Below are 113,490 nucleotides of genomic sequence, written 5' to 3'. Positions count from 1 at the left end.
CACGCCGACCTGCGGCTGACCAATCTGCTGGTTCACAAAGGCGAGACGCGGGTCATCGATTTTGATGACTGCGGTATGGGCTGGTATCTGCACGATCTTGCCGCGGCGATCAGCTTTGTCGAGCATCATCCCAGCGCTCCGCAGTGGGTAGAGAACTGGTTAAACGGCTACGAGCAGGTGGCGCATCTGGGCGATGAGGAGCGCGCCATCATCCCGTCAATGCTGATTCAGCGCCGCATTCAGCTGACGGCCTGGGTGGCCTCCCACAGTGAAACCGAGATGGCCCGCAGCCTGGGCGACGGCTGGGCCGATGATACGGTGCGCCTCTGCCGCCGCTACCTTGAAGGCAGTTCTTTGCCGATTGGGGTTTAGCGCACTCTGGCGGTGCCTGCGTGACCGCTCGCTGTGCAAAATGGGCAGAGACGGCGCTAAGTGGCTGTTATCACGCGCTCGACGGCTGGTATGTTTTTTGCAGAAGCTAAAGATCTCTTGTTTCAGGCGGAAAACATCATGACCAGCAGATTTCCTGAAGTCGCGCTGACGACCCTCTCCAGCGCAGGCAGCAGTCACCGTGGCGTCCTGTCGGCCGCTGCGACAGGACTGGGTGATTTCATTAACGCTCAGGGCGGCGATGTGGATCGCATTTTTGGCATCAGCGGCATCGATCCCGATACGCTCGCCTGCCCGACGCTGAGTCTGGATCTGGTGAATTACTGCCGGGTGCTGGAAGAAGCCGCCAGCCAGGCGGGCGTGGACAATTTCGGATTGCAGTATGGTCATCAGTTCCGACCGCAGTCGCTGGGGCTGATCGGCTATATCGGCCTCTGTTCGGCCACGCTGGAGCAGGCGCTGCGCAACGTGGTGAATGCGTTTCCCTGGCATCAGCACAATACCTGTATCCGTCTGACGGAGCACGGCGACTGCTGGCAGCTCGACTATCAGGTGCGTCACGGCGCCATCCTCTTGCGCCGTCAGGATGCGGAGCTGACGCTAGGCATGTTTCTTAACCTGATCCGCCACGCTGCAGGACGGCACTGGGCGCCGCGCGAAGTCCATTTTGAGCATCCGCGCCCTGAGCACTGGCATGAGCACTGTAAGGTGTTTGATGCGCCGGTCTATTTCGATCAGCCGTTTAACTCGATGATGATTGCTAAAACGGATCTGAGCCGCAAAATGCCGGATCACGATCCCATGCTGCTGCTGGTGATGCAGGACGCCATCCGTCGACTCAGCCCGCCGGTGATTGCTCAGGATACCGTTAATCAAACCCGCACCGACATTCATCTGCAGCTACTGAGCGGCGAACCCTCGCTGGAGATTATCGCCGAGAAACAGGGGTTATCGGCCTGGTCGCTACAGCGGCGACTGCGCGACAAACAAACCTCTTTTTCCGCGCTGGTTGACAGCGTGCGCAAAGAAATGGCGACGCATTATCTCAAACAGCACCATTTGTCGGTGTCAGAAATGGCGCTGCTGCTGGGCTACTCGGAAGTCAGCGCTTTTTCACGCGCGTTCCGCCGCTGGTTCGGCTGCAGCCCGCGCGACTGCCGTAAATCACAAAACGGCGTTTTGCTCTGAGGGCGTGACGGTTATGCGCGCCGATGCCTGCGGCGAGGTGAACAGCGGCTTTTGACGGCTTTTCCGGGTATCTCCCCTGCTCGCCCCTCGCCGCGCCTTGCAGAAGCAGACGTAAAAAATGTGCCATTCTGATCGACAGGCCATTATCCTCTGTTACATCACCAACCGGCGATGTCAGTCACCCTGAGGATTTTGCTATGACCCCTTTTTATCAACTCTCTGCCACCAGCCTGAGCGGCCAGCTTATCCCCATGGCCGACTACGCTGGCAAGCTGGTTCTGGTGGTGAATACCGCCAGCCACTGTGGATTTACGCCGCAATACGCAGGACTGGAATCGCTCTACAAGAAGTACGCCGCTCAGGGTCTGGTGGTGCTGGGTTTTCCCTGCAACCAGTTTGGTAAACAGGAGCCCGGCGGCGCTGACGCCATCGCGCAGACCTGCCACATTAACTATGGCGTGAGCTTCCCGATGTTCGCGAAAGTCGAGGTCAACGGCGCCTCCGCGCACCCGCTGTTTCGTTACCTGAAAAATGAACTGCCCGGCGTGCTGGGCGGACGGATAAAGTGGAACTTCACTAAGTTTCTTATTGGACGCGACGGCACACCGCTGGAGCGTTTTGCTCCTGTCACTACGCCAGAGAAGATGGAAGCGGTGGTGGTGGCTGCGCTGGAAGGCTGAGGGGGTGTGTTGTTGGGAGGATCCCTTTTGCTAGGCGGCTGCGTTGTGTCTGCTTTGTGCCAAAAAAGGACTTTTGCACTTTTAACAACATATCAATGCATCTAAAACAGATTACAAACCCTGATTAGCAATTATTTACTTCTTGAGCCTTTAAAAAAGCGGGTCGGCTCATTGCCCTGAGTATATAGCTGTCGATCTCTTTGGCGATTTCTAATCCACACAGTTTCGCCCATAACAGCGTATGTGAAAGGAAAATATCTGCTAGTGTAAAATTTTTACCTGCAATCCATGTTTGAGTGGGTTTAAAGCGAACTTGGGAGATAGCCTGACTGGCTTCATTTTTAAAGTAACTTATTAAATCTGTGGATCGTTGATTTACTGGAGTGAAGACGATTTGTTTGAGCAATCCCCAGACAGGGGCTTCTAAATCGGATAGAGTAAAGCTTAACCACGAATTAACTACGGCCTTTTCTTCAACGTTTGTGGGGTAAATAGATATGTTTTTATGTTTTTCACACAGATAAATACATATGGCTAAGGTTTCACTGATTGACACCTTCCCATCTGTCAAAAAGGGAACTTTTCCAAATGGATGTGGTGATTTCACGGCAGGAGCAGGGTCCAAAAGGTCGACTCTGATTGATTCGTAAGTTGCTCCAATTTCTTCCATTGCCCAGAGCACTCTTAAGGATCTACTTTTAGGGTAGGTATAGATTTTCAATTCATTATCCCTTTGTTGTGAGAATATTTTTATAAGGCATGTGAATACCCAATGTCAAAAAGTCCGCCCCTTGCTCAAAGCGGACCTTACTTCACAGGATCTATACCAGCAGCAAATGCTGCAAACCGAAGATAGAAGCGCCCTCTTCCGTTTGCCTTTAAGTCTGGCTGCTGCTTCTCACGCTGCCCACCTGAGCAACAGCGCAGCCTCTACCCTGTGAGTCTAACTTTTCATCCGTGCTCTTCACCCCAGCGGCTTTTTGCAGTGCATCTTCATTCATCACATAGGGGATCCACTGCGCATCAGGCGCGCCCCCATGCTTTTGATAGAAGGCCTCCGCCTTGTGGTTTCCGACCATCACGTCCCATTTTAGTCGGCCGGCGCCCTCAGCCAGAGCCCAGGCAGCCACGTAGCGAAAAAGCGCAGAACCTACCCCTTTACCCCTGCTTGCGCCATCGACAAAAAACTCCTTTAGCACCAGCGTGCTTTTCAGATCAAAGGTAAAGCGGATAACTATCATCACGGCATAGCCAACAATGTTGCCGTGACACTCGGCGACAAAAATATGACATTGGCGATCGGGCCCAAAAGCGCGCGTCAATAACGCCTGTTCGTCAACGTTAAAGTCATTGATATAGCGCTCGAACTGCGCCAGTGAACGCATCTGTTCCAGCAGAGCAGGGATATCGCCGGGCAGCGCCGCTCGTATGTTGATCGCAGGGTTTAACATTCGCAGGCGAATCCCGTACCAGCCTTCTCGTTACTTCCCCCCTGCAGCGGCAGCCCTTCGTCAACCCAGCCGGTCAGCCCGCCGATCATCTCTTTGACCGCGAATCCCAGCCCCGCCAGACGAACCGCGGCGCGATGAACGCCGTTACAGTGCGGCCCTGCGCAATAGACCACAAACAGCGTGTCGGGCGCATAGTCGGCCATCCGCTGCTCAGACATCGTGCGCGTCGGAATATTGATCGCGCCTGGCACATGCGTGGCCAAAAAGGCGTCATGGCTTCTGACATCGACCAGCACATAGTCGACGTTGCCCGCTGTCTGGCTCTGGTGCACATCAGAGCAGTCGGTTTCAAAGGCCAGGCGACGGCTAAAATGCTGCAGCGCTTCGGCAGGAGACGCGGGGGCAATTTCACTGATTAAACTCGGCATGATGATTCTCTCTCTTGGCTGAATGTCTGCTGATTGTATGAAGCGGCATTCATCTGAGACAGTGGCGCCGCCGACAATAACCGGTAGTTTTCCGCCAATATTGGGTCAGGCAGGCGAGAGAGAAAGGTTGATTGATGTGGAAGCATTACATGGCAGTATGCTTATGCGATACCGCGCCAAAATTACTTGTCGTCAGATAAAAGAGCATGCTAATTGTCCGCTTTGTGCACAAGCGGACAGAACTGATTTGGAGCAGAGGGATGGGTCGAAGCAAGGCGCAAAAACAGCATGTCCAGAGGACAGCTATTAAGCGCTGTTTATTCGGGTGAACTGTTGCTCAGTAAGAGTGCTGCCCCACTGGTCGCCGTCCCATTCTTTCGACAATTCAAATCCGAATGATTCATACAACTTTCTTGCTGGGGTAAGTTTATCAAAAGTCCATAATTGTACTGCGGAGAACTTCTGCTCATCACAAAATCTCATCGCCTCTGTAAGGAGTTTTCTACCCACTCCACTGCCACGGCATCCATCGTCAAGAATGAACCACCGCAGATGCGCCTCATTATTTCCCAAATCCTCACCGTCAATGGCCACTGAGCCAACTATGCGCTCGTTCACTATTGCCAGCCAAATCTGATTACAGGATTTATCCAGACGAGCCGAAAAATCAGCAAGACCTGTGGCAACTTTCGCTTCAAAAAAGTGGCCAAAGTTATGCTCTCTGGCGTAGTAGTCTCCATGCATTTCAGTAATGCGGCCAATCATACCTGCATGATAACCCGTGACGATGTTGACGCTTTTGCGCACTTTTCCTTCACTGTTTTCGCGGCAGGCTTTCAGCGCGCTGGCATATGAACAAAGGCCCTGTGATACAGCCTGCTGGGCAAACGGATCGAGCTTACCGAGCGCTGCTGCTACCCGTTGGTCAGCGTAAGCATTTATGTTCTGCACTGTATCTCTGCCCTTTCCGGTCAGGCTTATCAGCTTCGTCCTGGCATCATCAGGAGACATATTTTCTTCAAGTTCTCCGGCCTCAACGAGTTTAGCGAGCATGCGGCTAACGCTGGACTTTTCAAGTCCCAAAATCTGTACCAGTTGCGCGGCTGTCATTGCTCCATGAGCTTCAACCTCAAGCATGGAGTGAACCGCTGAAGGCGGATAATCAGTTGCAGCCAGATTTTGATTCATGAAACCCAGTTCTCGCACCATTAGACGTGATGCCGCACGTATGTTTTTTATCTTCTGTCGTTCTGAGAGCATTAAAGTTATCCTTCAAAAATGGTTGTACAATACAACCATTTGTGTCCCGGCTTTGTCAATCCCTTAATCCATACCTACTTTTCGCGCATATCTGCTCAGCCCGCTTGTGGCTTCAACTTACTCGTCGGTATTCTCGATCTTGATTACGGGCTTAATCAAAGGATCAGCCTAAAACGGGCGGTGGGTACCATTCTCTGTATGCTGACTGGCGTAATAATGTTTGGCATCCTGCCGCTTCATGACTGAGTGATATACACTCTCGGGACAGCCCCCTTTCCGCCTCAAGGAGAATGACATGTCAGTTTCGGCTCGTAATCAGCTGCATGGGCAGGTTTCGGCTATTCATCCCGGCTCCGTTAATGATGAAATTGAAATTACCCTCGATAACGGGGGAAAACTGGTTGCAGTAGTGACCAGCAGCAGCCGAGTCAGGCTGGGCCTGGAGCAAGGCAAAGAGGTGATAGCGCTGATCAAAGCGCCCTGGATTATTCTCGCGTCTGAAGAGAGCGGCCTGCTGTTTTCAGCCCGCAATCAGTTTGCGGGCCAGGTCACTTCGCTGGAAAAGGGCGCGGTCAATGCCACCGTCCACCTTCTGACCGATGACGGCGTCAGCCTGACGGCCGTTATCACTAATGAAAGCAGCGAAGAGATGGCTATCAGCGAGGGCAAAAGGGTCGTCGCCCTGATTAAAGCCTCTTCGGTGCTGCTCGCGGTAAAACAGCCCGCCGCTTCGGCATAAACTTTCCCTCTAGCGTGGCCGGCGGTGCAGGCACAGGCCGCCGCCGCACCGCCGGCCACGTACGCTACGGCGCCGCCGTAACGCCCGCCTCAGCTAAACAGCCCTTCAGGACGCCAAACGCATCCTGACACTGCCGTTCATTGACGCAGGCGTAGCCGAGCAGCAAGCCGCGCTGGCTCTGCTGATGCATATAGTACTGCGACAGCGCGCGGACCTTAACGCCGCGCTTCAGCGCCTGGGCGGCAATCGCCACATCGTCACAGCCGGCGGGCAGCCGCAGCACCAGATGTAATCCAGCCTCATGGTTTGCCTGCGGTAAAAAAGAGGGCCCCAGATAGCGCTCAATCAGCCGGCATAAAAACTGACGCCGCTGGCCATAGAGCAAGCGCATGCGGCGAATGTGATCCATGTAATGCCCCTGCCGAATAAACTCGCCCAGCGCGCGCTGTATCAGCAGATGACCGCCGCGATAAAGCTCGGCCGCCGCCGTGCGCAGCGGGTCGGCCAGCATCTTCGGCACCACCATGTAGCCAATGCGCAGCGCCGGATAGAGCGTCTTGCTGAACGTCCCCATATAGATCACCGGAGCGTCCTCCTCCAGCCCCTGCAGCGACGGCCAGGGCTTGCCTGAGAAGCGAAACTCGCTGTCGTAATCATCCTCGATAATCCAGCTCTGGTGACGCCGCGCCAGCGCCAGCAGCGCCTTACGCCGCGCCAGGCTCAAGTGAGCGCCTAACGGATACTGATGCGACGGCGTGACAAACACCATGCGCGGCGGCGGCCCGGAGGCGGGCACGATCCCCTCCTCATCCACCGGCACGGCGCGAATTTTCAGGCCATTTTTACGCAGCACATTGCGCGTGCCCCAGTAGCCGGGTTCTTCCATCCAGACCAGGTCGCCGGGATCGCCCAGCACGCAGCTCACCAGATCAACCGCCTGATGGATCCCTTCGGTGATCAAGATTTGATCGGCATCGGCCTTAACCGAACGCGCGACGCGCAGGTACTCCGCCAGCGCGTGGCGCAGATCGGGGCAGCCGCCGCCGCTGCTGTAGATCAGCCGGTGCACATCGGGATCGCGATTGAGCCTGGCCTGAATCTGGCTAAACAGCTTATGCGGAAACTCGGTGACGTCGGGCGCGCCGGGCACGAAGGCGCCCCACTGATAAGGAGAGGCGGTGGCGTGGCCTAACAGCATCGCGCCGCGTTTTGACAGGGTCGCCGGTAGCGACGTGGCCGCCGGCTGGAGCAGCTCGACGGCCTGGCTCTGCAAACAGATTTCCGGCAGCGTTTCCGCCACCCAGGTGCCGCTGCCGGTACGCGCCGTCACATAGCCCTGCGCCATCAGGCTGTCATAAACATGCAGTACGGTGTTGCGCGACACCCCCAGCTCGCGTGCGATATCACGCGTGGGCGGCAGACGCCCGCCACGGGGAAATACCCCCTCAATAATTGCGGCCTGAATGCAGGCCAGCAGTCGCTGCTGCAACGAACCACTCTGTAAACCCTGTAGTCGTTCTAATAGGTGATCGGCATAAAGCAGCTGCAATTGGCTCCCTCCTCCTTGCTGAAATTGGCTCTGGCAACTTAGCGCCTGACGCGCATAAATAGACGCGTTTGTCGTGAATTGTAAAGAAAACATATCAGCGAGGTTAATAAGATGAACGCGCAAAAACGTCTGATGCCGCATCGGCATCGACCCGATCGCCTGGTATGTCATCACGCCCTGATGGCCTTACTCTCTCCGGCTCGCTGCGGCGCGCCTGCCCCCCTGCTCGTCCTGGGCGCAAACGCCCTGGGAACCGTTCTGGAGACATGTTGATGACGAGTATGCAGACGTCGAATGAAGATGCCCTGGCCCAAAACCTCAAGCCGCGCCATGTGCGCATGCTCTCTATTGCGGGCGTGATTGGCGCCGGCCTGTTTGTGGGGTCCGGCCACGCCATTGCCGAAGCGGGCCCGGCGGTACTGATCGCCTACGCCGCCGCTGGCGCGCTGGTGGTGCTGATTATGCGTATGCTGGCGGAAATGGCAGTCTCGCTGCCCGATTCCGGCTCTTTCTCTACCTATGCCGACCACGCGCTGGGCCGCTGGGCGGGCTTCACCATTGGCTGGCTTTACTGGTGGTTCTGGGTGCTGGTTATTCCGCTGGAGGCGAACGCGGCGGGCACCATCCTGCACGCGTGGTTCCCGCAGGTGGCCATCTGGCAATTTACCCTCGCCATCACCCTGATTTTGACCGCCACCAACCTGCTGAGCGTGAAGAACTACGGCGAATTTGAATTCTGGTTCGCGCTGCTGAAGGTCACGGCGATCATTCTGTTTTTAGGCGCCGCCGGCCTCGCCGTGCTCGGCTATATGCCCAACAGCAGCACCAGCGGTTTGCAGCATCTTTACGATACGCAAGGGTTTATGCCGAACGGCATGGAAAAGGTGATGGCGGCGATCCTGACCACCATGTTCTCCTTTATGGGCACCGAGATTATTACTATCGCGGCCGCTGAATCGAAAAACCCCGGCAAGCAGATTACCCAGGCGACCAATTCGGTGATCTGGCGTATCGCGCTGTTTTACCTGCTGTCGATTTTCTTCGTGGTCGCGCTGGTGCCCTGGAACGCGCCTGGGCTAAGGGAACAGGGCTCCTACCAGACCGTGCTGCAGGCTATGAACATCCCGCACGCCAAACTGATTGTCGACGTGGTGGTGTTGATCGCCGTCTGTAGCTGTCTCAATTCAGCGCTCTATACCTCTTCACGCATGCTCTACTCGTTGTCGCGTCGTAAAGATGCGCCGGCGGCGGCGTCACGCACCACGCGCAGCGGCACGCCCTGGATTGCGGTGCTGCTCTCAACGGCGACCGCCTTTGTCGCGGTGGTGGCGAACTATCTGGCGCCGAGCGTGGTGTTTGAGTTTTTGCTGGCAAGCTCTGGCGCCATTGCGCTGCTGGTTTATCTGGTGATCGCCGTCTCGCATCTGGTGCTGCGCAAGAAACGCGAAAAAGCGGGCGAAACCCTGAGCTACCGCATGTGGCTGTTCCCTGGCCTCACCTGGCTGACCATTCTGTTTATCCTTACCGTGCTGGTGTGCATGCTGTTCAACGCGCAGCATCAGAGCGAACTGCTGGCGACCGGCGCCCTGACGCTGGTGATTATCATCGCCAGCCTGCTGATGCCGCGTAAAAAACAGCAGCAGCAGAAAGCACGCGTCTACGCCGTGCGCTCCTCCGAAAACGCCTGACCCGCACCGGGGCGCGACGGCCTGTATGGCTAACGCGCCTCCTCTTCTCGCCCGCCTGGTTGAGCGAACGCACCGCGCCTTCTACCCTTAAACAAACTCTTGAGAGCGGAGGCGAGATGACAGGCGGTCAACACAGTGCAGTAATCTTCTTTGACGTTAACGAAACCCTGCTGGACACCACAGAACTCAAAGCTTATCTGGCGCGACGGCTCGACAACCGGCCGGATCTCGCCGAAGGCTGGTTTACGTCCCTTTTGCACTACTCGCTGGTGGAGTCGGCGACCGGCAGCTGGCACAGCTTCGGCGAGATTGCGGAAGCGGTGCTGCAGATGACGGCTGAACGCTACGGCATCACCCTGCGCGACGATGGCCGCTCGGTTGCTGAGACGCTGGCGGCGATGCCGGCCCATTCCGACGCCGCTGACGGCCTCTCTGCCCTGCGCAACATGGGCTATACCCTGGTGGCGCTCACCAACTCCTCGGCGGCGCTGGCAGAAGAACAGCTTGACGCCACCGCGCTGCGGCCCTTTTTCAGCCGGGTGCTTAGCGTGGAGCAGCCGCAACGCTACAAGCCGGATCTGCGCGTCTATCAGTGGGCCATGAGCGAGATGGGCCAGCCCGCCGCGCAATCGCTGATGGTGGCGGCGCACGGCTGGGATGTGGGCGGCGCCAAACGGGCGGGCATGCACACGGCATTTATCGCCCGCAAGGGTCAGGCGCTCTACCCGCTGGCGCCCGCGCCTGACTATGTGGTCAGCGACCTGCGCCAGCTGGCGACGCTGATTAAACCGTTGCGCTAAGTCTGTTTATCAATGGAGCCAGGCCGCACCGCCAGGCGAGCAAACAGGAGAAAAAATGGCAGACTTCGACCTGCATAAGTTTCTGATTAACGACCAGCCCTACACCTTTCTGTTTGAAGTGATCATCCGCGTGTTTATCGCCTACAGCGTGGTGTTTATTTTCCTCAAAATCTCCGGCAGACGCGGCGTACAGCAGCTGTCGCTGTTTGAAGTGGTGATCATACTGACGCTGGGCTCTGCCTCCGGCGACGTGACCTTTTATGACGACGTGCCGGTTCTGCCGGTGATCATGGTGTTTGTGGTGCTGCTGCTGCTCTATCGCCTGACCACCTGGGCGATGTCCCACTCGCCTGCGCTGTCGAAGCTGATTGAGGGCGACGTCGTCACGCTGATTTCTCATGGCAAATATGTCGCGGCCAACCTCGACAAGCTCAATATTTCCGAGGATGAATTCCTGATGGAGCTGCGACAGGACGGCGCGGAGCACCTCGGTCAGATCCGCCTCGGCCTGGTGGAAGTGGATGGGCAGCTTAGCCTCTACTTCTATAAAAACGAGGATGTGGTGCCGGGCCTTTCGGTGTTGCCGGCAGAACATCGCCCCTGCTTTACCCTGATCCCCCATGACGGCCGCTACGCCTGCAACCGCTGCGGCCTGACGCAACCGCTGCGCGCCGGCGACCAGCTCGACTGCCCGGAGTGCGGTCGCAACGTCTGGTCGCTGGCGCTGGAAACGCGGCGCACCTGAACGGATTAACCCTTTTTATTCAACCGGGAGACGCAGATGAAACAGCTGGTAATGATTTTTTTACTCGGGATGGGCGCGGTCGCCGCGACGGCCTGCGCGCCGCGTCCACATGACGCGCCAGCGCCGCCACACGCGCCCAGCGGGCAACAACCGCCAGGCGCGCCGGGCGGCAGCGGCCCGGTCGGTCAGCCGCAATCCTGAGCAGAAAAACGTAACAAAAGCGTAAGCATCCAGCATAACCGTCGGGCTTTGCTACGCTTTAGTGAGTGCTAACCCAAAGGAGACGAACTATGTCAGGAAAAATCGAAGATACCGTAAAAGAAGTTGCCGGTGCCGCTGAGCAGCAATGGGGCGAAGCCACCGATTCTCCGCGTCATCGCGTTCGCGGCGCAGCGCGCCGTTATTCCAACCAGGCGTCCTATGCTGCGCGCGACGCGGCTGACTGCATTAAAGACCAGGTTCAGTCCAATCCGCTGGCCGGTCTGGCCGTGGCGGCGGGCGTCGGCGTCTTTATCGGTTTCCTGCTGGGCCGTAAATAACCCAGCGCGCCTTCTCGCGTGACGCGAGAGGCCGGGAAGGGGCAGCCGTCCCTTCCCTTCTCTTTCTGCTACTTCTGCGCCTTCTGCAATATCGTCATCCGTCCTGCCAGCGCACGCGCTATCGCTTTTTGCCGATAAGGCGTCAGCTTTCGCCACGTCTGTGCCTCTTCCCGGCTGCGCCCGCATCCCTCGCACCAGCCTGTTTTCCCGTCAAACACGCATAAATCAATACAGGGCGATTTTACCGCCATACCACACCTCCAGTGAGTGAGTTGCAAACCGCCCCGTAAGGCCGTAGAATTTACGCCTATATACTATACCCCAGTATAGTAACGATCAACGGGAGATCTGGAATGGGACATACCCTGAAAAACCAAAAAAGCCTGCTGACCCGCGTACGCCGCATCAAAGGCCAGGCGGCCTCGCTGGAAACAGCGCTGACGTCAGGTGAAGAGTGTCTGAAGGTGCTGCAGCAGGTAGCAGCAGTGCGCGGCGCCGTTAACGGGCTGATGAGCGAGCTGCTGGAGGGCCATATCCGCGAGCATCTGATGAATGAAGAGACCACGCCGCAGGCGCGCAGCGACGATATGGAAGCGATTGTCGCGGTGATCCGCTCCTACCTGAAATAGCCCCCTCTGAGAGAAAAACATGCTCTGGCTTATCTCAAAATATGCGATCACCGCCTTTATGGTGGTGCTGATTTCCGAAACCGCGAAGCGCAGCGATCGCCTTGGCGGCCTGCTGGCGGCCCTGCCGCTGGTGACCGTGCTGGTACTGATCTGGATGAAACTCGAAGGCCAGGCGCAGGAGAAGATCGCCGCCCACGCCTGGTACACCTTCTGGTATGTGGTGCCGACGCTGCCAATGTTTATTCTGTTTCCGTTTCTCTACCAGCGCACCGGCTTCTGGCCGACGCTGGGCCTCTCCTGCCTGCTCACCGTCGTGCTCTTTGCGCTGTGGGCCTTGCTGTTAAAGCGTTTTGGCATTGCGCTGATGTAGCGGCGGCTAGAGCCGCTGCTGCGCCACGCCTTTCTCCAGCGTCATCAGCGCCGGAATGGTGACCAGCGCCGTCGCCATCACATACCAGGCGGGGATATCCAGATTGCCGGTCTGCTTCATCAGGCCGGTGATAATCAGCCCCGCGCAGCCAGAGAACAGCGCATTCGACAGCGAATAGGCCAACCCCAGCCCGGTGTAGCGCACGTGGGTGGGGAACATCTCCGCCAGCATCGCCGGGCCGGGCCCCGCCAGCATCCCCACGAGAGCGCCCGCGATAAACACCACCAGCGCGCTGACCGCCAGCGAAGTCGCTTCAGCCTGCAAAATTTTTAGCAGCGGGAACGCCAGCAGCAGCAGCAGCACGCTGGCGACCAGCATCACGCAGCGGCGTCCGAGGCGATCGCTGAGCCAGCCCGCAGGCAGGATGGCGGCGGCAAAGCCGAGGTTAGAGATCACCGCAATCAGCAGCGCCTGGTTAAAGCCGGTGTGCAGCGCCGACTGCAAATAGGTCGGCATGATCACTAAATAGGTATAGCCCGCCGCCGACCAGAGCATCACGCGCGCGATCGCCAGCAGGATAATCTTCACCGTCTGCGCGGCGTCGGCGCGCGGCCGCGGCTGCTGACGCTGGCGCATAAAGCTCGGCGTCTCCTCCATGCTCAGCCGCAGCCAGAGCGCAATCAGCCCGAGCGGCAGCGCCAGCAGAAAAGGCACGCGCCAGCCCCACGCCAGCATCGCCTCACCGCTCAGCTGCGCCGAGAGCAGCGCCACCACGCCCGCGCCCGCCAGCAGCCCCAGCGCCACGGTAAAGGATTGCCACGCGCCGTAGAGCCCGCGTCTGCCCGGTGGCGCGAACTCGGTCATCAGCGACACCGCGCCGCCATATTCGCCGCCCGCGAACAGGCCCTGCAGAATACGCAGCCCGGTGAGGATCAGCGGCGCGGCGACGCCCAGCGCGGCGCTGGTCGGCACCAGCCCGATTAGCGTGGTCGCCAGCGTCATCAGCAGCAGCACGGCGATCAGCGTCGGCTTGCGGCCGATGCGGTCACCGATGCGGCCGAAAATCACCGCGCCGAGCGGACGAAAAAAGAAGGCGATGGCGAACGAGGCGTAGGTCAGGATCAGGCTGCTGAGCGCCGAGGCGCCCTGCAGCTGAAAAAAGTTCTGGGCGATCAGCGTGGCGAGAAAGCCGTAGACGGCAAACTCGTACCACTCGATAAAGTTGCCGACCGATCCGGCAACCAGCGCGCGGCGCTGGCGCTGCGCCAGCAGCTGAGGGTTTTCCACAGAGGTATCCTTAATAACGGGCCGCTCAATGGGGTCAAGTATAGGCGCGCGCCGTGCGTCTCACCTCAGCGCGGCGTTTCCATGCGAAAGCCGATGCCGAGCAGGCGGCCAAAGACAAAGCGCAAAAACGGCCACTTGCGCAGCATGCCCGGCATCGGGTTTTTACCGCTGCCTCCCGCCTTTTTGCGGCTCATTTTAATCTGCAAAAACTGGGTGGCGACGGTGGGAAACTGGCGCCGTTTCTGCACCCGCGCCAGATCGCGCAGCGTGACCCTGCCGCGCCGCAGCGACGGCGTCAGCAGGTTGGCGGCGGCCACCGCGTCCTGGATCGCCAGATTGACGCCAACCCCGCCGATGGGCGACATCGCGTGCGCCGCATCGCCAATGCAGAGCAGCCCCGGCTTCATCCACTTCTCCAGCCGGTCGATGCGAATCAGCAGCAGCCGGATCTGCGACCAGTCGTCGATCGCCTCCAGCCGCGCGGCGCTGAACGGCGCCACAGCGGCGATGCGCTGCTTCAGCGCCGCCAGCCCGCTGCGCTGCAGCGCCTCAAACTCCCCTTTCTCGATGGTGAAGCCGCACTGCCAGTAGTCGCCGCGATCGATAACGATAAAGTTCTGGCGCGGCCCGGCATGGCCGCTGCCCATCACGGGATCGTCCGGCTGCTTGTCGAGACGGAACCAGATGACGTCGCGCGGCGCGCCAAACGACCGGCTGGTCAGCCCCGCCTGCGCCCTGACCGCCGAATGGCGTCCGTCCGCGCCGATCACCAGCTGAGCGCGGATGGTCAGCGGCTCGCCGTCGCGCAATGCTGTGACGCCGCACACCCGATCCTGTTCGACGATTAGCTCGCTGAGCGCGGTCGAGGTCAGCAGCGTAAAGCCGGGAAAGGCGGCGCATTCGCCCGCCAGAAAGTTCAGAAAGTCCCACTGCGGCATAAAGGCGATAAAGCGGCAGCGCACCGGCAGCCGCGAGAAGTCCGCCATCGTCACCTCTTCGCCGCCCATCTCCGCCTTCAGCGTCTCCGCGCGCTGATGCGGCAGCGCCAGCAGCTTCTCCAGCAGGCCAAGATGGTGCATCACCTCCAGCGTCGAGGGGTGAATGGTGTCGCCGCGAAAATCGCGCAGGAAATCGGCGTGTTTTTCAATGACCACCACCTGCAGGCCCGCGCGCGCCAGCAGATATGCGGTCATCAGCCCCGCCGGGCCGCCGCCGACGATGCAGCAGTCAGCGGAAAGCGTGTGTTGTGACATAGTGGCTCCTCGGTTATCGCCACACAGTGTAGGCCAGCTGTCAGCCATAAAGTACAGAGCAGTTGCAGGGATATTGCCGTCTGGCTTGAACGATCCCGTCTGGCTGCCAGGCTTAAGGGTAATGTTAATACCCCCACAATAAGGAGAGAGCATGTCGAGATTTACTGGAAAAGTCGTCGTTGTCACCGGGGCGGGATCGGGTATTGGTCAGGCCACGGCGCTACAGTTTTCCCGTGAAGGCGCGGCGGTGGTGCTGGTCGGCAGAACCGAGGAAAAGCTGCAGAAAACCCTGTCCCAGCTGGCGACAGGCGATCATCTGGTAGCGCCGTGCGACGTCGCGAACGTTGACCAGGTCAAGGCGCTGCGCGATCGCGTCGCCGAAAAATATGGGCGCGTCGACGTGCTGATCAATAACGCGGGCAGCGTGGTGCAGGGCCGCATTCACGAGGTGCAGCCGGACGACTGGCGCAAGCTGATGCAGGTCGATCTGGACGGCGTCTACTTCTGCATCCACCACTTTATGCCCGACCTGCTGAAAACCCAGGGCAACGTGGTCAATATCTCGTCGGTCTCCGGCCTCGGCGGCGACTGGGGCATGAGCGTCTATAACGCGGCGAAAGGCGCGGTCACCAATTTCACCCGCTCGCTGGCGATGGACTACGGCGCCGACGGCGTGCGCGTCAATTCTATCTGTCCCGGCTTTACGCTGACCGATCTGACGGAAGATATGAAGGATGACGAGGCGCTGCTGGAACGCTTCTACGACCGCATTCCGCTGCGCCGCGCCGGTCAGCCGGACGACATCGCCAGCGCCATACTGTTTATCGCCAGCGACGACGCGCGCTATATCACCGGCGTCAATCTGCCGGTCGACGGCGGCATCACCGCCTCCAACGGCCAGCCAAAACAGGCATAACGCGCCCCGGGCGGCATGGCATGGTGCGATGCCGCTCAGGCTCAGGAGAGAATATGAACCAGGATTATCTGATTTTCGGCGCAGGCTATCATGGCGAAGTAAAAAGCTTCGAAGCCGGCCAAGTGGAAGTAGAAGTCGAGATCAAAGCGCCGGAAGAGACCGAGAGCAGCACCTCGCCGAACCGCGCCGAGCTGCAGCGCTACGTGCTGCCGGTAACGGTGATCGCCGTGGACGGCAAACGCTATAACGTGGCGACGGAAGAGAACCCCAGCGAAGATGAAGTCAAACAGGCGGTCGAGCGCTGGCAGGCGCAGCCGATTCAGGCCGACGAACTGCTGTAAGCCGCTGGGGCGCGGCGTCGCCTGGCTTCAGACGCCCGCCTCAGCCTTCTGCATCTCCACCAGCACCAGCGGACACTTCCTCACCTTACAGGCGTGGCTGTAGGCCAGCGCGCACACCGAACAGAGATCGCCCTCTGACTCATATTCATACTCCGTGAAATAACGAACGCCGGCGCGCTGTGACTGCGCGGCGCGGAATGACGCTTCAGCCAGAATCAGATCCAGCTCCCGGAAGGTCAGCGCGGAGGGATTATGAAATCCCACTTTGATTCGATAAGTAGCCATGCTGCGATTATTCCCGGGCCGGACGCTGGCCGCCAGACGGTAATAGTATTTGGTGTGATAGCTGCGGATTATCAGCGAGATAATCCGCAGCCGGCCGTTACGCCGCGTCGCCTGTCGCGGTTTTATCCGCTTCGCCGAAGCGCTCGCGCATCAGGGTTTCGATCTGCTCCAGCGATTTGCCGCGCGTTTCCGGCAGCATAAGGATGACAAACGCCAGCGACGCCACGTTGATCGCCGCGAAGATAAAGAAGGTGCTGTTGCCGGCCAGCGCCAGCAGCGGCGGGAAGGCAAAGGCGACCGCCGCGTTGCAGATCCACTGGAAAGAGACCGCCGCGCCGGTCAGCACGCCGCGCACCTGCATCGGGAACAGCTCTGACATCAGCAGCCAGTAGACCGGCGAAATGCACATCTGCATAAAGAACAGGAACAGCATAATGCAGGCGAGCGCCAGCAGGCTCTGCGTCAGGTTCTGCGGCATAAATACCAGCACCGACCCGAGCGCCAGCTGCGCGGCGATCACCACGCAAAGGCCGGTGATCAGCATCGGACGGCGGCCGAAGCGGCCAACCGCGCGAATGCCCGCCATCACCGCCAGCACCGAGACCACGCCGTTGCCGATGGTGGCGGCGATCGAGGCGCTGGTGCCCATGCCGGTGGTTTTCAGGATAATCGGCGTGTAGTACATAAAGGCATTGACGCCGGTGAACTGGATCACGATGCCCATACCGGCGCCCAGCAGCAGCAGGCGCACCACCCACTTCTCGCGCAGTAGCTCGCCGGCTGACGGGCCGCGCTCCGCCTCGCGCGCCTGTTTGCGCATCGCCGCCATCTCTTTACGCACCTCGCGCGGGGTTTCGCGCAGCCTTTTCATGATGCGCATCGCCTCTTTGACGCGCCCTTCCGCCACCAGCCAGTGCGGTGAAGCCGGCACGAAGAAGGTGCCGATAAACAGCAGCGCGCCGGGGATCATCGCCAGCGCCAGCATATAGCGCCACATTTTCGGATCGTGCAGCAGGTAGCTCATCAGGGCGCTGACCACGTAGGCGAGCAGCTGGCCTGAGACGATCATCAGCTCGTTGCGGCTCACCAGCGGCGCGCGATGGCGCGGACCGGCGATCTCGGCGATAAACACCGGCACGGTGGAGGATCCGCCGCCTACCGCAATGCCGAGCAGCAGGCGCATGGCGATCATGATCTCAACGTTGGGTGCCACGGCGGTGCCGATGGCGCCCGCGACAAACACCAGCGCCAGGCTGCGCAGGGTAATACGGCGGCCGAAGCGATCGGAGACGTAGCCGCTGAGAAACGCACCGACCGCGGCGCCGAAGATCAGCGAAGAGGTCACCAGCCCTTCGGTGAACGGCGAGAGATTGAGGCCGCCCTGATCGGGCGGCAGCGTCATATAGGGCAGCGCGCCGGAAATTATGCCGGTGTCGTAGCCAAAGGCGAGCGCGCCCATGGTTGCCACCAGCACGACAAAAAAGAGCCGCTGGCGAACGGTATCGGCCGACGGCGCGCCGTTATCGGTTGATTCAGGTTTAGTCTGATCCACAGTCACTCCATGAGGTTTAACATCCTGAATTTGCGCACAATTCCACCAACTCAGGCAAGAGTAACAAGTATAGATGCACTTTTGGATTTGTGACGGAGGTCACCTAAATTTCCGGCGGGCGCGATAATGCCCGCCGCGCGGCCTCAGCAACTCCTCCAGCGTGGACTATGATTGATTTTCGTATGGCGTCGTAGAGAGCCGCATACGGCGCGGCCGCAGCAGACACGCGTGCCGCCGACGACGTATCAGAATCGTTTCCGTCTTACCCTTTGCAGCCTGCATCGCCGGACCTGAGCCGCGCGGTGTGGTTTATCGATCACTTTTGATTCAGACGAGGTTATTGAATGGAGTCAGCACACTTTTCCAAGAGCTGGGGCGCTGAAGTTGTCGCCGACGATGCCGTTCGCTTTCGTCTCTGGGCACCCGGCCAGCAGCAGGTGACGCTGCGCCTTAACGGCCAGGAGACGCCGATGCGTTCGGCTGAGGATGGCTGGTTCGAACTGCTTGCCGATGGAGTCGCGCCCGACAGCGAATATAACTTTGTACTGGCTGACGGCACGGTGGTGCCGGATCCCGCTTCGCGCGCGCAAAAAGAGTCGGTCAACGGCCCGTCGCTGGTCGTCGATCCCACGCGCTATCGCTGGCAGCATCAGGACTGGCAGGGCCGCGCCTGGGAAGAGAGCGTGGTGTACGAGCTGCATATCGGCACCTTTACCCCGCAGGGCACCTTCCAGGCGGCGATTGAAAAGCTGCCCTATCTGGCGGAGCTGGGCATCACCATGATCGAAGTGCTGCCGGTGTCGCAGTTCGGCGGCAACCGCGGCTGGGGTTACGACGGCGTGCTGCTCTATGCGCCGCACGCCGCCTACGGCACGCCTGACGACTTCAAAGCCTTTATCGACGCCGCGCACGGTCACGGGCTGTCGGTGGTGCTGGATATCGTGCTGAACCATTTCGGCCCGGAAGGCAACTACCTGCCGCTGCTGGCGCCCGACTTCTTCCACAAAGAGCGCGCCACGCCCTGGGGCGCAGGCATCGCCTACGACGTCGACGCCGCGCGCCGCTATATCGTGGAGGCGCCGCTCTACTGGCTGCAGGAGTACCGCCTCGACGGGCTGCGCTTCGACGCCATCGATCAGATCGAAGATACCTCTGAGAAACATGCGCTGATTGAGATCGCCGAGCGCATTCGCGCAGCGATCACCGACCGGCCGATCCATCTCACCACCGAAGACAGCCGCAACGTAGTGTTCCTCCATCCGCGCGATGAACAGGCCAACGCCCCGCTGTTCAGCGGCGAATGGAACGACGACTTCCACAACGCCGTCCACGTCTTCGCCACTGGCGAAAGCCACGCCTATTACCAGGATTTCACCCCGCACCCGGAAAAATATGTCGCCCGCGTGCTGGCGGAAGGCTTCGCCTATCAGGGCGAAGTCTCACCCCACAGCGGCGAGGCGCGCGGCGTCGACAGCCGCGGCCAGCCGCCTGCGGCCTTTGTCGATTTTATCCAGAACCACGATCAGGTCGGCAACCGCGCGCTGGGCGAAAGGCTGATTAGCCTTACCGGCGCGGATCGCAATAAGGTGCTGCTCGCCACGCTGCTGCTCTCGCCCCATATTCCGCTGCTGTTTATGGGCGAAGAGTATGGCGAAACCAATCCCTTCCTCTTCTTTACCGATTTCCACGGCGATCTGGCAAAAGCGGTGCGCGAGGGACGCGCGAAGGAGTTCGCCGGTCACGCCGGGCATGAAGGCGAAAGCGTGCCGGACCCAAACGCGGAAGAGACCTTTACCCGCTCGAAGCTCGACTGGAACAAGCCGCAGAGCAGCGAGGGCAAGGCCTGGCTGCAGCTGTCGCGCCGTCTGCTGGCGCTGCGTCAGCAGCATATCGTGCCGCTGCTCGCCTCGGCGCGCGGCCATGCTGGCCGCGTGGAGCGCAGCGAGGCGGGTTTTATCCAGGTGAGCTGGCGCTTCCCGGCCGGCACCCTGTCGCTGGCGCTCAATATCGGCGAGAAAACGCAGCCGCTGCCTGAGCAGCCCGGCGAGACGATTTTTGCCTGGCCAGAACAGAGCCGCGATCTGCCGCAGAACGCCATTATCGTGCGCCTGCAAAAGGGAGACGCCCAATGAGTATTCCTGCCTCGACCTACCGCATTCAGTTTCGCAACGGCATGACCTTCGACCGCGCGGCGGCGCTGGTGCCCTATATTAAACGGCTCGGCATCACGCATCTTTACGCCTCGCCGATCTTCACCGCCACCCGCGGCTCGACCCACGGCTACGACGTCACCGACGCCAATGAAATCGATCCGGCGATTGGCGGCCGCGCCGGTTTCGACCGGCTGGTGGCGACGCTGCAGCAGGCGGGCCTTGAGCTGATTATCGATATCGTGCCGAACCATATGGCCGCCTCGCTGGAGAATGCCTGGTGGCGTGACGTGATTGAGCACGGCGAGCAGAGCCGCTACGCGCGCTACTTCGACATCGACTGGACGCGCCGCCTGACGCTGCCGTTTTTAGGCGACAGCTTTGACGCGGCGCTGGAAAAAGGCGAAATCGCCATCAAGGCCGATCCGGCCAGCGGCAAACCCGCCTTCGCCTATTACGACAGCTTTTATCCGCTCTCGCCGGCGAGCTGGCAGGGAGAGGAAGCGGAGGTGCTGGCGCTGACCGACAAGGCGCAGATCGCCGCGCTGCACGAGCGCCAGCCCTATCGGCTGATGTCGTGGCGCGACGCGCCGCGCGACCTCTCCTACCGCCGCTTTTTTGAAATCACCGGGCTGGCGGGCGTGCGGGTGGAAGATCCCGTGGTGTTCGACGACAGCCACCGGCTGATCCTCGAGCTGGTGCATTCGGGCGCGGTGACCGGACTACGCGTGGATCACGTCGACGGCCTGGCCGATCCCAAAGGCTATCTGCAGCAGCTGCGCCAGCATGCCGGCGCCGAATGCTATATCACGGTGGAGAAAATCCTCGGCGAAGGTGAACAGCTGCCGGCGGACTGGCCGGTTTCCGGCACCACCGGCTATGAATTTATCGCCTCGCTCTCCGATGCGCTGGTGGATGGCCGACAGATCGCCGCGCTGCGCCAGGCCTACGACCAGACGGTCGGCGCGCCGGTGGATATGCGCGCCGAGTTGCGCGCCGCCAAGCAGCTGATGGCGGACAAAAACTTCGAGGGCGAATTCACCACGCTGCTGAAGCTGGCGGGCGCCATCGCCGAGGCGTCCGGCGAGACGCTGCAGGAAAGCGACCTGCGCGCCGCGCTGCGCGAGCTGCTGGTGGCCTTCCCGGTCTATCGCAGCTACGGCACCCCGGCGGGCATGCCGCCGGAAGGCGCGGCGCTGCTGCGGCGCGTGGCCGACGCGGTGCGGCGCGACGCGCCCGGCCTGCAGCCTGCGGCGCTGGATCTGCTGCTGCGCATTATGATCGGCGATCTCGATGCGGCCGTCACCCACGACGCCGCCACCTTCCGCACCCGCTTTCAGCAGCTTACCGGCCCGCTGATGGCCAAGTCGGTCGAGGACACGCTCTTTTTCCGCCAGCATATGGCGCTGGCGCTGAATGAGGTCGGCGCCGAGCCGCTGCCGCGCCCCTTCTCGCTGGCGCGCTTTCACGACGAAATGCAGACGCGGCGCGAACGTCAGCCAGACGGCCTGACCGGCACCTCTACGCACGACACCAAGCGCGGCGAAGATGCGCGCGCGCGCCTCTACACCCTGACGGAGTCGCCGCAGCGCTGGGCGCAGCATGTGGCGCGCTGGCGGCAGATGAACCACGACGCGGTGGTGGCGCTCGCCAGCGGCCCGGCGCCGGAACCGGCGGTAGAGTGGATGCTCTACCAGGCGCTGGCGGGCGTCTGGCCCGCTTCCGGCGCGCCCGACGCCGCCGAGCTGGCAGCTATCGAACCGCGCTTTACCGGCTTTGTCGAGAAGGCGCTGCGCGAGGCGAAGCTGCGCACCAACTGGGCGGACGGCGACGAGGCCTATGAAACAGCGGTGCTCGATTATGCGCGCCGCCTGCTCTCGCCGGATAACGCCGAATTCCTCGCCGACTTCAGCCAGGCGCTGCTGCCCTTTATCGCCGCCGGGCTGATTAACTCCCTGAGCCAGACGGTAATCAAGCTCACCGCGCCAGGCGTGCCCGATATCTATCAGGGCAGCGAAGCGCTGAATTTCAGCCTGGTCGATCCCGACAACCGTCTGGAGCCGGACTTCGACGCGCTGCAGCGCATGCTGGACCAAACCGGCGATTTCTCCGCGCCGGAAGGGTGGCAAAGCGGCCAGCTCAAGCAGCAGGTTATCGCCACGCTGCTGCCGCTGCGCCAGCAGCACGCCGCGCTGTTCCGCCACGGCGACTATCTGCCGCTGGTGATTGGCGGGACCGAGGCGTCGCACGCCCTCGCCTTTGCCCGCACCGATGCGCAGCACGCGCTGATCGTGGTGGTGCCGCGCCTCGCCTTTGCCCGTCAGCGCTACGGCGAGAGCACGGCGATCGCCCTGACAGAGCCGCTGGCGCAGCGCCGCTATCGCAATGTTTTTACGGGAGAAATGTGTGACCTGACCGATCGGCTTAGCCTTGTCGCGCTTAACAGCGGCGCGCCGCTGGTGCTTATCAGCGTCTGACAGAATGGAATACACCATGTCATTCATCACGGTTTTTGTGGATAGCGTCTTACTGGATGGAGAGGGATAAATGTCTCAGGATACACACTTTGAAATTACGGCCGGTTCGGGCCAGCAGCTCGGCGCCAACTACGATGGCGAAGGGGTCAACTTCGCCCTTTTTTCCGCCCACGCTGAAGGGGTCGAGCTGTGCCTGTTTGATGAGAGCGGCCAGCACGAGATCGCGCGCCTGGCGCTGCCGGAGTTTACGCATGAGGTGTGGCACGGCTACGTGCCGGGCCTGAAGCCGGGCGCGCTCTACGGCTATCGCGTTCACGGCCCGTACGATCCCGAGAACGGGCACCGTTTTAACCCCAACAAGCTGCTGATCGATCCCTACGCGCGCGAGCTGGCGGGCGATATCGAGTGGAACGAGGCGCACTTTGCCTACGATCTGCTGCATGAGGATAAGGATCTGACCTTCGACACGCGCGACAGCGCGCCGTTTATGCCCAAGTGTCGGGTCATCGATCCTAACGAATTCGACTGGCAGGACGACAACCGTCCCACTATCGCCTGGCCGAACGCGGTGATTTACGAGACGCACGTCAAGGGCTTCACCCAGCTCAATCCGGCGCTGCCGGAGGTGCTGCGCGGCACCTACGAGGGCATGGGACATCAGGCCACGGTCGACTATATCAAAAGCCTGGGCATCACCTCGGTAGAGCTGCTGCCGGTGCACTGGTTCCCGGACGATCAGCATCTGCTGGATAAAGGGCTGAAAAATTTCTGGGGCTACAACTCTATCGGCTTTTTCTCTCCCGCGCCGCGCTACTACGGGCCGCGCGGCATTCAGGGCTTCCGCGACATGGTGCGCGCCTTCCACGACGCTGGCGTCGAGGTGATCCTCGATGTGGTCTATAACCACACGGCGGAGGGCAACGAGCTGGGGCCGACGCTCTCGTTCAAGGGGATCGATAACTTCTCCTATTACCGCACCCTGCCCGATCAGCACCGCTACTACATCAACGACACCGGCACCGGCAACACCGTGAACACCTCCCATCCGCGCGTGCTGCAGATGGTGATGGACTCGCTGCGCTACTGGGCGGAATCGATGCATATCGACGGCTTTCGCTTCGACCTCGGCACCATTCTCGGCCGCGAGCCGGAAGGATTCGATCAGCGCGGCGGCTTTTTTGACGCCATGATGCAGGATCCGGTGCTGTCAAAGCTGAAGCTGATCGGCGAGCCCTGGGATATCGGCCCCGGCGGCTATCAGGTCGGCGGCTTCCCGCCGGGCTGGGCGGAGTGGAACGACAAATACCGCGATACGGTGCGCGAATACTGGAAGGGCGATAACGTCTCTACCGATTTCGCCGCGCGCCTGCTCGGCTCCGGCGATCTCTACGATCAGCGCGGCCGTCGTCCCTGGGCGAGCGTCAACTTTATTACCGCCCATGACGGCTTTACGCTGAACGATCTGGTCTCCTACAACGAGAAGCACAACGAGGAGAACGGCGAGGATAACAACGACGGCCATAACGACAACCGCTCCTACAACTACGGCGCGGAAGGCGCGACCGAAGATGAAGGCATTAACGCGGTGCGCGAACGCCAGAAGCGCAACTTCCTCGCTACGCTCTTCTTCTCCCACGGCACGCCGATGCTGCTGGCGGGCGACGAGTTCGGACGCAGTCAGCTGGGCAACAACAACGGCTACTGTCAGGACAGTGAGATCTCCTGGGTGCACTGGGATAACCTGCCCGCCAGCGCCGAGGCACTGCGCGAGTTTACCCGCCACGTTATTCGCCTGCGCGCCGAGCAGCCGCTGCTGCGCCGCGAAAACTGGCGCGACGGCATGGAGATCAAGTGGTTTAACGCCGGCGGCGGTTTTCAGCAGGAAGAACAGTGGGAAGAAGGCTCGACGCTCGGCGTCTATATCGGCCGACCGGACCTGCAAACCGAGGAAGGCATCTGGCACGACGTGCTGATGCTGATTAACCCATTTGAAGGCACGGTGCCGTTCCGCATTCCGCAGTTCGGCGAAGGCGGCTGGGTGCTGGAGCTGACCACCTCCGATAACGATAACCGTGGGCTGGTGATCACCAAAGAGAAGGATTTCGAGCTGGAAGGCCGCAGCCTCGCGCTGTTCCGTCGCCCGTAATTTTCTCACCTGCGCACGCAGCGTCCCGCTAACGGACGCTGCGTTTTTTTATGCTATTCGTCATGAAAAACTGCGTTTATTTTTGTGATGAACATCACAGATTAGCACTATGCGCTAAATTGTACAGCTATTATAAAAGTTGTACATATTAACGTTATTTTTCGTTAGCCGGCAGGCAATTAGGCTGCGCTTTCCCGCGCTGCGTTATTTGCGCCCTGAAAATCGCTAAATATTCATCTCAAATGTCACATTGCAAAATCGCCATTCTCCACACATAGTTAATTCGCGTTGAAACTCTTTTTCGTTATTATTATTTTTATACAGAGAGGAATTAATATGACTCAGCGTCGTGGTGGAGCAGGTAATTTTGCCGAAAATCCTGACAGAGCGCGTGAAGCGGGGAAAAAAGGCGGCCAGATGAGCAGCGGTAATTTTAAATATAATCGCGAACGCGCCGTCGAGGCAGGACGCGTTGGCGGCAAGCTCAGCCGCCGTTCAGCCGCCGATAAAAGCGCAGGTTAACGCGCAAACAGCGCCGGGAAATCGTTTCCCGGCCTTTTATTTACCCGCGAAGCAAGCCAGCTATTTTTTTATATTTCGCCATTTCTTTCTTCCTTCTGCTAAATATCCCTTGCCGGTGAAAAATTTAGCCACGCCCGGTGTGATACGCCCTATTACCGGCTGGTTCTTTTTCGGCGTATAAATAACGGCGGCTGTTGCCTTCCGGCTGCGCCGCCAGCACGCGCCGCAGCACCTCAACATAATCCATCACCAGCCCAGGCGTCCATGTCATTCCCTCTGCCCGGCTGCGGATCAGGCTCAGCAGCCAGAAGTCGGGATCGAGCAGCGCCGCGTAGCCGCGTAAGCCGCGCAGCCCCAGCAGGCCCTCGGTGGCGACGTCGAGCGCCTGCATCACGCTGGTCGAGCAGTTACGCGACGTCAGATTGTAGCGGCAATCCTGGCCGTGGCTCGCCCAGTAGTTGGCCAGCGCCTGCTGGTTGTAGTGCGTCAGCGTGAGACGCTTATCCGGCAGGCACCAGGCTTTGATCTCCTGCTCCAGCGAGCGCTGGTGAAAGCCGGCCACGTCGTTCTCTTCGCGCGCATGCAGCATCTGTAAAAAGCCGCCCAGACTACAGCTCATATCCTCTACCGGATAAAAGCTGACGTAGAGCGCATCGCCCATCGCCAGCGAAGTGTGGCCGGTGGAGACCTTCCCCCGATGATCGATAGCGGCGACCCAGCGGTCAAACCAGGGGCGGCGTCCGGCGACGCTGCCCGACCCCAGCGGCGTCCAGATATAGATGGTCAGCGGCACGCTGGCGGGCGCCTGCGCGCAGGCAACGTGGCGATAGTTGAAGCCGTGTGCTTTGCGCACCCCTTTGCGGGTAAACAGCGGCAGCGCCGCGACGCTGGTCTCCGCCGGCAGGGCACGAATTTGCCTGCTCATCTGCAGCAGCGAGCAGGCCCAGCCCAGCAGCACCAGAGCGAAGCCTAGTGGGATCAGCACGCGGTGCGAAAGCGGCCAGTTGGCGACGATCGCCAGGCTGAACAGCCACTCGCCACCGCCAATCGCCAGCTTGCTGTGCCAGCGGCGACAGCGCATCAGCCCACAGGAGATAAGGCGAAAGCCGCCGTCGAAGAAAAAGGCCAGCGCGAACAGCCAGGCGACGCAGTCGCCCTTCTCATGCGGCGCGGCGAGCAAGGCCGCGCCCAGCAGTAGCAGCGCCAGCGCGTTAATCCGCGCCGGCCAGCCGCGGTCAAAGCCGGCGCGCGCGCGCCACGCCTGCAGCAGCCCTTCGGCGGTTAAAAACAGCCCCAGCAGCAGCAGCGGCACCGACAGCGTGCCGTGGTAGAGGCTCTCCAGCACGATGCCCAGGCTGGCGCCGAGGCAGATCAGGCCGGCCAGCAGCAGTGCGGGCCAGCTGGCGCGCAGCGCCGGTCCGCCCATAAGTAAAAACAGCAGTCGCAGCAAAGGGGTAGGCTCCCGTCAAAATCCTGAACGTCCGGCTGGCCTTGAAGCATGCGTTGCGGCACGGGGATTCCTTCTCCCCTGGGCACCATCCTACCGTTTGCGCAGCGTACGGGATAAAGATTAGTTTTCGCTTAATTTCGCCGCGGCGCGCCTGCCGCTCAACGCGGCCCGTGCGGCAAAAAAAAAAAGCCTGAGGCGCGTCGCCGCCTCAGGCCAGAGGGTAACCGCTGCCGCTTAGTTGCCGCGGTAGGTGGAGTAGCCGTAAGGGCTGAGCAGCAGCGGGATGTGATAGTGCTGGCTGCTGTTGTCGAGGGTGAAGATCACCGGGATCTCCGGGAAAAAGGTCTTCTGCTTAACGCTGTCATAATAGTCGCCGGTTTTGAACACCACTTTATAGGTGCCCTGCTGCGCCGGCTTGCCCGCCGGATAGAGCGCGCTGATGCGACCATTGGCGTCGGTGACGCCGGTGGCGAGCTTAACCCAGTTGCCGTTGAGGTTTTGATCCAGCTCGACCGAGACGCCAGGCGTCGGGATGCCGGTTTGCAGGTTCAGCACGTGAACGCTGATGGGATTTTTCGCCGCAGTGGTTTCTGCGGCCGAGGCGGAACAGGCGACAGCGATCAGCGCGGCAGCACCAGAAATTAACAGAGATTTCATAAGTCATCCTTTTTTATGTTGACGCCTCCAGATTAATCCCGCAGCGGCGCAGCGTATAATTTTGCGTGACGTATCTGAAATTTCTGAGAAAGCCGATAATGCGGCGTGATTGCCCTCTTTTCTTTGTGTAATAAAAATGACTATTTAGCCTGCTTATTTATTTTGCCTTTTCCCGTTCGCGCTTCGCTTTTTTTTACGGCAACGACCACCGCGCAAAAGTTTATTTTTTCCCGTTGAGCGCCGAGTGTGGTAATTTGGAAACAAACACTCTATTAAGTTGAGCAATGACGACACCCCGGACCTCGGCCGCGCCCGTCAGAGAGCGTGGCAGACCCAGAGCCTTCGATACCGATAAAGCGCTGGATAACGCCATGATCGTTTTCCGGCAGAAAGGGTTTCACGCCTCGTCGGTAGCCGATCTCAGCGAAGCGATGAATCTGACCGCCGGCAGCATCTACAAGGCGTTTAAAGACAAACGCACCCTGTTTCTGCGCGTGTTTGAGCGTTATATCTCGGTGCGCAACGCCGACCTGCGCGCGCGTTTGCAGCCGCACGCCACCGGCAGAGCGCGCATCGCCGAGCTGCTGCAGTTTTACCTCGACTCCGCGCGTGAAATCGAAGGACGACGCGGCTGTCTGGTGGTGGGCAGCACCGTTGAGCTGCAAAGCCTCGACGACGAGCTTTCCGAGCTGGTGCGTCAGGCGGTGCTGCGCAACCGCCATTTCCTGATGTCGCTGATTCGGGAAGGCCAGCAGGATGGTTCGATCTCCGCCGCGCTGGATGTTGACACCGCGGCGGGCCTGCTGCTGTGTGTGGCTTTCGGCATGCGCGTCGTCGGTAAAGTTCAGGATGTGACTAACGGCGCGGAAACGATTAATATGGTGCTCGGCATTCTGGATTAATTTATCTGCCGTATTAGGAAATAATTATTTCCTAAATATAATCCGCACAGGTCGCGCTGTTAAGCAGGCCGGTGCTTTTCCCGCTTAAACCGTAACAGAGATAAATGCATTCAAATATATTCTGGTTGTTACCGCCTTTCAGGAGGCAGAGTGAACCCCAATGAAACGGCCGATCGCGACGAAATCTATGCGTTACTGGGCCGCGTCGTAGCCCAGCTCCTGCAGCCTGGGGAAGTCCTTCCTTTACAGGAAATTATTGGCGCGCTCTATCGCGCCGGCGCGCGTGCCGAAGATCCTGCTATCCAGGACGCCTGCGATCGCGCCATTCGCCTGCTGGCCAGCAAATTAAATTAGCGAACATTCTGTACAAGTTTATAAAAATTGTATAAGTTTAGGCCTGACTTAACTGACCATGTTTTAATCACACGGATATGTAAGGGTTGTGTATGCATCAGACCGGAAACAGGCCAACCGCAGCCAACGACATCGCTCACTACTTCAGCAAGGCCGAACTGCCGTGTGAGCAGGAGACGTTAGGTCAAATCGCAGTCGAGATCCTGCGCGCGGGTAAACCGCTCAACCGCAAAGCGATCTGCGCCAAACTGCTTGCCCGACTGGCGACAGCCACCAGCCCGGAAGAGGAGCAGCATTATCAAAAGTTAATCGGCTTGTTATTTGGACGTTAACTTTAATTTTCGGGCTGACCATTGCGTTCAGCCCCTCCCCGCAGCATCATCCCCAGTGGAGTGTGTCAGGCACAGCATTTTGACGGACATTCGCCGCAGGCGATCCAGCGCAGATGGCTTGCTTTTAGGCACTCTGGCCAGTTAACGGGCAACCACTGTAATAAGAGATGCGGGTATGCACAGAAGTAAAATTGAAAGACTGACAGACTACGTGATTGGCGAAGCCGTCGCCGCCCTGCTGGAGCAGAACGCCGCCATCTCTGGCGCTTCGCTGGCGGCCCGCCTGAAAACCATGGCGGTGATGGAAACCGACAGCGACCGTAAGCAGGCGCTGACGCTGGCGCTGGCGGAGATACGCGAAGAGTTCCCTTCCGCGCGCGGCGTGGCGGACGCGCCGCCGCGCAGCCTGAGCGCACAGGCTTCGGCAGGCGCGAAAAAGCACTGATGCCGCGCGCAGGCCGGTCGCCTACTTGACGACAGGCAGGTCCGCAAAGCGCGTCGTATAGCTGGGCGACAGCATCTCTCGCTTCATCGCCCAGCTTTTCTCAATGCCCTGCCCGGCAAACCAGAGCGTTCCCCTGCCCGCCTGATTAATCCGATCCACCACCTGCATCAGCGCCTCGCTGTTAGCGCGCGGCCCGTGAGCGTCAAACAGGTGCAGCTGCGCCACGCCCTGGCTAAAAAAATCGCCCAGCATCACGCCAGCTTTCATATAGCGATAGCCCTCCAGCCAGATGCGGTCCAGCGCCTCGGTAGCGATGCGCACGATATCGCGGGTATCGTTTGACGGCGTCATCAGCAGCCCCGTCGCCTGATTGCCGTAGTAGGGCTCGTTTTCCGCATGCGGGCTGGTTTTCAGGAACACCGCGATCTGTCGGCAGTACTGCTTCTCCTGGCGCAGCTTCTCCGCCGCCCGCTCAGCGTACTGACAAACCGCCTGCCGCACCTCGGCGTAATCGGTCAGCCGCGTGCCGAACGAGCGCGAGCAGACAATCTGCTGTTTGGTCGGCGTCATCTCCTCCAGCTCCAGGCAGGCTTCGCCGCGCAGCTCGCGCACCGTGCGCTCCAGCACCACGTTGAAATGTTTGCGTATCACCCAGGTAGAGCTGTCAGCCAGCTGCAGCGCCTGCTCAATCCCCATCTGCTTCAGCTTCTTGCCGATGCGTCCGCCGACGCCCCACACCTCCTCTACCGGCGTCAGCGCCATCAGCTTGCGCTGCCGCTCCGGGTGAGAAAGATCGACTACCCCCTTTGTGCCGGGATATTTTTTCGCGGCGTAGTTGGCCAGCTTCGCCAGCGTCTTGGTCGGCGCGATGCCGACGCCGACCTGCAGATGCGTCTCCTGCGCCACGCGCGCCTGCACCGCGCGACCAAACGCCTCCAGCGGCTGACAGAAGCTGACGCCGCTCAGGTTAAGGAAGGCTTCGTCGATGCTGTAGATTTCGACCGCCGGCGCCATCTCCTCCAGCGTGGTCATGACCCGCAGACTCATATCGGCATACAGCGCGTAGTTAGAGCTGAACACCTGCACCCTGTGCCTGCGCAGCGCCTCTTTCAGCTTAAAAAAAGGCGCGCCCATAGTGATGCCGAGCGCCTTCGCCTCCGCGCTGCGGGCAATGACGCAGCCGTCGTTGTTGGACAGCACCACCACCGGCACCCCTTTCAGATCGGGACGAAAGACGGTTTCGCAGCTGGCGTAAAAGCTGTTGACGTCCACCAGCGCGAACATATCAGTGCGTCGATTTAATGACGTAGGTCACCACGCCGAACACCTGCAGGCCGTCGGGCGTATTAATCGGGATCGGGCTGTGTTTGCTGTTGGCGGGCATCAGTAAAATAGAGGGATGAATACGCAGCTGCTTAATGGTGAATTCGCCGTCGATGGCGGCGACGATAATATCGCCATGTTTCGCCGTTAAAGAGGAGTCGACGACGATCATATCCCCTTCGCAGATACCGGCGTCGATCATGGAGTCGCCGCTGACCCGGAGAAAGTAAGTGGCGCTGGGATGCTGCACCATCAGGTCATTAAGGTCGATGCGCTTTTCGATGTAATCCTGCGCAGGCGAGGGAAAACCACAGGGAACGCGTTCAATATAAAGCGGCAGCGGCAGCAGGTCGCGCACCTCTGCAGGGCGATATAACTTCATGAGAAAGACTCCTTTTATCCTGTACTGTATATAAATACAGTAATATCAAACTCATGATTTAAGCAAGGCGCAGCGCAGGTAAAAATGTTGAAACCACTGACGCCGAAGGAATTATTTTTTGTAAGCGTGCGCGGCCTGAGAGGGATTTGCACAAAATATCGACTTAATTCAAACTGATATGGCGTGAATATCACCAGCGCGCCTGGCAAAACTCACGGCGGGTTCGCCCCCACTTTTTTACGCGCGTTGATGACGTGACAGCCTGTTCCTGCTGCTCTCTGACCGTGACGCTGCGCCGCGGCGTTTCCCTTATTTGCCGCCGCGCGCTCCCTCTCTGATGGCTGACTTTTTGCGCGCCCGAATCTCAGACTTTTTTACTTTTACGCGCTTTTTTAACGACACTATTAACCACTCAAATTATTCAGCGAAATAAACGCTCATGGCTTCCAGCGCTTAATTGTTAGATACCTAACAATTAGATGCTAAGGCATTTATTTATTTTAAACCACTGGCGGCCCTTTTTAACTATGTTATGATTAAACCGAATTCTGAGCCCAAGCCTCCACCAGAGATATTGCTCCACGAGTCCGTTTTATTTCCAGTATGACTCTCCCCTGCTTTGCGGGGGCGTTTTTTTACTGGCACCTCTCTCATTTTTCCTGTTTTTTTCGCCCGCCGCGTTGGTGAGTCAATAAATCGCGCCATTTTATTTACAGAGCATTCTTAGTAATCGTTTTCAGAAACGAAAAAAACAATAAAATTCAACCGCTCCCTTTTCTGAGGCTGCGAATAGTTTTCCTGCTGAACGGGATCTGCCCGCCGTCAAACGGGCAGCGACGCGGAGAGTTGGCTATATTTAAGCGGCTCGGTAATGAAATCCACATGACTTACTGAGCGGCTGTTACTCCAACCCCTTGCCCCCGTTTGGGGGCTTTTTTTTGCATAGCCTCCGCCTTGCCGCATCTGCGGCAACGAAAAAAGGCATCCCGAAGGATGCCTTAATAAGATGCTGCCTGGCTTTACGCCTCTGCCTGCTTATCTGCTCGGCAGAGCGCAAGAATATTAGCGCGCCAGCATACCGGTAATCACCATGGCGGATTTGCAAAAAATGCATTTGGCGCCGTAGGGATTACTTTTGCACTGGTCGAACGCAGAAACACGATATTGTGAACTCTGGCAGGACGGGCAGCGAAAGCGTCTGGCTGAAAGGGTAATATTAAAGCCCTACAACGTTAACTGCTGACGGTCCTTTAGGACCCTGCTCAACAGAAAATTCAACGCGCTGGCCTTCGTCAAGCGAGCGATAATCAGTGCCCTGAATAGCAGAAAAGTGGACAAAAACGTCCTTGCTGCCGTTTTCAGGAGAAATAAAACCAAAACCTTTTTCTGAGTTAAACCACTTAACGGTTCCGAGGATTTTGTTCGACATAATAATTGACCTTTTTAATGCGCCTTACGGCAAAAGAGGCTGAATTGCAGAAACGAATCAGAACGTGAGGAAGACTCAAAAAGAAGGCCATGGAGCGGCACTAACTGAGATGAGAAATACAATATGAACTAACCTTCAAACTGTCTGCTAATCAGACCGACAGGCTATTAACGCACGTCCAGATAACATTAGCAAGCTAAAAATTAGTCAACTCTGCACGCGCCGTTGAGCCTTGCCACACTCGCCTGCGGCAGGCGACTGGACGCTGTAGCAGCGCCCAGTTAACCGCCCCTGGCGCAGGCGCTACTCCTGCTGCACCAGGGCTGCCCTCATCGCCTGCTCGCTGCTGAGACGCTTGCGCGTGACGTTATTGAGCTTCGTCAGCCAGAGGGAAAACTGATCGACCAGCCTCTGCGCTTCGGCTTCATTTTCGGCGTAGCAGAGAAAAATCCTGCTTTTGGTATTGCTATGCTCGTCTAAGGCATAGATTTCAAAATCCGCACCATACTTGCTGTATATAATGGCGGTAAAAGAGATTTTCTCCCAGGACTCAATTTTGTTTTGAAACTGCTTATAATTCACTTTATTCACCTGATAATAATTAATGCATGCGCCCGATAGCCGTTTGGGCCAGCGGATTATAGTGCAAGTGCGTTAATCATCGGTGTTCAAAAAAGTTATTTCGCGCTTCAGTTTTTACGCAGAGCAGGCAACGTTGTTTTAAATCAAATAAACTGGCCTTTTTCAGGGAAACCGACAATAAGGCAGCGGGTTCTCTTGCGCTAACGCCATCTGTGGTTTACGCCCTGTCACGCCGCCAGGCACCTGCAATGCCGCCGCCTGGCGAGGCTTTCTCGTTACAGCGATTCGGTGGCGTGAAAACACGGCGGCACTAATCTGTCGCCGATAATTTCAAACGCCATCATTTTGAAATAGGTGGTGGTGACAGGAATAGCGCTTTGCGGGCGGTACCAGCCAAACTGCGCCAGATAATACCAGACCTGCAGCGGCTCGCTGCCCGACTTAACCCAGTAGAAACCTTCTTGCATAAGTAACTCAATCAGCTAACGCTGTTTAGAAGACACTCATGCATGTCCAGTAGTGAGCGGTCTTTGTAATTAAAGCCGCAAAGGGTTTTCCTGCGTTCATGACAACGTACCCCAGAAAGTAAAGCGTAGCATTATTTACCGCGGCGCACCGATAAATATGGCGAGAATATTTTTTTATGCTGCCCTGCCGCTTATTCTGATTTTAAAAGATGGATAAATAACGCCGCGCAATGCATCGGTTTCGTTTTATTTTCCGCCAGCCTGCTGCGAGCACAAGGCTGGCGGCAGAACGGTCATTCCCCTTTGCTCTGCAGCAGGAAGCGGTAAATAAGCCCGCCGAGGCAGCCGCCCGCCACAGGCGCCAGCCAGAACACCCAAAGCTGCTGCAGCGCCCAGCCACCCTGAAAAAGCGCCGCCGCCGTGCTACGCGCCGGATTAACCGAGGTGTTGGTCACCGGGATGCTGATCAGATGAATAAGCGTTAGCGCCAGACCGATGGCGAGGGGCGCAAAGCCCGCCGGCGCTTTTTTATCTGTCGCGCCGTGGATTACCAGCAGGAAGAAGGCGGTCAGCAGCAGCTCAATCAGTAGCGCTGACAGCAGCGAATAGCCGCCCGGCGAATGCGCGCCAAAGCCATTGGCGGCGAACCCGCTGGCAGCCGCGTCGAAACCGGGTTTGCCGCTGGCGATCAGCAGGAGCGCCGCGCCCGCCGCGATGCCGCCCAGCACCTGCGCGAGGATATAGGGCACCACCGCGCTGGCCGTCACGCGACCGCCTGCCCATAGCCCCAGCGTCACCGCCGGATTAAAATGACCGCCGGAAATATGCCCGACCGCATACGCCATGGTGAGTACCGTCAGGCCAAACGCCAGTGCGACCCCGGCGAAGCCAATACCCAGTTGCGGATACGCAGCGGCCAGCAGCGCGCTGCCGCAGCCGCCAAAAACCAGCCAGAACGTGCCGAAAAATTCAGCCGCTATTTTTTTCAACATTTGCTCTTTCCTTTCATTAATAATGCGACGCTGTCGCGACGGCGTCATATTAAAAGAGCAAAAAAAAACCCTGCATCAACAGGGTTAATTTTAAATACCAATAAGATAAAAATTACATTTTGATGAGGTTGCGTGAGCCGGGTCGCCTGACAACACTCAGGCACTATTTTACGGCGTAATAAGGTGATATTTATGACTTATATCAATTACCACGAGTACGCTTCACCCTTTTCAAATTCAAACAGGAATGCACGTTGTTTATATGTTACTTATGATATTGCACTGTAAAAAATAATAGCGCGTGTGCGTCAAAAAAAATTAAAAAGCGCAGGCGGAACAGAAAATATCTTTAGCCGCAAAAAAATTTCCGGCCTGTTTTAACGGAGTTGAGGTGATGCGCGATAAAATACAAGCGGACCCCGCAGTCGCGCGCAAAAAAAACGCCGACCGCCCGTGCGGCGATCGGCGTGAGAAGCTAACGCGTATTACATGTTGGCAATAATGGCGTCGCCAAACTCTGAACACTTCAGCAGTTTCGCGCCTTCCATCAGACGCTCGAAGTCATAGGTCACGGTTTTGTTGGCGATCGCGCCTTCCATGCCTTTAACAATCAGGTCTGCCGCTTCGAACCACTGCATGTGACGCAGCATCATCTCGGCGGAGAGGATTACGGAGCCCGGGTTTACTTTGTCCTGGCCTGCATATTTTGGCGCGGTGCCGTGGGTCGCTTCGAACAGCGCGCACTCGTCGCCGATGTTCGCGCCCGGCGCGATACCGATGCCGCCAACCTGCGCCGCCAGGGCGTCAGAGATGTAGTCGCCGTTCAGGTTCATACAGGCGATAACGTCGTATTCAGCCGGACGCAGCAGGATCTGCTGCAGGAACGCATCGGCAATTACATCTTTAACGATGATATCTTTGCCGGTGTTCGGGTTTTTGATCTTCATCCACGGGCCGCCGTCCAGCAGCTCAGCGCCAAACTCTTCTTTCGCCAGCTGGTAGCCCCAGTCTTTGAACGCGCCTTCGGTGAACTTCATGATGTTGCCTTTGTGCACCAGCGTCAGAGAATCGCGGTCGTTGGTGATCGCATACTCAATCGCTGCGCGCACCAGACGTTTGGTGCCCTCTTCCGAACACGGCTTCACGCCGATGCCGCAATCCTGCGGGAAGCGGATTTTCTTCACGCCCATTTCGTCGCGCAGGAATTTGATCACCTTGTCTGCTTCCGCTGAACCGGCTTTCCATTCGATACCTGCATAGATGTCTTCCGAGTTTTCACGGAAGATCACCATGTCGGTATCTTCAGGACGTTTGACCGGGCTCGGCGTGCCGGTGTAGTAGCGCACCGGACGCAGGCAGACGTAAAGGTCCAGCTCCTGACGCAGCGCCACGTTCAGAGAACGGATGCCGCCGCCAACGGGCGTGGTCAGCGGGCCTTTGATGGCGACGCGGTACTCTTTGATCAGGTCGAGGGTTTCCTGCGGCAGCCAGACGTCCTGGCCGTAAAGTTCGACAGATTTCTCGCCGGTGTAAATCTCCATCCAGGAGATTTTGCGCTCGCCGTTATAGGCTTTTTGCACCGCGGCGTCGACCACCTTCAGCATAACCGGAGAAACGTCTACGCCAATGCCATCACCCTCGATGTAAGGAATGATCGGGTTAGTCGGGACAGTGAGCTTGCCCTGATCCAGGGTGATTTTTTGACCTTCCGCCGGAACAACTACTTTGCTTTCCATTAACCTCTCCTGGGCATTTTGTTAATAAATTGTAAGATGTGACGCCATGATACTTGAATATTTACGCCGCGCCAATCGCCGCTGTTTCACGTTATAATGCGCCGATTGTCACCGACTGCAAATCTCATGCGAAAAAGTTCTCAGCAAATTCACCAGCATAAACGCGCTGACCGCACGCCACGCGGCGCTCAGCGTAAACCGCCACGCGCGCGCGGGCCGCGGCGCGTCATATTATTTAACAAACCATTCGATGTTCTGCCACAGTTTAGCGATGAAGCCGGACGCCAGACGCTGAAAGATTTTATCCCGGTGGGCGACGTCTATGCCGCTGGCCGCCTCGATCGCGACAGCGAAGGATTGATGGTGCTGACCAACGACGGCGCGCTACAGGCGGCGCTGACGCAGCCCGGCAAGCGCACCGGCAAGATCTACTATGTGCAGATTGAGGGCGAGCCGCAGGAGGCGGATCTGGCGGCGCTGCGTCATGGCGTTAATCTGAAAGATGGCCCGACGCTGCCCGCCGGCGTCGAAAAGGTCGCCGAGCCGGCGTGGCTGTGGCCGCGCCAGCCGCCGATCCGCGAGCGCAAGGCGATACCCACCAGCTGGCTGAAGGTGACGCTCTACGAGGGGCGTAACCGTCAGGTGCGCCGCATGACGGCGCATATCGGCCATCCGACGCTGCGTCTGATCCGCTACGCCATGGGCGACTACCGGCTCGACGCCCTGGCGCCGGGCGAGTGGCGCGACATCACCGAATCGACGTAAGAAACGCCGCGCTTTTTCAATAACGTCAGGTTAACAATCCCGGAGGATCGATGTTTAAACCTCATGTCACCGTCGCCTGTATTGTGCAGGCCGAAGGCGAACTGTTAGTGGTGGAAGAGCGCGTCAACGGTCGCGCCACCTGGAATCAGCCCGCCGGTCATCTGGAAGCGGATGAAACGCTGCTGGAAGCGGCGCGCCGCGAGCTGCGCGAAGAGACCGGCATCGACTGCCCACTCAGCTATTTTCTCGGTGTGCAGCAGTGGATCGCGCCGGACAATACGCCTTTCGTGCGCTTTCTGTTTGGCGTCGACCTGGCGGAGAAGCGTGCGACTGCGCCGCAGGACAGCGATATCGACTGCTGCTGGTGGCGCACCCCTGAGCAGATTATCGCCGCCGATTGCCTGCGTTCGCCGCTGGTCGCCGAAAGCGTGCGGCTGTGGCAACAGGGCGCGCGCTACCCGCTGCATCTGATCGCGCCGTTTCAGTGGCCGTTTCACGAGGGTGCGCGCCACGCCGACGCGTGATAGAATGCGCCGCCTGTTTTTTTATCGTAATCAAGAGTGCGTCATGTCTGACAACAGCCAGAAAAAAGTGATCGTCGGTATGTCCGGCGGCGTCGATTCTTCCGTATCCGCCTGGTTACTGCAGCAGCAGGGCTATCAGGTAGAAGGCCTGTTCATGAAGAACTGGGAGGAAGACGACGGCGAGGAGTATTGTACCGCCGCGGACGATCTGGCGGATGCGCAGGCGGTGTGCGACAAGCTCGGCATTAAACTGCATAAAATCAACTTTGCGGCAGAGTACTGGGACAACGTCTTCGAGCATTTCCTTGAAGAGTACAAAGCGGGCCGCACGCCCAATCCCGATATTCTCTGCAACAAAGAGATCAAATTCAAAGCCTTCCTGGAGTTCGCAGCGGAAGATCTTGGCGCCGACTATATCGCCACCGGCCACTACGTGCGCCGCGCGGACGTCGACGGCAAAAGCCAGCTGCTGCGCGGCCTCGACGGCAACAAAGATCAGAGCTACTTCCTCTACACGCTGAGCCACGAGCAGATCGCCCAGAGCCTGTTCCCGGTCGGCGAGCTGGAGAAACCGGAGGTGCGCCGCATCGCCGAACAGCTCGACCTCATCACCGCGAAGAAAAAAGACTCTACCGGCATCTGCTTTATCGGCGAGCGCAAATTCCGCGACTTCCTCGGCCGCTATCTGCCGGCGCAGCCGGGCGCGATTGAAACCGTGGACGGCCAGGTGGTCGGCGAGCATCAGGGGTTGATGTACCATACGCTGGGTCAGCGCAAAGGCCTCGGCATCGGCGGCCTGAAAGAGAGCAACGACGATCCCTGGTACGTGGTGGACAAAGACGTGGCGCGCAATCGCCTGATCGTGGCGCAGGGCGGCGACCATCCGCGCCTGATGTCGGTGGGCCTGATCGCCCAGCAGCTGCACTGGGTCGATCGCCAGCCGATCGCCACCCCGCTGCGCTGCACGGTAAAAACGCGCTATCGCCAGACGGATATTCCCTGCGAAATCGTGCCGCGCGGCGACGATCGCATCGAGGTGCGCTTTGACGCGCCGGTCGCGGCGGTGACGCCAGGCCAGTCCGCCGTGTTCTATCTCGGCGAGGTGTGCCTCGGCGGCGGCATTATCGAAGAACGCCTGCCGCTGATCGCAGAGTAAGTCGGCCTGGCTGACGCGTAGACAGGAGTAACCGTGGCTAAAAATTATTACGACATCACGCTGGCGCTGGCGGGCATTTGCCAGGCGGCGCATCTGGTCCAGCAGCTGGCGCATCAGGGCCAGTGCCAGCCGGAAGCGCTCAACGTCTCGCTGCGCAGCGTGATCGATCTCAACCCCGGCTCGACGCTGGCGGTGTTCGGCAACGATGAAGCCAACCTGCGCCTCGGCCTGGAGACGCTGATGGCGGTGCTCAACAGCAGCAGCCGTCAGGGCGCGGGCGCGGAGCTGACGCGCTATACGCTGAGCATGATGGTGCTGGAGCGCAAGCTGAGCGGCAATAAAAGCGCGCTGGCCACGCTGGCGCAGCGCATCGGCCAGCTCGATCGCCAGCTGGCGCACTATGAACTCGGCTCGGAAACCATTACCAGCGCCATGGCCGGCATCTACGTTGACGTCATCAGCCCGCTCGGTCCGCGCATTCAGGTGACCGGCTCGCCCACCGTGCTGCAAAATCCGCTGCTGCAGAGCCGGGTGCGCGCCACGCTGCTGGCGGGCATCCGTGCCGCCGTGCTGTGGCAGCAGGTCGGCGGCGGCCGTTTTCAGCTGATGCTGTCGCGCCAGCGCCTGCTGCGCGAAGCGAAAACCATTTTATCCCGGCTCTCTCCGGCTTATTAAGCCGTTGAGCCTATACTGTTAAACGATTCAGGAGTTGCACTGATGGAATTATCCTCTCTGACCGCCGTCTCACCTGTCGATGGTCGTTACGGCGATAAAGTCAGCCCGCTGCGCGCGATTTTCAGCGAATTTGGTTTGCTGAAGTTCCGCGTCGAGGTTGAAGTACGCTGGTTACAAAAACTGGCGGCCACCGCAGAGATCAAGGAAGTTCCTGCATTTGACGCCGACGCAAACGCTTTCCTTGACGCAATCGTCGCTAATTTCACCGAAGCGGACGCGGCGCGTATCAAAACCATCGAGCGCACCACCAACCACGACGTGAAAGCGGTCGAATATTTCCTGAAAGAGAAAGTGGAAAGCGTCCCGGCGCTGCACGCGGTGTCGGAATTCATCCACTTCGCCTGCACCTCTGAAGATATCAACAACCTGTCGCACGCGCTGATGCTGGAAAGCGCGCGCCGCGATGTGATCCTGCCCTACTGGCAGCAGATCATCGACGCGGTGAAGCGCCTGGCGCATGAATACCGCGATATCCCGCTGCTGTCGCGCACCCACGGTCAGCCGGCCACGCCGTCCACCATGGGCAAAGAGATGGCGAACGTCGCCTACCGCATGGAGCGTCAGCAGCGCCAGCTGAGTAAGATTGAGATCCTCGGCAAGATCAACGGCGCGGTGGGCAACTACAACGCCCACATCGCCGCCTATCCGGAAGTGGACTGGCACCAGCTGAGCGAGCAGTTCGTCACCTCGCTGGGCGTGACCTGGAACCCCTACACCACGCAGATCGAGCCGCATGACTATATTGCCGAGCTGTTTGACTGCATGGCGCGCTTCAACACCATCCTGATCGACTTCGATCGCGATATCTGGGGCTACGTCGCGCTCAACCACTTCAAACAGAAAACCATCGCCGGTGAAATTGGCTCGTCCACCATGCCGCACAAGGTTAACCCGATCGACTTCGAAAACTCCGAAGGCAACCTGGGTCTGGCGAATGCGGTGATGCAGCATCTGGCGAGCAAGCTGCCGGTGTCGCGCTGGCAGCGCGATCTCACCGACTCCACGGTGCTGCGCAACCTCGGCGTCGGCGTCGGCTACGCGCTTATCGCCTATCAGGCGACGCTGAAAGGCATTTCCAAGCTGGAAGTGAACCGCGATCGTCTGCTGGACGAGCTGGATCACAACTGGGAAGTGCTGGCCGAGCCGATTCAGACCGTGATGCGCCGTTACGGCATTGAAAAGCCGTATGAGAAGCTGAAAGAGCTGACGCGCGGCAAACGCGTCGACGCCGCGGGTATGCAGACCTTTATCGACAGCCTGGCGCTGCCGGAAGAGGAAAAAGCGCGCCTGAAGCAGATGACGCCGGCGAACTATCTCGGCCGCGCCATCCAGATGGTCGACGATCTGAAATAAGCGCAAGCGCAGGCGGGGCGCGCCTCGCCTGCGTTAAGCTGTTGTTTAAATGTTTTTGCGTATACTTTATCTTTACTTCAATGCTCTGAGAGTAAGGACAAGCCATGCGTGTTTTGGTTGTGGAAGATAATGCTCTGCTGCGCCATCATCTTGCGGTTCAGCTGCGCGAGATGGGTCATCAGGTCGATGCCGCAGAGGACGCAAAGGAAGCCGACTACTTTTTGCAGGAGCATCTGCCCGATATTGCGCTGGTCGATCTCGGCCTGCCGGATGAAGATGGCATGTCGCTGATCCGCCGCTGGCGCGGCCAGTCGGTGCGTCAGCCGATTCTGGTGCTGACCGCGCGCGAAGGCTGGCAGGCCAAAGTTGAAGCGCTGGAAGCGGGCGCCGACGACTACGTCACCAAACCCTTTCATATTGAAGAAGTGGCCGCACGCCTGCAGGCGCTGATGCGTCGCAACAGCGGACACGCCTCGCAAATTATCGACATGGCGCCGTTTCAGGTCGATCTCTCGCGCCGCGAGCTGACTATCCATGACCAGCCGGTCAAGCTGACCGCCTTTGAGTACACCATTGTCGAAACGCTGATCCGCAACGCCGGTAAAGTGGTGAGCAAAGACTCCCTGATGCTGCAGCTCTATCCCGACGCCGAACTGCGCGAAAGCCATACCATCGACGTACTGATGGGACGACTGCGTAAAAAGATCCAGGCGCTGCATGCAGATGAGGTGATCACTACCGTACGCGGTCAGGGATACCGCTTCGATCTCTGATGCGCTGGTTTCAACGCTACCGTCCCCTGTCGCTGCGCGCCCGCTTTTTGCTGGCGTGCTCGGCCATTGTGCTGTTTCTCTCGCTCTCCTACGGCATGGTGGCCGTTATCGGCTACGTGGTCAGCTTCGATAAAAACACCTACCGCGTGATGCGCGGCGAAAGCAATCTCTTCTTTACGCTGGCGCAGTGGCAAAATAATCGGCTCACCATCGCGCAGCCGGAGCGTATGACGCTTAACTTCCCCACGCTGGTGTTTATCTATGACGAACAGGGCAAGCTGCTGTGGCAGCAGCGCGACGTGCCGGAAATCCGCGCGAAAATCAGGCACGAGTGGCTGCTGAAGCCCGACTTTTATGAAATCGACACCAGCAATCGCACCAGCGCCGCGGCGATCGGCAACGATCTGTCGGCGCAAAGGCGGCTGCACGCGATCGATAACGACAGCAACGACACCTTTACCCACTCCGTCGCCGTCAACCGCTACGACGCCACCACCAATCTGCCGGCGCTGACCATTGTGGTGGTGGACTCTATTCCGCAGGAGCTGCAGCATTCGGACGTGGTCTGGTCCTGGTTCAGCTATGTGCTGGCCGCCAACCTGATTCTGGTGATCCCGCTGCTGTGGCTGGCGGCGCACTGGAGCCTGCGTCCGATTGGTCACCTGGCGACGCAGATACGCGAGCTGGAGACCAGCCAGCGTGAGAACCTCGACGATTCGCCGCCGCAGGAGCTGCGCAGCCTGGTGCGCAACCTCAATCTGCTGTTAAGCAACGAGCGCCAGCGCTATACGCGCTACCGCACCACCCTTTCCGACCTGACGCACAGCCTGAAGACGCCGCTGGCGGTGCTGCAAAGCACGCTGCGCTCGCTGCGCAACGGCAAGGATCTCACCATCGAACAGGCCGAGCCGGTGATGCTGGAGCAGATCAGCCGTATTTCGCAGCAGATCGGCTACTATCTGCACCGCGCCAGCATGCAGGCGGATCACAACCCGCTGCTGCGCGACCTGCATCCGGTCTCGCCGCTGCTCGACAGCCTCTGCTCGGCGCTTAACAAGGTTTATCAGCACAAAGGCGTGGAGATCACCCTCGATGTCTCGCCGGAGGTGACCTTTATCGGCGATAAAAACGACTTTATGGAGGTGCTGGGCAACGTGCTGGATAACGCCTGCAAATACTGCCTGGAGTTTATCGAGGTGAGCGCGCGCCAGACCGAGGATGCGCTGCACCTGTTTATCGACGACGACGGCCCCGGCATCCCGGAAAGCAAACGCGATCTGGTTTTCGTGCGCGGCCAGCGCGCCGACACCCTGCGCCCTGGCCAGGGGCTGGGGCTGGCGGTGGTGGTAGATATTCTGGAGCAGTATGAGGGCCAGGTGATTGCCACATCCAGCCCGCTGGGCGGCGCGCGTATGGAGGTCATCTTCCGCCGTCAGGAAGTTGAACATCGCCGCGAGTAGAAAGGCGTGCGGGCTGTTATACTTGCCTGCATTTACAGCCCTGTGTGGAATGACTCATGGATTATCAGCTCGACCTCAACTGGCCCGACTTTATTCAGCGCTACTGGCAAAAACGCCCGGTGCTGCTCAAGCGCGGCTTCAAAAACTTTATCGATCCTATCTCTCCTGACGAGCTGGCCGGCCTGGCGATGGAAAACGAGGTGGACAGCCGCCTGGTGAGCCATAACGACGGTAAATGGCAGGTGAGCCACGGGCCTTTCGAGAGCTACGATCATCTCGGCGAGAACAACTGGTCGCTGCTGGTGCAGGCGGTGAACCACTGGCATGAGCCTTCTGCGGCGCTGATGCGTCCGTTCCGCTTTTTACCGGACTGGCGCATCGACGATCTGATGATCTCGTTCGCCGTGCCGGGCGGCGGCGTTGGCCCGCACTTCGATCAGTATGACGTGTTTATCATTCAGGGCACCGGCCGTCGCCGCTGGCGCGTCGGCGAGAAAGTGCCGATGAAGCAGCACTGCCCGCACCCCGATCTGCTGCAGGTCGAGCCGTTCGACGCCATCATCGATGAAGAGATGGAGCCAGGCGACATTCTCTATATTCCGCCGGGATTCCCGCACGAGGGCTATTCGCTCGAGAACGCCATCAACTACTCTGTTGGCTTCCGCGCGCCGAGCGGCCGCGAGCTGATCAGCGGCTTCGCTGACTACGTGCTGGCGCGCGAGCTGGGCAGCTACCGCTACAGCGATCCCGAGGTGCCGGCGCGCGACTGTCCGTCGCAGATCCTGCCACAGGAGATCGAGGGCATTCGCAAGGTGATGCTCGACGTGATTGACCAGCCGGAGCATTTCGCCAACTGGTTCGGGGAATTTATCTCTCAGTCGCGCCACGAGCTGGACGTCGCCCCGCCGGAGCCGCCCTATCAGCCGGATGAGATTTACGATGCGCTGCAGCAGGGCGACACGCTGTCGCGCCTTGGCGGCCTGCGCGTGCTGACCATTGGCGAGGCGGTGTTCGTTAACGGCGAGCGCGTCGAGTGTTCACAGCCGGAGGTGCTGACGGCGCTGGCGCACCGCCATACGCTGAGCCTGGAAGATTTCGGCGAGGCGCTGGACGACCCGTCGCTGCTGGCGCAGCTCGCCGCGCTGGTAAACGCCGGATACTGGTACTTTGGCGACGCCGAGTAACCGAGAGCAAAACGCTCCCTGGCGGGAGCGTTAAAGTCTGTAACCGGGTGCCAGCGCAGGTGGCACCACCTGCTTTCTACCTTATGGCATCGTCTGTAAATTCTGGGTTCGACGCCTGCTTTACCCCTTTTTCTCCGCCGCCAGCGCCGCCAGCCGTACGATCACCTCCACCGACTGCGCCATAATATTAAGCGAGGCGAACTCGTGCTTGCCGTGGTAGTTATAGCCGCCGGTAAAGATATTCGGGCACGGCAATCCTTTCCACGACAGCGCCGAACCGTCGGTGCCGCCGCGAATCGGCTTCACCTTCGGCTCGATGCCGCAGTCGCGCATCGCCTGCAGCGCCAGCTCAATGATATGCGGATGCGGCTCGACCTTCTCGCGCATATTGCGATAGCTGTTGCTGATCTCCACTGTCACGGAACAGTCTTTATGCAGCCCGGCGTTAAGGCGTTCGGCAATCGCCGTCAGCACCTGCTTGCGCTGCTCGAACGCCTCGGTGTCGAAGTCGCGGATAATGTACTGCAGCTCGGCGTGCTCAACCGTGCCCTTCATCTGATGCAGATGGTAAAAACCTTCATAGCCGTCGGTAAACTGCGGACGCTCTTGCGATGGCACCTCGGCATGAAACGCCGTCGCCACATCCAGCGCGTTCACCATTACCCCTTTCGCCGAGCCTGGGTGCACGTTATTGCCGACCACCTTCACCACCGCTGACGCCGCGTTGAAGTTCTCATACTCAAACTCGCCCAGATCGCTGCCGTCGATAGTGTAGGCCCAGTCGGCGGCGAAGCCCTCAACGTCGAAATGGGAGGTGCCGCGGCCGATCTCTTCGTCTGGAGTAAAGGCGACGCGGATCGCGCCGTGGGGAATATCCCCTTCCGCCAGACGCGCCATCGCCGTCATGATCTCGGCAATGCCCGCTTTATCGTCGGCGCCGAGCAGCGTTTTGCCGTCGGTGGTGATCAAGGTATGGCCGATCAGCTTATGCAGGATCGGGAACATCACCGGCGACAACACCTCTTCGCCGGTGCCGAGCGCGATGTCGCCGCCGCGATAGTTCTCAATGATCTGCGGATTGACGTTTTTCGCCGTAAAATCGGGCGAGGTGTCCATATGCGAGATAAAGCCGATCACCGGCGTCGGCCAGTCAACGTTGGCGGGCAGCGTGCCCATCACGCAGCAGTGATCGCTGAGCGACACGTCGACAAAACCGAGCGCAATCAACTCTTCCTGCAGCTTGCGCGCCAGCGTCCACTGCCCTTCGCTGCTCGGCACCTGACGCGCCTGCGGTTTTGCCTGCGTCTCTACCGCCACGTAACTTAGAAACCGTTCAAGTAACTGATCCATATGCCATCCTTCAAAAGAAGCCGACTATCATTATCAACAGCCGCGTCCGACGCGTGTTGCGTCATATCATTATCTGACAGGTTAACCTGCGCTGCGCGTTTGCAGAAGGAACTTTTAACATAGTTGTTAACATCTGTGGTCAGGATCGGGCATCCGCGTCTGATTGCCTCTTTTCACCGCCAAAACATGGCATTGCCCTATTTTTCAGGTATCATCGCGCCCTCTCGCTGGCTGGCCGACGCAAACGGCTATGCTGTAATTTGTTCGACCTCATTACCGACTGAGTGACTAAAATGACGCAAACACGCGCGCAGCAGGCGCTGGTTACGCTTTCTGGCATCAGTAAAGCTTTCGACGGCAAGTCCATCATCAGCGACTTCAACCTGACTATCGATCACGGGGAATTTATTACCCTGCTCGGCCCGTCGGGCTGCGGCAAAACCACCATTCTGCGCCTGATCGCCGGGCTGGAAGAGGTCGACAGCGGCCGCGTGAAGCTGGATGACCACGACATCACCGACACGCCCGCCGAACATCGCCACGTCAACACGGTATTTCAGAGCTACGCGCTTTTCCCGCATATGTCGGTGTTTGAAAACGTCGCCTTCGGCCTGCGCATGCAGAAAACCCCGAACGCCGAAATCGCCGCGCGCGTCAGCGAGGCGCTGGCGATGGTGCAGCTGGAGAGCTTCGCCGACCGCCGCCCGCATCAGCTCTCCGGCGGTCAGCAGCAGCGCGTCGCCATCGCGCGCGCGGTGGTGAACCGACCCAAAGTGCTGCTGCTCGACGAGTCGCTCTCCGCGCTGGACTACAAGCTGCGCAAGCAGATGCAGAACGAGCTGAAGGCGCTGCAGCGCAAGCTCGGCATCACCTTTGTCTTCGTCACGCACGATCAGGAAGAGGCGCTGACCATGTCGGACCGCATTGTGGTGATGCGCGACGGCAAGATCGAGCAGGACGGCACGCCGCGCGAAATCTACGAAGAGCCGAAGAACCTGTTCGTGGCGCGCTTTATCGGCGAGATCAACGTCTTTGACGCCGACGTGCTCGATGCCAGCGCCGCGCCGCGCGTGCGCGCCCGCGTCGAGGGCCGCGAATGCGACATTCACTGCGCCTTCCCGGTCAGCGTCGGCGATCGCCTGCACGTGCTGCTGCGCCCGGAAGATCTGCGCGTCGACGAGGTGCACAGTGACCAGCCGATTGAAGGCCTGATCGGCTACGTGCGCGAGCGCAACTACAAAGGGATGACGCTGGAGTCCACCGTCGAGCTGGAGAACGGCAAGCTGGTGACGGTCAGCGAATTCTTTAACGAGGACGATCCCGACTTCGATCACTCCCTTAATCAAAAAATGGTGGTGAACTGGGTTCCCAGCTGGGAGGTGGTGCTGCCCTATGAAGCTGATGCGTAACCGTTTCCAGAAAAGCGTCACGGCGCTGATCGTCGGCTGGCTGGCGCTGTTCGTGCTGCTGCCGAACCTGATGATCTTCGTCACCAGCTTTCTGACGCGCGACGACGCGCACTTCGTGCGGATGGCGTTCACCCTCAGCAACTATACGCGGCTGCTCGATCCGCTCTACGGCGAGGTGCTGCTGCACTCGCTCAATATGGCAGCGATCGCCACGCTCTGCTGTCTGCTGCTGGGCTATCCCTTCGCCTGGTGCCTGACGAAGCTGCCGGCGCGGCTGCGCCCGCTGCTGTTGTTTCTGCTGATCGTTCCCTTCTGGACCAACTCGCTGATCCGCATCTACGGGCTGAAAATCTTTCTCAGCACGCGCGGCTGGCTGAATGATTTTCTGCTGTGGCTGGGAGTGATTGAGACGCCCTTCCGCATTATGTATACGTCGCAGGCGGTGATCCTCGGCCTGATCTACATTCTGCTGCCCTTTATGGTGCTGCCCCTCTACTCCAGCCTGGAGAAGCTGGATCGCGCCTGTCTCGAAGCGGCGCGCGACCTCGGCGCCAGCAAAACGCAGACCTTTTTCCGCATCATTCTGCCGCTGACCATGCCGGGCATCGTCGCGGGCTGTTTGCTGGTGCTGATCCCGGCGATGGGGCTGTTCTACGTGGCGGATCTGATGGGTGGTGCGAAGAACCTGCTGATCGGCAACGTTATCAAGAGTCAGTTCCTCAATATCCGCGACTGGCCGTTCGGCGCGGCGACCAGCATCGTGATGACGCTGCTGATGGGCCTGATGCTGCTGTTTTACTGGCGCGCCGCGCGCCTGCTGAATAAAAAGGTGGAGCTGGAATGATTGCGCGCCTGCTACGCGGCGGCTTTATGGCCGTGATTTACGCCTGGTTTTATATCCCTATCGCGATCCTGATCGTTAACTCATTCAACGCCTCGCGCTTCGGCATCAACTGGCAGGGTTTCAGCACCCAGTGGTACAGCCTGCTGATGAATAACGACAGCCTGATCCAGGCGGCGCAGCACTCGCTGCTGATGGGCGTGCTCTCCGCCAGCTGCGCCACGCTGATCGGCTCGCTCACCGCCGTGGCGCTCTACCGCTACCGCTTTCGCGGTAAGCCCTTCGTTAGCGGCATGCTGTTCGTGGTGATGATGTCGCCGGATATCGTGATGGCGATCTCCCTGCTGGTGCTGTTTATGCTGCTGGGCATTTCGCTCGGCTTCTGGTCGCTGCTCTTTTCCCATATCACCTTCTGCCTGCCGTTTGTGGTGATCACCGTCTATTCGCGGCTGAAGGGCTTCGACGTGCGTATGCTGGAGGCGGCGAAGGATCTGGGCGCCAGCGAAACCACCATTCTGCGTAAAATCATTCTGCCGCTGGCGATGCCGGCGGTGGCGGCGGGCTGGTTGCTGAGCTTTACCCTGTCGATGGACGACGTGGTGGTCTCCTCCTTTGTGACCGGGCCGACCTTTGAGATCCTGCCGCTGAAGATCTATTCGATGGTGAAGGTCGGCGTCTCGCCGGAGGTGAATGCGCTGGCGACCATTTTGCTGCTGCTGTCGCTGCTGTTGGTCGGCGTCAGCCAGCTGTTGCTCCGTGATAAAACCAAATAGAGGATTGATGATGAAAAAATGGTCTCACTGGCTGGCGGCTGGGGCGCTGGCGCTGGGCATGCAGGGCGCGCAGGCTGATGACAGCAGCACGCTCTACTTCTACAACTGGACCGAATATGTGCCGCCGGGGCTGCTGGAGCAGTTCACCAAAGAGACCGGCATTAAGGTGATCTACTCTACCTACGAGTCCAACGAGAGCATGTACGCCAAGCTGAAGACCTGGAAAGATGGCGCCTACGATCTGGTAGTGCCCTCGACCTACTTCGTGGCGAAGATGCGCAATGAGGGCATGCTGCAGAAGATCGACAAGGCGCAGCTGAGCAACTTCAAAAACCTCGATCCCAATCTGCTCAACAAGCCGTTCGATCCCAACAACGACTATTCGATCCCCTATATCTGGGGCGCGACGGCGATCGGCGTCAATACCGATGCGGTGGACGCGAAGTCGGTGCAGAGCTGGGCGGATCTGTGGAAGCCGGAGTACAAGCAGAGCCTGCTGCTGACCGACGACGCGCGCGAGGTGTTCCAGATGGCGCTGCGCAAGCTGGGCCTCTCTGGCAATACCCGCGATCCCAAAGAGATCAACGCCGCCTATGAAGAGCTGAAGAAGCTGATGCCGAACGTGCTCGCCTTTAACTCCGACAACCCCGGCAACCCCTATATGGAAGGGGAAGTGAATCTCGGCATGATCTGGAACGGTTCCGCCTATGTGGCGCGTCAGGCGGGCACGCCGCTGGAGGTGGTATGGCCGAAAGAGGGCGGGATTTTCTGGATGGATAACCTGGCGATCCCGGCCAACGCCAAAAACAAGGCGGGCGCGCTGAAGCTGATCAACTTCCTGCTGCGTCCCGACGTGGCGGCGAAAGTGGCGGAAACCATCGGCTACCCAACGCCAAACCTCGCCGCCAAAGCACTGCTGCCGAAGGCGGTGGCGAACGATCCGTCGCTCTATCCGTCAGCGGAGGTGATTAAGAACGGCGAATGGCAGAACGACGTCGGCGACGCCAGCGTGCAGTATGAGACGCTGTTCCAGAAGCTTAAGGCGGGTCGGTAACAAAAAGGCTGGGAGCAGGACTTGTCGTCTAACAGCCACGCCAGAGTTTAACAGCGGGTGACAGGGACCGAGGAGCAAAGCGTCCCGCGACAAGGATGTCGCGGGCCGAGCTGGCAGGGATGCCGCCTTTTGCGTCTTTGCGATCGGTCCCTGCCACCTGCGGTGAGCACCTGTTCCACCGCAACTTTTAATCGCGCTTACTTATACAAACTGCGTAAAAATCCATCCACAAACTGCGGCACTTCCTCGCTCGCCAGCCCGTAGTGACGTTCGGCAAACTCGTTGCCCACCTGGCTCGGCTCCAGATTCAGCTCCACGGTATGCGCGCCCTGCAGCTTCGCCTCATGCACAAAACCGGCCGCCGGATAAACATGCCCTGAAGTGCCGATGGCGATAAACAGATCCGCCTGCTCCAGCGCATGATAAATCTCCTCCATGCCGATGGGCATCTCCCCAAACCACACCACATGCGGGCGCAGCGGCGCAGGAAACTGACAGCAGGTGCAGCGATCCTCGGTGGTGAGATCCTCGTGCCACGCAATCACCTGTCCGCTGCTGGTGCAGCGCGCCTTCAGCAGCTCGCCGTGCATATGCAGCACGCGGCTGTTGCCCGCGCGCTCGTGCAGATTGTCGATATTCTGCGTTACCAGCAAAAAGTTGTCGCCCAGCACCTGCTCCAGCTCCGCCAGCGCCTTGTGCGCGGCATTAGGCTGAATATCGCCCGACTGCAGCGTCCGGCGGCGCGCGTTGTAAAAACGCTGCACCAGCTCGGGATCGCGACGATAGCCCTCCGGCGTCGCCACATCCTCCACGCGGTGCTCCTCCCACAGCCCGTCAGCGGCGCGGAAGGTCTGAATGCCTGACTCGGCTGAAATGCCCGCGCCGGTCAGCACCACCACAAACGGCTGCGGATGGGCCGCCAGCTCAACCTGACGATCGCGCTCAAAAATACGCTGGCGAAAGCGCTGATGCACCTTGCGGCGGGTCTTCTTATAGCGGGCGAGTCGCAAGCGTCGACGCGGTGTACGCATAAAAACTCCTTGTGGGCGACGTTCGGGTCGCCGCCTGAAAATCTCAAGTGTAGCGGCCGCGTATGACAGCGCGATGCCGCCCGGTTACTGCCCGCTCAGCACGCGCGCCGGATCGATGCGACTGGCGCGACGCGCCGGATACCAGCTTGCCAGCAGGCTCAGCACGATGGCGGTCAGCAAAACAGAGCCGACATCCAGCCAGTGCAGCTCCGAGGGCAGAAAATCGATAAAATAGATATCGCCCGCCAGCAAATGATGCCCGGTCAGCGATTCCAGCCCGCGCACCAGCGTGGTGAGATTGAGCGCCACCAGCACGCCAATCACCACGCCGCTGACGCTGCCTAATAGCCCCGCCAGCAGGCCGTACCAGATAAAAATCGCGCGGATCAGCCCGTCTTTCGCGCCAAGCGTGCGCAGCACCGCGATGTCGCTGCTCTTATCCTTCACCGCCATCACCAGCGTCGAAACGATATTGAAACAGGCTACGCCAATTACCAGCACCATCGCCAGATACATAATGGCGCGGATCATCTGAATATCGCGATACATATAGCCGAAGGTGCCAATCCAGCTGCGAATATAGACGTAGCCGTGCGTCGCCTCGCCCGCGTCGCGCACCAGCTTCACCGCCTGAAAGGGATCCTTCATCTTCAGAGCAATGCCCGTGACACTGTCACCCATATCGAGGTAGTTTTGCGCGTCCGCCAGCGGCACCAGCGCCAGACTGTGGTCCAGCATGCCGCTCAGCTGCAAAATGCCGCTCACCTGCAGGCGAATGCGCTTCGGCTGCAGCAGCTTCGTGCCGCCGTCGTTGTTGGGGATCAGGATGGTAATCCAGCTGCCCTGCTTCACGTTCAGCGTGCGGGCAATGCCGCCGCCTAAAATAATCTGCTGCTTGCCGGCGGCGAAGGTTTTCCAGCCGTCGCCCTCAACGAACTGCGGCAGCGCGCTCAGGCGCGGCTCCTGCGCCGGGTCGACGCCCTTCACCTGCAGCGCCTGCAGCTTCGCACCGCTCTCGATCAACCCGGTAAAATTAACGTAGGGCGCGGCGGCGGCGATGCCGGGCACCTGCTCAACCGGCGCAATTAGCGACTGCCAGTTGCGGAACGGCTGATTCACCGCCTCGATTTCGCCGTGCGGCACCACCGCCAGAATGCGGTTATTCAGCTCGCGCTCGAAGCCGTTCATGGCGCTCAGGCCGATAATCAGCACCGCCACGCCCAGCGCGATGCCGAGCGTGGAGATAATGGAAATCAGCGACACCATGCCACCGCCGCGACGGCCGCGGCTGAAACGCAGCCCTAACAACAGGGATAACGACGAACCCATTACAGCGCTCCTGCTAAGGTCACCTGCTCGCTTAACTGCCCGTCGCGCATCTCCATCTGACGCGACAGCCGCTTCGCCAGATGCAGATCGTGCGTCACCACCAGAAAGGCGGTGCCCTGACGGACGTTCAGCTCGCCCAGCAGTTCGAAAATGGCATCGGCGTTGCGCGCGTCGAGGTTGCCGGTCGGCTCATCCGCCATCACCAGACGCGGACGGTTCACCAGCGCGCGCGCGATAGAGACGCGCTGACGCTCGCCGCCCGACAGCTCCGAAGGACGATGATGCGCGCGCTTCTCCAGCCCGACCGCTGCCAGCATTTCGCGCGCGCGCTGCTGCGCTTCCGCCTTGCCAACCTTGCCGATCAGCAGCGGCATCGCCACGTTTTCCAGCGCGTTAAAGTCAGGCAGCAGATGGTGGAACTGGTAGATAAAGCCCAGCTCGCGGTTGCGCAGCGCCGCTTTGGCTGACGACGACATGGCGTTCAGCGACTGACCGTCAAACACCACATCGCCGGAGGTCGGCGCGTCCAGACCGCCCAGCAGATGCAACAGCGTACTTTTGCCGGAGCCGGAGCTGCCGACAATCGCCATCAGCTCGCCGGGCTGCAGGCTAAAGGTGACGTCGCGCAGCACGTCCGTCTGCACGCTGCCTTCCTGATAGCGTTTGCACAGCGCGCGGCACTGCAACAAAGGGGTGTTACTCATAACGTAAAGCCTCAGCGGGTTGAACGGCGGCGGCGCGCCAGGAGGGATAGAGCGTCGACAGCAGCGCGACCACCATCGCCGTCACGGCGATGGTCACCACCTGCCAGACATTGATGTCGACCGGCAGCGCCGCGCCGTCTAAAAACAGGCCGATCACCGGCATCAGATTATTGAGCTGGCTGGCGAGCAGCACGCCGAGCAGCGTGCCGAGCAGCGCGCCGATAATGCCGGCGCTGGCGCCCTGCACCATAAAGACCGCGACAATCTGACGGCGCGTCAGCCCCTGGGTTTGCAGGATCGCCACTTCGCCCTGCTTCTCCATAATCAGCAGGCCGAGCGAGGTAATGATATTAAAGGCGGCGACGGCGACGATCAGGCTGAGCAGCAGCCCCATCATATTTTTCTCCATGCGCACCGCCTGGAAAAGATCGCCTTTGCGCTCGCGCCAGTCTTTCCACACCAGCCCGTCCGGCAGCGACTGCTGGCTGAGTGCATCCACCGCCAGCGGCTTATCCAGCCACAGGCGCCAGCCGGTCACGTTGCCCGCCGGATACCGCATCAGGCGCGAGGCGTCCTGCTGATTAACCAGGATCTGATAGCGATCCACCTCGCTGTTGGCGGCATAGGTGCCTGCCACGGTAAAGAGCCGCTGGCTCGGCACGCGCCCCATCGGAGTAAACTGGCTGACCGACGGCACCATCAGGCGCAGCTCGTCGCCGCGCTTGACGCCAAGCTGCGTCGCCAGCTGTTCGCCGAGGATGACATTGTACTGGCCCGACTGCAGCACGCTTTGCGGCGTGTTGACCAGATAAGGCGTGAGGGGATCCTTCTCATCGGGCTGAATGCCAAGCATGACGCCAACCGAGACGTTGTGCGCGCTTTGCAGCACCACGTCGGCGGTGGTAAGTGGCGCCATGCGGCTGACGCCCGCCAGCTTAAGGCTGTCGGCGGGCTGCTGCTGCGGGTTAATGCTGCCCTTCTCACTGGTGACCAGCGCCTGCGGCATCAGCCCAAGAATGTTGCCCTCCAGCTCGCGCTCAAAGCCGTTCATCACCGAGAGAACGGTGACCAGGGCCAGCACGCCAAGCGTGATGCCGATAGTGGAGAGCCAGGAAACGAAGCGACCAAAGCGATCCGATGCTCGCCCGCGCATATAGCGCAGGCCGATAAATAGCGCGACAGGTTGATACATGTATTCCGTCTTGGCAGTAGCCTGAAAGTAGAGCAGTGATGATAAAGGAGGCGTCCTGTTTATGAAACCTCTAACCCTCTGAGTACGCGGCAAAGTATGGCCGATTTTTGTTAAAAAGCGTGCTAACGGACTGCTCTGTACGCTTAGTCGCCAGCCGACCGGGTAGGCTACACTATTAACTGGAGCCGATATCCCGCTCCTCAGGCGCTGGAGTAAACACCATGTTCAGATATCCCAAAGGCAGTATTGTGAAGCACAAATCGGGAGAGATTAAAGGCGAAGTTGTTAACGTTTTTGAACAGGGAGACGCGCCCACCGGTTACTACGTCAAGTGGGACGACGGCAACCACAGCTACCATCTGGAAACAGAGTTGAGCTGGGCGAATGTCGATCGTCCGCGCATGCATTATACCCAACCATCCGCTAAATAACCCGGCCACCGCGCAAAGGAAAAACCGTCGCAGCAGGTGATCGCCAGGGCGTAATGTGGAATCATGACGCCCTGGAAAAAATGGAGAGAAGCACAAGATCCCATGTCCGAACAGACCCGCTATGCCCTGCCCGTAAAACCCGGCGATCGTCGCCAGCTCGGCCAGCTGATCGGCGCCGCGCACGCGGTGGAATGCGCCAGCATCACCGAGCGCCACGCCGGTCCGGTGCTGATGGTGACCCCTGATATGCAAACCGCGCTGCGTTTGCTGGATGAAATCCGTCAGTTTACCGATCTGCCCGTCAGCCATCTCGCCGACTGGGAAACGCTGCCCTACGACAGCTTCTCGCCCCATCAGGACATTATTTCGGCGCGTCTGTCGACGCTGTACCAGCTGCCGACCATGACGCGCGGCATGCTGATTATGCCGGTCAACACCCTGATGCAGCGCGTCTGTCCGCATCCCTATCTGCACGGCCACGCGCTGGTGATGAAGCAGGGACAGAAGCTGTCGCGCGATCGCCTGCGCGATCAGCTGGAACAGGCGGGCTATCGCCACGTCGACCAGGTGATGGAGCATGGCGAATACGCCACGCGCGGCGCGCTGCTCGATCTCTTTCCGATGGGCAGCGAGCAGCCCTACCGCATCGACTTTTTCGACGACGAAATCGACAGCCTGCGGCTGTTCGACGTTGACAGCCAGCGCACGCTGGAAGCGGTGCCGGCCATCAATCTGCTGCCGGCCCATGAGTTCCCTACCGACAAAGCGGCAATCGAGCTGTTCCGCACCCGCTGGCGCGAGCTGTTCGACGTGCGCCGCGAGCCGGAGCATATCTATCAGCAGGTGAGCAAAGGCACGCTGCCCGCCGGGATCGAATACTGGCAGCCGCTCTTTTTCGAGCAGGATCTGCCGACGCTGTTCAGCTACCTGCCCGACAATACCCTGATTGTGAACTGCGGCGATCTCAGCGGCGGCGCAGAGCGTTTCTGGCAGGACGTGGAGGCGCGCTATGAGAACCGCCGCGTCGACCCGATGCGTCCGCTGCTGACGCCGACCACGCTGTGGCTGCGCCCCGACGCGCTGCTGAGCGAGCTGAACCAGTGGCCGCGCGTGCAGATGAGCAACGAGGCGCTGCCGGAAAAAGCGGCCAACACCAATCTTGGCTATCAGCCGCTGCCGGATATCGCCGTGCAGGGGCAGGCCAAAGCGCCGCTCGATCCGCTGCGCCAGTTCCTCGACGGCTTCAGCGGCCAGGTCACCTTCTCGGTAGAGAGCGAAGGCCGGCGCGAGAGCCTGCAGGAGCTGCTGGCGCGCATCAAGCTGCGTCCGCAGACGGTGCGCCGCTTCGATGAAGCGGAGAGTGAACGCTTTACGCTGATGATTGGCGCCAGCGAGCGCGGCTTTGTCGATACGCTGCGCGACCGCGCGCTGATTTGCGAAAGCGATCTGCTGGGCGAACGCGTCAGCCGTCGCCGCCAGGATACGCGCCGCACCATCAACCCCGACATTCTGATCCGCAACCTGGCAGAGCTGACGCCCGGTCAGCCGGTGGTGCATCTGGAACACGGCGTCGGCCGCTATATCGGCCTGACCACGCTGGAAGCGGGCGGCATCATGGCGGAGTATCTGATGCTCTCCTACGCCAACGACGCCAAACTCTACGTGCCGGTGTCGTCGCTGCACCTGATTAGCCGCTACGCCGGCGGCGCGGATGAAAACGCGCCGCTGCACAAGCTGGGCAGCGACGCCTGGACGCGCGCGCGTCAGAAAGCGGCGGAAAAAGTGCGCGACGTCGCCGCCGAGCTGCTGGATATCTACGCTCAGCGCGCGGCCAAAGCGGGCTATGCCTTTAAGCATGACCGCGAACAGTATCAGCTGTTCTGCGAGAGCTTCCCGTTCGAAACCACGCCGGATCAGGCGCAGGCGATCAACGCGGTGCTGAGCGACATGTGCCAGCCGCTGGCGATGGATCGTCTGGTGTGCGGCGACGTCGGCTTCGGCAAAACCGAAGTGGCGATGCGCGCGGCGTTCCTCGCGGTAGAGAACCACAAGCAAGTAGCGGTGCTGGTGCCGACCACGCTGCTGGCGCAGCAGCACTACGACAACTTCCGCGATCGCTTCGCCAACTGGCCGGTGCGTATCGAGATGCTGTCTCGCTTCCGCAGCGCCAAAGAGCAGACGCAGGTGCTGCAGGCGGCGAGCGAGGGCAAGATCGATATCCTGATCGGCACCCACAAGCTGCTGATGAGCGATCTGAAGTGGCACGATTTAGGGCTGCTGATCGTCGATGAAGAGCACCGCTTCGGCGTGCGCCATAAAGAGCGCATCAAGGCGATGCGCGCCGACGTTGATATCCTGACGCTGACCGCCACGCCGATCCCGCGCACCCTGAATATGGCGATGAGCGGCATGCGCGACCTGTCGATTATCGCCACGCCGCCCGCGCGTCGTCTGGCGGTAAAGACCTTTGTGCGCGAGTACGACAGTCTGGTGGTGCGCGAGGCGATCCTGCGCGAAGTGCTGCGCGGCGGCCAGGTCTACTACCTCTATAACGACGTCGAGAATATCGAGAAAGCGGCGCAGCGGCTGGAAGAGCTGGTGCCGGAAGCGCGCATCGCCATCGGCCACGGCCAGATGCGCGAGCGCGATCTCGAGCGGGTGATGAACGACTTCCACCACCAGCGTTTCAACGTGCTGGTCTGCACCACCATCATCGAGACCGGCATCGACATCCCGACTGCGAATACCATTATCATCGAGCGCGCCGACCACTTCGGTCTGGCGCAGCTGCACCAGCTGCGCGGTCGCGTCGGGCGTTCGCATCATCAGGCCTACGCCTGGCTGCTGACGCCGCATCCCAAGGCGATGACCAGCGACGCGCAGAAGCGTCTGGAGGCGATCGCCTCGCTGGAAGATCTTGGCGCAGGCTTCGCGCTGGCGACGCACGATCTGGAGATACGCGGCGCGGGCGAGCTGCTCGGCGAGGAGCAGAGCGGCCAGATGGAGACGCTGGGCTTCTCGCTCTATATGGAGCTGCTGGAAAACGCGGTGGATGCGCTGAAGGCGGGCCGCGAGCCGTCGCTGGAAGATCTCACCAGCAATCAGACCGAGATCGAGCTGCGTATGCCCGCGCTGCTGCCGGAGGAGTTTATCCCTGACGTCAATACGCGCCTGTCGCTCTATAAGCGCATCGCCAGCGCCGACAGCGAGGAGGAGCTACAGGAGCTGAAGGTGGAGATGATCGACCGCTTCGGCGTCTTGCCAGACGCGGCGCGCAATCTACTGGATATCGCCACCCTGCGGCTGGTGGCGCGCAGTCTCGGCATCCGTAAGATCGAGGTCAGCGATAAAGGTGGCTTCTTTGATTTCGCGCCGCAGAACAGCGTCGATCCCAGCTGGCTGATTAGCCTGCTGCAGAAGGATCCGCAGCAGTGGAAGCTCGACGGCCCGACCCGTTTGCGCTTTACGCGCGATCTGGCGGAGCGCAAGCTGCGAATGGAGTGGGTGCAGAGCTTTATGGCGCAGCTGCGCGAAAACCGCATTTAGTGTGGTGGTCACGTCTCCCGCTGGCGGGAGACGTGACGTCTTTTACTTCAGTGCCATCGCGCTACGCAGCGTAAAGAAGAGATCGGTCTGATCGGTCAGTCCCACCACGTTAGCCGCATAAGGGCCATAGGCCGCGATGCGCAGCTGCGTGCCGGTATGCCCTTGCGAATCGGTGTCCGAGTTACCGTAGCTGATAGTCATCACCGCGCCGTCTTTGGTATTCAGCGCCTGCGTCAGGCCGGGCGCTTTGGTGCCGTTGGCGATGATCTGGCTGCTGTGCGCATGATCCGCCGTGACCACCACCAGCGTATTGCCCTCTGCCTGCGCGAAGGCGAGCGCCTGCTGCACCGCTTCATCGAGATCCACCGTTTCGCCGATCTGACCGCATGGGTTTGCCGCGTGATCCTCTTTATCGATCGACGCGCCCTCTACCTGCAGGAAAAAGCCGTTCGGGTTGGTTTTCAGCAGATCAATCGCTTTGCTGGTCATTTGCGCCAGCGTCGGGGTGGCGACCGGGCGATCTTTATTCACCTCACAGGTCACCGCCGCTTGCTCGATGTTGCCATAGTGGCTCGCCTGCGGGCCTTTCCAGCGCACTGGCATATTGCCGTCGGCAAACAGGCCGAGCAGCGGTTTGTCCTTGTCGGCTGCGGTAACGGCGTTCAGTCCCTGCCAGTCGCTCACCAGCTGATATCCCAGCGCCTGCGCCTGTTCGCGCAGGGTTTTACCCTGATAGTCGCCCGCTTTCGCCACCTCGTTAAAGGATTTCGCGCCGCCGCCTAGTACTACGTCGGCGCGGGTTTTCAGGATCTGCTCGCTGATCGAGCCTTTACCGCCCTGCTCCAGCGCGTTGCTGGCGCACAGCTCGCTTGTTTTTTCCGGGCCGTAGCATTTGCGGCTGGTAACGTGCGCCATCAGCGCGGCGGGCGTGGCGTCCTGCAGCTCCGCCGTTGAGACGTTGCCGGTTGCTTTGCCTGCGGCTTTGGCGATCTCCAGCAGCGTTTGCTGATCCTTGCCGTTCACGTCGACGCCGATCGCGCCGTTGTAGCTCTTGGTGCCGGTGGCCCACGCGGTGGCGGAGGCGGCGGAATCGGTGACGTAATCAGGCTTATGGGTTTTCTTGTCGAGCGAATAGTGCGTGTACTGGCCGGTGAGCGGCAGCGCATCCAGTCCTTTAAAGAAGCCGCCTGCGCCTTCCGCCAGGTTGCGCGCGGCGGTGATTTCCGAATCGCCCATGCCGTCGCCAATCAGCAGAATGACGTTTTTCGCCGTGCTGTTGCGCAGCGACGCTTTCAGCGCCTCGGTCTGATCGCCGGTAAGACGGCGCGCGCCGCCGTGCTGGGTGATATCGCCGGTGGCGGCGCGCGAGTAGCCTGCGTCTGCGTCTGCGGGCGCGCTGGCGGTTTCAGCGTGCACGGATAGACTCACCAGCGAGGCGAGCAGCGAAAAGGTAAAGAGGCGCATCGGTTTCATCTTGTATTCCTTTATGAGAAAAAATTACCAGAAGTTTCAGGGGTTAAGTCTGTGATGCTTTGGTGACATTTTTGTGGCTGCGGGATGGCTTTTTGATGACAATCTGAGCGAGATGCGCAGGGATAAAACGATTCGAACAGAGCTTAAGCGGATAGAAAAAAAGAGAAAAATAGTGCTTGACCCTTTTGGGCCGACTCCCTATAGTAGCGCCCCGTTGACCCAGCAAGGTCAGCGGAAAAATGTGGTGAGGTGTCCGAGTGGCTGAAGGAGCACGCCTGGAAAGTGTGTATACGGCAACGTATCGGGGGTTCGAATCCCCCTCTCACCGCCACAAATTCAAGAAAATGCCTGAACTGACGTTCAGGCATTTTTTTTACATATTCTTCGGTGAGAGGGGTATGAGAACCCCCGCCGGGGTTCGACAACGGGCGCAGCCCGTTGGACAGCGGAGCCTGCGACGCTGCCCGCAGGGCGAGCGCAGCGAGTCAATCCCCCTCTCACCGCCACAAATTGCAGAGAAAAGCCTGAACTCACGTTCAGGCTTTTTTCGTTTATATCCCTCGATGAGAGGGGTATGAGAACCCCCGCCAGGATTCGACAACGGGCAAAGTTTACAAAGTGAGCAAAAAAATAAAATATAATCTTGATGCTCAACTTAGTTTTGTAATAAAGTAGGGTTTTAGAAATTACAATGAATAGTATGTTAGGGCTAACATAACATCCTATATTAGTCTGCCACAAATGTCAGACTTTAAGAAACTATATTGAAATCAATTAACTCTAAAAAACTTAAAATGTGTATTTAATTTATTATTTTATATTGAAATCCATTGAAATGATTCTATAAAGGGAAATAAAAGCTTTAACACACTAAAAAGTAAATTTTCATAAAGGAATAAATTATGGCGAATTTGATTTCTCTTTTTAATCATAAAGGTGGTGTCAGTAAAACCACAACTGTTTTTCATCTTGGTTGGAAATTCGCAAACCTAGGAAAAAGAGTGTTAATTGTTGATGCAGATCCTCAATGTAACTTGACTGGACTCACTCTTGGACTTGATGATTATGATTCTCTAGTTCGTTTTTATGATAATAAGCAAAACACTGATCTGTTTAGCAGCCTTGCGCCAGAATTTTCGCTAGAAGAAAAGTCTAACCCTCCTCTTAATCCGACAGCGCTCACAAAAACAAAGAATAAAAATTTATTTATTTTAGCAGGGAATATTAGATTCTCAGAACTTGACACCCAAATTGCTACTGCGATGACTAGTAGTAATACACTTCCTGTGTTACGCAAATTTGTTGGTGCTTTCAATAGTCTCATTAGGAAAATGGCTGCTGAGCATAATATTGATATAGTGCTTGTCGACATGAGTCCTAGTGTATCATCCACTAATCAATGTATCTTAATGAGCTCTGATTATTTTGTTGTGCCAGTATCTCCTGATTTTTATTGTTATCAAGCCATCGACTCATTGAGCAACGTCTTACCTAAATGGGCTAAAGATATCAGTCAATTTAAAATAGATGGAGACTCTCCTCTACCAACTGACAATCCTAAGATGCTTGGATTCATAACACAAAACTACAGAATTTATACTACAGCAAACTCTGCCTTACCTGATAATTTAGATCAGCCGAAACAAATGTCTCGCGCTTATAGTGACTGGTTAGATAAAATCAAAGAAGTTTCTAATAGGAAACTAGTTCCTGCTCTTCAATCGGCCTCTATGATGATTGACAGTGAGAAATTTAGACTTTCTGTTACTCATGATGCTCCCTATCATTTAGGCGGCGTCCAGAATTTCAGTGGTTTAATACCTGTTTCTCAGAAACTTTCAAAACCTATATTTGAACTTACAAAAGAAGATGGGAACTGGTCTGGTGCTCGCTGGATGTGGGAGAAAAATGAAAAAGAAAATGGCATAAAAGTTAATATTGAAGAGGCTGATAAAGTTTATCAGAACTTAGCTAAATCAATCCTAAAGATGATTGATCTGGACATGAAATAAAAAATATCCTTTAGCAAATACATGCCCATCACATAGATTAAAGCCCGGCCATTACGGGCTTTATAATTTATCGAAGATAACCACATAAAAAACTCAAAAGAAAAGCCTTACTTTTCATTCTCAACCATGTTGTATTTTATCGCTTCATTTTATAAGTACTAGCACAATTAGTATTTTCATCTGAGATTGATTGAAAAAACCCAACCAACCTTTAAGTTTAATGAAGTCATATAATATAAAAAATCTTCTTACTGAAATTATTCGTTCAAAAACAATGAAAACCACACCTTGAAAAAAAACATTTTTCATTGACAAACTCATTGAAAATTTATACTTAATGGAAGTTCTTATTAGTTTTCAAATTTGAATATGATGTTCGGTCTAATAAGCGTTTTACCCATAAAAAAACCCGGCTTGCGCCGGGTTTTGCTCGCTACACAGGCTGACTCAATCAACCATACGCATGCAGCGTGTGCTGACACAGTGCCGAGCGCACGCAGTCATCTTTGCCGAAGCGTACAATGCCGACCATCTCGTCCTCTTCGAACCGCGCCAGCGCGTCCGCGAGACCGGAAGGCACCCCAGCGGGCAAGTCGCACTGGGTAATATCGCCGTTAACAATCACCGTGACATTTTCGCCAAGGCGTGTCAGGAACATCTTCATCTGAGCCGCGGTCACGTTTTGTGCCTCATCGAGGATCACCACCGCATTTTCAAAGGTACGACCGCGCATATAGGCGAAAGGCGCAATTTCTACCTTGCCGATTTCGGGTCGCAGACAGTACTGCATAAAGGACGCGCCAAGACGTTTAACCAGAACGTCGTAGACCGGCCGGAAATACGGGGCGAATTTTTCCGAGATATCCCCTGGCAGGAACCCCAGATCCTCATCGGCCTGTAGCACCGGACGTGTAACGATAATCCTGTCGATATCCTTATGTATCAGGGCCTCTGCCGCTTTCGCGGCGCTGATCCAGGTTTTTCCGCATCCGGCTTCGCCGGTGGCAAAGATCAGCTGTTTCGATTCTATGGCCTGGAGATAGTGCGCCTGAGCATCGTTTCTGGCGGCGATCGGCGAACGGTCGCGCACATCACGCGCCATCCCGATTGCATCCAGCCCACCCATCTGCACCAGCGAAGTGACCGATTCTTCTTCGCGCTGACGATGACTGCGAGAGTCACTACGAAGCACCCTTCTGGCTTCACGACGCGCTTTGATCACTGCTTTCTGTCTTCCCATAGTCGCACCTTACAGTTGGTTTCATTTCCCGCGTTGGGCTGATGCCCGCCACGATTAACTGAACGCTTTAGAGGTTTGATTGGCTTCCTTTTGAGCCATGACGTGCCGTTGATAAAGATGTGCCGCACCGAAGCGCAACTGCACACCGGTAAAATCAGAAGTGAAAAAACAATTTGATAAAGAAGAGGATGCTGTCGAAGGCGCGCATGCCCTCGCTGAAGAGTGTGAAACCTGAGGTAAAGCTGTCTGTCCTGTAAAGGACCTTCCCATGCGCGACTCCCGTCTGCGAACCAACAAGCTTATCCATTAAACTGCACTAATTCTAACAGAGTTGGCAACATTAATTTTACCAGCGGTCGCAGAAATCAACTGTCAGCGCAAAAATCGCGCGGTACGCGATACTATTTATTAAGGGAATCAGAGGATTACGCGTGACGAGCGGTTGACGATAAAATTGTTACGCGCGTTGACGCCTGCGCCGCCGCAACGGCGACGCAGGCGCGTCAGGCTTCCAGCAGCGGCTGCGCCAGATAGTGATTAGCGTCCGCCACGCCGGGCAACACAAAGAAGTAGCCGCCGCCGATGGGACGCACGTACTCCTCCAGCGCTTCGCCGTTAAGACGTTTCTGCACGGTGATAAAGCCCTTTTCCAGATCGTGCTGATAGCAGACGAAAAGCAGGCCCATATCGAGCTGGCCCGACGCGGTGGTGCCCGCCGAGTAGCTGTAGCCGCGACGCAGCATCAGACTGCTCTCCGTCTCGCGCGTGCGCGGATTCGCCAGGCGAATATGCGCGTCGAGCGCGATAACATCGCCGTTGGGATCCTGCGCATAGTCAGGCACGTCATGCTCGTGCTGCATGCCCAGCGGCGCGCCGCTCAGCTTGTCGCGGCCAAAGATAGCCTGCTGTTCGCCCAACGGGGTGCGATCCCACATCTCCACGCGAAAACGAATAATACGCGCCGCCTGATAGCAGCCGTTGCGCGCCCAGGCCGGCTCATCCTGATCGGCCGTCACCCACAGCAGCTGGTCCATTAGCGGCTTATCTGCGGTATCAGGATTCGCCGTGCCATCCTTGAAGCCCAGCAGGTTAATCGGCGTCTCTTTTCCCTGGCTGCGCGCGGCGTGGTCGGCGATAAAGCCTTCGCGCCGCCAGCGCACGCCCAGCAGATCGGGCGTGTGCTTGACGATATCGCGCAGCGCGTGGATCACCGTGTCCTGAGTGTTGGCGCAAATCTGCAATAGCAGGTCGCCGTGGCACTGGGCTGCGTCCAGCGAATCGTTGGGAAAGCGCGTCATGCTTTGCAGCTTTTTCGGCTTCAGCGCCTGCAGGCCGAAACGGTCGTCGAACAGCGTCTCCCCCACCGACACCGTTATCGTCAGGTTGTCCGGCGCGATCTCCGCGCCCAGAATGCCGGAATCCATCGGCGGCAGCTTTGGATTGCTCACCGCAGGCGCCGGGCCGCCGGTGGTTAAAAAGGCGATGCGCGCGGTCAGCAGCTGAAACAGGCGCGTCAGATCGGCTTTATCGCTGGCCAGCACGTCAAACGCGACCAGCATCATCGACGCCTGCTGCGGGGTGATAATGCCCGCCTGATGCTGCCCATAGAAGGGTTGCACCTGGCGCCGTGCGTCGGGCGCAACCGTGCCGGGAGAGAAGCTGTCGGCCGCCGCGTGGAACGGGCAGCCGCCGCTCAGCGCGGCCGCGCCGCCGAGCAGCCCCAGACCTTTTAACAGGCGCCGCCGTGCGGGCTGCGCCTCATTGTGTTGACGACTCATCCTAATCGAGACCTAAGGTTCCACGCAGTAAGGAGAGATCTTCCGCCAGCGCGGTAATCGGTCCTTTCAGCGCGTTGCGATCCGCGCTGGTCAGCTTCTCATAGGAGGCAAAGCCCTCGCCCGTGCGGTATTTGCTCAGGATGGCGTCGACTTTCTTAAAGTTTCCGTCCACCTTCGCCAGCAGCTGCGGATTCGCCTGCTGCAGCTGCGGACGCAGCAGATCGACAATCTTTTGCGCGCCGTCGATGTTCGCCTGGAAATCCCACAGGTCAGTGCGGCTGTAGCGATCCTCCTCGCCGGAAATCTTGCTGGAGGCGACCTCTTCGATCAGGCCCGCCGCGCCGCCGACCACTTTCACCGGCGGGAACGCCAGCTCGCTGATGCGGGTCTGCAGATCCTGCACGTCGCGGTTCAGCTGGGTGGCGTAGCCTTCCATGCCCTTAGTGTTGTTGTCGCTGAACAGCGCCTTCTCCAGACGGTGGAAGCCGGTGAATTTCGGATCTTCCGCTTTTTTCTCGTAGTCGTCTTCGCGCGCGTCGATGCTGCCATCCAGATCGGAGAAGAGTTCGGCGATCGGCTCGATGCGCTCATAGTGCTGGCGCGTCGGCGCGTAGAGCGAGCGGGCTTTCGCCAGATCGCCCGCCTTCACCGCGTGGGTGAAGGCTTCGGTGCTGGCGACCAGCTGCGCCACTTCCTGCGTCACATAGGCTTTATAGGCGGTGATCGGGCCGGCGAGCGCCAGCACGTCCGGCTTGCCGCCTTTTGCCGCTGGCGAGGCGTCGCCCTCGACGATCAGTTTGCCCTTGGGATTGCTCAGCAGGCCGCAGGTCATCTCATATTCGCCTGCTTCCAGGTTGGCGGTCAGCTTCTGGCTGAAGCCCGGCGCGATATTCTCGCGCTCTTCCACCACCAGCACCCCTTTCAGGATCTCCCACTCCAGCGCTTTCTGACTGTTGTTTTTAATTAAAAACTGGGTTTTGCCCGCTTTGACGGTGAGCTGCATTGGTTCACACTGCGTATCCGTCACGCTGACCTGAACCTGAGGAATATCGGCCGCCGCAGCGGCGCCCGACAGCGCCAGCAAGGAAGCCAGCACGGTTTTGCGGCGAAAGCGAATCTTCATAGAGTTATCCCTGTTTAGTCGAAAGTTGGCGCGCCGGACGCGCCGGCAGTAAAAACAGCAGCAGCGCCGGAATCAGATAGAGGAAATAGACCGCCACTTCGCTCACGCTCGGCGTCTCCTGATAGCCCAGCACGCCCTCAAGCAGCGTGCCGGCCAGCGAATGGGTGGAGAGCACGCCGCTCAGATCGAAGGCGACGGTTTGAAAATGGTTCCAGAGGCCCGCCTCGTGGAAGGCGCGGATCGCGCCCGCCGCCAGCCCGGCGGCGACAAACAGGATAAACAGGCTGCTCCAGCGAAAGAAATGCGCCATATTGAGACGCACGCCGCCCCAGTAGAGCAGCATGCCCAGCGCCACGGCGGTCGCCAGCCCTAGTACCGCGCCGATCGGCGGCGCATAGCCGACATCCTGGGTGAAGGCGGCCAGCAAGAAGAACACCGACTCCAGCCCTTCGCGCGCCACGGCGAGAAACACCATCAGCACCAGCGCCAGCCCGCCGCGTCCCGACCGGTTCAACGCCTGATCCACCGCCTGCTCCAGCGCCACGCGCATATTGCGCGCCACTTTACGCATCCAGAACACCATCGAGGTCAGGATAGCCACCGCCACCACGGCGACGATGCCCTCAAACAGCTCCTGCTGTTTCTGCGGAAACTCGCCGGTGGTCTGGTTGATGAAAATGCCCAGCGCCAGACAAAGCGCGGCGGCGACAAAGACGCCTGCCCAGAGCGCAGGAAACCACTGGCTGCGCCCGGTGCGCTTCAGATAACCGGCAATTAAACTGACAATCAGCGCCGCTTCGAGGCCTTCGCGCAGCATGATAAGAAAGGGAACAAACATAGCTGACCTCTGGAATGTTAAGCAGCGTCAATCGCGGGTAAAGTTAGGTAAAATGCGAACGATACCGATTATCATTATCGCGCGAGAAAAAACAAGTAATCCTCCGAAATTATTTGTGGTTCTGCAGACGCAAAAAAGCCCGCTTTCATCGAGAAAGCGGGCTTGTATGTTGTAACAAATTACTTAGTCAGGTATTCAGCCTCGGCAGCGTCGAAGCGCTGCTGCGCGGCGGCAGACGGCGCGCGACCCAGCAGGCTAAAGAGCACAATCGCGATGCTGGCGAAGGCGAAGCCCGGAATGATCTCGTAGAGATCGAGCCAGCCGTACTGCTTCCAGATCAGCACCGTCGCCGCGCCGATCACCATGCCCGCCAGCGCGCCGTTGCGCGTCATGCGTTTCCAGCAGACGCCGAACAGCACCACCGGGCCGAAGGCCGCGCCGAAACCGGCCCAGGCGTAGCTCACCAGGCCCAGCACGCGGTTGTCGGGGTTGGAGGCAAGCGCAATCGCCACCAGCGCCACCAGCAGCACCATGGCGCGGCCAAACCACACCAGCTCTTTCTGGCTGGCGTTTTTACGCAGGAAGCCTTTGTAGAGATCTTCCGTCAGCGCGCTGGAGCAAACCAGCAGCTGGCAGCTCAGCGTCGACATCACTGCCGCCAGAATGGCCGAAAGCAGAATGCCAGCGATCCACGGGTTGAACAGAATGCGCGCCAGTTCGATAAATACGCGCTCGCCGTTGCCGCTAACGTTCGCCGCCTGCTCGGGGTGGTTCTGGAAATAGGCGATACCGAAGAAGCCAACCGCCACCGCGCCTGCCAGACAGAGCACCATCCACGCCATGCCGATGCGGCGCGCGGTGCGGATCGAGCGGTGCGAATCCGCCGCCATAAAGCGCGCCAGAATATGCGGCTGGCCGAAATAGCCGAGTCCCCAGCCGAGCAGCGAGATCACCGCGACGAAGTTGAGCCCTTTCAGCATATTGAGGTTTTCGATGCTCTTCGCTTCAATAACCGCCAGCGAATCATTCAGCCCGCCGACGGCGACAATTACGATAACCGGCGTCAGGATCAGGGCGAAAATCATCAGGCTCGCCTGCACGGTGTCGGTCCAGCTCACCGCCAGGAAGCCGCCCACCAGCGTATAGAGAATGGTTGCCGCCGCACCGGCCCACAGCGCGGTTTCATAGCTCATGCCGAAGGTGCTTTCGAACAGGCGCGCGCCCGCCACCACGCCAGAGGCGCAGTAGATGGTGAAGAAAATCAGGATCACCAGCGCCGAGATAACGCGCAGAATTTTGCTGTTGTCTTCAAAGCGGCTGGTAAAGAAATCGGGCAGCGTCAGGGCGTTGTCGTGATGCTCAGTCTGCACGCGCAGACGGCCCGCGACGATTTTCCAGTTAAGCCAGGCGCCGATGGTCAGACCGATGGCGATCCAGCTTTCCGAAATGCCAGAGAGAAAAATTGCACCGGGCAGGCCCATCAGCAGCCAGCCGCTCATATCCGACGCGCCTGCTGAGAGCGCCGTCACGAAGCTGCCCAGACTGCGTCCGCCGAGAATGTAATCGTCAAAGTTTTTTGTGGATCGGTAGGCGATAAAGCCTATTAGCACCATCCCAAGGATATAAATTACAAAAGTCACCAGCATCGGTGTGCTTACACTCATTCGTCTCTCCACTTTATAGTTGATTTCCCGAGAGAAACCGCACTCTGCCGCGACGCCGGAACGGGACGACGCGGCAGGTTTTTGTCCAGATTCAGGCGCGTGACGTTTCCTGAGGCGCGGTATCCTGCCGGAAAGGTGCGACGCGCACAATGGATTTAACACAGGCATCACAGGGATTTCACCTGTTAATGGCTAAATTTTGCTAACAGGTTGCACTCGCTCACAGTTCGGAAGTTGCACTCCTGATAACCCTCACAAATGCAGTGAGTTAGAGCCGTGTCATTTTGGCGAGATTCTTGCAGCAAGTTCCGTGCCGTCTTTTTTAGCATTAACAAATTAATCATTAAAAAGGCTGCTACACAGGTCACACTTAACACGGTTGCACAAAGTTGCAACATCAGTAATAGTGCTGCCCACGCAGTAAGATACAGACACAGGAGCAGAGACGTCATGGGCACGACTACCATGGGGGTGAAGCTGGATGAAGCCACCCGCGAACGCATTAAACTGGCGGCGCAGAAAATCGACCGCACCCCGCACTGGCTGATTAAGCAGGCGATTTTCAACTATCTCGGCCAGCTGGAGAGCGGCGACGCGCTGCCGGAAATCCCCATGACGGCGGGCACGCTGGCGGAGCCGGAAGAGAACGCGCCGGAAGAGACGCATCAGCCCTTCCTCGACTTCGCCGAACATATTCTGCCGCAGTCGGTGGCGCGCGCCGCCATTACCGCTGCCTGGCGCCGTCCGGAGACCGACGCGGTGCCGATGCTGCTGGAGCAGGCGCGTCTTCCGGCGGCGCTGGCGGAGAAAACCCATCAGCTCGCCTACAGCCTTGCCGACAAGCTGCGGCACCAAAAAGGGGCAACCGGACGCGCCGGTATGGTGCAAAGCCTGCTGCAGGAGTTCTCACTATCCTCTCAGGAGGGCGTGGCGCTGATGTGCCTGGCGGAGGCGCTGCTGCGTATTCCCGACAAGCCGACGCGCGACGCGCTGATCCGCGACAAAATCAGCAACGGCAACTGGCAGTCGCATCTCGGCCGCAGCCCTTCCCTGTTCGTCAACGCCGCCACCTGGGGTCTGCTGTTTACCGGCCGTCTGGTTTCCACGCATAACGAAGCCAACCTGTCGCGTTCGCTGAACCGCATTATCGGCAAGAGCGGCGAGCCGCTGATCCGTAAAGGGGTCGATATGGCGATGCGTCTGATGGGCGAGCAGTTCGTGACCGGCGAAACCATCGCCGAGGCGCTGGCGAACGCGCGCAAGCTGGAAGAGAAAGGCTTTCGCTACTCTTACGATATGCTGGGCGAAGCGGCGCTGACCGCCAGCGACGCCAAAGCTTATCTGGTCTCCTACCAGCAGGCGATCCACGCCATCGGCAAAGCCTCCAACGGACGCGGCATCTATGAAGGGCCAGGCATCTCTATCAAGCTCTCCGCCCTGCATCCGCGCTACAGCCGCGCCCAGTACGACCGCGTGATGGAGGAGCTTTATCCGATCCTCAAATCCCTGACGCTGCTGGCGCGCTCCTACGATATCGGCATTAATATCGACGCCGAAGAGGCGGACCGTCTGGAGCTGTCGCTCGATCTGCTGGAAAAACTCTGCTTTGAGCCGGAGCTGGAGGGCTGGAACGGCATCGGCTTCGTGATCCAGGCCTATATGAAGCGCTGTCCGTTCGTGATCGACTCGCTGATCGACCTGGCGCAGCGCAGCCGTCGCCGCCTGATGATCCGCCTGGTGAAAGGCGCCTACTGGGACAGCGAAATCAAACGCGCCCAGGTGGAAGGCCTCGAAGGCTATCCGGTCTACACCCGCAAGGTCTACACCGATATCTCCTATCTCGCCTGCGCGCGCAAGCTGCTGGCGGTGCCGAACCTGATCTACCCGCAGTTCGCCACCCACAACGCCCATACGCTGGCGGCAATCTATCAGCTGGCGGGCAATAACTACTATCCTGGCCAGTATGAGTTCCAGTGCCTGCACGGCATGGGCGAGCCGCTCTATGAGCAGGTAGTCGGCAAAGTGGCGGACGGCAAGTTGAACCGCCCGTGCCGCATCTATGCGCCGGTCGGCACCCATGAAACCCTGCTCGCCTATCTGGTGCGTCGCCTGCTGGAAAATGGCGCCAACACCTCGTTCGTTAACCGCATTGCCGACACCACGCTGCCGCTCGACGAGCTGGTGGCCGATCCGGTGGCGGCGGTTGAGAAGCTGGGCGCGAGCGAAGGCGCGATTGGCCTGCCGCATCCGAAAATTCCGCTGCCGCGCGATCTCTACGGCGCGGGACGCAGCAACGCGGCGGGCATCGACATGGCCAACGAACATCGCCTGGCGTCGCTCTCCAGCGCCCTGCTGAGCAGCGCCGCGCAGCCCTGGCTGGCGCAGCCGATCATCGACGGCGAGCTGGGCGACGGCGAGGCGCGTGCGGTGCTGAACCCGGCCGCGCCGGGCGATATCGTCGGTCAGGTGCGCGAGGCCAGCGAGGCAGAAGTATCGCGGGCGCTGGACGCGGCGGTCAACGCCGGTCCGATCTGGTTCGCCACGCCGCCGGACGAGCGCGCGGCGATCCTTGACCGCGCCGCGCAGCATATGGAAGACGGCATGCAGCAGCTGATCGGCATCCTGGTGCGCGAAGCGGGCAAAACCTACAACAACGCCATCGCCGAAGTGCGCGAGGCGGTCGATTTCCTGCGCTACTACGCCGGCATGGTGCGTCACGATTTTGATAACGAAACCCATCGCCCGCTTGGCCCGGTGGTCTGCATCAGCCCGTGGAACTTCCCGCTGGCGATCTTCACCGGCCAGATTGCCGCCGCGCTGGCGGCGGGCAACAGCGTGCTGGCCAAGCCAGCGGAGCAGACGCCGCTGATCGCCGCGCAGGCGGTGCGCATCCTGCTGGACGCGGGCGTGCCGGCTGGCGTCCTGCAGCTGCTGCCGGGCAACGGCGAAACCGTCGGCGCCCAGCTGACCCGCGATGCGCGCGTGCGCGGCGTGATGTTTACCGGCTCCACCGCCGTGGCGACGCTGCTGCAGCGCAACCTGGCCGGTCGTCTCGATCCGCAGGGCCGTCCGACACCGCTGATCGCCGAAACCGGCGGGCTGAATGCGATGATCGTCGACTCCTCCGCCCTGACCGAACAGGTGGTGGTCGATATTATGGCGTCGGCGTTCGACAGCGCCGGACAGCGCTGTTCGGCGCTGCGCCTGCTCTGCATTCAGGATGATGTGGCCGATCACACTCTGAAGATGCTGCGCGGCGCGATGGCCGAATGCCGCATGGGCAACCCGGAGCGTCTCTCTACCGACATCGGCCCGGTGATCGACGCCGAGGCGAAGGCTAATATTGAGCGCCATATCCAGGCGATGCGCAATAAAGGCAATACCGTTTATCAGGCGGCGCAGGAGCATCCGCAGGATCGCGCCGAGTGGCAAAGCGGCACCTTTATCAAGCCGACGCTGATCGAGCTGGATCAGGTCAGCGATCTCGACCAGGAGATTTTTGGCCCGGTGCTGCACGTGGTGCGCTTCGCGCGCAACGCCCTGCCGCAGCTGATCGATCAGATCAACGCCGGCGGCTACGGCCTGACGCTGGGCGTGCACACCCGCATTGATGAAACCATCGCGCAGGTCACGGCCAACGCCAAAGTCGGCAACCTCTACGTCAACCGTAATATGGTGGGCGCGGTGGTCGGCGTGCAGCCTTTCGGCGGCGAGGGACTTTCTGGCACCGGCCCGAAAGCGGGCGGTCCGCTCTACCTTTACCGCCTGCTGGCCAGCCGTCCGGAAGCGGCGCTGAGCAAAACCTTCGATCGTCAGGACAGCGAGCGTCCGGCGGACGGCACGCTGCGCGAGGCGCTGCTGGAGCCGCATAAGGCGTTGACCGCCTGGGCGCAGCAGGATAAGCCAGAGCTGGCCGCCATCTGCCAGCGCTACGCCACCCTGGCGCAGGCAGGCACCGTGCGGCTGCTGACCGGTCCAACCGGCGAGCGCAATACCTTCTCACTGCTGCCGCGCGAAGGCGTGCTCTGCCTCGCCGACAACGAGCAGGATGCGCTGGTGCAGCTGGCGGCGGTGACCAGCGTCGGCAGCCAGGCGCTGTGGCCGGACGACGAACTGCACCGCAAGCTGCGCGGCACTCTGCCGCAGGCGGTGCAGGCGCGTATCGCGCTGGCGAAGGATCCGCTCGCTGCCCACTTCGACGCGGTGATCTACCACGGCGACGCCGATCAGCTGCGCACGCTGTGCGAGCAGATTGCGGCGCGCGACGGCGCGATTGTCTCGGTGCAGGGCTTTGCGCGCGGCGATACGCAGCTGCTGCTGGAGCGTCTGCTGATTGAGCGCTCGCTGAGCGTCAACACCGCGGCGGCGGGCGGCAACGCCAGTCTGATGACCATCGGCTAATCAGCCGTCTCATCCGTATCAGCACCATAAAAAAGGCCCATCGCAAGATGGGCCTTTTTACTATGGGTGTGCTGTGTGGGAATCTTTGCCCGTTAAGCCTGATTACTGTTCAGGATGAGCTGGCCGTTACGGTCCAGCGGGATGCGGGTGCCAGGGTCGTTTTCCATGCGGATTTTGCCCTGCTGGTTGCCTATTTTATAGGTCACGTCATAACCCAGCATCTTTTCTTGTTTATCGTAAACCGTTTTGCAGCGCTGCTCTGAGGTGGTGTAGGTGTCGCGATCCTGCAAACCGCCCTGCACCTGGTTGCCGGCATAGCCGCCCGCCAGCGCGCCTGCGACCGTCGCCACATCGCGACCGCGTCCGCCGCCGAACTGGTGACCCAGCACGCCGCCTGCTACCGCGCCCAGCACCGAACCGGCGATGCGATTTTCATCCTGCACCGCGCGACGATGAGTCAGGGTCACGTTGCGACACTCCTGTCGCGGCTGCTTAATGCTCTCTTTGATTGGCGTCGCGGAAAGCACCTGCGCATACTGCGGGCCACGGTCAAACACATCCATGCTGGCGACAGCCGCCACGCCCAGCGCTGCTGCTACACCGATACCGATACCCGCTAACATTGATTTATTCACAGGATTGTCCTCCTGAAGTTGTTACCGTGCATGCGTGCCGCGACGATGTCCCCTGTCGCTGTGGCACAGAACGGCGTGCACGACCCGCCGTATCGTTGCAAGAAGTTTTACAGATGGCCCGAAATTGCAACATCAGATTAATGGAGGAAAACGCACCGCAGGCGGATCAGGACCAGCTTTTCGGAGAGTTCTGAGCAGGCTCGCCCCACGGGTTTCAATTAATTTGTGTTATGGGTCAGCGAGTTAACTGGCGGGTAAGGCGGGAAAAGGCGGCTTGCGCCGCCTGTCAAACATTAGTGCAGCTTGAGGCGCGGACGGATCACGCGGTTCAGGCTGCCGACCAGCATCATCAGCGCGGTCTTGAAATAGCCGTGGAGCGCAATCTGGTGCATACGATAGAGAGAAATGTAGACAAAACGCGCGATGCGCCCCTCTACCATCATTGAACCGCGCATCAGGTTGCCCATCAGGCTGCCGACGGTGCTGAAGCGCGACAGCGACACCAGCGAGCCGTGATCTTTGTAGACGTAGGCTTTCAGCGGCTTGCCGCTGCGCTGGGCGAGAATATTCTCCATCGCGCGCGACGCCATCTGGTGCGCCGACTGGGCGCGCGGCGGCACGAATCCGCCCGACGGCAGCGCACAGGAGGCGCAGTCGCCAATGGCGTAGATATCGTCGTCCAGCGTGGTTTGCAGCGTCTCTTTCACCACCAGCTGGTTGATGCGGTTGGTCTCTAGCCCGCCGATCGCCTTCAGGAAGTCCGGCGCCTTGATGCCCGCCGCCCAGACCATCAAATCCGCCTCGATAAATTCGCCGCCCTTGGTGTGCAGGCCGTTTTTATCGGCGCTGGTCACCATGGTTTGCGTCAGCACACGCACGCCGAGCTTGGTCAGCTCGCTGTGCGCGGCGGCGGAAATGCGCGGCGGCAGCGCTGGCAGAATACGCTCGCCCGCTTCCACCAGCGTGACGTTGAGCGCCTCGCTGCTTAACCCTTTATAGCCGTAGCTGTGCAGCTGTTTCACCGCGTTGTGCAGCTCGGCCGACAGCTCGACGCCGGTAGCGCCGCCGCCGACGATGGCGATATTGACCTTCTCCAGCCGGCCTTCGCTGGCGGAGAATTTCAGGAACTGGTTCAGCATCTCATTGTGGAAACGCTGCGCCTGGTGCGGGTTGTCGAGGAAGATGCAGTGATCTTTTACACCCGGCGTGCCGAAATCGTTGGAGGTGCTGCCCAGCGCCATCACCAGGGTGTCGTAGGCGAGCTCGCGCTGCGGCACCAGCACTTCGCCGTTGTCGTCGCGCATCTCCGCCAGCTCAATGGTTTTGCGCTCGCGGTTGATATTGGTCAGCGAGCCGAGCTGAAACTGAAAGCCGTGATTACGCGCGTGCGCCAGATAGCTCAGCGCGTCGATGCCTTCGTCCATTGAGCCGGTCGCCACTTCATGCAGCAGCGGTTTCCACAGATGGCTATGGTTGCGATCCACCAGAATAATCTCGGCCTTCTTCTTACGGCCCAGCTTATGGCCAAGCTGCGTGGCCATCTCCAGCCCGCCCGCGCCGCCGCCGACAATAACGATTTTTTTCATGGATGTAGTCAACAAGACCCCCTCAAAATGTGAACCAATAGTTAATCAATGGTTAAATTAAACCTTAATAAACATAGGGTTGGCGAAGTTAAAATCGCTGCTGAGGGCAGAATAGCATGCACAGGGAAGATGGTCATACCAAAATTGATCCACATCAATTACTCTGCGGATAACTCGGAATATTACGCAAAAAGCCAGGGCGCCATTCAGGCGCCCTTCGGTTTAACCTAATGTTTTAAAAGCATTAATGCGCTGCAGATGGGGCGAGATATTGCGGAACTTGTGGCTCTCGACCTCATCCCAGACGATCTCATAAAAAGGATGCAGGGTCTGCGCGCTGCGCTGGCTCTCCAGCGCCTCGTCGCGGCGCGACAAAAACACCAGGCAGCGATCGCGGTTTTTCTCGCGAAAATCGCTGACGCACTTGGTGGCAATATCGAGATACTCTTCCGGCCGGTCGATTTTCCCCTCCATATTCTCGAAGGGAAAAAGGTTGGGATTGAAAATCGCCTGCCGAATGCCGCAGAGAAAGCCGATGCGCTCCGCCCAGTAGCCGCCGAGGCCGACGCCGCAAATCAGCGGCTGGGCGCCGCCGCCGCGCGTCAGCAGCTTGTCGGTCTCTTTCAGCAGGAACTGCATATCGTGTTTAGGATGGCGGGTGCTGTAGCCGATCATCCTGACGTCAGGATCGATAAACTGCAGCTGCAGCACCTTTTCATGATTGCCTGGGCTGTTGGAATCGAAACCGTGCAGATAAATAATCATGATGCTCCTCAGCGTTGGGCGCGCCGGGAGAACGGATTACTTCCCTGACGCTTTGTGTTCCAGCCAGCGCGCCTGCAGGTTGCTCAGCTGCTGCGCGTTCTGCTTCCAGCGCGCGCTCTGCTGCAGGCTCTGACGGGTAAGAGTTCCCCGATGGTACAGGCGCGGCACGCGTTCAGCGCCGATCGCGATCAAATTATCCAGCACGCTGATCGCGCCCTGGCGCTGGTTGCAGACCAGAATCATGTCGCATCCGGCCGACAGCGACTGCTGCGCGCGCTCCGCGTAGCTGCCCATGATGGCGGCGCCCTCCATCGACAGGTCGTCAGAGAAGATCACACCGTCGAAGCCCAGTTCCTGACGCAGCACCGTTTTCAGCCAGTAGGGCGAGCCGCTGGCGGGCAGCGGGTCGATCTCAGTATAGATAACGTGCGCCGGCATCACGGCGTCCAGCGCACCTTCGTCGAACAGCGCCTGGAAAATTGCCATATCGTGACGACGCAGCGTCTCCCGATCGCGCGGGTCGCGCGGCGTTTCTTTGTGCGAATCGGCGCTCACCGCCCCATGGCCGGGAAAGTGCTTGCCGGTGGTTTTCATGCCCGCTTCGTGCATGCCGGCAATAAAGCGGCGCGCCATTGCCAGCGCAATCCGCGGATCCTCATGGAAGGAGCGGTCGCCGATCGCCGCGCTGATATGGCCCAGATCGAGCACCGGCGCGAAGCTGATATCGATATCCATGGCGATCATCTCCGCCGCCATCTGCCAGCCTGCCTGCTGCGCCAGCTCGCCGCCGGTTTGCGCATCGTGCAACGCCGCGAAAGACTGCATCGCCGGCAGCGTGGTGAAACCGTCGCGGAAGCGCTGTACGCGTCCGCCCTCTTGATCCACCGCCACCACCAGTCGGGTACGCGACGCGTCGCGGATCTGGCGCACCAGCTCGGCCAGCTGCGCCGGATCGTGATAGTTGCGCGCAAACAGGATCACGCCGCCTACGGTGGGATGCTGCAGAATATCGCGTTCTTCTGCATCCAGTTCAAAACCTTCGACATCCAGCATCAGCGGGCCGGGAAGTTGTGTCGTCATTATCTGTTCCTGACGCGGCGTCGTCGCCGCGCGAATTAAAAATGTTGCCAGCTCAGCCGCGCCAGCTGACGCAGCTGTGGGTCGTCGCCTTGCTCGGCGCGCAGCTGATACCAGCTGGCCATCAACAGCCGCAGCCAGGGCTGCCAGCGCGCCGCCTGACGCGCCAGCGCCACAGGCGACAGGCGAGCCGCCTGCGCATAGGCGTCAAGCCAGCGCGCCGCGTGTTCAGGATCGGCGGCGCACAGCGCCGCCAGCTCCAGCGCCACGTCGCCGTCCGCGGCGTACTCCCAGTCGATCAGGTGCAGGCCGTGCGCATCGGCAATCAGATTGCCGGCGTGCACGTCCATATGCAGCGGCGCCAGGCGCAGCGGCCGCGGTTCGCCCCTGCGCGCAAGCTGCCGCAGCGCGCGCTGCCAGCGCAGGTTGCGCTCCTCACAGAGCTGCCAGTAGCGCTGCAGCAGCGGCAGCAGACGCAGCCGGTAGCCGGTCAGCGGCTGCTGATGCAGGCGCAGCAGCAGCGCGATCACCTCCTCGCGGCGCTGCTGGAAACCGTGTGGCGACAGGGCTTCGCCCTCTTGCCACGGCAGCACCAGCCGCCGCGCCTCGGCGATGACCGGACGCGAGGTCAGACCGCTGGGATGCAGTTTGCGCAGCAGGCGGGCTTCGCGCTGGCGATCGACAAAGGGGATCGGCGAGCAGGGCGCAGGACGCAGGACGAAGGTGCCCTGCTCGTTCACCAGCTTGCTGCTCTGGCCGCTTAGCCCCTGCAGCGGCGTCAGGTTTCCTGCGCCGTCCAACAGGGGGTTATCCCGCAGCCAGCGATCAATTCTGGGCGACACCCTTGCCGGACCAGATAATCTCGCCGGTCTGCACCAGCATCAGCTGCATCTGCAGCGTCGGGGTTTTCACATCGCCCTGCGCGGTGCTGTAGAGCACGTACTGCGCGTTCAGCGTGCGGGCCAGGCCGATCGCCTTACTGCGCGAGTTGAGGCTGTCGTCCGGCGAGAGTCCCAGCGTCTGCTTGGCCTGCGCCAGCTGATCGTTGGTCACCAGCTGGAACTTGCCGTTGTTGGCCAGCGCGTTTTGAATCGCATCGGTGGCTTTTTCGCTCTGCAGCGCGCCGTTAGTGCTGTTTTTGATGCGATCTACCATCAGCACGCTGCCCGGCGCGGCGCCATTGGAGGAGCGCAGCATCTGCGCCACCAGCGGCTGTACGCTGGCGTCCCAGTTGATGGTTTTGAGCTTCGGCGGCTGCGGCACCGGCTGCGTCGGCTCGGGAACCGGCTGCGGCTGCGGCACGGGCTGCGGCTGGGTCGGTTCGGTGGGCTGCGTCGGTTCAACGGGCGCAGGCTGCTGCTGTTTAATCACGCAGCCGGAAAGAATGAGCGCCATCAGCAGCGCTCCGGAACGAGGGAGTCGGCGAATCACGTAGCAATCCTCAGAGATAAAGATAGAGACGAACCTTGCTGGCCGTCAGGTTGCCCATTTGGGAAGCGGCGACAATGCTGCCGTGCGCCGGAACGGTGACCCTTTGCGCCGGTTCGCGCGGCGTAATTTCCAGGCCTTTGTCGTCATACCAGTAGTAACGATAGTGGATGACCACCGGCGTTTCGCGCTGATTATAGAGCACGCTGCGCGCGCGCTGCTGCCCATCCTCTTCATCGACCACCGGCTCGTCGGTAATGATGCCGGCAGAGAGCACAGACGACTCCATTACCAGCGACTGCGACGTATCGATCTGCGGTTTATTACTGCTGCAGCCTGCCAGTGTCAGCAGGAGCGGCAGGCACATCAGCCATTGACGCATAGCTCGCTTCCGTGTGGAAAAAATCAGTCGGCCAGCATCGGGCCCAGCGGACGGCCGCCGAGCAAATGCATATGAATGTGATACACCTCCTGACCGCCGTGGCGATTGCAGTTGACGATCAGGCGGTAGCCGTCTTCGTCAATGCCCTCGGCGCGCGCGATTTTCGCCGCCACGGTGAAGAGACGGCCCAGCGCCTGCTCGTGAGCCGGCAAGGCGTCGTTAGCGGTAGGAATCAACACGTTGGGGACAATCAAAATATGGGTCGGCGCTTTGGGAGAGATGTCGCGAAACGCAGTGACCAGCTCGTCCTGATACACCACGTCGGCGGGGATTTCGCGACGGATGATTTTACTGAAAATGGTTTCTTCAGCCATGGTGCAATTCCTTAAGCCTGATTGACAGTCGATCAGTATGCGTGAGGAATTTGATTTCTTTCAAGCTCAGGGCCACTTTTCCCTGATTAACTGCCTGCCTTTGCGCCATTTTTGCGCGTTCTTTTCCCTGTGCGCCGCTTCGCAAATTAGCGCTTTGCCTTACTGTAAAATGAAACGCTGTTTTATAAATTAGAAATGCGCCGCCCTTTTCTTTGCATTTTTGCCAGACACACCTGGACTCTGTCGAAAATGCGAAGGTTTACCCTGGCCTGCGGCTCTACTTTCTATCTATTCCGAGTATGTCGTCCGGATAACAAGGGATGTATGACAATGGCAATAAAAGGAGCATCCGTATGCGCTCACGTAAAATTGGTTTTGGCCACTATCTGGCTTATGGTTCCGGGGATTTTCTCGGCGCAGGCACCACGGCGCTGACCGCCGCCTGGCTACTTTACTTCTACACCACCTTCTGCGGACTCAGTCCGATTCAGGCAACCTTTATTTTCGCCGCCGCGCGCGTGCTCGACGCCGTGGTTAGCCCGCTGATGGGCTTTCTGACCGATAATTTCGGCTCCACCTGGCTGGGAAAACGCTTCGGCCGCCGCAAGTTCTTTATCCTGCTCGGCATTCCCTGCGTCTTTAGCTACAGCCTGATGTGGCTGAGCGATATGGGATTCTGGTGGTATCTCGCCACCTACCTGCTGTTTGACGTGGTCTACACCATGATCCTGGTGCCTTACGAGACGCTGGTGCCGGAGATGACCGACGATTTCAAACAGAAAACCCGCTTTTCCGGCGCGCGTATCGCGCTGGCGCAGCTGTCGGCGATTCTCGCCGCCTTCCTGCCGGGCATTCTGATCGGCGCGCTGGGCAAAGACAACCCGCTCTCCTTCTTCTACGCCAGCCTGGTGTTCTCGGTGATCTGCGCGCTGGTATTGACTCTGGTCTGGATCTTCACCTGGGAACGCGATCCTGCCGACTTCTCCGAAGAGTCGCGCCGCGCCGAAGAGGAGAAACAGCAGCTGACGCTGATGCAGAATCTGAAGCGTCTCTACGTCGAGCTTGCCTCTACGCTGCGCATTCGTATTTTCCGTCAGCATCTTGGCATGTACCTGGGCGGGTATATCGCGCAGGACGTGTTTAACGCGGTGTTTACCTGGTACGTGGTGTTTGTGCTGATGCAGAGCGCGCAGATCGCTTCTAACCTGATGGGCACCATGGCGGTGCTGCAGTTTATCGCCGTGATGGGCATGATCCCGCTCTGTATCCGCATGGGACCCGCGCCGGCCTATCGTCTGGTGGTGGTGCTGTTCGGCATCGCCGCGCTCTCCTACGCCGGGCTCTGGTATGCGGGCATGAACGATAACTTCTCTCTGCTGCTGCTGATCTCCGCGCTGGCCGGTCTGGGCCGCGGCGGCATTAACTATGTGCCGTGGAATACCTACACCTATATCGCCGACGTGGACGAGGTGATCACCGGCCAGCGCCGCGAAGGCATTTTCGCCGGCATTATGACCCTGACGCGCAAAGCCTCTCAGGCAGGCGCGGTGATGCTGGTCGGCGTCGTGCTGCAGCTCTCCGGCTTTGTCTCCGGCCAGGCGACACAGGCGCCGGGCGTTGGCCACACCATTCTGGGCATTCTCAGCCTCGGCACGCTGTGCGTGCTGGCCTGCGGATTTATCGTATCGCTGCGCTTTAAGCTGAATCTGCAGACCCACACCGTGCTGCGCGAGGAAACGCTGAAAATGCGCGAAGCCGACCGCGTCCTGCCAGAGCGCATTGCGCCGGAAGCGCGCGAGATCGTCGAAACTCTCGCCGGCATGCCTTATGAGAATCTCTGGGGCAACAACAATATCGGCTTCCTTAACCGTCATAAACCGGCCGCGCCGCCGCTGAAGTCTGCGCGTCCGATCGCGTCTCCCCTTACTACGACCTTGAAACGATAGGAATGAACCATGACTGTATTTCCTGTGAAACAGAGTGCTCTTTTGTGCCAACCAGAATTTCTGCTGCCGCGCCAGGAGCTGTTGCAACTGATTCACAAGCTGACGCAAAACCTGGTGAATATCACCGACGAAACGGGAGAATTTCTGCTGCGTCTTGACGACGGACGCGTGATTGACACTAAAGGCTGGGCAGGCTGGGAGTGGACGCACGGCATTGGCCTTTACGGCATGCTGCACTACTACCAGCAGACGGGCGATCGGCAAACGCTGAGCATTATCGACGACTGGTTCGCCGCGCGGCTGGCGGAAGGCATGCCGACCAAAAACGTCAATACCGTCGCGCCCTTCCTGACGCTGGCCTACCGCTACGAGGAGACCGGCAACGCCGCCTGGCGCCCGGTGCTGGAGCGCTGGGCGGAATGGGTCATGTACGAGATGCCGCGCACCGAGCAAGGCGGCCTGCAGCATATCGTCTATAACAACGAGAACCATCAGCAGCTCTGGGACGATACGCTGATGATGAGCGTGATGGCGCTGGCGAAAATCGGCCAGCTGCTTGACCGCCCGGAGTTTATTGAGGAGGCGAGCTATCAGTTCCTGCTGCACACTCAGTATCTGATGGATCGCCAGACCGGGTTATGGTTCCACGGCTGGACCTTCGACGGACGCCATAATTTTGCCAACGCGCGCTGGGCGCGCGGCAACAGCTGGCTCACCATCGTGATCCCTGACTTCCTTGAGATGATGAACTGGCCGGAGCAGCATGCGACGCGCCGTTTCCTGCAGCAGGTGCTGGAGAGCCAGGTTAAAGCGCTGCGCGAATGCCAGCATCCGAGTGGTTTGTGGCATACGCTGCTCGACGATCCTGAGAGCTATCTGGAGGCGTCGGCCACGGCGGGCTTCGCCTACGGCATTATTAAGGCGGTGCGTAAACGCTATCTTAGCGCCGACTATCTGCCGACCGGCATCGCTGCGCTGCGCGGCGTGCTGGCCAATATCGACGAAGATGGCGAGCTGAAACAGGTGTCGTTCGGCACGGCGATGGGCAGCGACCTCGACTACTACCGCAACGTGCCGCTTACCTCGATGCCCTATGGTCAGGCGATGGCGCTGCTGTGCCTGACGGAGTATTTGCGCGTTTACCTCTGATAGCAAAACACAGATAAAAAAAGCCCCGCATATGTGGGGCTTTTTTCTTACCTACGCATTACATGCTGCGAATATAGTCGTCCATATCGGTTTTCAGGTTATCGGACTTGGTGCCGAAAATCGCCTGAACCCCAGAACCGGCCACCACGACGCCACGCGCGCCGAGGCTCTTCAGCTCATTCTGGTTAACCTTGCCCACATCCGCCACGCTCACGCGCAGACGGGTGATACAGGCGTCCAGGTTGGTGATGTTCTCTTTGCCGCCGAAGGCCGCAACCAGTTTGCCCGCCATCTCGCTGCCGGTCGCAGAAGTGGACTCGGTGGTCGTCTCTTCGCGGCCAGGGGTTTTCAGGTTCAGCTTGACGATCAGCAGACGGAAAATGGTGTAGTACACCAGACCGTAGATGATGCCGACAACCGGGAACAGCCAGATTTTGCTGCTGTTGCCGCTCAGCACGATAAAGTCGATCAGGCCGTGCGAGAAGCTGGTGCCGTCACGCATGCCGAGCAGGATGCAGATCGGGAACGCCAGGCCAGCCAGAATGGCGTGGATAACGTAGAGGATCGGCGCAACGAACATAAACGAGAACTCGATCGGCTCGGTGATGCCGGTCAGGAACGCGGTCAGCGCAGCGGAGATCATGATGCCACCCACTTTGGCGCGGTTTTCAGGCTTCGCCGAATGCCAGATAGCGATCGCTGCCGCCGGCAGGCCGTACATCTTGAACAGGAAGCCGCCAGAGAGTTTGCCCGCAGTCGGATCGCCCGCCATATAGCGCGGAATATCGCCGTGGAAAACCTGACCCGCCGCGTTGGTGAACTCGCCGATCTGCATCTGGAACGGCACGTTCCAGATATGGTGCAGGCCAAACGGCACCAGCGCGCGCTCAACGACGCCGTAAATACCGAAGGCGACCACCGGGTTCTGATACGCGGCCCACTGCGAAAACTCCTGAATCGCTGAACCAATCGGCGGCCAGATAAAGGAGAGCAGCACGCCCAGCACGATCGCCGCCAGGCCGGAAATAATCGGCACAAAGCGCTTACCGGCGAAGAAGCCCAGATACTCAGGCAGCTTGATGCGGTAGAAGCGGTTGAACATATAGGCCGCTATCGCACCGGCGATAATGCCGCCCAGCACCCCTGTGTCCGCCAGATGATGCGCAGCAATCTCTTCCGCCGACAGATGCAGCACCAGCGGCGCGACCACCGCCATGGTTTTCACCATGATGCCGTAGGCCACCACCGACGCCAGCGCGGAGACGCCGTCGTTGTTGGTAAAGCCGAGCGCTACGCCAATAGCGAAGATCAGCGGCATATTAGCAAACACCGAGCCGCCCGCTTCCGCCATCACATGGGAAACCACGGCCGGCAGCCAGCTAAAGTTAGCCGAACCGACACCTAATAAAATGCCGGCGATCGGCAGAACCGATACCGGCAGCATGAGCGATTTACCGACCTTTTGCAGGTTCGCAAATGCGTTCTTGAACATAGCCTGAAGCTCCTGAGTATGAGTGCGATTTTGCGCAGTGCGCGGGGTCGTGGGGGAGGATCCGCAACCCAATTGACGGTGACCGCCTTTTAATTATTACGAAGGGTAAAATAAATCCTGCGGACTTACTTTGATGACTATCACGTTTCCAGAATTCATCACGGTTGATAGCAGAAGATTCTGAGTGACTCGCGGTCAGTTTGCACCATAAAACAACAGCCCTGCTGTGAAAAACAGGGCTATTGTTGGCGAATACTGAATTATTACAGACTTTGAAATAAACGCTTAGCCGCCAAGGCGGCTCATCGGCACCTGAAAGAGCGTCGAGAAGTTTTGCGTAGTGGCGGCAGCCAGCGTGGCGATATCAACGCCCTTCAGCACGGCGAGATAATCCGCCACGTCGCGCGTGTAGGCGGGCTGGTTCTCTTTGCCGCGGTAGGGCACCGGCGCCAGATAGGGCGAGTCGGTCTCCACCAGCATGCGATCCAGCGGCACATAGCGCGCCGCGTCACGCAGCTGCTCGGCATTGCGGAAGGTAACGATGCCGGAAAAAGAGATATAGAAGCCCATGTCGAGCAGCTTCGCCGCCGTGGCCTGATCCTCGGTAAAGCAGTGCAGCACGCCGCCGCAGCGCTCTACCTGCTCTTCGCGCAAAATCGCCAGCGTATCGTCGCGCGCGTCGCGGGTATGCACGATGATCGGCTTGTTAAGCGCGATGCCGGTGCGGATATGCTCGCGGAATGACGCCTGCTGCTGCGCTTTGGTTTCCTGCTGGTAGTAGTAGTCGAGGCCGGTTTCGCCCAGCGCCACGACGCGCGGATCCGCCGCCAGGCGACGGAACTCCTCCACGTCATAGGGCGCTTCCTGATTCAGCGGATGCACGCCGACCGAGAGCGCAATATTGTCGCGCTCGCCCACCAGCGCTTTCAGCGTATGAAAGCCGGGCAGCGTGGTGGCGATCGCCAGCATAAATTTCACGTCGCGCGCGGCGGCTTTGGCGATCACGTCGTCGAGATCGCGATGGCTCTTTTCATAATCCAGGCCATCAAGATGGCAGTGGGAATCCACAATAAACATAGTTACTCTCGTTTTGACGTTAAGCGACAACGCCGGGCTTGCGTTTGTCGGCCCAGTTCAGAAGTCGGTCGGTTAACAGAAGTTCGCGGTTAACAGCGGCAACGTGGATCAGCTGCTCCCGACACTGCATCCACTCGCGCGCGCTTTCATCCAGCGCGCGAGAGGAAAAGGTGTCGGCGAGCAGCGCCACCACATCCTGCCGATCGGGATTGCTCAGCCAGCGGGTGGCGCCCTGCTGCCATTTTAACGCGTCCACCAGCAGCGCCAGCAGCCAGCTGATGCGCGCGGCAACATCTTCGCTGTTCAGCGCCGGCAGCAGCTGCAGGATATCCTGACGCAGCGCGTCGGGCAGCGCGTTGCAGAGGGTCTGACGCGCCTGCCAGCGCGCCGGCTCCAGCAGCTGCAGCGCGGCGGCGGGCGCGCCGGCGCTCAGGCGCAGCGCGGCCTGCAGCGCCGCCTCGTCCTGCGACATCTGACGGCTCAGCCACTGCAGGCTCTGCGCCTCGTCCGGCAGCGTCAGCGAGAGCGCCATACAGCGGCTGCGCAGCGTGGCTAACAGGCGCGAAGGCTCGCGGCTGCTGAGGAAGAACCAGCTGTTGGCCGGCGGCTCCTCCAGGGTTTTCAACAGCGCGTTCGCCGCCGATTCGCTCAGCTGCGCGGCGTCGGGCAGCCAGACCACTTTCGCCCCGCCCTGCTGGGCAAAGTGATAGAGCTTCTCCGTCACCTGGCGCACCGCGTCGATGCCCAGCGTGCTTTTGCCCTTTTCCGCCTCGAGGCGATACCAGTCGGGATGCGTCTGCGCCTGCATCAGCTGACAGCCGTGGCAGAGGCCGCAGCTTTTCAGCCCGTCCCGCTGCTGGCACATCAGCCAGCGGCTGACGCCCCAGACCAGCGCGTCGTCGCCCATGCCGTCAATCGCCTGGATCAGCAGGGCGTGATGCGCCCGTCCCGCCTGATGCTGGCTGATGATGTGTCGGTAGGGCTGATTCAGCCACGGATACCAGTTCATGCCTGCTGTTCCAGCCAGCGCGTCAGGGTGGTTTTAATCGCCTGCGTCACGCTGACGAGCGGCTGAGTGGCATCCACGGTAAGAATGCGTTCGTCGTCGGCCGCCAGCGCCAGATAGCGCGCGCGGGTGCGTTCGAAAAAGCGCAGCGACTCCTGCTCAATACGATCCAGTTCGCCGCGGGCGCGGGCGCGCTGCAGGCCGATTTCCGGCGTCACGTCGAGATAGAGCGTCAGATCGGGGCGGAAGTCGCCGAGCACCGCGTCGCGCAGGGTGCGCATCAGCGTGCTATCCAGCCCACGACCGCCGCCCTGATAGGCCTGCGAAGAGAGATCGTGGCGATCGCCGATCACCCAGGCGCCGCGCGCCAGCGCAGGTTTGATCACCGTGTCGACCAGCTGGACGCGCGCGGCGTAGAGCATCAGCAGCTCCGCTTTGTCGGTGACCTGCTCTCCCTCAATGCCCTGCTTCACCAGCACGCGCAGCTGCTCCGCCAGCGGCGTGCCGCCCGGTTCGCGCGTGAAGACGATATCCTGCACGCCGCGCTCGCGCAGCGTGGCGACAATGGCCTCGCGCGCCGTGGTTTTCCCGGCGCCTTCCAGGCCTTCAATGACGATAAAGTTACTTTTCATCTTTTTCCTTCAGCGTTTTCCGGTAGGCCTGTACCGCCTGATTATGGCTGGCGAGATTGGTGGTAAAGGTATGACCGCCCTTGCCGTCCGCGACGAAATAGAGATAGTCCGTTTTTTCCGGATGGGCCGCCGCTTCCAGCGACGCTTTACTCGGCACGGCGATCGGGCCAGGCGGCAGACCGCTAATGGTATAGGTATTGTAATCGGTCGGCGTCTCGAGGTCTTTACGCGTCAGGGTGCCGCTGTATTTATCGCCCATGCCGTAGATCACCGTGGGATCGGTTTGCAGCTTCATGCCGGTGCGCAGGCGGTTGATAAACACCGAGGCGACGCGGGCGCGCTCGGTGCTGACCGCCGTCTCTTTTTCAATCACCGACGCCATGGTCACCATCTCCTGCGGATTTTTATAGGGCAAATCCGCCATGCGCGTTTTCCAGATCTCATCCACCAGCGTCGTCATGCGGGCGTGCGCGCGCTGCAGCAGCGCGATATCGCTGGTGTTGGCGGTGTAGAGATACGTGTCCGGGTAGAAGCTGCCCTCCAGCGCCAGCGGATCGATGTTCAGCGCCTTCGCCAGGGTGGCGAACTGGTCATCTTTCAGCTGGTGTTTGATGTAGGGCGCGGCGCGCAGCTCGCCGAGCCAGTCCTTGAGCCGCTGCCCTTCGACCAGCCGCAGCGGAAACTGCGCCTCTTTACCGCTGGCGAGCAGCGCCAGCAGCGCGCGCACCGTCATGCCTTTTTCCAGCCGATAGGTGCCCGCTTTAAACCGGGCCAGTTCCGGCTCCAGCTTCAGCAGCGGGCCGAACCAGATGCTCGGCGGGATCAGATGCTGGCTCTCCAGCTGCGCCTCCAGCGCCACCCTGCCGGTGCCTGCCGGCAGGGTGTAGATCGTTTCGCGATCGATGGTTAACGGCGTCGCGGCGAAACGCTGGATCTGCCAGTAGCTGAAGGCGGCCGTCACAGCCAGCAACACAATGACGGCGGCGAGAATTTTTTTAGTTCGACTCATTTTGCTTCCATTAAATAACAACTGTCCTGTAACCGGTGATAGAGCGCGCGCGCGCTGAACAGCCTGTCGTCCAGCTGCCGCACCGGCAGGAGCGGCATGAGGGCGTTGCAAATCACGATTTCGTCGGCCGCCAGCAGCTGCGCCGCCTCCGCGCGGACAACGTGGCAAATCTGCCCAGCGGCGGCCATTTGCGCCATCAGGTGGCGCCGCATAACGCCGTCGACGCCTGCCTGGCTCAGGTCGGGCGTAAAGACGTTTTCGCCCTGCCGCCAGAATAAATTGGCCGCACAGCATTCCACCACGGCGCCTACAGTGTCAAGCACCAGCGCCTCGTCGGCGTCGCTCTGGTCGAGATGCGCGCGGATCAGCACCTGCTCCAGCCGATTAAGATGTTTAATGCCCGCCAGCAGCGGATTTTGCGCCAGCCGCACCGGGCTGGTTTGCAGCCTGACGCCCTGGGCGCGCAGCGGCTGATAGTGGACTGGCCAGGGCGAGACCGAGACGATGCGCGTGGCGGCGCTGACGCCGCGGCGGCTGTAGCCCCGCCCGCCGGCTCCGGCGCTGATAATCACTTTCAACACGCCCTGCGCGTGCGGCTGCGCGGCGGCGCGCATTTCGCTCTCCAGCCGCGCCCAGTCAACCGGCGGCATCATCAGCCGCGCGCAGCCCTCGCGCAGCCGGCGCAGATGCGCCTCCAGCAGCTGCACCGCGCCATGACGAATGGCCGCCGTGGTAAAGCAGCCGTCGCCGAACTGGGTGGCGCGGTCGCTGGCCAGCAGCGTGGGCTGCTCCGTTCCGTTTATCCACATGGCTCTCTCTCGCAGGGAAAAGGGGTATGGTAGCGCGTTGCGTGGTGATAATCCGTTTCAGGGTTTTTCTGAATAGAAAAAAGGCCCGCATGTGCGAGCCTTTTGGCAGAACGTGAAGCGTCAGACCTTACGGAAAATCAGCGAGCCGTTGGTGCCGCCGAAGCCGAAAGAGTTACACAGCGTGTACTCCAGACCGCTGACCTGGCGCGCCGTATGGGGCACGAAGTCGAGGTCGCAGCCTTCATCTGGATTATCCAGGTTGATGGTCGGCGGAACAGCCTGGTCGCGCAGCGCCAGAATCGAGTAAATCGACTCTACCGCGCCCGCCGCGCCCAGCAGGTGGCCGGTCATCGACTTGGTCGAGCTGACCATCACGGTTTTCGCCGCGGCGCCGAAGATCGATTTCACCGCCTGCGCTTCCGCTTTGTCACCCGCCGGCGTAGAGGTGCCGTGCGCGTTGACGTAGCCGATCTGCTCAGGCGACAGCTGCGCGTCACGCAGCGCATTTTCCATCGCCTGGGCCGCGCCTGCGCCGTTTTCCGGCGGCGAAGTCATGTGGTAAGCGTCGCTGCTCATACCGAAGCCGACGATTTCCGCATAGATTTTCGCGCCGCGCTTTTTAGCGTGCTCGTACTCTTCCAGCACGATAATGCCTGCGCCGTCGCCCAGCACGAAACCGTCGCGATCTTTATCCCACGGACGGCTTGCCGCCTGCGGGTTGTCGTTGCGCGTAGAGAGCGCGCGCGCCGCGCCGAAGCCGCCAACGCCCAGCGGCGTACTGGCTTTTTCCGCACCGCCCGCCAGCATCACGTCAGCATCGTTATAGGCGATGATACGCGCCGCATGGCCGATGTTGTGCACGCCTGAGGTACAGGCCGTCGCGATAGAGATGCTGGGGCCTTTCATGCCGTACATAATCGTCAGATGGCCGGCGATCATGTTGACGATGGTCGACGGCACAAAGAACGGACTGATTTTGCGCGGACCGCCGTTGACCAGCGAGGTATGGTTCTCTTCGATCAGACCCAGTCCGCCGATGCCAGAACCGATTGCCGCGCCAACGCGGGCTGCGTTCTCATCGGTCACGACCAGACCCGAATCCTGCATGGCCTGCACGCCGGCAACAATGCCGTATTGGATGAAGTCATCCATCTTGCGCTGATCTTTGCGCGAGATGATTTCATCACAATTAAAATCTCTTACGATGCCTGCAAAACGGGTTGCATAGGCACTCGTATCAAAATGGTCGATCAGGTTAATGCCGCTCTGACCGGCAAGGAGAGCACTCCAGGTAGACTCTACGGTTTTGCCGACAGGAGACAACATGCCAAGACCGGTCACAACTACACGACGCTTAGACACGTTCGTCCTCCAGGGAGGGGGAAATAAAAACTCTGTGGGACAAGCATAAAACTCAGGCGGTCGAGCGACCGCCTGAAGGTATTCATTAGCCTTGGTGGCTATTGATGTAGTCGATCGCTGCCTGAACGGTAGTGATTTTCTCAGCTTCTTCGTCTGGAATTTCAGTATCAAACTCTTCTTCCAGAGCCATTACCAGCTCAACGGTGTCAAGAGAATCAGCACCCAGGTCTTCAACGAAAGATGCAGAGTTAGTTACTTCGTCCTCTTTCACACCCAGCTGCTCAGCAATGATTTTCTTAACGCGTTGTTCGATATCGCTCATACTATTTAATTTCCTATCAAAACTCGCTTTCGCGATGGTTTTCGTAGTGTATAAAATGTTGAAAAAGATGCAACAAAATCCCGGCTGGTCGAACCACGATTTTACGCTATTTTGCGGTTTTTACCGCAAATAATGCAAATGATTTCGTGAATATCAGACCATGTACATGCCGCCATTGACGTGCAGCGTCTCACCCGTGATGTAGGCTGCTTCGTCAGAGGCTAAGAATGCAACAGCATTGGCGATTTCCTGCGCGTCGCCTAAACGACCTGCGGGAACCTGCGTCAAAATGCCGGAACGTTGATCTTCGCTCAGTGCACGCGTCATGTCCGTCTCGATAAAGCCCGGAGCCACGACGTTTACGGTAATGCCACGTGACGCGACTTCACGCGCCAGTGATTTGCTAAAGCCAATCAAACCCGCCTTGGCTGCTGCGTAGTTTGCCTGACCCGCGTTGCCCATGGTGCCAACAACGGAACCAATGGTAATGATACGACCCACGCGTTTTTTCATCATGGCGCGCAATACCGCCTTGGAAAGACGGAAAACCGACGTCAGGTTGGTATCCAGGATATCCGCCCATTCGTCGTCTTTCATGCGCATCAACAGATTGTCACGCGTAATGCCTGCATTATTGACCAAAATGTCTACTTCGCCAAATTCTGCGCGAACCTTCTCCAGCACGCTATCGATCGATGCGGGATCGGTCACATTCAGCAGCAGACCTTTGCCGTTATCGCCGAGGTAAGCGCTGATGGCTTCTGCGCCGCTTTCGCTGGTCGCGGTGCCGATCACTTTGGCGCCGCGCGCCACCAGCGTTTCTGCGATGGCGCGACCAATGCCGCGGCTCGCGCCGGTGACCAGCGCAACTTTACCTTCAAAGCTCATGTTTTTCCTCTTATTCCTGTTCAAGGGCCGCAGAAAGCGACGTCGGATCGTTTACCGCTGCCGCCGTCAGGCTGTCCACAATGCGTTTGGTCAGGCCCGTCAGCACTTTGCCCGGCCCCATTTCCAGCAGCTGGGTCACGCCCTGCGACGCCATAAATTCCACGCTCTCGGTCCAGCGAACCGGGCTATAGAGCTGACGCACCAGCGCATGACGGATTGCCGCCGCGTCGCTTTCGCATTTGACGTCAACGTTATTGACCACCGGCACCGATGGCGCGTTGAAGGTGATGTTTTCCAGCGCCACCGCCAGCTTATCGGCGGCAGGCTTCATCAGCGCGCAGTGCGACGGCACGCTGACCGGCAGCGGCAGCGCGCGCTTGGCGCCTGCGGCTTTACAGGCAGCGCCCGCACGTTCAACCGCCTCTTTGTTGCCGGCAATCACCACCTGGCCCGGCGAGTTGAAGTTCACCGGCGACACCACCTGGCCCTGCGCGCTCTCTTCGCAGGCTTTGCGGATCGCTGCGTCGTCCAGGCCGATAATCGCCTGCATCGCGCCGGTGCCTTCCGGCACCGCTTCCTGCATCAGCTTGCCGCGCAGCTCCACCAGTTTAATGGCGTCGGCGAAATCAAGCACGCCGGCGCACACCAGCGCAGAGTATTCGCCGAGGCTGTGACCGGCCATCAGCGCCGGCGGCTTGCCGCCCTGCTGCTGCCAGACGCGATAGATCGCCACGGAGGCGGCCAGCAGCGCAGGCTGCGTCTGCCAGGTTTTATTCAGCTCTTCAGCCGGTCCGTTGCTGACCAGCTGCCATAAATCGTATCCCAGCGCGTCGGACGCTTCGCGGAAGGTCGCTTCCACCTGCGGATAGCTTGCCGCCAGTTCAGAGAGCATACCGACGGTCTGTGAACCCTGACCGGGAAAAACAAAGGCTAATTGCGTCATTTTCCTTTCCTGTGAATCAAAAGCGAACCAGTGCGGAACCCCAGGTGAAACCGCCACCAAAGGCTTCCAGCAGAATCAGTTGTCCGGGTTTGATACGGCCGTCGCGTACCGCTTCGTCCAGCGCGCTAGGCACTGACGCCGCCGAGGTATTGCCGTGACGATCCAGCGTGACCACGACTTTATCCATGCCCATGCCGAGCTTTTTCGCCGTTGCGCTGATGATGCGCAGGTTAGCCTGATGCGGCACCAGCCAGTCGAGCATTTCGCGATCGAGATTGTTGGCCTGCAGGGTTTCATCAACGATGTGCGCCAGTTCGGTCACCGCCACCTTGAAGACTTCGTTGCCCGCCATGGTGAGGTAGGCCGGTTCGTCCTGATGCGCGCGATCCTGATAGGGCAGCGTCAGCAGTTTGCCGTAGCGGCCGTCGGCGTGCAGATGGGTAGAGATGATGCCCTGCTCTTCGCTTGCGCCTAATACCACCGCGCCTGCGCCGTCGCCGAACAGAATTATGGTGCCGCGATCCTCAGGATCGAGGGTGCGCGCCAGCACGTCGGAGCCAATCACCAGCGCATGCTTCACCGCGCCGTTTTTAATGTACTGGTCCGCCACGCTGAGCGCGTAGGTAAAGCCGGCGCAGGCGGCCGCGAGGTCGAACGCGGCGCAGTCGTTGATGCCCAGCATCTGCTGGATCATGCAGGCTGAACTGGGGAACGCGTGGCTGGACGAGGTGGTGGCGACGATAATCAGTCCGATCTCGCCTGCCTCTACGCCCGCCATCTCCAGCGCGCGCTGCGCGGCAGCGAAGCCCATGCTGGCGACGGTTTCATCCGGCGCGGCAATGCGGCGCTCGCGGATGCCGGTGCGGGTTACGATCCACTCGTCCGACGTCTCCACCATTTTTTCCAGATCTGCGTTCGAACGCACCTGGCTAGGCAAATAGCTGCCCGTACCGATAATTTTGGTAAACATCTAGGCTTTGTCACTCCTGGCTAATACAGCATCAAGGCGCGCGGCGATTCGTTCGGGAACCTGCCGTCGCACCGCCTGCTCTGCCTGTTCTATCGCCACGGCGAACGCGCGTTGATTCGCCGCGCCGTGGCTTTTGATCACTGTTCCGCGCAATCCTAACAGACAAGCGCCATTATACTGGTCGGGGTTGAGATGACCGAAGCGCTGCGCCAGACGTTTCTGAATCCAGCGCCCCAGCAGCCTGATCCACCATGACCGTTTTTTCCCCTCTCCTGACGACTTCAGCAGAGAGAGGAACATTCTTACCACGCCTTCCATGGTTTTCAGCGTGACGTTGCCGACGAATCCGTCACACACCAGCACATCTGTTTTGCCGGTAAGCAGGTCGTTCCCTTCCAGGTAACCAATATAGTTAATCTGTGCGGATGCTTTCAGCGTGCTGGCGGCGGCGCGGATGCTCTCCAGCCCTTTGGTCTCTTCCTGACCAATATTGAGCAGCGCCACGCGCGGGTTGGGGATGGCTAACACCTCTTCCGCCATTACCGCGCCCATTACGGCGAACTGCACCAGCATCTCGCTGTCCGAATCCACGTTGGCGCCTAAATCGAGCACCACCGTTTTACCGCGCTGCTGATGCGGCAGCACGGTCATTAACGCCGGGCGCTCAATGCCGTCCAGCGGTGTTATCAATAATTTCGCCAGCCCCATCAGGGCGCCGGTGTTGCCGGCGCTGATGCAGGCCTGCGCTCGTCCCTCTTTCACCAGCTCCAGCGCAACGCGCATCGAACTGCCGCGACTGCTGCGGATCGCCTGAGAGGGCCGCGCATCACTTGCAATAACCGATTCCGCAGGAATAACCTGCAAACGCCCCAGTAAGGAGGAATCCGCTTTGGCAAGCAATGGGGTGATGTCGTCGGGGATGCCGACCAGAAGAAGATTGAGATGCGAATGAGAGGCCAGTGCCTGCAAAGCTGCAGGCACTGTCACGCAGGGACCGAAGTCCCCGCCCATGGCATCAATAGCCAGGGTCAAACGTGTCAAAGTATCACCTTGCTAAGCGCAAGTCTTACTTGGTGATAACCTTGCGACCGCGGTAGTAGCCATCCGCAGTGATGTGGTGACGCAGATGCGTTTCGCCAGAAACTTTATCTACAGACAGGGCAGCGGTGGTCAGCGCATCGTGCGAACGACGCATGCCACGCTTAGAACGGGTGGGTTTATTCTGTTGTACGGCCATGGACCTTACTCCTATTACTTACGCTTTAAACTGGCTAATACGGCAAATGGGTTTGGTTTTTCCGCCTCTGCAGGCAATTTGCCAAAGACCATGTCCGCCTCGGACACTTCACAGTGTTCAGAATCATGCACCGGAACGACCGGCAGGGCGAGAATGATTTCATCCTCGATCACCGCCAGCAGATCGATTTCGCCAAAATCATCGACATCGACCGGCTCGTAGGCTTCCGGCAGTGCCTCGGCCTGCTCATCATTTGAGACAGGACTGAAGCAATAGCTTACGTGGACAGCGTGAGGAAACGGCTGGTTGCAGCGCTGACAGCGCAATGTAACCTGCACATCCGCTGTACCTTGCAGTACGGCGAGGCGCTGGCTGTCAACCGCAAACGACATGGCACATTCCACGTCACTGTCCACACTAACAACTGAGTCGGCTACGCGCTCCACCAGTTCAGGGGTGTAAACGCCCTGATAATCCAGGCGTTTTTGAGCGGCGCGGACCGGATCCAGCGTCAGGGGTAATTTTACCTTTTGCATAGGGCGCGCATATTAACTTTGTAACGTCAGAGAGTCAAAGAAAAAGGCCGTGTCACAGCATCTTTCACCAGTTATTCGCATCCAGTGCGGCGCACAGTTTAAAATGAGTGTCACCAATTCGCCATTACTATTGTGAAAAAATGCCTGACTCCCTTGTTTTAGCTTCGACCTCGCCTTTTCGCCAGGCGCTTTTAGGCAAGCTCGGCCTGCCGTTTATCACCGCCGCGCCTGCGGTCGATGAAACGCCGCGCCCCGGTGAAGATGCCGAAACCCTGGTGACGCGCCTCGCCGTCGCCAAAGCGCAGGCGCTGGCCGCCGACTATGCCGACAGCTGGATTATCGGCTCCGATCAGGTGTGCGTGCTCGACGGCATGATCACCGGCAAGCCGCACACGTCCGATCGCGCCTGCGCGCAGCTGCGCCAGGCGAGCGGCAACGCCGTTACCTTCTATACCGGGCTGGCGCTCTACCATCCGCGCAGCCAGCGGCTGCTGCAGTGCTGCGAACCTTTTGTGGTGCACTTCCGCGATCTCAGCGAGGGAGAGATCCGCGCCTATATAGAGAAAGAGCAGCCTTTGCAGTGCGCGGGGAGTTTTAAAAGCGAAGGGCTGGGGATCTGCCTGTTCGAACGGCTGGAGGGGCGCGACCCGAACACGCTGGTCGGCCTGCCGCTGATTGCGCTCAGCGGCATGTTGCGAACGGTCGGCATCAATCCGCTGGAATGATGCCGACGGCGCGTCAGCGCTTCTGCTGACGCAGCGCCTGCAGGCAGCGCTTGAGTTCTTCATCCAGCGGCGCCTCGAGACGCAGCGTCTCGCCGCTGGCGGGATGGGTAAAGGTCAGCGCGGCGGCGTGCAGAAACAGGCGACGCAGCCCGGTGCTGGCCAGCTGGCTGTCGAACTCGCGCTCGCCGTAGCGATCGTCGAAGGCGATAGGATGGCCGGCGTGCAGCGTATGAACGCGGATCTGGTGGGTGCGGCCGGTGACCGGGCTCGCCTTCACCAGCGTAGCGAACGCGAAGCGCTCCTCGACCTTAAAGCGCGTCTCCGAAGGCTTGCCTTCGCTGCTGACGCGCACCACGCGCTCGCCGCTTTGCAGAATATTTTTTAGCAGCGGCGCCTGCACCGCTTTCACGTGCGACGGCCAGCTGCCGCGCACCAGCGCCAGATAATCTTTCTGCATCCCCTTTTCGCGCAGCTGCTCGTGCAGCGAACGCAGCGCCGAGCGCTTCTTGGCCACCAGCAGCACGCCGGAGGTATCGCGGTCGAGGCGATGCACCAGCTCAAGGAAGCGTGCCTCAGGCCGCAGCGCGCGCAATCCTTCGATCACGCCGAAGCTCAGGCCGCTGCCGCCGTGCACCGCGGTGCCGGAGGGTTTGTTCAGCACCAGAATCTGCTCATCTTCGTAGATGATCGCCTCCGCCAGCGCCGCCACCTTCTCCAGCTTCGGCGACACCGCCTGCTCTTCGCGCTCGGCAACGCGCACCGGCGGAATACGCACTTCGTCGCCCTCTTCCAGCTTATATTCCGGTTTGATGCGTTTTTTATTCACCCGCACCTCGCCTTTACGCAGGATGCGATAAATCATGCTTTTCGGCACGCCCTTCAGCTGGGTGCGCAAAAAGTTGTCAATGCGTTGTCCGGCATTTTCAGCCGAAATGGCGACAAGCTGTACGCCGGGATTCTCTGTTTTCATGGCGGCGATTCTAAATAGTGTCCTGTGATAGCGCCACCCCTTTTTCTGTGCTTAACTCTCCTCGTGTCGCGCGAAAAAGCGCAGCGTGCGCTGGCTTTTTCAGCAACTCGCTCAATCGTCCGACATATTAAGGTGTTAAGCATCACTAATCTTCATCAGGCGGTGAAAGTCGCCTTGCTATATGAAGGTGAGCAATGGAATAATGCCTGAGTTTCTCGTCTGATCACTTTTCAGGCCAGAAAAAGAGCTAATTAGTCATTTTGCCGAATGAAACGGACACGCAGCAATGGCGTAAGACGTGATGTTTATTCAGGCACTTAGCGGGCTGCGGGTTGCAGCCTGGACGGAAGTTTGAGATGCAGGAGTTTTAAATCTCTCTCAGGCATTTCAGCGCAACGGCGCTGTTTTTCCTTATGAAAAACAGGCCACCGACGTTATTTGCGCCCCTCGCGCAGTCGACAACCGGGAGGTTGACGTAAAGCACTTAGTCACGGGGCCATCGGTCAGAACTCGTCCAGGGTAACTATGCCCGCAGCTTTATCACTCATGTGAGAATAACGAGTCAGATACGATGAAAAGAATGTTAATTAATGCAACTCAGCAGGAGGAGTTGCGCGTTGCCCTGGTTGATGGACAACGTCTGTACGATCTGGATATTGAAAGCCCCGGACACGAACAGAAAAAAGCCAACATCTATAAAGGTAAAATCACCCGCATTGAACCCAGCCTTGAAGCGGCGTTTGTCGATTACGGCGCTGAACGCCACGGTTTTCTCCCTCTGAAAGAAATCTCCCGCGAATATTTCCCCGCCAGCTACAACGCGCAAGGTCGTCCGAATATCAAAGACGTGCTGCGTGAAGGCCAGGAAGTGATCGTGCAGATTGATAAAGAGGAGCGCGGCAACAAAGGCGCGGCGCTGACCACCTTTATCTCTCTGGCGGGCAGCTACCTGGTGCTGATGCCAAACAACCCGCGCGCGGGTGGCATCTCTCGCCGCATCGAAGGCGATGACCGCACCGAGCTGAAAGAGGCGCTCTCTTCGCTGGAGCTGCCGGACGGTATGGGCCTGATCGTGCGCACCGCGGGCGTTGGCAAATCCGCTGACGCGCTGCAGTGGGATCTGAGCTTCCGCCTGAAGCACTGGGAAGCGATCAAAAAAGCGGCGGAAAACCGCCCTGCGCCCTTCCTGATCCATCAGGAAAGCAACGTTATCGTGCGCGCTTTCCGCGACTACCTGCGCCAGGATATCGGCGAGATCCTGATCGACAACCCGAAAGTGCTTGAGCTGGCGCGTCAGCATATCGCCGCGCTCGGCCGCCCGGACTTCAGCAGCAAGATTAAACTCTACACCGGCGAGATCCCGCTGTTCAGCCACTACCAGATCGAATCGCAGATTGAATCCGCCTTCCAGCGTGAAGTGCGTCTGCCTTCTGGCGGCTCTATCGTTATCGACAGCACCGAAGCGCTGACCGCTATCGATATCAACTCGGCGCGCGCTACGCGCGGCGGCGATATCGAAGAGACGGCGTACAATACCAACCTGGAAGCGGCCGACGAGATTGCGCGCCAGCTGCGCCTGCGCGACCTGGGCGGTCTGATCGTCATCGACTTTATCGATATGACGCCGGTGCGCCACCAGCGCGCGGTGGAAAATCGCCTGCGCGAAGCGGTGCGCCAGGATCGCGCGCGTATCCAGATTAGCCACATTTCGCGCTTCGGTCTGCTGGAGATGTCGCGTCAGCGCCTTAGCCCGTCGCTGGGCGAGTCGAGCCATCACGTCTGTCCGCGCTGTAGCGGCACCGGCACCATCCGCGACAACGAATCGCTGTCGCTGTCGATTCTGCGCCTGATCGAAGAAGAAGCGCTGAAAGACAACACCAAAGAGGTGCACGCCATTGTGCCGGTGCAGATCGCCTCTTACCTGCTGAACGAAAAGCGTGAAGCGGTGAATGCGATTGAAAAGCGCCAGGGCGGCGTTCGCGCGATTATCGTGCCGGACGATCGTATGGAAACCCCGCACTACTCGGTGCTGCGCGTGCGCAAAGGGGAAGAGACCCAGACCCTCAGCTACCATCTGCCGAAGCTGCACGAAGCAGAAATGGCGATGCCGTCAGAAGAAGAGCACGCCGAGCGTCGTCGTCCAGAGCAGCCTGCGCTGGCCGCGTTTGTCATGCCTGACGCGCCGCCAATGCCAGCAGAGAAGCCGGTAGAGCAGCCGAAAGAGGAGGCGCAACCGGTGGCCAAACCTGCCGCGGCCCCTGCCCCAACCGCCGCCAGCGCCAGCGGAACCGGCTTCTTTAGCCGCCTGCTGAAAAAACTGTTTGGCAGCAACGAACCTGCACCGGCACCGGTTGTTGAGGAAGCGGCGGCGCCTGCGCCGCAGGCCAGCAGCGAAGAGAGCGACAGCAGCGCCAAAGAGCGCGGCGACCGTCGCAACAATCGCCGCAACAATAATAACCGTCGCGAGCGTACGCCGCGCAACGGCGACAATCGCGAGCCGCGCGAAAGCCGCGAACCGCGTGAAAGCCGTGAGCCGCGTGAAAACCGCGAACCGCGCGAAAACCGCGAACCGCGTGAAAATCGTGAGCCGCGTGAAAACCGCGAACCGCGCGACAACGCTGACGCACGCCGCAACAAGCGCCAGGCGCCGCAGAACGAGGCGCGCGAAGAGCGCACACCGGTTCTGAGCGAGGAAGCGCGCCAGCAGCGTGAAGAGCAGCAGCAGCAGCGTCGCGAACAGCGCGCTGAACGCCAGCGTCGTCGTCAGGAAGAGAAACGCGCGCAGCAGGACGCGAATAAAGCCGTAGAGCCAGCGGTCGCTGAAATCGTTGAGTCACCAGAGGCGCAGGAAGAAGAGCGCGTTCAGGTGATGCCGCGTCGCAAGCCGCGCCAGCTGGCGCAGAAAGTGCGCGTCGGCGGCGAGAGCGAGCAGCCGGCCGAAGATGCGGTCGCGCCGCAGCCTGAGGTGGCGTACAGCGCGCCGCAGAGCGAAGAGGCAGCGCCGATCGAGCAGGATGACGCGGAAAACCGCGATAACGGCAATATGCCGCGTCGCTCGCGCCGTTCGCCGCGCCACCTGCGCGTCAGCGGTCAGCGTCGTCGTCGCTATCGCGATGAGCGTTATCCGACCGAGTCCGCCATGCCGCTGGCCGCCGCCGCTGCATCGCCAGAGATGGCGTCCGGCAAGGTCTGGGTACGTTATCCGGTCGCTCAGCCGGTTGAGACGCAGGAAGCGCAGAACGACGTGCAGGACGAGCTCCAGCAGGAAACCGCAGCCGCTATCGCGCTGCCGGTCGCGGCTGACGAGATCGTGCCGCAGGCTGCTGCTGAAGCGGCCCCGCAGGCTGACGCTGTGCATCAGGCTGAGCCGCAGGCGGAAACGCCGGTAACGCTGGTGAATACCGACAACACCGCGCCGATCGACGCGCCGGTTAACCATGAACCTGCCGTGATCCCGGCCGCGCTCGACGCGCAGGCGGAAGCGATCGCTGAACAGGCGGAGCCGGCTGCGCCAGTAGAAGAAGAGACGCCTGCCGTCGCCACGGAGATCGCCGCCGAAGCGGCCCATGACGTGACGCCGGAAGCGGAAGCGCAGGTTGCAGAGGTGCTGAACGCGCCGGTTGCGGCGGAAAGCGCGCCTGAACCGGTTAGCGAACCGCATGCGCCGGTGCCGGCACGCGACGTCGCGCCGCAGCAAGCCGCGTCGCAGGAGGCCGCCGTTCGCTTTACCCATCACGCTACCGCGCCGATGACCAAAGCACCGGCGCCAGCCTGGCAGCCGGAGCCGGTTCGTCACAGCGACTGGGTGCGCGCGCCGTTCGCCTTCGAGGGCAAAGGCTCAGCGGGCGGTCACAGCGCCTCGCATCAGGCCACCGCGCCGGCGACCCGCCCTGACAGCGTCTAATCCGACGCGATAACCTTCCAAACCCCGGCTTGCCGGGGTTTTTTATTGCCGCCGTTTAACAGGCAAAAAAAATCCCACGATGCCGGTCAGGGTCGTGGGACAAAATGAGCATGTCCGGTTCAGGCATGCTCGAATGGGGTTTTTATTAGCTGTTAAGCTGGAACAGCGACAGCTTGGACATGTCGGTAAAGGTCTTATAAGAAGCCTGCAGCGCCGTCTGCTGCATGGTGTAGCTGGAGATGGCCGAGGTGTAGTCGGTGTCGACCAGGTTACTCATTTCGCTGCTCAGGATCACGTCGCGGTCGTCGCCCTGACCGTCCAGCGTGCTCAGCTCAGAGAGCTGGGTGCCGATTTCGGAGCGCACCGTCAGCACGTTATTCAGCGAGTTGCTGAGGCCGCGGTTGGTTTTATCCATCGCATCCTGGAACGTCTGTTTAGTGGCATCGTCGGCATCTGCCTGCGGCGTTTTCAGGGCGGCAATCGCGCTGTCGAGCATATTAAAGAGATTGGTTTCGCTGGCGCTGCCGTCTGGCTCTTTGGTGGCGTTGCCGGTAATCGACATAAAGATATCGTCGCCGGTGTGCCCGACGGTCATGGTGCGGCTGGTGTCGACCTTCTGCGTGATGGCGTCGGTGCCGCCGACATAGCTGACGGCGCCGCTGCCGTTGTCGGCGAACGGCGCACTGTCGGTTTTGTAGCCGGCGAAGATATAGCGGCCGTTGCCGTCTTTGCTGTTCGCCAGGTTCAGCAGCTGCGAGCGCAGCCCTTCCAGCTGGGTGGCGATAGAGCCGCGGTCGTCGTCGCTCAGCGTGCCGGTAGAGCCGTAAACGATCAGCGTCTGCGCGTCCTGAATGGTGCTGGTCACGCTGCTAAGCGTGTTCTCTTCCATCGACAGCCCCTGATTGGCGAAGGTGCGCGCCAGCGCATACTGGCTGCTCTGCGCCTGGCTCTGCGCCACTACCACCGAGCGCGACGCGGCGATAGGATCGTCGGACGGATTGTTGACGCGGCGGCCGCTGGAGAGCTGCTCGCCGACTTTCAGCCAGGAGGCTTGCGAATCGGAAATCCCGCGCACCTGCTGGTTAAAGATCATGTTGGTACTGAGTCGCATGGTTCTTTTCCTTAGCTGATGTTGAGCAGCGCGTCGAAGATGGTGCTGGCGGTTTGCAGCACCTGCGCGTTCGCCATGTAGTACTGCTGATATTTGGTCAGGTTGGCGTACTCTTCATCGAGGTTGACGCCGGAGACGGACTGCTGACGATCCGTCAGCTGATCCACCACGTTTTTCTGCGTGGTGCTGGCGGTTTCCAGCGTGCTGGTTTTGTTGCCGACGCTGCTGACGATGCTGGCGTAGGCCTGTGACAGCGTGGCGTTGCCGTTCACCAGGTTGGCGTCCTGCAGATCCAGCAGCTTCTGCGCGTTGCGGTTGTCGCTTTCGCCGCCCGTTGCACCCGCCGCGGCAATCTGCGATTCATCGGTGATCGCCACCGACATACCGCTGATAACGTTCTGCACCGGCTTCACCAGGAAGCTGTCTTTGGCGTTCGGCGTGCCGCTTACCGTCAGCTGCAGGCCGTCGAAGCTCAGCGTGGCGTTGCCAGAGGCGTCGGTGCCCGCCGTCGCGGTAATCTTGACGTTGTCGGAGGCGCGCGTCACGTTCCAGTTGGTGCCGTCATAGCTGACAGTGTAGTTAGAGGCTTTCAGCGCGCTGCTATCGGTCCAGGCCGCCGTCACGGTGGTGGTGGAGCTGTTTTTGCTGTTGCTGACCACCGACGGGCTGCCGATGTTGAAGAAGTCGGTGCCCTGATCGCCGTTGCTGTCGTAGCCCTGCTTATGCACCTCGTTAAAGCTGGTGGTAAAGGCGGCCGCCAGCTGGCCGAGCTGGTTCTGCGCGGTGTCGAGATCCTGCGAGCGGAACGCCATCAGGCCGCCCAGCGAACCGGTGGTGATGCTTTTCTCGGCGATTTCCACATTGCCGGCGCTGTTATCCACATAGCCGACGGTGGTGCGCGACGGATCGCTGCTGGAGGGCATCGCCACCAGGCTGGTGGCTTTGTTGCCGTTAACCAGCGTCAGGCTGCCCATGGAGACGATATAGTTGCCATCCTGCTTCGAGACGCTGACGCCAACGATATCGTTAAGGTTGTTCACCAGCTGATCGCGCTGATCCAGCAGATCGTTCGGCTGCGCGCCATCGGCGGTGCTGAGTTTGGCGATCTGCTTGTTGAGATCGGCGATCTGACTGGTATAGGTGTTGATCTGATCGACGTTCGAGGCGATGTCGGTGTTAACGCTGCTCTGCATATTGGTCAGATACTGCGAGGTGGTCTGGAACTGGTTCACCAGGCCCTGCGCATAGCTCAGCATCGACTGGCGCGCCGAGGGATCGTCCGCGTTGCTCACCACGTTCTGCAGGTTAGTAAAGAAGCTCTGAATCGACGTCGAGAGGCTGGTGGTCGAGGTAGAGAGCAGATCGTCGATGTTGGAGATCTGCGAATACTGGGTGTTGGCCGCGCTGTAGGTGGCGCTGGAGCCGCGCAGCTGCGCCGTGATGAACTCGTCATATTCGCGCTGCACGCCGGTGATGCTGGCGCCGTTGCCGTAGTAGCTGCTGCCCTGCAGCGTGCTGTTGGCCTGCGACAACAGGATCGTCTGCCGCGAATAGCCCGCCACCGTGTAGTTCGTAATGTTATTACTGGTGGTGCTCAGCGCCGCCTGTGCGGCGCTCAGCCCACTCATCGCAGAGTTTATTATGCTGGACATCTCGGTTCCTTTCTTTCCCGTTAACCGGGCTGGCAGTCAGTAGTGCTCGCCCGTGCGCGCAAACGCGTCTGGCATCTGCAACTGTTATCGGCGTGCTTAAGTGAAACTTGAGGCTTAACGCCTAGAAGAGATCGTTTAAATCTTTGCTGTACGCCTTTACCACTTTCTCGCCCATGTTTTTGAATTGCTGGATCATTCCCACCAGCTTCTGCGCATATTTGGGATCGGTGGCGTAGCCGGCGGCCTGCAGCGCGTGCGCGCCCTGCTCGGCGCTCTGCGCGCTGGTGACCGCGGCGTAGCGCGGGTTGTTCGAGAGGAGTTTGACGTAGTCGGTCAGCGCCTCGAAATAGGAGTGATAGACGCGGAAGCTGGCGCGCACCTTCTTCGCCTCGCCCTGGTCATATTCCGTGGTCATGATATCGGTGGTTTCGCCCTTCCAGTCGCCGCTCGCCTTAATGCCGAAGACGTTATAGCTCGGCTTGCCGTCGCGGGTCAGGATCTGACGCTGGCCCCAGCCCGACTCCAGCGCCGCCTGCGCCAGGATCAGATGGTGCGGAATACCGCTGCTGGCGCTGGCGGCCTGCGCAGGCTGCGCCAGCTGCGCGATAAACTCGCTGCTGTCGGCCGGCAGGTTCGCCGGCGACACCGGCAGGCGCGGCAGCGCCTTACGCACCATCTGCTCCAGCTGGCTGGAGGCCGCCGCGCTGTAGATAAAGCTTTCATCGAGCGGCATCGGCACGGTGCCGGCGCGCTCGTCGGGCGCCTGCGCCGGCTGCATCTGTTTGACGATCAGATCGGCCATGCCCAGCCCGCGCTTGCCGATCTCCTGCGCAATCTGCTGATCGTACATCGAGGTGAACATTTTGGTCGATTCGTTGCTGAAGATGCCGTCCTGCGGCAGCGCTTCGCGCATGCTCTTCATCATCATCTGCACAAACATCCCCTCGACCTGCTTCGCCACCTGCAGCGCCTTGCCTTTCGGATCGGTGCTGGCTTCGCGCTTCAGGTCGTTCAGCGAGCGGCTGTCGAACGCCGCATTGGTCAGCGATTGCGTATCCATCGTCAGATGATTTCCAGTTTGGCGCGCAGACAGCCCGCGCTCTGCATCGATTGCAAAATCGACATCAGCTCGATAGGCGATGCGCCTAAGGCGTTAAGCGCGCGCACCACATTGTTCAGGTTGGCGCTGGCGTTGACGCGCTGCAGCGCCCCGCCGCTCTGGCGCAGATCGATCTGCGTCTGCGGCGTCACCACCGTCTGTCCGCCGGCCAGCGGCGTATTCGGCTGGCTGACGTTCTGCGACTGGTTGACCGTGACCGACAGGTTGCCCTGCGCCACCGCACAGGTGTTCAGCGTCACTTCGCGGTTCATCACCACCGAGCCGGTGCGCGAGTTGATAATCACTTTGGCGTCTTCAATCGGGATGGCGACGTCGATGTTCTGGATCTCCGCCAGCAGGCGCACCTGCGAGCTGTTGTTGGGCGAGACGCGCACCTGCACGGTGCGGGCGTCGAGCGCGGTCGCCGCGCCGTAGCCGCCGCGTCCGTTGATGGCGTCGGCGATGCGCTGCGCCATCGAGAAGTCTTCGTTGTTGAGCTGCAAATTAAGGGTGTTCTGGCTGCCGAAATTGCTCTGCAGCTCGCGCTCGACGGTGGCGCCGCCGGTAATGCGGCCGCCGTTGAGCTGGTTAACCTGCACGCTGCTGCCGCCCGCCGACGCGCCCGCGCCGCCGACCAGAATATTGCCCTGCGCCAGCGCGTAAACCTGGTTGTCGACCCCTTTCATCGGCGTCATCACCAGCGTGCCGCCGCGCAGACTTTTGGCGTTGCCGAGCGACGAGACCACCACGTCGATGGTCTGTCCCTGACGGGCGAAGGCCGGCAGCTGCGCCGTCACCATCACCGCCGCGACGTTTTTCAGCTGCATGTTAGTGCCCTGCGGCACGGTGATGCCGAGCTGGGAGAGCATGTTGCTGACGGTTTGCGTGGTGAACGGCGTCTGGGTAGTCTGGTCGCCGGTGCCGTCGAGGCCCACCACCAGGCCGTAGCCGATCAGCTGGTTGTTGCGCACGCCCTGCACGCTGGTGAGATCGCGAATGCGGTCCGCGTGGGCGCTCAGGCAGAGGCCGAGCAGCAGGCTCAGGCCCAGCAGTAAACTTTTCACACTTTTCATCATGACCTCATTACATCGGCGCAACGTTCAGGAAGAAACGCTGGAACCAGCCCATGGTCTGCGCTTCGTTGATATAGCCGTTGCCGACGTATTCGATACGGGCATCGGCTACCGCGGTCGACAGCACCGCATTGCTGGCGCTGATGGTGCGCGGGTTCACCACGCCGGAGAAGCGAATAAACTCCGTGCCCTGGTTGATCTCGATCTGCTTCTCGCCGACCACGCGCAGGTTGCCGTTGGACAGCACCTGATTCACGGTCACGGTAATGGTGCCGGTAAAGGTGTTGTTGGCGGTGGCGCCGCCTTTGCCGGCGAAATCGTTTTTGCCGTTGGCGCCGAGGTTGGCTTTCGCGCCGTCGCTGCCGACCAGGCCGTTCAGGCCGGTAGGAATGGCGTCGAGGCCGAAGCTGGCGCTGCCGTCGCGCGTGGCGTTGGCCGAGGAGCTTTTGCTGGCGCTGACGTTCTCCTGCAGCGTAATGGTGAGCGTATCGCCGATATTGCGCGGGCGACGATCCTCAAACAGCGGCTGATAGCCGTAGTTGAGCGGCGCGACGCCCTGGAAAATGGAGCCGTTGACCACCGGCGGCGCGGAAGGCAGCGGCTGTGCCGTCGTTGCGCCCTCCACCAGCGGCGTGCGCGGCACTAACGCACAACCGTTAAGGGTCAGCAGCAGTGTCGCCGCCAACCAATGTCCAGGCTTTATATTCAGTTGCTTCGCCACGGAGTCACGACCTTATAGATGTGTTGACTTCAGGCCAGCCAGCGCTGGCCCTGATAACCGGAAATTAGATCTGGGTTAACTTCTGCAGCATTTGATCGGAGGTGCTGATCGCCTTGCTGTTGATTTCATAGGCGCGCTGCGTCTGGATCATGGTGACCAGCTCTTCCGCCACGTTGACGTTAGAGGTTTCCACATAGCCCTGATAGAGCAGGCCCGCGCCGTTCTGGCCTGGGGTGCTCTGGGTCGGCGCGCCCGACGCCTGGGTTTCCTGGTAAAGGTTTTCGCCCATGCTGTCGAGACCGGCGTCGTTGATAAAGGTGCTGATGGTCAGCTGCCCCACCTGCGCCGGGTTGGTCTGGCCCTGCTGCGTCACGCTCACCACGCCGTCGCGCGAGATGGTGATGCTGGTGGCGTTGGCCGGAATGGTAATGCCTGGCTGCACCGGATAGCCGGCGTTGTTAACCAGCTGACCGTTCTGATCCACCTGGAAGGAGCCGTCACGCGTATAGGCGGAGGTGCCGTCCGGCAGCTGCACTTCAAAGTAGCCCTGGCCGTTGATCGCCACGTCTTTCGAGTTGCTGGTCTGCGACAGGTTGCCCTGCGTGTGCAGACGCTCGGTGGTGACCGGACGCACGCCGGTGCCGATCTGCAGGCCCGACGGCAGCGTGGTCTGTTCAGACGACTGCGTGCCCGGCTGACGCAGGGTCTGGTACATCAGATCTTCAAACACCGCACGCGAACGTTTAAAGCCGTTGGTGCTAACGTTCGCCAGGTTGTTGGAGATAACGTCCATATTGGTTTGCTGGGCGTCAAGACCGGTTTTGGCGATCCATAAGGAACGAATCATCTGTTTTCCTCTGCCTTAGCTGCTCATGTTCAGCAGCTGATTGGCTTTTTGTTCGTTTTCGTCGACGTTGGTGATGACTTTCATCTGCATCTCGAAACGTCGGGCGTTGGCGATCATATCGACCATGGTTTCGACCGGCTTGACGTTGCTGCCCTCCAGCACGCCCGGCATTACCTGCACCGTGGCGTCTGCCGCCAGCGCCGCGCCGCGCGTCGCCTGCGCCTGCTGGGTCGGACGGAACATGCCGTCGTCGCCGCGCTGCATCTCTTTGCCGGTGGCTTTCACCAGCTTCAGCTTGCCGATCTGCACCGTGGCGTTAGGCGCATCGCCCGCATTGCGCGAGGTGATGGTGCCGTCCGTTGCGATGGTCAGCTCGGCGCCCTGCGGCACCGCAATCGGACCGCCGTCGCCCATGACGGGATTGCCCTGGACGGTCAGAATGCCGGTCGAGCTGATCTGCATGTTGCCGTTGCGGGTATAGGCCTCGCTGCCGTCGGCGGTGCGCACCGCCAGCCAGCCATCCTCGCCCATCGCCACGTCCAGCGTGCGTCCGGTATTGTCCATCGCGCCCTGGCTCATATCGGCGCCGGGCGTCGAGGCGGCCACCAGCGTGCGCGTCGGCAGCGACCAGCCGCTGACCGGCACCGCACGCAGCGCGTTGAGCTGCGCGCGAAAGCCCGGCGTCGAGGCGTTGGCGAGGTTGCTGGCCGTGACGGCCTGCTGATCCAGCGTCTGGCTGGCCGCGCCCATCGCGGTATATATCGCGTGATCCATAAAGCAATCCCGTTAGTGAATTAACGCAAGTTGACCAGGGTGTTGAGGATCTGGTCCTGAGTTTTGATGGTCTGGGCGTTCGCCTGATAGTTGCGCTGCGCCACGATCATGTTGACCAGCTCTTTGCTCATATCGACGTTCGACGCTTCCAGCGCGCCAGAGGTCAGCGAGCCGTAGGTGCCGGTGTTTGCCAGACCGATCGCTGCCTGACCCGAGGAGCTGGTAGCGGCCCAGACGTTGTCGCCCTGCGACTGCAGCCCTTCCGGGTTAGAGAAGCTCGCCAGCACGATCTGACCCAGCAGCTGGGTTTTCTGGTTGGAGTAGCTGCCGGTAATGGTGCCGTCATCGTTAATGGCGTAGCTGGTCAGGTCACCTGGCGCGTAGCCATCCTGCGTCGGGTTGCCGAAGGTGGTGGTGCCGGTGTTCTGCTGCAGGCTGCCGAGCATGCTCAGAGAGATGCTCTGGTTGCCCGCCGCGCCGTTGGAGCCGTCGATGGTCAGGTTGACCGTGTTGCCGGTGCCGCCGTTGATGCCGGTCAGGCCGCCGTTAGCGTCAAACGTCAGGGTAAAGTCGCCCGCGCTGGTGCCGGTGGTAGAGTCCATCGCATGCACCGTCCAGTTGTTGTCGGCGGTTTTGACGTAGTACATGTCCAGAGTGTGGTCGTTACCCTGTGAGTCATAGACCGTCATGGTGCTTTTGGCGTTGTAGCTGTCGACGTCGCTGGCGCTGAAGGTAGTCACGCTCGGAATGGTGCTGGTGGAGTTCAGGTTCGCCACCTGGGTCGCGGTGGTGGTGGCGCGCGCCGCCATCTGCGTGGTCGGAATGCTCAGCGCCACCGGGTTGGCGCCGGTCTGCACGGTCGGCGGCGTGCCGCTCACCGGATAGCCGGTCACGGTCAGCCCCTGGGTGTTCACCAGGTTGCGGTTCTCATCCAGCGTGAACTGGCCGTTGCGCGAGTAGTAGACCGCGCCGCTGGTGTCGGTCATGCGGAAGAAGCCGTTGCCGCTCAGCGCGACGTCCAGGCCACGGCTGGTGGTGGTGGTCGAGCCATCGTTAAAGTTCTGGATCACCGCCGCCACTTTGGTGCCGAGGCCGACGTTGGAGCCGGCGAACATATCGGCGAAGGCGATGGTGCTGGACTTAAAGCCCGCGGTCGCGGAGTTGGCGATGTTGTTGCCGATAACGTCCAGGTTGCTGGAGGCAGCGCCCAGGCCGCTCACCGCTTGGGAAAATGACATGTGTATTTCTCCTGTTTAGAGATGAATCAGAGAATCTGACGTACTTCATCAAGGGTTGCGGAGCCCATGGTGCCGAGATCCAGTTTGGTGGTGCTGTCTGCCGTCGACACGCCGTTAACGTAGGCGTAGTTGAGCGGCTGAGCGACCAGCTGCGTGCTGCCATTGCTGGCGGCGATTGAAACCGTATATTTGCCGTCCGGCGCGGTGGAGCTGTCCGCCAGGGTGCCGTCCCACGAGAAGGTGTGCACGCCGGAAGAGAGCGCGCCCAGATCGATGGTGCGCACCACGTTGCCGCTTGAATCTTTAATGGTGGCGGTGGTGGCGGTCGAGGCGGTGGTCAGCTCGACGCCAAACGGCGTGGTGGTGCCGCTGCCGACCAGCACCTGCGATCCGTCCACCATCACGCCGTGGCCGATCAGCGTCGAACTCTGCAGCGACTGGCTGGTGCTGATCTGGCCGGAGATCGATCCCAGCGTGGTATTGAGTTTTTCAATGCCGCTCAGGGTGTTGATCTGCGCCAGCTGGGTGGTGAGCTGGCTGTTGTCCATCGGATTGGTGGGATCCTGGTTCTGTAACTGCGTCACCAGCATGGTCAGGAACTGATTTTGCAGATCCTGCGCCGTGTTGCTGGTGCTGCTGTTGGATGAGCTGAGGACCGTGGGGTCCAGATTCTCATTGACGCCTACCGCAATGCCCATGTCGTTTCTCCGTTAAGAACCCATCGTCAGGGTTTTCATCATCATTGATTTCACGGTGTTCAACACCTCGACGTTGGCCTGATAGCTGCGCGACGCCGACATGGTGTTGACGCTCTCCGCCACCACGTCGACATTCGGCATCTTCACGTAGCCCTTGTCATCCGCCAGCGGGTTGCCTGGGTCGTAGACCAGCTTCGCCGGAGAGGGATCGTCCAGCACCTGCGCCACTTTCACGCCGCCGGTCGCCGCGCCGGGCGCCGCATCGGTCTGGAAGACCACCTGCTTCGCCACGTAGGGCTTGCCGTCCGGGCCGGTGACGCTGTCGGCGTTGGCCAGGTTGCTGGCGCTGACGTTGAGTCGCTGGGATTGCGCGGTCATCGCTGAGCCGGCAATGTCAAAAATATTCAGCAATGCCATGATTATTGCCCTTGTAACACGCTCATCATGCCCTTGATCTGGCTGCTGATGAGGGTGAGATCGGTCTGATACTTCAGACTGTTGTCCGCGAACTGGGTACGTTCGCGATCCATGTCGACGGTGTTGCCGTCGGCGGCAGGCTGATCGGGAATGCGATAGAGCAGATCCGCTGACGCCGCCGAATTGACCTGCGCCTCGATATGGCGCGGCGAGGTGACTTTCAGCGCCATGCCACTGCCTTCGGCGCGGCCGTTCTTCATGACCCGACTCAGCTCGCTGGCAAAGTCGATATCCCGCGCCTGATAGCCTGGGGTATCGGCGTTGGCAATGTTAGACGCCAGAATCTCCTGCCGTTGCGCACGCAGGTTGAGAGCTTCGGTGCCGAACTGCAGCGCAGCATCCAGTTTGTCGAGCATGCTTCCTCCGCGAATGAGAATTTCGAGCGGACAGCTTAAGTGGGAAAAAGCAAGGGCTATCGTCTGAATAACGTCAAAAAAGGCGCCTATTTTTGGTCTTGATTTTGTCGCGGCGCGAGTAGACTCGTCGCCATTAGCAGCAAGGAGTCTTTTGATGCGTAACATTACCGCCCTGTTGGCCGGCCTGCTGGCGCTGGTCGCCCTGCCCGCCGCCGCCGACCTTTCCGCCCAGCTGACGGGCTTTTTTCAGGCCCGCGACGCGCAGCATGCAGCGGGCATGACGGTTGAGATTAAAACGCCGCAGGCGCAGTGGCCGGCCTGCGACGCGCCGCAGTTTTCGCTGCCCGGCAACAGCCGCCTGTGGGGCGCGATGAGCGTGGCCGCCACCTGCGGCGATACGCGACGCTTTCTGCAGGTGCAGGTGCAGGTGACCGGCCAGTATCTGGTGGCGACACGTCTGCTGGCGCGCGGCTCGACCGTCAGCGCCGACGATTTTCGTCTGCAGAGCGGCCGTCTCGACACTCTGCCCGCCCGCGCGCTGTTTGACGCGTCGTCGGTAGCGGACGCCGTGGTACTGCGCGATATCGCGCCGGGCCAGCCGGTAACGCTGTCGATGATGCGCCAGCCGTGGCGCGTGAAGGCGGGTCAGAGCGTGATGGTGATCGCCAGCGGCGAGGGCTTTAACGCCAGCGGCGAAGGCAAGGCATTAAACAACGCCATCCTGGCGCAGTCGGTGCGTGTGCGTATGGGCAACGGTCAGGTGGTGAGCGGAAAAGTCGATGCGGATGGGAATATTCTGATATCGCTATAAGGCGCTAAAGAACGCTGTTGTTCGGCCGATAGAGAAATCAACTAAGCGATTACGCTATTCTGATTCAGGTGGCAGTTTCCCCTGACCGTACAGGAGCCCGAATATGAGCATCGACAGAACGCAACCCCTGAAGCCCGTCGCTACCGTGCAGACCCGCGAAAGCAACGAGTCCGCCGCCGGTAAAACGCGTCAGGCGTCGAGCACCACGGCAACCACGCCCGCAGCGGCCCAGGTAAGCCTGAGCAACGCGCAGTCGCAGCTGACCCAGCCGGGCAGCCAGGACATCAACGTGGCGCGCGTTGAACAACTGAAAACCGCCATTCGCAATGGCGAACTGAAAATGGATACCGGCAAGATCGCCGACGCGCTGATTGCCGACACTAAGGCGTATTTAGAGGGTAACTAATCCCCATGAGCAACCTGTTGACCACATTAGATAAGATGCAGGAGGTGCTCTCCTCGCTGTCGAACGTTCTCGACGAGGAGCAGCATCAACTGGCCGCCGGCAAGATTAACAGCAATCTGCTGCAGCGCATCACCGAAGATAAAGGCGCGCTGCTGGCGACGCTGAGCTATCTGGACGAGATGCGCCGCAGCACCGAGCGACAGCTCGGTACCCAGGCGCCTTATGCGGGTCACAGTGATATGACGCGCCGCTGGCAGAGTATCGGCCAGATGACGCGCCGCCTGAACGACGCCAATATTCATAACGGTCTGCTGCTCAATCAGCAGATCCGCTTTACCGAAGAGGCGCTGAGCGTGCTTAAGCCGCATCAGACGCAGGCGTTTTACGGCCCGGACGGGCTGGGCAAAGGCCAGGCGACGCTCAGCCGGAAGGCATAACATTCGAAGCCGGATAGCGCAAATCCGGCTTTTCCCTCTGAAATTAAGCATACTGCATCACCGGTTGGCGCTTCCTCACGGCCTTTCATCGTGAAGTTTCATCAAAAGAGTAAGACCTGAGCCCCCATTTTACACGACCGCGTTTTTCATCATTTAACACCTCGTCGACAACGCCATTAACCAGCGAAAGGCATTGCGCGCCCTGTTGCCCTGTCGCCTTAAGACTTTTATTCGCTCTTTCAGCATATTCCAGAAACGAAGGCTTATTATAAACAACGGGGTCAGGCAACGTCGCGCAGACCGAGTTGCTGCCTATTCTGTCAGTATCACTGTCCCGGTCTTGCTGGCTGATATAGCTATCAATCTTATTTAACGTCTCAAGCGTCTCAGCAGGCGCTGACAGTAGCGCATTGACCAGCGCGTCCCGCAGTGCAATGCTTTGAACCGAATTAATTTTGCCGGATAGCGCAGGCGTGAATGCTATAAATACTTTATCGCCCTCAGAAACGCCGCTAACAAACGTGTTAAAACAGTGCTGATTGGTCAAAATTATTTTCTCATCTAACATCGCGCTGCAGCGGTTTGTATTGGCAAAATTAGCAGCTGGGTAGATAAGTAAAAGAGAGGTCATGATAAACAGAGATTGTTTTTTCATCTTATCACTTTTAGCGTTCTGTCCGATGAGAGGGCGATGAGACGGCGAGTGTGATAACCCATAATTATGCATCCCTCAGAAGCCCATCCCGCCGGAGGCGCGATGCGCTCTCCATGGATACGAAAAGCGCTACGGCCATAACTTTCACCCGATGTTTGTATTAACGTTATGGTTAATGGTCCTTTAGAATGCGTATAACCGCCGATATGATACGTCCCCTGGGGTAACGGGCCTAATCCGCGGACCTGCTGGCGATCAGGGTTATTTTTGTTAGTCATCCTTCCCGCGTATCCCTGTTCAATCATTTCGCCGTTATGAAACAATTCTCCTGTGCTCTGCTTATATATCCATGCCATACCTTTTCCATCTCCTTTATTAAGCCCTGACTCGCCAACTGTCAGCGTGCAATATATTCCCGTCAACATAATGTGAAGTTAACTTTTCATAGGATAAGGCAACAGATTCAACAGGCTCTATCGCTGATCCGTAGCGACTTTTAATATCGTACATTAATGTTGCGTTAGAGCAGACCTGAACACCTTCTAAAAACAGGGTGAAATAGTGTTCCTCCTGTCCATTATCATTGATTCTGTAATAATCAAACTTAGCGGATTTTAGCTTTTCTCCGTTAGTCAGCGCTTTTAATAAACAGGGCGTAGATGAATCAGTAACTTTATCAAAGTAGAGTGGCTGATGGCACCTCGCACTCGCACTTTTCCCTGTATATGGATCAACCGGAACCTCGGTCAGACTCATTACAGACAAGACCTCTATGCTGTTTTCTCTTCCTGAAACGTCAGCAGAACCTTTTATTAAATTACCCACATCATCATACAGCCATGCATAAACTGGTATAGCCATTTCCTCTTTCCTCTTTTAACGGCCTGATTACAGACTATAAAGATAAAAAGGTGTGGGCTAAAACAGCCTCAGCAAAAAGTTATGGTCATCTGATACTGATTAATTTAACCGCATGAATAGAAATAAAAATAAAAAAACTGCGAGAGAAGCTCGTTAAAATCAATATACCTATTTTTTTACTGGAACAGGTTAAACATAGATTTTACTTGCATTACTGCACAGGCTGCTATGTCTACATTGTCAGATGTGCAAAAAAACGCTTTTAAGGCGTAATGCTTGTCAGGAAAGGCCACCTTTTTCTTAAAACGGCGGCTTGTGTGTTATGCGTGTCAGCATTCCGGTGCGGGCCACCGCGCCTCCTCTGCTGCCGGGCCGTCCTCGCGCCGCTTCGCGGTGCCTTCGGCTGCAACGTCGTGCCGGACGGACCGTTCGGGTACGGCCATCCAGGCCTACCCGAACTGCCTGTCGCATCCCT

At 59.5% G+C, this 113,490-nt stretch carries 112 protein-coding genes, 1 tRNA gene and 1 other RNA gene (1 of these 114 only partly in view); 46 read left to right on the top strand and 68 right to left on the bottom strand.

The window, feature by feature from the left end; translation table 11 throughout:
- From B2J69_RS18510 to B2J69_RS18500, 3 genes are all read left to right on the top strand, one after another.
- On the top strand, positions 1–372 hold the end of the coding sequence (locus B2J69_RS18510; RefSeq protein WP_081141100.1) for a phosphotransferase enzyme family protein. The gene continues 633 nt to the left of window position 1, outside the view; only the last 372 of its 1,005 coding nucleotides appear in the window; its start codon lies beyond the left edge, outside the window; the stop codon is at positions 370–372.
- A gap of 138 nt (positions 373–510) precedes the next feature.
- The gene (gene qhpR / locus B2J69_RS18505) at positions 511–1,578 is read left to right on the top strand and encodes an AraC-like transcriptional regulator QhpR (RefSeq protein ID WP_081141160.1); all 1,068 of its coding nucleotides are present in this window, start codon (positions 511–513) and stop codon (positions 1,576–1,578) included.
- 197 nt (positions 1,579–1,775) lie between these two features.
- On the top strand, positions 1,776–2,258 hold the full coding sequence (locus B2J69_RS18500) for a glutathione peroxidase (RefSeq protein WP_081141099.1): 483 nt from the start codon (positions 1,776–1,778) through the stop codon (positions 2,256–2,258).
- A 124-nt stretch (positions 2,259–2,382) separates the two neighbouring features.
- On the opposite strand, the gene B2J69_RS18495 is transcribed toward B2J69_RS18500, so the two are convergent.
- The 4 genes from B2J69_RS18495 to B2J69_RS18480 form a co-directional block, all read right to left on the bottom strand.
- Positions 2,383–2,979: a glutathione S-transferase family protein gene (locus B2J69_RS18495; RefSeq protein ID WP_081141098.1), complete on the bottom strand. Its 597-nt coding sequence runs from the start codon at positions 2,977–2,979 to the stop codon at positions 2,383–2,385.
- Between the two features lie 157 nt (positions 2,980–3,136).
- On the bottom strand, positions 3,137–3,709 hold the full coding sequence (locus B2J69_RS18490) for a GNAT family N-acetyltransferase (protein ID WP_081141097.1): 573 nt from the start codon (positions 3,707–3,709) through the stop codon (positions 3,137–3,139).
- Entirely contained in the window at positions 3,703–4,137 is a 435-nt protein-coding gene (locus tag B2J69_RS18485) for a rhodanese-like domain-containing protein (RefSeq protein ID WP_081141096.1), read from the bottom strand. Before B2J69_RS18485 ends, B2J69_RS18490 begins: the two co-directional genes overlap by 7 nt.
- Before the next feature lie 306 nt (positions 4,138–4,443).
- Positions 4,444–5,397, bottom strand: coding sequence for a bifunctional helix-turn-helix transcriptional regulator/GNAT family N-acetyltransferase (locus B2J69_RS18480; RefSeq protein WP_081141095.1), 954 nt, complete (start codon positions 5,395–5,397; stop codon positions 4,444–4,446).
- A 295-nt stretch (positions 5,398–5,692) separates the two neighbouring features.
- Between B2J69_RS18480 and B2J69_RS18475 the strand changes: the two genes are divergently transcribed.
- Positions 5,693–6,136 (top strand): TOBE domain-containing protein, encoded by a 444-nt coding sequence (locus tag B2J69_RS18475; RefSeq protein ID WP_081141094.1) that lies wholly within the window; start codon positions 5,693–5,695, stop codon positions 6,134–6,136.
- A 64-nt stretch (positions 6,137–6,200) separates the two neighbouring features.
- Here B2J69_RS18475 and pdxR read toward each other — a convergent pair whose 3' ends face one another.
- On the bottom strand, positions 6,201–7,685 hold the full coding sequence (gene pdxR / locus B2J69_RS18470; RefSeq protein WP_201789482.1) for a MocR-like pyridoxine biosynthesis transcription factor PdxR: 1,485 nt from the start codon (positions 7,683–7,685) through the stop codon (positions 6,201–6,203).
- A gap of 272 nt (positions 7,686–7,957) precedes the next feature.
- On the opposite strand from pdxR, the gene gabP reads away from it, so the two are divergent.
- From gabP to B2J69_RS18450, 5 genes are all read left to right on the top strand, one after another.
- Entirely contained in the window at positions 7,958–9,373 is a 1,416-nt protein-coding gene (gene gabP / locus B2J69_RS18465) for a GABA permease (RefSeq protein ID WP_167376590.1), read from the top strand.
- A gap of 116 nt (positions 9,374–9,489) precedes the next feature.
- Complete coding sequence (locus B2J69_RS18460; RefSeq protein ID WP_081141092.1) at positions 9,490–10,173, top strand: haloacid dehalogenase type II; 684 nt, start codon at positions 9,490–9,492, stop codon at positions 10,171–10,173.
- Positions 10,174–10,228: 55 nt separating this feature from the next.
- Positions 10,229–10,918: a YetF domain-containing protein gene (locus B2J69_RS18455; RefSeq protein WP_081141091.1), complete on the top strand. Its 690-nt coding sequence runs from the start codon at positions 10,229–10,231 to the stop codon at positions 10,916–10,918.
- 36 nt (positions 10,919–10,954) lie between these two features.
- Positions 10,955–11,119: a hypothetical protein gene (locus tag B2J69_RS24210; RefSeq protein ID WP_167376588.1), complete on the top strand. Its 165-nt coding sequence runs from the start codon at positions 10,955–10,957 to the stop codon at positions 11,117–11,119.
- An 89-nt stretch (positions 11,120–11,208) separates the two neighbouring features.
- Positions 11,209–11,457, top strand: a complete 249-nt coding sequence (locus B2J69_RS18450; RefSeq protein ID WP_081141090.1) for a DUF883 family protein — start codon at positions 11,209–11,211, stop codon at positions 11,455–11,457.
- 68 nt (positions 11,458–11,525) lie between these two features.
- Here the strand turns inward: B2J69_RS18450 and B2J69_RS18445 are convergent, their stop codons facing one another.
- On the bottom strand, positions 11,526–11,708 hold the full coding sequence (locus B2J69_RS18445; protein WP_081141089.1) for a DUF1289 domain-containing protein: 183 nt from the start codon (positions 11,706–11,708) through the stop codon (positions 11,526–11,528).
- Positions 11,709–11,810: 102 nt separating this feature from the next.
- Between B2J69_RS18445 and B2J69_RS18440 the strand changes: the two genes are divergently transcribed.
- Positions 11,811–12,086 (top strand): metal/formaldehyde-sensitive transcriptional repressor, encoded by a 276-nt coding sequence (locus B2J69_RS18440; RefSeq protein ID WP_081141088.1) that lies wholly within the window; start codon positions 11,811–11,813, stop codon positions 12,084–12,086.
- 19 nt (positions 12,087–12,105) lie between these two features.
- Positions 12,106–12,456, top strand: coding sequence for a DUF3147 family protein (locus tag B2J69_RS18435; protein WP_081141087.1), 351 nt, complete (start codon positions 12,106–12,108; stop codon positions 12,454–12,456).
- A gap of 6 nt (positions 12,457–12,462) precedes the next feature.
- Here the strand turns inward: B2J69_RS18435 and B2J69_RS18430 are convergent, their stop codons facing one another.
- Positions 12,463–13,743: an MFS transporter gene (locus tag B2J69_RS18430; protein WP_081141086.1), complete on the bottom strand. Its 1,281-nt coding sequence runs from the start codon at positions 13,741–13,743 to the stop codon at positions 12,463–12,465.
- A gap of 65 nt (positions 13,744–13,808) precedes the next feature.
- Positions 13,809–14,996, bottom strand: a complete 1,188-nt coding sequence (locus B2J69_RS18425) for an FAD-dependent oxidoreductase (protein ID WP_081141085.1) — start codon at positions 14,994–14,996, stop codon at positions 13,809–13,811.
- Between the two features lie 151 nt (positions 14,997–15,147).
- Between B2J69_RS18425 and B2J69_RS18420 the strand changes: the two genes are divergently transcribed.
- Together B2J69_RS18420 and B2J69_RS18415 are read left to right on the top strand one after the other, a co-directional pair.
- Positions 15,148–15,912: an SDR family NAD(P)-dependent oxidoreductase gene (locus tag B2J69_RS18420; RefSeq protein ID WP_081141084.1), complete on the top strand. Its 765-nt coding sequence runs from the start codon at positions 15,148–15,150 to the stop codon at positions 15,910–15,912.
- A 53-nt stretch (positions 15,913–15,965) separates the two neighbouring features.
- Positions 15,966–16,253 (top strand): hypothetical protein, encoded by a 288-nt coding sequence (locus B2J69_RS18415; RefSeq protein WP_081141083.1) that lies wholly within the window; start codon positions 15,966–15,968, stop codon positions 16,251–16,253.
- Positions 16,254–16,280: 27 nt separating this feature from the next.
- Here B2J69_RS18415 and B2J69_RS18410 read toward each other — a convergent pair whose 3' ends face one another.
- Together B2J69_RS18410 and B2J69_RS18405 are read right to left on the bottom strand one after the other, a co-directional pair.
- Positions 16,281–16,538 carry a hypothetical protein gene (locus B2J69_RS18410; protein WP_081141082.1) on the bottom strand — a complete coding sequence of 86 codons (258 nt, stop codon included), beginning with the start codon at positions 16,536–16,538 and terminating at the stop codon, positions 16,281–16,283.
- 97 nt (positions 16,539–16,635) lie between these two features.
- Entirely contained in the window at positions 16,636–18,090 is a 1,455-nt protein-coding gene (locus B2J69_RS18405) for a sugar porter family MFS transporter (protein ID WP_081141081.1), read from the bottom strand.
- A 344-nt stretch (positions 18,091–18,434) separates the two neighbouring features.
- Here B2J69_RS18405 and treZ point away from each other — a divergent pair, with 344 nt between their 5' ends.
- The 4 genes from treZ to B2J69_RS18385 all read left to right on the top strand — a co-directional run bounded on the left by treZ (position 18,435) and on the right by B2J69_RS18385 (position 25,385).
- Complete coding sequence (gene treZ / locus B2J69_RS18400; protein ID WP_081141080.1) at positions 18,435–20,222, top strand: malto-oligosyltrehalose trehalohydrolase; 1,788 nt, start codon at positions 18,435–18,437, stop codon at positions 20,220–20,222.
- A complete protein-coding gene (treY, locus tag B2J69_RS18395) occupies positions 20,219–22,717 on the top strand; it encodes a malto-oligosyltrehalose synthase (RefSeq protein WP_081141079.1) in 2,499 nt (832 codons plus the stop codon). Before treZ ends, treY begins: the two co-directional genes overlap by 4 nt.
- Before the next feature lie 70 nt (positions 22,718–22,787).
- Positions 22,788–24,863: a glycogen debranching protein GlgX gene (gene glgX, locus B2J69_RS18390; RefSeq protein WP_081141078.1), complete on the top strand. Its 2,076-nt coding sequence runs from the start codon at positions 22,788–22,790 to the stop codon at positions 24,861–24,863.
- Positions 24,864–25,199: 336 nt separating this feature from the next.
- Positions 25,200–25,385: a con-10 family general stress protein gene (locus tag B2J69_RS18385; RefSeq protein ID WP_081141077.1), complete on the top strand. Its 186-nt coding sequence runs from the start codon at positions 25,200–25,202 to the stop codon at positions 25,383–25,385.
- Between the two features lie 124 nt (positions 25,386–25,509).
- Here B2J69_RS18385 and B2J69_RS18380 read toward each other — a convergent pair whose 3' ends face one another.
- Positions 25,510–26,835, bottom strand: a complete 1,326-nt coding sequence (locus B2J69_RS18380) for a DUF4105 domain-containing protein (protein WP_081141076.1) — start codon at positions 26,833–26,835, stop codon at positions 25,510–25,512.
- A 234-nt stretch (positions 26,836–27,069) separates the two neighbouring features.
- Positions 27,070–27,492 (bottom strand): hydroxyisourate hydrolase, encoded by a 423-nt coding sequence (gene uraH, locus B2J69_RS18375; protein WP_081141075.1) that lies wholly within the window; start codon positions 27,490–27,492, stop codon positions 27,070–27,072.
- A gap of 284 nt (positions 27,493–27,776) precedes the next feature.
- On the opposite strand from uraH, the gene B2J69_RS18370 reads away from it, so the two are divergent.
- The 4 genes from B2J69_RS18370 to B2J69_RS18355 all read left to right on the top strand — a co-directional run bounded on the left by B2J69_RS18370 (position 27,777) and on the right by B2J69_RS18355 (position 29,525).
- Positions 27,777–28,394 (top strand): TetR/AcrR family transcriptional regulator, encoded by a 618-nt coding sequence (locus B2J69_RS18370; protein WP_081141074.1) that lies wholly within the window; start codon positions 27,777–27,779, stop codon positions 28,392–28,394.
- A 150-nt stretch (positions 28,395–28,544) separates the two neighbouring features.
- Positions 28,545–28,748: a hypothetical protein gene (locus B2J69_RS18365; RefSeq protein ID WP_081141073.1), complete on the top strand. Its 204-nt coding sequence runs from the start codon at positions 28,545–28,547 to the stop codon at positions 28,746–28,748.
- Positions 28,749–28,840: 92 nt separating this feature from the next.
- Entirely contained in the window at positions 28,841–29,080 is a 240-nt protein-coding gene (ycgZ, locus tag B2J69_RS18360; protein ID WP_081141072.1) for a regulatory protein YcgZ, read from the top strand.
- Between the two features lie 175 nt (positions 29,081–29,255).
- A complete protein-coding gene (locus B2J69_RS18355; protein ID WP_081141071.1) occupies positions 29,256–29,525 on the top strand; it encodes a hypothetical protein in 270 nt (89 codons plus the stop codon).
- Positions 29,526–29,546: 21 nt separating this feature from the next.
- Here B2J69_RS18355 and umuC read toward each other — a convergent pair whose 3' ends face one another.
- The 8 genes from umuC to icd form a co-directional block, all read right to left on the bottom strand.
- A complete protein-coding gene (gene umuC / locus B2J69_RS18350; protein WP_081141070.1) occupies positions 29,547–30,809 on the bottom strand; it encodes a translesion error-prone DNA polymerase V subunit UmuC in 1,263 nt (420 codons plus the stop codon).
- Between the two features lies 1 nt (position 30,810).
- Complete coding sequence (gene umuD, locus B2J69_RS18345; protein WP_081141069.1) at positions 30,811–31,230, bottom strand: translesion error-prone DNA polymerase V autoproteolytic subunit; 420 nt, start codon at positions 31,228–31,230, stop codon at positions 30,811–30,813.
- 1,062 nt (positions 31,231–32,292) lie between these two features.
- Positions 32,293–32,445, bottom strand: coding sequence for a cold shock small protein YmcF (ymcF, locus tag B2J69_RS24385; RefSeq protein ID WP_143806316.1), 153 nt, complete (start codon positions 32,443–32,445; stop codon positions 32,293–32,295).
- 1 nt (position 32,446) lies between these two features.
- A complete protein-coding gene (gene cspE, locus B2J69_RS18335; protein ID WP_033747854.1) occupies positions 32,447–32,659 on the bottom strand; it encodes a transcription antiterminator/RNA stability regulator CspE in 213 nt (70 codons plus the stop codon).
- A gap of 303 nt (positions 32,660–32,962) precedes the next feature.
- A complete protein-coding gene (locus tag B2J69_RS18330) occupies positions 32,963–33,241 on the bottom strand; it encodes a hypothetical protein (protein ID WP_081141067.1) in 279 nt (92 codons plus the stop codon).
- Between the two features lie 275 nt (positions 33,242–33,516).
- Entirely contained in the window at positions 33,517–33,708 is a 192-nt protein-coding gene (locus tag B2J69_RS18325) for a hypothetical protein (RefSeq protein WP_081141066.1), read from the bottom strand.
- A 293-nt stretch (positions 33,709–34,001) separates the two neighbouring features.
- Complete coding sequence (gene aqpZ, locus B2J69_RS18320) at positions 34,002–34,700, bottom strand: aquaporin Z (RefSeq protein ID WP_081141065.1); 699 nt, start codon at positions 34,698–34,700, stop codon at positions 34,002–34,004.
- 485 nt (positions 34,701–35,185) lie between these two features.
- A complete protein-coding gene (icd, locus tag B2J69_RS18315; RefSeq protein WP_081141064.1) occupies positions 35,186–36,436 on the bottom strand; it encodes an NADP-dependent isocitrate dehydrogenase in 1,251 nt (416 codons plus the stop codon).
- 96 nt (positions 36,437–36,532) lie between these two features.
- On the opposite strand from icd, the gene rluE reads away from it, so the two are divergent.
- From rluE to B2J69_RS18275, 8 genes are all read left to right on the top strand, one after another.
- Positions 36,533–37,201, top strand: a complete 669-nt coding sequence (gene rluE, locus B2J69_RS18310) for a 23S rRNA pseudouridine(2457) synthase RluE (RefSeq protein ID WP_081141063.1) — start codon at positions 36,533–36,535, stop codon at positions 37,199–37,201.
- 50 nt (positions 37,202–37,251) lie between these two features.
- The gene (locus B2J69_RS18305) at positions 37,252–37,725 is read left to right on the top strand and encodes an NUDIX domain-containing protein (protein WP_081141062.1); all 474 of its coding nucleotides are present in this window, start codon (positions 37,252–37,254) and stop codon (positions 37,723–37,725) included.
- Between the two features lie 43 nt (positions 37,726–37,768).
- Positions 37,769–38,881: a tRNA 2-thiouridine(34) synthase MnmA gene (gene mnmA, locus B2J69_RS18300; protein ID WP_081141158.1), complete on the top strand. Its 1,113-nt coding sequence runs from the start codon at positions 37,769–37,771 to the stop codon at positions 38,879–38,881.
- Positions 38,882–38,914: 33 nt separating this feature from the next.
- Entirely contained in the window at positions 38,915–39,556 is a 642-nt protein-coding gene (gene hflD / locus B2J69_RS18295; protein WP_081141061.1) for a high frequency lysogenization protein HflD, read from the top strand.
- Positions 39,557–39,598: 42 nt separating this feature from the next.
- Positions 39,599–40,969, top strand: coding sequence for an adenylosuccinate lyase (gene purB / locus B2J69_RS18290; protein WP_081141060.1), 1,371 nt, complete (start codon positions 39,599–39,601; stop codon positions 40,967–40,969).
- A gap of 104 nt (positions 40,970–41,073) precedes the next feature.
- Positions 41,074–41,742, top strand: coding sequence for a two-component system response regulator PhoP (gene phoP, locus B2J69_RS18285; RefSeq protein WP_033747880.1), 669 nt, complete (start codon positions 41,074–41,076; stop codon positions 41,740–41,742).
- Positions 41,742–43,202 (top strand): two-component system sensor histidine kinase PhoQ, encoded by a 1,461-nt coding sequence (gene phoQ, locus B2J69_RS18280; RefSeq protein ID WP_081141059.1) that lies wholly within the window; start codon positions 41,742–41,744, stop codon positions 43,200–43,202. Before phoP ends, phoQ begins: the two co-directional genes overlap by 1 nt.
- A gap of 56 nt (positions 43,203–43,258) precedes the next feature.
- Entirely contained in the window at positions 43,259–44,386 is a 1,128-nt protein-coding gene (locus tag B2J69_RS18275; protein ID WP_081141058.1) for a ribosomal protein uL16 3-hydroxylase, read from the top strand.
- 120 nt (positions 44,387–44,506) lie between these two features.
- Here B2J69_RS18275 and pepT read toward each other — a convergent pair whose 3' ends face one another.
- Positions 44,507–45,736, bottom strand: a complete 1,230-nt coding sequence (gene pepT, locus B2J69_RS18270) for a peptidase T (protein ID WP_081141057.1) — start codon at positions 45,734–45,736, stop codon at positions 44,507–44,509.
- A gap of 293 nt (positions 45,737–46,029) precedes the next feature.
- On the opposite strand from pepT, the gene potA reads away from it, so the two are divergent.
- Genes potA through potD form a run of 4 tightly spaced genes read left to right on the top strand, consistent with a single transcriptional unit; the run spans position 46,030 to position 49,813 of the window.
- On the top strand, positions 46,030–47,145 hold the full coding sequence (gene potA / locus B2J69_RS18265; RefSeq protein ID WP_081141056.1) for a spermidine/putrescine ABC transporter ATP-binding protein PotA: 1,116 nt from the start codon (positions 46,030–46,032) through the stop codon (positions 47,143–47,145).
- Complete coding sequence (potB, locus tag B2J69_RS18260) at positions 47,129–47,989, top strand: spermidine/putrescine ABC transporter permease PotB (RefSeq protein ID WP_081141055.1); 861 nt, start codon at positions 47,129–47,131, stop codon at positions 47,987–47,989. The genes potA and potB overlap by 17 nt, the downstream gene beginning before the upstream one ends.
- A complete protein-coding gene (gene potC, locus B2J69_RS18255; RefSeq protein WP_081141054.1) occupies positions 47,986–48,759 on the top strand; it encodes a spermidine/putrescine ABC transporter permease PotC in 774 nt (257 codons plus the stop codon). The genes potB and potC overlap by 4 nt, the downstream gene beginning before the upstream one ends.
- 10 nt (positions 48,760–48,769) lie before the next feature.
- Positions 48,770–49,813 (top strand): spermidine/putrescine ABC transporter substrate-binding protein PotD, encoded by a 1,044-nt coding sequence (potD, locus tag B2J69_RS18250; protein WP_081141053.1) that lies wholly within the window; start codon positions 48,770–48,772, stop codon positions 49,811–49,813.
- Between the two features lie 197 nt (positions 49,814–50,010).
- On the opposite strand, the gene cobB is transcribed toward potD, so the two are convergent.
- The 4 genes from cobB to lolC all read right to left on the bottom strand — a co-directional run bounded on the left by cobB (position 50,011) and on the right by lolC (position 54,069).
- Positions 50,011–50,844: a Sir2 family NAD+-dependent deacetylase gene (cobB, locus tag B2J69_RS18245; protein WP_081141052.1), complete on the bottom strand. Its 834-nt coding sequence runs from the start codon at positions 50,842–50,844 to the stop codon at positions 50,011–50,013.
- Positions 50,845–50,928: 84 nt separating this feature from the next.
- Positions 50,929–52,173 carry a lipoprotein-releasing ABC transporter permease subunit LolE gene (gene lolE, locus B2J69_RS18240; RefSeq protein WP_081141051.1) on the bottom strand — a complete coding sequence of 415 codons (1,245 nt, stop codon included), beginning with the start codon at positions 52,171–52,173 and terminating at the stop codon, positions 50,929–50,931.
- Positions 52,173–52,877, bottom strand: a complete 705-nt coding sequence (lolD, locus tag B2J69_RS18235; protein ID WP_081141050.1) for a lipoprotein-releasing ABC transporter ATP-binding protein LolD — start codon at positions 52,875–52,877, stop codon at positions 52,173–52,175. Before lolD ends, lolE begins: the two co-directional genes overlap by 1 nt.
- The gene (gene lolC / locus B2J69_RS18230; RefSeq protein WP_081141049.1) at positions 52,870–54,069 is read right to left on the bottom strand and encodes a lipoprotein-releasing ABC transporter permease subunit LolC; all 1,200 of its coding nucleotides are present in this window, start codon (positions 54,067–54,069) and stop codon (positions 52,870–52,872) included. The genes lolD and lolC overlap by 8 nt, the downstream gene beginning before the upstream one ends.
- Positions 54,070–54,290: 221 nt before the next feature.
- Between lolC and B2J69_RS18225 the strand changes: the two genes are divergently transcribed.
- Together B2J69_RS18225 and mfd are read left to right on the top strand one after the other, a co-directional pair.
- Positions 54,291–54,500, top strand: coding sequence for a hypothetical protein (locus B2J69_RS18225; protein ID WP_081141048.1), 210 nt, complete (start codon positions 54,291–54,293; stop codon positions 54,498–54,500).
- 102 nt (positions 54,501–54,602) lie between these two features.
- A complete protein-coding gene (gene mfd, locus B2J69_RS18220; RefSeq protein ID WP_081141047.1) occupies positions 54,603–58,046 on the top strand; it encodes a transcription-repair coupling factor in 3,444 nt (1,147 codons plus the stop codon).
- Positions 58,047–58,088: 42 nt separating this feature from the next.
- On the opposite strand, the gene phoA is transcribed toward mfd, so the two are convergent.
- Positions 58,089–59,519 carry an alkaline phosphatase gene (gene phoA / locus B2J69_RS18215; protein WP_081141046.1) on the bottom strand — a complete coding sequence of 477 codons (1,431 nt, stop codon included), beginning with the start codon at positions 59,517–59,519 and terminating at the stop codon, positions 58,089–58,091.
- A 243-nt stretch (positions 59,520–59,762) separates the two neighbouring features.
- On the opposite strand from phoA, the gene B2J69_RS18210 reads away from it, so the two are divergent.
- The 3 genes from B2J69_RS18210 to B2J69_RS18200 all read left to right on the top strand — a co-directional run bounded on the left by B2J69_RS18210 (position 59,763) and on the right by B2J69_RS18200 (position 61,531).
- Positions 59,763–59,850 (top strand) — tRNA-Ser (locus B2J69_RS18210).
- A gap of 46 nt (positions 59,851–59,896) precedes the next feature.
- Positions 59,897–60,025: non-coding RNA, RtT sRNA (locus tag B2J69_RS18205), on the top strand.
- A 396-nt stretch (positions 60,026–60,421) separates the two neighbouring features.
- Entirely contained in the window at positions 60,422–61,531 is a 1,110-nt protein-coding gene (locus B2J69_RS18200) for a ParA family protein (RefSeq protein ID WP_081141045.1), read from the top strand.
- Positions 61,532–61,982: 451 nt separating this feature from the next.
- Here B2J69_RS18200 and phoH read toward each other — a convergent pair whose 3' ends face one another.
- From phoH to putP, 5 genes are all read right to left on the bottom strand, one after another.
- Positions 61,983–62,771, bottom strand: a complete 789-nt coding sequence (gene phoH, locus B2J69_RS18195) for a phosphate starvation-inducible protein PhoH (protein WP_048785246.1) — start codon at positions 62,769–62,771, stop codon at positions 61,983–61,985.
- A gap of 503 nt (positions 62,772–63,274) precedes the next feature.
- On the bottom strand, positions 63,275–64,549 hold the full coding sequence (gene efeB, locus B2J69_RS18190) for an iron uptake transporter deferrochelatase/peroxidase subunit (RefSeq protein WP_081141044.1): 1,275 nt from the start codon (positions 64,547–64,549) through the stop codon (positions 63,275–63,277).
- A gap of 1 nt (position 64,550) precedes the next feature.
- Positions 64,551–65,672, bottom strand: a complete 1,122-nt coding sequence (efeO, locus tag B2J69_RS18185) for an iron uptake system protein EfeO (protein ID WP_081141043.1) — start codon at positions 65,670–65,672, stop codon at positions 64,551–64,553.
- Between the two features lie 4 nt (positions 65,673–65,676).
- Positions 65,677–66,510, bottom strand: a complete 834-nt coding sequence (gene efeU, locus B2J69_RS18180) for an iron uptake transporter permease EfeU (RefSeq protein WP_081141042.1) — start codon at positions 66,508–66,510, stop codon at positions 65,677–65,679.
- 179 nt (positions 66,511–66,689) lie between these two features.
- A complete protein-coding gene (gene putP, locus B2J69_RS18175; RefSeq protein ID WP_081141041.1) occupies positions 66,690–68,174 on the bottom strand; it encodes a sodium/proline symporter PutP in 1,485 nt (494 codons plus the stop codon).
- 450 nt (positions 68,175–68,624) lie between these two features.
- On the opposite strand from putP, the gene putA reads away from it, so the two are divergent.
- Entirely contained in the window at positions 68,625–72,575 is a 3,951-nt protein-coding gene (gene putA, locus B2J69_RS18170; RefSeq protein WP_081141040.1) for a trifunctional transcriptional regulator/proline dehydrogenase/L-glutamate gamma-semialdehyde dehydrogenase, read from the top strand.
- A 92-nt stretch (positions 72,576–72,667) separates the two neighbouring features.
- On the opposite strand, the gene B2J69_RS18165 is transcribed toward putA, so the two are convergent.
- From B2J69_RS18165 to hinT, 8 genes are all read right to left on the bottom strand, one after another.
- Positions 72,668–73,210, bottom strand: a complete 543-nt coding sequence (locus B2J69_RS18165; protein ID WP_081141039.1) for a glycine zipper 2TM domain-containing protein — start codon at positions 73,208–73,210, stop codon at positions 72,668–72,670.
- A 293-nt stretch (positions 73,211–73,503) separates the two neighbouring features.
- Positions 73,504–74,808, bottom strand: coding sequence for an NAD(P)/FAD-dependent oxidoreductase (locus tag B2J69_RS18160; RefSeq protein ID WP_081141038.1), 1,305 nt, complete (start codon positions 74,806–74,808; stop codon positions 73,504–73,506).
- A 210-nt stretch (positions 74,809–75,018) separates the two neighbouring features.
- A complete protein-coding gene (ycfP, locus tag B2J69_RS18155) occupies positions 75,019–75,561 on the bottom strand; it encodes an alpha/beta hydrolase YcfP (RefSeq protein WP_081141037.1) in 543 nt (180 codons plus the stop codon).
- A gap of 36 nt (positions 75,562–75,597) precedes the next feature.
- Complete coding sequence (gene nagZ / locus B2J69_RS18150) at positions 75,598–76,641, bottom strand: beta-N-acetylhexosaminidase (protein ID WP_081141036.1); 1,044 nt, start codon at positions 76,639–76,641, stop codon at positions 75,598–75,600.
- Between the two features lie 35 nt (positions 76,642–76,676).
- A complete protein-coding gene (gene thiK / locus B2J69_RS18145; protein WP_236722751.1) occupies positions 76,677–77,441 on the bottom strand; it encodes a thiamine kinase in 765 nt (254 codons plus the stop codon).
- A gap of 22 nt (positions 77,442–77,463) precedes the next feature.
- Positions 77,464–78,069, bottom strand: coding sequence for a penicillin-binding protein activator LpoB (lpoB, locus tag B2J69_RS18140; protein WP_081141034.1), 606 nt, complete (start codon positions 78,067–78,069; stop codon positions 77,464–77,466).
- Between the two features lie 10 nt (positions 78,070–78,079).
- Positions 78,080–78,448: a YcfL family protein gene (locus B2J69_RS18135; RefSeq protein ID WP_081141033.1), complete on the bottom strand. Its 369-nt coding sequence runs from the start codon at positions 78,446–78,448 to the stop codon at positions 78,080–78,082.
- Between the two features lie 23 nt (positions 78,449–78,471).
- On the bottom strand, positions 78,472–78,822 hold the full coding sequence (gene hinT, locus B2J69_RS18130; RefSeq protein WP_081141032.1) for a purine nucleoside phosphoramidase: 351 nt from the start codon (positions 78,820–78,822) through the stop codon (positions 78,472–78,474).
- A 353-nt stretch (positions 78,823–79,175) separates the two neighbouring features.
- Between hinT and B2J69_RS18125 the strand changes: the two genes are divergently transcribed.
- Together B2J69_RS18125 and bglB are read left to right on the top strand one after the other, a co-directional pair.
- Positions 79,176–80,768, top strand: a complete 1,593-nt coding sequence (locus B2J69_RS18125; protein WP_081141031.1) for an MFS transporter — start codon at positions 79,176–79,178, stop codon at positions 80,766–80,768.
- A 9-nt stretch (positions 80,769–80,777) separates the two neighbouring features.
- Complete coding sequence (bglB, locus tag B2J69_RS18120) at positions 80,778–81,917, top strand: beta-galactosidase BglB (RefSeq protein ID WP_081141030.1); 1,140 nt, start codon at positions 80,778–80,780, stop codon at positions 81,915–81,917.
- 58 nt (positions 81,918–81,975) lie between these two features.
- Here the strand turns inward: bglB and ptsG are convergent, their stop codons facing one another.
- The 14 genes from ptsG to yceD form a co-directional block, all read right to left on the bottom strand.
- The gene (gene ptsG, locus B2J69_RS18115) at positions 81,976–83,409 is read right to left on the bottom strand and encodes a PTS glucose transporter subunit IIBC (protein WP_081141029.1); all 1,434 of its coding nucleotides are present in this window, start codon (positions 83,407–83,409) and stop codon (positions 81,976–81,978) included.
- 285 nt (positions 83,410–83,694) lie between these two features.
- Positions 83,695–84,486 carry a metal-dependent hydrolase gene (locus B2J69_RS18110; RefSeq protein WP_081141028.1) on the bottom strand — a complete coding sequence of 264 codons (792 nt, stop codon included), beginning with the start codon at positions 84,484–84,486 and terminating at the stop codon, positions 83,695–83,697.
- A 19-nt stretch (positions 84,487–84,505) separates the two neighbouring features.
- On the bottom strand, positions 84,506–85,495 hold the full coding sequence (gene holB, locus B2J69_RS18105) for a DNA polymerase III subunit delta' (RefSeq protein WP_081141027.1): 990 nt from the start codon (positions 85,493–85,495) through the stop codon (positions 84,506–84,508).
- Positions 85,492–86,124: a dTMP kinase gene (tmk, locus tag B2J69_RS18100; RefSeq protein WP_081141026.1), complete on the bottom strand. Its 633-nt coding sequence runs from the start codon at positions 86,122–86,124 to the stop codon at positions 85,492–85,494. Before tmk ends, holB begins: the two co-directional genes overlap by 4 nt.
- Positions 86,114–87,133 (bottom strand): endolytic transglycosylase MltG, encoded by a 1,020-nt coding sequence (gene mltG / locus B2J69_RS18095; protein WP_081141025.1) that lies wholly within the window; start codon positions 87,131–87,133, stop codon positions 86,114–86,116. The genes tmk and mltG overlap by 11 nt, the downstream gene beginning before the upstream one ends.
- Positions 87,130–87,942: an aminodeoxychorismate lyase gene (pabC, locus tag B2J69_RS18090; RefSeq protein WP_081141024.1), complete on the bottom strand. Its 813-nt coding sequence runs from the start codon at positions 87,940–87,942 to the stop codon at positions 87,130–87,132. The genes mltG and pabC overlap by 4 nt, the downstream gene beginning before the upstream one ends.
- Before the next feature lie 120 nt (positions 87,943–88,062).
- Entirely contained in the window at positions 88,063–89,304 is a 1,242-nt protein-coding gene (fabF, locus tag B2J69_RS18085; protein WP_081141023.1) for a beta-ketoacyl-ACP synthase II, read from the bottom strand.
- 85 nt (positions 89,305–89,389) lie between these two features.
- Positions 89,390–89,626, bottom strand: coding sequence for an acyl carrier protein (acpP, locus tag B2J69_RS18080; RefSeq protein WP_025901771.1), 237 nt, complete (start codon positions 89,624–89,626; stop codon positions 89,390–89,392).
- Between the two features lie 153 nt (positions 89,627–89,779).
- Positions 89,780–90,514, bottom strand: a complete 735-nt coding sequence (fabG, locus tag B2J69_RS18075) for a 3-oxoacyl-ACP reductase FabG (RefSeq protein WP_033750943.1) — start codon at positions 90,512–90,514, stop codon at positions 89,780–89,782.
- Positions 90,515–90,524: 10 nt separating this feature from the next.
- A complete protein-coding gene (gene fabD / locus B2J69_RS18070; RefSeq protein WP_081141022.1) occupies positions 90,525–91,457 on the bottom strand; it encodes an ACP S-malonyltransferase in 933 nt (310 codons plus the stop codon).
- A gap of 16 nt (positions 91,458–91,473) precedes the next feature.
- Complete coding sequence (locus B2J69_RS18065; RefSeq protein WP_081141021.1) at positions 91,474–92,427, bottom strand: beta-ketoacyl-ACP synthase III; 954 nt, start codon at positions 92,425–92,427, stop codon at positions 91,474–91,476.
- On the bottom strand, positions 92,428–93,468 hold the full coding sequence (gene plsX, locus B2J69_RS18060) for a phosphate acyltransferase PlsX (RefSeq protein WP_081141020.1): 1,041 nt from the start codon (positions 93,466–93,468) through the stop codon (positions 92,428–92,430).
- Between the two features lie 25 nt (positions 93,469–93,493).
- Positions 93,494–93,664 carry a 50S ribosomal protein L32 gene (rpmF, locus tag B2J69_RS18055; RefSeq protein WP_007885783.1) on the bottom strand — a complete coding sequence of 57 codons (171 nt, stop codon included), beginning with the start codon at positions 93,662–93,664 and terminating at the stop codon, positions 93,494–93,496.
- A 14-nt stretch (positions 93,665–93,678) separates the two neighbouring features.
- Positions 93,679–94,200 (bottom strand): 23S rRNA accumulation protein YceD, encoded by a 522-nt coding sequence (gene yceD / locus B2J69_RS18050; RefSeq protein ID WP_081141019.1) that lies wholly within the window; start codon positions 94,198–94,200, stop codon positions 93,679–93,681.
- Between the two features lie 140 nt (positions 94,201–94,340).
- Between yceD and B2J69_RS18045 the strand changes: the two genes are divergently transcribed.
- Positions 94,341–94,925, top strand: a complete 585-nt coding sequence (locus B2J69_RS18045) for a Maf family protein (RefSeq protein ID WP_081141018.1) — start codon at positions 94,341–94,343, stop codon at positions 94,923–94,925.
- Positions 94,926–94,938: 13 nt separating this feature from the next.
- On the opposite strand, the gene rluC is transcribed toward B2J69_RS18045, so the two are convergent.
- Positions 94,939–95,895, bottom strand: coding sequence for a 23S rRNA pseudouridine(955/2504/2580) synthase RluC (gene rluC / locus B2J69_RS18040; RefSeq protein WP_081141017.1), 957 nt, complete (start codon positions 95,893–95,895; stop codon positions 94,939–94,941).
- A gap of 571 nt (positions 95,896–96,466) precedes the next feature.
- On the opposite strand from rluC, the gene rne reads away from it, so the two are divergent.
- Positions 96,467–99,799 (top strand): ribonuclease E, encoded by a 3,333-nt coding sequence (gene rne / locus B2J69_RS18035; protein ID WP_081141016.1) that lies wholly within the window; start codon positions 96,467–96,469, stop codon positions 99,797–99,799.
- Between the two features lie 145 nt (positions 99,800–99,944).
- Here the strand turns inward: rne and flgL are convergent, their stop codons facing one another.
- From flgL to flgB, 11 genes are all read right to left on the bottom strand, one after another.
- The gene (gene flgL / locus B2J69_RS18030; protein ID WP_081141015.1) at positions 99,945–100,910 is read right to left on the bottom strand and encodes a flagellar hook-associated protein FlgL; all 966 of its coding nucleotides are present in this window, start codon (positions 100,908–100,910) and stop codon (positions 99,945–99,947) included.
- Positions 100,911–100,921: 11 nt separating this feature from the next.
- On the bottom strand, positions 100,922–102,562 hold the full coding sequence (gene flgK / locus B2J69_RS18025; protein ID WP_081141014.1) for a flagellar hook-associated protein FlgK: 1,641 nt from the start codon (positions 102,560–102,562) through the stop codon (positions 100,922–100,924).
- Positions 102,563–102,683: 121 nt separating this feature from the next.
- The gene (gene flgJ / locus B2J69_RS18020; protein WP_081141013.1) at positions 102,684–103,622 is read right to left on the bottom strand and encodes a flagellar assembly peptidoglycan hydrolase FlgJ; all 939 of its coding nucleotides are present in this window, start codon (positions 103,620–103,622) and stop codon (positions 102,684–102,686) included.
- A 2-nt stretch (positions 103,623–103,624) separates the two neighbouring features.
- Positions 103,625–104,725 carry a flagellar basal body P-ring protein FlgI gene (locus B2J69_RS18015; protein WP_371824338.1) on the bottom strand — a complete coding sequence of 367 codons (1,101 nt, stop codon included), beginning with the start codon at positions 104,723–104,725 and terminating at the stop codon, positions 103,625–103,627.
- A 19-nt stretch (positions 104,726–104,744) separates the two neighbouring features.
- Positions 104,745–105,455 carry a flagellar basal body L-ring protein FlgH gene (locus tag B2J69_RS18010; RefSeq protein WP_081141011.1) on the bottom strand — a complete coding sequence of 237 codons (711 nt, stop codon included), beginning with the start codon at positions 105,453–105,455 and terminating at the stop codon, positions 104,745–104,747.
- Positions 105,456–105,519: 64 nt separating this feature from the next.
- Positions 105,520–106,302, bottom strand: coding sequence for a flagellar basal-body rod protein FlgG (gene flgG, locus B2J69_RS18005; protein WP_033750971.1), 783 nt, complete (start codon positions 106,300–106,302; stop codon positions 105,520–105,522).
- 15 nt (positions 106,303–106,317) lie between these two features.
- Positions 106,318–107,076 carry a flagellar basal body rod protein FlgF gene (locus tag B2J69_RS18000; RefSeq protein ID WP_081141010.1) on the bottom strand — a complete coding sequence of 253 codons (759 nt, stop codon included), beginning with the start codon at positions 107,074–107,076 and terminating at the stop codon, positions 106,318–106,320.
- Positions 107,077–107,096: 20 nt separating this feature from the next.
- Complete coding sequence (gene flgE, locus B2J69_RS17995; protein WP_081141009.1) at positions 107,097–108,314, bottom strand: flagellar hook protein FlgE; 1,218 nt, start codon at positions 108,312–108,314, stop codon at positions 107,097–107,099.
- Between the two features lie 26 nt (positions 108,315–108,340).
- Positions 108,341–109,012 (bottom strand): flagellar hook assembly protein FlgD, encoded by a 672-nt coding sequence (gene flgD / locus B2J69_RS17990; RefSeq protein WP_081141008.1) that lies wholly within the window; start codon positions 109,010–109,012, stop codon positions 108,341–108,343.
- Between the two features lie 12 nt (positions 109,013–109,024).
- A complete protein-coding gene (flgC, locus tag B2J69_RS17985; RefSeq protein ID WP_033789486.1) occupies positions 109,025–109,429 on the bottom strand; it encodes a flagellar basal body rod protein FlgC in 405 nt (134 codons plus the stop codon).
- A 2-nt stretch (positions 109,430–109,431) separates the two neighbouring features.
- Positions 109,432–109,845 carry a flagellar basal body rod protein FlgB gene (flgB, locus tag B2J69_RS17980; protein ID WP_081141007.1) on the bottom strand — a complete coding sequence of 138 codons (414 nt, stop codon included), beginning with the start codon at positions 109,843–109,845 and terminating at the stop codon, positions 109,432–109,434.
- A 154-nt stretch (positions 109,846–109,999) separates the two neighbouring features.
- Here flgB and flgA point away from each other — a divergent pair, with 154 nt between their 5' ends.
- The 3 genes from flgA to flgN all read left to right on the top strand — a co-directional run bounded on the left by flgA (position 110,000) and on the right by flgN (position 111,499).
- Positions 110,000–110,656, top strand: a complete 657-nt coding sequence (flgA, locus tag B2J69_RS17975) for a flagellar basal body P-ring formation chaperone FlgA (RefSeq protein ID WP_081141006.1) — start codon at positions 110,000–110,002, stop codon at positions 110,654–110,656.
- Positions 110,657–110,759: 103 nt separating this feature from the next.
- Positions 110,760–111,062, top strand: a complete 303-nt coding sequence (gene flgM / locus B2J69_RS17970) for a flagellar biosynthesis anti-sigma factor FlgM (RefSeq protein WP_081141005.1) — start codon at positions 110,760–110,762, stop codon at positions 111,060–111,062.
- A gap of 5 nt (positions 111,063–111,067) precedes the next feature.
- Positions 111,068–111,499 (top strand): flagellar export chaperone FlgN, encoded by a 432-nt coding sequence (flgN, locus tag B2J69_RS17965; protein ID WP_081141004.1) that lies wholly within the window; start codon positions 111,068–111,070, stop codon positions 111,497–111,499.
- Between the two features lie 85 nt (positions 111,500–111,584).
- On the opposite strand, the gene B2J69_RS17960 is transcribed toward flgN, so the two are convergent.
- Genes B2J69_RS17960 through tssD form a run of 3 tightly spaced genes read right to left on the bottom strand, consistent with a single transcriptional unit; the run spans position 111,585 to position 113,015 of the window.
- Positions 111,585–112,154: a hypothetical protein gene (locus B2J69_RS17960; RefSeq protein WP_081141003.1), complete on the bottom strand. Its 570-nt coding sequence runs from the start codon at positions 112,152–112,154 to the stop codon at positions 111,585–111,587.
- Positions 112,151–112,510, bottom strand: coding sequence for a tlde1 domain-containing protein (locus B2J69_RS17955; protein WP_081141002.1), 360 nt, complete (start codon positions 112,508–112,510; stop codon positions 112,151–112,153). The genes B2J69_RS17960 and B2J69_RS17955 overlap by 4 nt, the downstream gene beginning before the upstream one ends.
- A gap of 19 nt (positions 112,511–112,529) precedes the next feature.
- Complete coding sequence (gene tssD, locus B2J69_RS17950) at positions 112,530–113,015, bottom strand: type VI secretion system tube protein TssD (protein WP_081141001.1); 486 nt, start codon at positions 113,013–113,015, stop codon at positions 112,530–112,532.
- Positions 113,016–113,490 lie beyond the last annotated feature (475 nt).

This window comes from Pantoea latae (genome assembly GCF_002077695.1).
Lineage (GTDB): Bacteria > Pseudomonadota > Gammaproteobacteria > Enterobacterales > Enterobacteriaceae > Pantoea > Pantoea latae.
Note: the sequence above shows the minus strand (reverse complement) of the source record. Positions and strands in the feature narration are given on the sequence as shown.

Bases quoted from the DNA above. Each gene is read 5' to 3' on its own strand.
- qhpR (WP_081141160.1), top strand. From the start codon at position 511: ATGACCAGCAGATTTCCTGAAGTCGCGCTGACGACCCTCTCCAGCGCA.
- B2J69_RS18500 (WP_081141099.1), top strand. From the start codon at position 1,776: ATGACCCCTTTTTATCAACTCTCTGCCACCAGCCTGAGCGGCCAGCTT.
- B2J69_RS18490 (WP_081141097.1), bottom strand. From the start codon at position 3,709: ATGTTAAACCCTGCGATCAACATACGAGCGGCGCTGCCCGGCGATATC.
- B2J69_RS18485 (WP_081141096.1), bottom strand. From the start codon at position 4,137: ATGCCGAGTTTAATCAGTGAAATTGCCCCCGCGTCTCCTGCCGAAGCG.
- B2J69_RS18480 (WP_081141095.1), bottom strand. From the start codon at position 5,397: ATGCTCTCAGAACGACAGAAGATAAAAAACATACGTGCGGCATCACGT.
- B2J69_RS18475 (WP_081141094.1), top strand. From the start codon at position 5,693: ATGTCAGTTTCGGCTCGTAATCAGCTGCATGGGCAGGTTTCGGCTATT.
- gabP (WP_167376590.1), top strand. From the start codon at position 7,958: ATGACGAGTATGCAGACGTCGAATGAAGATGCCCTGGCCCAAAACCTC.
- B2J69_RS18460 (WP_081141092.1), top strand. From the start codon at position 9,490: ATGACAGGCGGTCAACACAGTGCAGTAATCTTCTTTGACGTTAACGAA.
- B2J69_RS18455 (WP_081141091.1), top strand. From the start codon at position 10,229: ATGGCAGACTTCGACCTGCATAAGTTTCTGATTAACGACCAGCCCTAC.
- B2J69_RS24210 (WP_167376588.1), top strand. From the start codon at position 10,955: ATGAAACAGCTGGTAATGATTTTTTTACTCGGGATGGGCGCGGTCGCC.
- B2J69_RS18450 (WP_081141090.1), top strand. From the start codon at position 11,209: ATGTCAGGAAAAATCGAAGATACCGTAAAAGAAGTTGCCGGTGCCGCT.
- B2J69_RS18445 (WP_081141089.1), bottom strand. From the start codon at position 11,708: ATGGCGGTAAAATCGCCCTGTATTGATTTATGCGTGTTTGACGGGAAA.
- B2J69_RS18440 (WP_081141088.1), top strand. From the start codon at position 11,811: ATGGGACATACCCTGAAAAACCAAAAAAGCCTGCTGACCCGCGTACGC.
- B2J69_RS18435 (WP_081141087.1), top strand. From the start codon at position 12,106: ATGCTCTGGCTTATCTCAAAATATGCGATCACCGCCTTTATGGTGGTG.
- B2J69_RS18425 (WP_081141085.1), bottom strand. From the start codon at position 14,996: ATGTCACAACACACGCTTTCCGCTGACTGCTGCATCGTCGGCGGCGGC.
- B2J69_RS18420 (WP_081141084.1), top strand. From the start codon at position 15,148: ATGTCGAGATTTACTGGAAAAGTCGTCGTTGTCACCGGGGCGGGATCG.
- B2J69_RS18415 (WP_081141083.1), top strand. From the start codon at position 15,966: ATGAACCAGGATTATCTGATTTTCGGCGCAGGCTATCATGGCGAAGTA.
- B2J69_RS18410 (WP_081141082.1), bottom strand. From the start codon at position 16,538: ATGGCTACTTATCGAATCAAAGTGGGATTTCATAATCCCTCCGCGCTG.
- treZ (WP_081141080.1), top strand. From the start codon at position 18,435: ATGGAGTCAGCACACTTTTCCAAGAGCTGGGGCGCTGAAGTTGTCGCC.
- treY (WP_081141079.1), top strand. From the start codon at position 20,219: ATGAGTATTCCTGCCTCGACCTACCGCATTCAGTTTCGCAACGGCATG.
- glgX (WP_081141078.1), top strand. From the start codon at position 22,788: ATGTCTCAGGATACACACTTTGAAATTACGGCCGGTTCGGGCCAGCAG.
- B2J69_RS18385 (WP_081141077.1), top strand. From the start codon at position 25,200: ATGACTCAGCGTCGTGGTGGAGCAGGTAATTTTGCCGAAAATCCTGAC.
- uraH (WP_081141075.1), bottom strand. From the start codon at position 27,492: ATGAAATCTCTGTTAATTTCTGGTGCTGCCGCGCTGATCGCTGTCGCC.
- B2J69_RS18370 (WP_081141074.1), top strand. From the start codon at position 27,777: ATGACGACACCCCGGACCTCGGCCGCGCCCGTCAGAGAGCGTGGCAGA.
- ycgZ (WP_081141072.1), top strand. From the start codon at position 28,841: ATGCATCAGACCGGAAACAGGCCAACCGCAGCCAACGACATCGCTCAC.
- B2J69_RS18355 (WP_081141071.1), top strand. From the start codon at position 29,256: ATGCACAGAAGTAAAATTGAAAGACTGACAGACTACGTGATTGGCGAA.
- umuC (WP_081141070.1), bottom strand. From the start codon at position 30,809: ATGTTCGCGCTGGTGGACGTCAACAGCTTTTACGCCAGCTGCGAAACC.
- umuD (WP_081141069.1), bottom strand. From the start codon at position 31,230: ATGAAGTTATATCGCCCTGCAGAGGTGCGCGACCTGCTGCCGCTGCCG.
- cspE (WP_033747854.1), bottom strand. From the start codon at position 32,659: ATGTCGAACAAAATCCTCGGAACCGTTAAGTGGTTTAACTCAGAAAAA.
- B2J69_RS18325 (WP_081141066.1), bottom strand. From the start codon at position 33,708: ATGCAAGAAGGTTTCTACTGGGTTAAGTCGGGCAGCGAGCCGCTGCAG.
- aqpZ (WP_081141065.1), bottom strand. From the start codon at position 34,700: ATGTTGAAAAAAATAGCGGCTGAATTTTTCGGCACGTTCTGGCTGGTT.
- icd (WP_081141064.1), bottom strand. From the start codon at position 36,436: ATGGAAAGCAAAGTAGTTGTTCCGGCGGAAGGTCAAAAAATCACCCTG.
- rluE (WP_081141063.1), top strand. From the start codon at position 36,533: ATGCGCCGATTGTCACCGACTGCAAATCTCATGCGAAAAAGTTCTCAG.
- B2J69_RS18305 (WP_081141062.1), top strand. From the start codon at position 37,252: ATGTTTAAACCTCATGTCACCGTCGCCTGTATTGTGCAGGCCGAAGGC.
- mnmA (WP_081141158.1), top strand. From the start codon at position 37,769: ATGTCTGACAACAGCCAGAAAAAAGTGATCGTCGGTATGTCCGGCGGC.
- purB (WP_081141060.1), top strand. From the start codon at position 39,599: ATGGAATTATCCTCTCTGACCGCCGTCTCACCTGTCGATGGTCGTTAC.
- phoP (WP_033747880.1), top strand. From the start codon at position 41,074: ATGCGTGTTTTGGTTGTGGAAGATAATGCTCTGCTGCGCCATCATCTT.
- phoQ (WP_081141059.1), top strand. From the start codon at position 41,742: ATGCGCTGGTTTCAACGCTACCGTCCCCTGTCGCTGCGCGCCCGCTTT.
- B2J69_RS18275 (WP_081141058.1), top strand. From the start codon at position 43,259: ATGGATTATCAGCTCGACCTCAACTGGCCCGACTTTATTCAGCGCTAC.
- pepT (WP_081141057.1), bottom strand. From the start codon at position 45,736: ATGGATCAGTTACTTGAACGGTTTCTAAGTTACGTGGCGGTAGAGACG.
- potA (WP_081141056.1), top strand. From the start codon at position 46,030: ATGACGCAAACACGCGCGCAGCAGGCGCTGGTTACGCTTTCTGGCATC.
- potB (WP_081141055.1), top strand. From the start codon at position 47,129: ATGAAGCTGATGCGTAACCGTTTCCAGAAAAGCGTCACGGCGCTGATC.
- potC (WP_081141054.1), top strand. From the start codon at position 47,986: ATGATTGCGCGCCTGCTACGCGGCGGCTTTATGGCCGTGATTTACGCC.
- potD (WP_081141053.1), top strand. From the start codon at position 48,770: ATGAAAAAATGGTCTCACTGGCTGGCGGCTGGGGCGCTGGCGCTGGGC.
- cobB (WP_081141052.1), bottom strand. From the start codon at position 50,844: ATGCGTACACCGCGTCGACGCTTGCGACTCGCCCGCTATAAGAAGACC.
- lolE (WP_081141051.1), bottom strand. From the start codon at position 52,173: ATGGGTTCGTCGTTATCCCTGTTGTTAGGGCTGCGTTTCAGCCGCGGC.
- lolD (WP_081141050.1), bottom strand. From the start codon at position 52,877: ATGAGTAACACCCCTTTGTTGCAGTGCCGCGCGCTGTGCAAACGCTAT.
- lolC (WP_081141049.1), bottom strand. From the start codon at position 54,069: ATGTATCAACCTGTCGCGCTATTTATCGGCCTGCGCTATATGCGCGGG.
- B2J69_RS18225 (WP_081141048.1), top strand. From the start codon at position 54,291: ATGTTCAGATATCCCAAAGGCAGTATTGTGAAGCACAAATCGGGAGAG.
- mfd (WP_081141047.1), top strand. From the start codon at position 54,603: ATGTCCGAACAGACCCGCTATGCCCTGCCCGTAAAACCCGGCGATCGT.
- phoA (WP_081141046.1), bottom strand. From the start codon at position 59,519: ATGAAACCGATGCGCCTCTTTACCTTTTCGCTGCTCGCCTCGCTGGTG.
- B2J69_RS18200 (WP_081141045.1), top strand. From the start codon at position 60,422: ATGGCGAATTTGATTTCTCTTTTTAATCATAAAGGTGGTGTCAGTAAA.
- phoH (WP_048785246.1), bottom strand. From the start codon at position 62,771: ATGGGAAGACAGAAAGCAGTGATCAAAGCGCGTCGTGAAGCCAGAAGG.
- efeB (WP_081141044.1), bottom strand. From the start codon at position 64,549: ATGAGTCGTCAACACAATGAGGCGCAGCCCGCACGGCGGCGCCTGTTA.
- efeO (WP_081141043.1), bottom strand. From the start codon at position 65,672: ATGAAGATTCGCTTTCGCCGCAAAACCGTGCTGGCTTCCTTGCTGGCG.
- efeU (WP_081141042.1), bottom strand. From the start codon at position 66,510: ATGTTTGTTCCCTTTCTTATCATGCTGCGCGAAGGCCTCGAAGCGGCG.
- putP (WP_081141041.1), bottom strand. From the start codon at position 68,174: ATGAGTGTAAGCACACCGATGCTGGTGACTTTTGTAATTTATATCCTT.
- putA (WP_081141040.1), top strand. From the start codon at position 68,625: ATGGGCACGACTACCATGGGGGTGAAGCTGGATGAAGCCACCCGCGAA.
- ycfP (WP_081141037.1), bottom strand. From the start codon at position 75,561: ATGATTATTTATCTGCACGGTTTCGATTCCAACAGCCCAGGCAATCAT.
- nagZ (WP_081141036.1), bottom strand. From the start codon at position 76,641: ATGACGACACAACTTCCCGGCCCGCTGATGCTGGATGTCGAAGGTTTT.
- B2J69_RS18135 (WP_081141033.1), bottom strand. From the start codon at position 78,448: ATGCGTCAATGGCTGATGTGCCTGCCGCTCCTGCTGACACTGGCAGGC.
- hinT (WP_081141032.1), bottom strand. From the start codon at position 78,822: ATGGCTGAAGAAACCATTTTCAGTAAAATCATCCGTCGCGAAATCCCC.
- B2J69_RS18125 (WP_081141031.1), top strand. From the start codon at position 79,176: ATGCGCTCACGTAAAATTGGTTTTGGCCACTATCTGGCTTATGGTTCC.
- bglB (WP_081141030.1), top strand. From the start codon at position 80,778: ATGACTGTATTTCCTGTGAAACAGAGTGCTCTTTTGTGCCAACCAGAA.
- ptsG (WP_081141029.1), bottom strand. From the start codon at position 83,409: ATGTTCAAGAACGCATTTGCGAACCTGCAAAAGGTCGGTAAATCGCTC.
- B2J69_RS18110 (WP_081141028.1), bottom strand. From the start codon at position 84,486: ATGTTTATTGTGGATTCCCACTGCCATCTTGATGGCCTGGATTATGAA.
- holB (WP_081141027.1), bottom strand. From the start codon at position 85,495: ATGAACTGGTATCCGTGGCTGAATCAGCCCTACCGACACATCATCAGC.
- tmk (WP_081141026.1), bottom strand. From the start codon at position 86,124: ATGAAAAGTAACTTTATCGTCATTGAAGGCCTGGAAGGCGCCGGGAAA.
- mltG (WP_081141025.1), bottom strand. From the start codon at position 87,133: ATGAGTCGAACTAAAAAAATTCTCGCCGCCGTCATTGTGTTGCTGGCT.
- pabC (WP_081141024.1), bottom strand. From the start codon at position 87,942: ATGTGGATAAACGGAACGGAGCAGCCCACGCTGCTGGCCAGCGACCGC.
- acpP (WP_025901771.1), bottom strand. From the start codon at position 89,626: ATGAGCGATATCGAACAACGCGTTAAGAAAATCATTGCTGAGCAGCTG.
- fabG (WP_033750943.1), bottom strand. From the start codon at position 90,514: ATGAGCTTTGAAGGTAAAGTTGCGCTGGTCACCGGCGCGAGCCGCGGC.
- fabD (WP_081141022.1), bottom strand. From the start codon at position 91,457: ATGACGCAATTAGCCTTTGTTTTTCCCGGTCAGGGTTCACAGACCGTC.
- B2J69_RS18065 (WP_081141021.1), bottom strand. From the start codon at position 92,427: ATGTTTACCAAAATTATCGGTACGGGCAGCTATTTGCCTAGCCAGGTG.
- rpmF (WP_007885783.1), bottom strand. From the start codon at position 93,664: ATGGCCGTACAACAGAATAAACCCACCCGTTCTAAGCGTGGCATGCGT.
- yceD (WP_081141019.1), bottom strand. From the start codon at position 94,200: ATGCAAAAGGTAAAATTACCCCTGACGCTGGATCCGGTCCGCGCCGCT.
- B2J69_RS18045 (WP_081141018.1), top strand. From the start codon at position 94,341: ATGCCTGACTCCCTTGTTTTAGCTTCGACCTCGCCTTTTCGCCAGGCG.
- rluC (WP_081141017.1), bottom strand. From the start codon at position 95,895: ATGAAAACAGAGAATCCCGGCGTACAGCTTGTCGCCATTTCGGCTGAA.
- rne (WP_081141016.1), top strand. From the start codon at position 96,467: ATGAAAAGAATGTTAATTAATGCAACTCAGCAGGAGGAGTTGCGCGTT.
- flgL (WP_081141015.1), bottom strand. From the start codon at position 100,910: ATGCGACTCAGTACCAACATGATCTTTAACCAGCAGGTGCGCGGGATT.
- flgK (WP_081141014.1), bottom strand. From the start codon at position 102,562: ATGTCCAGCATAATAAACTCTGCGATGAGTGGGCTGAGCGCCGCACAG.
- flgJ (WP_081141013.1), bottom strand. From the start codon at position 103,622: ATGGATACGCAATCGCTGACCAATGCGGCGTTCGACAGCCGCTCGCTG.
- flgG (WP_033750971.1), bottom strand. From the start codon at position 106,302: ATGATTCGTTCCTTATGGATCGCCAAAACCGGTCTTGACGCCCAGCAA.
- B2J69_RS18000 (WP_081141010.1), bottom strand. From the start codon at position 107,076: ATGGATCACGCGATATATACCGCGATGGGCGCGGCCAGCCAGACGCTG.
- flgE (WP_081141009.1), bottom strand. From the start codon at position 108,314: ATGTCATTTTCCCAAGCGGTGAGCGGCCTGGGCGCTGCCTCCAGCAAC.
- flgD (WP_081141008.1), bottom strand. From the start codon at position 109,012: ATGGGCATTGCGGTAGGCGTCAATGAGAATCTGGACCCCACGGTCCTC.
- flgC (WP_033789486.1), bottom strand. From the start codon at position 109,429: ATGGCATTGCTGAATATTTTTGACATTGCCGGCTCAGCGATGACCGCG.
- flgB (WP_081141007.1), bottom strand. From the start codon at position 109,845: ATGCTCGACAAACTGGATGCTGCGCTGCAGTTCGGCACCGAAGCTCTC.
- flgA (WP_081141006.1), top strand. From the start codon at position 110,000: ATGCGTAACATTACCGCCCTGTTGGCCGGCCTGCTGGCGCTGGTCGCC.
- flgM (WP_081141005.1), top strand. From the start codon at position 110,760: ATGAGCATCGACAGAACGCAACCCCTGAAGCCCGTCGCTACCGTGCAG.
- flgN (WP_081141004.1), top strand. From the start codon at position 111,068: ATGAGCAACCTGTTGACCACATTAGATAAGATGCAGGAGGTGCTCTCC.
- B2J69_RS17960 (WP_081141003.1), bottom strand. From the start codon at position 112,154: ATGAAAAAACAATCTCTGTTTATCATGACCTCTCTTTTACTTATCTAC.
- B2J69_RS17955 (WP_081141002.1), bottom strand. From the start codon at position 112,510: ATGGCATGGATATATAAGCAGAGCACAGGAGAATTGTTTCATAACGGC.
- tssD (WP_081141001.1), bottom strand. From the start codon at position 113,015: ATGGCTATACCAGTTTATGCATGGCTGTATGATGATGTGGGTAATTTA.